This is a genomic window from Chryseomicrobium aureum (genome assembly GCF_016909155.1).
Lineage (GTDB): Bacteria > Bacillota > Bacilli > Bacillales_A > Planococcaceae > Chryseomicrobium > Chryseomicrobium aureum.
In genome coordinates this window covers 1-115,343 of record NZ_JAFBFG010000004.1, presented here as the reverse complement: position 1 = coordinate 115,343, position 115,343 = coordinate 1, and the positions used below count along the sequence as shown (strand labels likewise).

At 44.5% G+C, this 115,343-nt stretch carries 112 protein-coding genes, 1 pseudogene and 1 riboswitch (1 of these 114 running past the window's edge); of the genes and pseudogenes, 95 read left to right on the top strand and 18 right to left on the bottom strand.

What is annotated here, in order from left to right:
- Together abc-f and JOD03_RS05530 are read right to left on the bottom strand one after the other, a co-directional pair.
- Positions 1–287, bottom strand: the beginning of a protein-coding gene (gene abc-f, locus JOD03_RS05535; RefSeq protein ID WP_204589843.1) for a ribosomal protection-like ABC-F family protein. 1,291 nt of this gene lie to the left of the window's left edge; the window shows 287 of its 1,578 coding nt (coding positions 1–287); it begins with the start codon at positions 285–287; the stop codon falls past the left edge of the window.
- 66 nt (positions 288–353) lie between these two features.
- Entirely contained in the window at positions 354–536 is a 183-nt protein-coding gene (locus tag JOD03_RS05530; RefSeq protein ID WP_204589842.1) for an SE1832 family protein, read from the bottom strand.
- A gap of 629 nt (positions 537–1,165) precedes the next feature.
- Here JOD03_RS05530 and JOD03_RS05525 point away from each other — a divergent pair.
- Positions 1,166–2,998: a cation:proton antiporter gene (locus JOD03_RS05525; protein ID WP_239584847.1), complete on the top strand. Its 1,833-nt coding sequence runs from the start codon at positions 1,166–1,168 to the stop codon at positions 2,996–2,998.
- A 53-nt stretch (positions 2,999–3,051) separates the two neighbouring features.
- Here JOD03_RS05525 and JOD03_RS05520 read toward each other — a convergent pair whose 3' ends face one another.
- On the bottom strand, positions 3,052–5,232 hold the full coding sequence (locus JOD03_RS05520) for a DNA topoisomerase III (protein ID WP_204589841.1): 2,181 nt from the start codon (positions 5,230–5,232) through the stop codon (positions 3,052–3,054).
- Between the two features lie 97 nt (positions 5,233–5,329).
- On the opposite strand from JOD03_RS05520, the gene JOD03_RS05515 reads away from it, so the two are divergent.
- From JOD03_RS05515 to JOD03_RS05505, 3 genes are all read left to right on the top strand, one after another.
- Positions 5,330–5,980 (top strand): DUF6198 family protein, encoded by a 651-nt coding sequence (locus JOD03_RS05515; RefSeq protein WP_204589840.1) that lies wholly within the window; start codon positions 5,330–5,332, stop codon positions 5,978–5,980.
- 39 nt (positions 5,981–6,019) lie between these two features.
- Positions 6,020–7,210, top strand: a complete 1,191-nt coding sequence (locus tag JOD03_RS05510; protein ID WP_204589839.1) for a glycine C-acetyltransferase — start codon at positions 6,020–6,022, stop codon at positions 7,208–7,210.
- A 923-nt stretch (positions 7,211–8,133) separates the two neighbouring features.
- On the top strand, positions 8,134–9,087 hold the full coding sequence (locus tag JOD03_RS05505) for an L-threonine 3-dehydrogenase (RefSeq protein WP_204589838.1): 954 nt from the start codon (positions 8,134–8,136) through the stop codon (positions 9,085–9,087).
- Between the two features lie 44 nt (positions 9,088–9,131).
- On the opposite strand, the gene JOD03_RS05500 is transcribed toward JOD03_RS05505, so the two are convergent.
- The 5 genes from JOD03_RS05500 to JOD03_RS05480 form a co-directional block, all read right to left on the bottom strand.
- Positions 9,132–10,478: a YjiH family protein gene (locus JOD03_RS05500; protein WP_204589837.1), complete on the bottom strand. Its 1,347-nt coding sequence runs from the start codon at positions 10,476–10,478 to the stop codon at positions 9,132–9,134.
- 329 nt (positions 10,479–10,807) lie between these two features.
- Complete coding sequence (bshB2, locus tag JOD03_RS05495; protein ID WP_204589836.1) at positions 10,808–11,497, bottom strand: bacillithiol biosynthesis deacetylase BshB2; 690 nt, start codon at positions 11,495–11,497, stop codon at positions 10,808–10,810.
- A 12-nt stretch (positions 11,498–11,509) separates the two neighbouring features.
- Entirely contained in the window at positions 11,510–11,860 is a 351-nt protein-coding gene (locus JOD03_RS05490) for a YojF family protein (protein ID WP_204589835.1), read from the bottom strand.
- A gap of 50 nt (positions 11,861–11,910) precedes the next feature.
- The gene (gene thiD / locus JOD03_RS05485) at positions 11,911–12,744 is read right to left on the bottom strand and encodes a bifunctional hydroxymethylpyrimidine kinase/phosphomethylpyrimidine kinase (protein WP_204589834.1); all 834 of its coding nucleotides are present in this window, start codon (positions 12,742–12,744) and stop codon (positions 11,911–11,913) included.
- 88 nt (positions 12,745–12,832) lie between these two features.
- Positions 12,833–13,093, bottom strand: coding sequence for a hypothetical protein (locus JOD03_RS05480; RefSeq protein WP_204589833.1), 261 nt, complete (start codon positions 13,091–13,093; stop codon positions 12,833–12,835).
- A 96-nt stretch (positions 13,094–13,189) separates the two neighbouring features.
- On the opposite strand from JOD03_RS05480, the gene JOD03_RS05475 reads away from it, so the two are divergent.
- From JOD03_RS05475 to JOD03_RS05460, 4 genes are read left to right on the top strand one after another with little or no spacing between them, the layout of a single operon-like run.
- Positions 13,190–13,939: a DUF4230 domain-containing protein gene (locus JOD03_RS05475; protein ID WP_204589832.1), complete on the top strand. Its 750-nt coding sequence runs from the start codon at positions 13,190–13,192 to the stop codon at positions 13,937–13,939.
- Positions 13,940–13,946: 7 nt separating this feature from the next.
- Positions 13,947–14,594, top strand: a complete 648-nt coding sequence (locus JOD03_RS05470) for a uracil-DNA glycosylase (protein ID WP_204589831.1) — start codon at positions 13,947–13,949, stop codon at positions 14,592–14,594.
- 38 nt (positions 14,595–14,632) lie between these two features.
- Positions 14,633–14,917: a YwdI family protein gene (locus tag JOD03_RS05465; RefSeq protein WP_204589830.1), complete on the top strand. Its 285-nt coding sequence runs from the start codon at positions 14,633–14,635 to the stop codon at positions 14,915–14,917.
- 19 nt (positions 14,918–14,936) lie between these two features.
- Positions 14,937–15,317 carry a DUF423 domain-containing protein gene (locus JOD03_RS05460; protein WP_204589829.1) on the top strand — a complete coding sequence of 127 codons (381 nt, stop codon included), beginning with the start codon at positions 14,937–14,939 and terminating at the stop codon, positions 15,315–15,317.
- A gap of 214 nt (positions 15,318–15,531) precedes the next feature.
- Here JOD03_RS05460 and hemQ read toward each other — a convergent pair whose 3' ends face one another.
- On the bottom strand, positions 15,532–16,281 hold the full coding sequence (hemQ, locus tag JOD03_RS05455) for a hydrogen peroxide-dependent heme synthase (protein WP_204589828.1): 750 nt from the start codon (positions 16,279–16,281) through the stop codon (positions 15,532–15,534).
- A gap of 142 nt (positions 16,282–16,423) precedes the next feature.
- Between hemQ and pta the strand changes: the two genes are divergently transcribed.
- The 5 genes from pta (at position 16,424) to JOD03_RS05430 (ending at position 20,698) form a co-directional block, all read left to right on the top strand.
- Positions 16,424–17,371 (top strand): phosphate acetyltransferase, encoded by a 948-nt coding sequence (gene pta, locus JOD03_RS05450; RefSeq protein ID WP_204589827.1) that lies wholly within the window; start codon positions 16,424–16,426, stop codon positions 17,369–17,371.
- Between the two features lie 28 nt (positions 17,372–17,399).
- Positions 17,400–18,230: an octanoyl-[GcvH]:protein N-octanoyltransferase gene (gene lipL, locus JOD03_RS05445; protein WP_204589826.1), complete on the top strand. Its 831-nt coding sequence runs from the start codon at positions 17,400–17,402 to the stop codon at positions 18,228–18,230.
- Positions 18,231–18,476: 246 nt separating this feature from the next.
- Positions 18,477–18,725 (top strand): YuzB family protein, encoded by a 249-nt coding sequence (locus JOD03_RS05440; protein WP_204589825.1) that lies wholly within the window; start codon positions 18,477–18,479, stop codon positions 18,723–18,725.
- Positions 18,726–18,890: 165 nt separating this feature from the next.
- Positions 18,891–20,192, top strand: a complete 1,302-nt coding sequence (locus JOD03_RS05435; protein ID WP_204589824.1) for an HD domain-containing protein — start codon at positions 18,891–18,893, stop codon at positions 20,190–20,192.
- Between the two features lie 2 nt (positions 20,193–20,194).
- Positions 20,195–20,698 carry a YwgA family protein gene (locus JOD03_RS05430; RefSeq protein WP_204589823.1) on the top strand — a complete coding sequence of 168 codons (504 nt, stop codon included), beginning with the start codon at positions 20,195–20,197 and terminating at the stop codon, positions 20,696–20,698.
- 473 nt (positions 20,699–21,171) lie between these two features.
- On the opposite strand, the gene JOD03_RS05425 is transcribed toward JOD03_RS05430, so the two are convergent.
- Positions 21,172–21,357: a 2-hydroxymuconate tautomerase gene (locus JOD03_RS05425; RefSeq protein WP_204589822.1), complete on the bottom strand. Its 186-nt coding sequence runs from the start codon at positions 21,355–21,357 to the stop codon at positions 21,172–21,174.
- Between the two features lie 72 nt (positions 21,358–21,429).
- On the opposite strand from JOD03_RS05425, the gene JOD03_RS05420 reads away from it, so the two are divergent.
- Positions 21,430–21,951: a YwhD family protein gene (locus JOD03_RS05420; RefSeq protein ID WP_204589821.1), complete on the top strand. Its 522-nt coding sequence runs from the start codon at positions 21,430–21,432 to the stop codon at positions 21,949–21,951.
- A gap of 304 nt (positions 21,952–22,255) precedes the next feature.
- On the opposite strand, the gene JOD03_RS05415 is transcribed toward JOD03_RS05420, so the two are convergent.
- A complete protein-coding gene (locus JOD03_RS05415) occupies positions 22,256–22,663 on the bottom strand; it encodes a transglycosylase domain-containing protein (protein ID WP_204589820.1) in 408 nt (135 codons plus the stop codon).
- Positions 22,664–22,795: 132 nt separating this feature from the next.
- On the opposite strand from JOD03_RS05415, the gene speE reads away from it, so the two are divergent.
- The 17 genes from speE (at position 22,796) to JOD03_RS05330 (ending at position 45,040) form a co-directional block, all read left to right on the top strand.
- On the top strand, positions 22,796–23,629 hold the full coding sequence (gene speE / locus JOD03_RS05410; protein WP_204589819.1) for a spermidine synthase: 834 nt from the start codon (positions 22,796–22,798) through the stop codon (positions 23,627–23,629).
- A gap of 1 nt (position 23,630) precedes the next feature.
- Positions 23,631–24,506: an agmatinase gene (gene speB, locus JOD03_RS05405; protein ID WP_204589818.1), complete on the top strand. Its 876-nt coding sequence runs from the start codon at positions 23,631–23,633 to the stop codon at positions 24,504–24,506.
- A 369-nt stretch (positions 24,507–24,875) separates the two neighbouring features.
- Positions 24,876–25,295, top strand: a complete 420-nt coding sequence (locus JOD03_RS05400) for a YwiB family protein (RefSeq protein WP_204589817.1) — start codon at positions 24,876–24,878, stop codon at positions 25,293–25,295.
- On the top strand, positions 25,292–26,956 hold the full coding sequence (argS, locus tag JOD03_RS05395) for an arginine--tRNA ligase (RefSeq protein ID WP_204589816.1): 1,665 nt from the start codon (positions 25,292–25,294) through the stop codon (positions 26,954–26,956). Before JOD03_RS05400 ends, argS begins: the two co-directional genes overlap by 4 nt.
- 4 nt (positions 26,957–26,960) lie before the next feature.
- Positions 26,961–27,098, top strand: a riboswitch (cobalamin riboswitch).
- Between the two features lie 130 nt (positions 27,099–27,228).
- Complete coding sequence (locus JOD03_RS05390; RefSeq protein ID WP_204589815.1) at positions 27,229–28,179, top strand: ABC transporter substrate-binding protein; 951 nt, start codon at positions 27,229–27,231, stop codon at positions 28,177–28,179.
- A complete protein-coding gene (locus JOD03_RS05385) occupies positions 28,172–29,167 on the top strand; it encodes a FecCD family ABC transporter permease (protein ID WP_204589814.1) in 996 nt (331 codons plus the stop codon). The genes JOD03_RS05390 and JOD03_RS05385 overlap by 8 nt, the downstream gene beginning before the upstream one ends.
- On the top strand, positions 29,168–30,634 hold the full coding sequence (locus JOD03_RS05380; protein WP_204589813.1) for an adenosylcobinamide amidohydrolase: 1,467 nt from the start codon (positions 29,168–29,170) through the stop codon (positions 30,632–30,634). It abuts the gene before it with no gap.
- Positions 30,635–31,207, top strand: a complete 573-nt coding sequence (locus JOD03_RS05375; RefSeq protein ID WP_204589812.1) for a cob(I)yrinic acid a,c-diamide adenosyltransferase — start codon at positions 30,635–30,637, stop codon at positions 31,205–31,207.
- A 342-nt stretch (positions 31,208–31,549) separates the two neighbouring features.
- A complete protein-coding gene (locus JOD03_RS05370; protein WP_204589811.1) occupies positions 31,550–33,709 on the top strand; it encodes a (Fe-S)-binding protein in 2,160 nt (719 codons plus the stop codon).
- A gap of 172 nt (positions 33,710–33,881) precedes the next feature.
- Complete coding sequence (locus JOD03_RS05365) at positions 33,882–35,078, top strand: acetyl-CoA C-acetyltransferase (protein WP_204589810.1); 1,197 nt, start codon at positions 33,882–33,884, stop codon at positions 35,076–35,078.
- Between the two features lie 15 nt (positions 35,079–35,093).
- Positions 35,094–35,945, top strand: coding sequence for a 3-hydroxybutyryl-CoA dehydrogenase (locus JOD03_RS05360; protein ID WP_204589809.1), 852 nt, complete (start codon positions 35,094–35,096; stop codon positions 35,943–35,945).
- A 12-nt stretch (positions 35,946–35,957) separates the two neighbouring features.
- The gene (locus JOD03_RS05355) at positions 35,958–37,094 is read left to right on the top strand and encodes an acyl-CoA dehydrogenase (RefSeq protein ID WP_204589808.1); all 1,137 of its coding nucleotides are present in this window, start codon (positions 35,958–35,960) and stop codon (positions 37,092–37,094) included.
- A gap of 17 nt (positions 37,095–37,111) precedes the next feature.
- Positions 37,112–38,251, top strand: coding sequence for an acyl-CoA dehydrogenase (locus JOD03_RS05350; RefSeq protein ID WP_204589807.1), 1,140 nt, complete (start codon positions 37,112–37,114; stop codon positions 38,249–38,251).
- Complete coding sequence (locus tag JOD03_RS05345; protein ID WP_204589806.1) at positions 38,252–38,893, top strand: TetR/AcrR family transcriptional regulator; 642 nt, start codon at positions 38,252–38,254, stop codon at positions 38,891–38,893. It begins immediately after the preceding gene.
- Positions 38,894–42,160 carry a fused isobutyryl-CoA mutase/GTPase IcmF gene (icmF, locus tag JOD03_RS05340; protein ID WP_204589805.1) on the top strand — a complete coding sequence of 1,089 codons (3,267 nt, stop codon included), beginning with the start codon at positions 38,894–38,896 and terminating at the stop codon, positions 42,158–42,160.
- 557 nt (positions 42,161–42,717) lie between these two features.
- A complete protein-coding gene (gene rpoE, locus JOD03_RS05335) occupies positions 42,718–43,266 on the top strand; it encodes a DNA-directed RNA polymerase subunit delta (protein WP_204589804.1) in 549 nt (182 codons plus the stop codon).
- A gap of 172 nt (positions 43,267–43,438) precedes the next feature.
- Entirely contained in the window at positions 43,439–45,040 is a 1,602-nt protein-coding gene (locus JOD03_RS05330) for a CTP synthase (protein WP_204589803.1), read from the top strand.
- Between the two features lie 51 nt (positions 45,041–45,091).
- On the opposite strand, the gene JOD03_RS05325 is transcribed toward JOD03_RS05330, so the two are convergent.
- Positions 45,092–45,616, bottom strand: coding sequence for a DUF2529 family protein (locus JOD03_RS05325; protein WP_204589802.1), 525 nt, complete (start codon positions 45,614–45,616; stop codon positions 45,092–45,094).
- A gap of 173 nt (positions 45,617–45,789) precedes the next feature.
- Between JOD03_RS05325 and JOD03_RS05320 the strand changes: the two genes are divergently transcribed.
- The 18 genes from JOD03_RS05320 to upp all read left to right on the top strand — a co-directional run bounded on the left by JOD03_RS05320 (position 45,790) and on the right by upp (position 62,014).
- On the top strand, positions 45,790–46,152 hold the full coding sequence (locus JOD03_RS05320) for a response regulator (protein ID WP_204589801.1): 363 nt from the start codon (positions 45,790–45,792) through the stop codon (positions 46,150–46,152).
- A 106-nt stretch (positions 46,153–46,258) separates the two neighbouring features.
- Entirely contained in the window at positions 46,259–47,116 is an 858-nt protein-coding gene (locus tag JOD03_RS05315) for a class II fructose-bisphosphate aldolase (protein ID WP_204589800.1), read from the top strand.
- 64 nt (positions 47,117–47,180) lie between these two features.
- Complete coding sequence (gene fsa, locus JOD03_RS05310) at positions 47,181–47,828, top strand: fructose-6-phosphate aldolase (RefSeq protein ID WP_204589799.1); 648 nt, start codon at positions 47,181–47,183, stop codon at positions 47,826–47,828.
- 8 nt (positions 47,829–47,836) lie between these two features.
- A complete protein-coding gene (locus JOD03_RS05305; RefSeq protein WP_204589798.1) occupies positions 47,837–49,126 on the top strand; it encodes a UDP-N-acetylglucosamine 1-carboxyvinyltransferase in 1,290 nt (429 codons plus the stop codon).
- A gap of 47 nt (positions 49,127–49,173) precedes the next feature.
- Positions 49,174–50,136 carry a class II fructose-bisphosphatase gene (gene glpX / locus JOD03_RS05300; protein ID WP_204589797.1) on the top strand — a complete coding sequence of 321 codons (963 nt, stop codon included), beginning with the start codon at positions 49,174–49,176 and terminating at the stop codon, positions 50,134–50,136.
- A 143-nt stretch (positions 50,137–50,279) separates the two neighbouring features.
- Positions 50,280–51,563: a transcription termination factor Rho gene (gene rho, locus JOD03_RS05295; RefSeq protein WP_204589796.1), complete on the top strand. Its 1,284-nt coding sequence runs from the start codon at positions 50,280–50,282 to the stop codon at positions 51,561–51,563.
- Between the two features lie 173 nt (positions 51,564–51,736).
- Complete coding sequence (rpmE, locus tag JOD03_RS05290) at positions 51,737–51,952, top strand: 50S ribosomal protein L31 (RefSeq protein WP_094943609.1); 216 nt, start codon at positions 51,737–51,739, stop codon at positions 51,950–51,952.
- 236 nt (positions 51,953–52,188) lie between these two features.
- Complete coding sequence (locus tag JOD03_RS05285) at positions 52,189–52,761, top strand: thymidine kinase (RefSeq protein WP_204589795.1); 573 nt, start codon at positions 52,189–52,191, stop codon at positions 52,759–52,761.
- A 220-nt stretch (positions 52,762–52,981) separates the two neighbouring features.
- Complete coding sequence (gene prfA / locus JOD03_RS05280; protein ID WP_204589794.1) at positions 52,982–54,061, top strand: peptide chain release factor 1; 1,080 nt, start codon at positions 52,982–52,984, stop codon at positions 54,059–54,061.
- Positions 54,045–54,902 carry a peptide chain release factor N(5)-glutamine methyltransferase gene (prmC, locus tag JOD03_RS05275; RefSeq protein WP_239584846.1) on the top strand — a complete coding sequence of 286 codons (858 nt, stop codon included), beginning with the start codon at positions 54,045–54,047 and terminating at the stop codon, positions 54,900–54,902. The genes prfA and prmC overlap by 17 nt, the downstream gene beginning before the upstream one ends.
- Before the next feature lie 47 nt (positions 54,903–54,949).
- A complete protein-coding gene (locus JOD03_RS05270) occupies positions 54,950–55,189 on the top strand; it encodes a hypothetical protein (RefSeq protein WP_204589793.1) in 240 nt (79 codons plus the stop codon).
- A 6-nt stretch (positions 55,190–55,195) separates the two neighbouring features.
- Positions 55,196–56,215: an L-threonylcarbamoyladenylate synthase gene (locus tag JOD03_RS05265; protein ID WP_204589792.1), complete on the top strand. Its 1,020-nt coding sequence runs from the start codon at positions 55,196–55,198 to the stop codon at positions 56,213–56,215.
- Positions 56,216–56,250: 35 nt separating this feature from the next.
- Entirely contained in the window at positions 56,251–56,697 is a 447-nt protein-coding gene (locus JOD03_RS05260) for a low molecular weight protein arginine phosphatase (RefSeq protein ID WP_204589791.1), read from the top strand.
- 46 nt (positions 56,698–56,743) lie between these two features.
- Positions 56,744–57,187, top strand: a complete 444-nt coding sequence (gene rpiB, locus JOD03_RS05255) for a ribose 5-phosphate isomerase B (protein ID WP_204589790.1) — start codon at positions 56,744–56,746, stop codon at positions 57,185–57,187.
- Positions 57,188–57,215: 28 nt separating this feature from the next.
- Complete coding sequence (locus JOD03_RS05250) at positions 57,216–57,764, top strand: TIGR01440 family protein (protein WP_204589789.1); 549 nt, start codon at positions 57,216–57,218, stop codon at positions 57,762–57,764.
- A 13-nt stretch (positions 57,765–57,777) separates the two neighbouring features.
- Positions 57,778–59,013 (top strand): serine hydroxymethyltransferase, encoded by a 1,236-nt coding sequence (gene glyA, locus JOD03_RS05245; RefSeq protein ID WP_204589788.1) that lies wholly within the window; start codon positions 57,778–57,780, stop codon positions 59,011–59,013.
- A gap of 107 nt (positions 59,014–59,120) precedes the next feature.
- On the top strand, positions 59,121–61,325 hold the full coding sequence (locus JOD03_RS05240; protein WP_204589787.1) for an EAL domain-containing protein: 2,205 nt from the start codon (positions 59,121–59,123) through the stop codon (positions 61,323–61,325).
- Between the two features lie 59 nt (positions 61,326–61,384).
- On the top strand, positions 61,385–62,014 hold the full coding sequence (upp, locus tag JOD03_RS05235; protein WP_100353390.1) for a uracil phosphoribosyltransferase: 630 nt from the start codon (positions 61,385–61,387) through the stop codon (positions 62,012–62,014).
- 134 nt (positions 62,015–62,148) lie between these two features.
- Here the strand turns inward: upp and JOD03_RS05230 are convergent, their stop codons facing one another.
- A complete protein-coding gene (locus JOD03_RS05230; protein ID WP_204589786.1) occupies positions 62,149–62,322 on the bottom strand; it encodes a hypothetical protein in 174 nt (57 codons plus the stop codon).
- 469 nt (positions 62,323–62,791) lie between these two features.
- On the opposite strand from JOD03_RS05230, the gene JOD03_RS05225 reads away from it, so the two are divergent.
- From JOD03_RS05225 to fabZ, 15 genes are all read left to right on the top strand, one after another.
- Positions 62,792–63,184 (top strand): ATP synthase subunit I, encoded by a 393-nt coding sequence (locus JOD03_RS05225; protein WP_204589785.1) that lies wholly within the window; start codon positions 62,792–62,794, stop codon positions 63,182–63,184.
- A gap of 7 nt (positions 63,185–63,191) precedes the next feature.
- Positions 63,192–63,902 carry a F0F1 ATP synthase subunit A gene (gene atpB, locus JOD03_RS05220; protein ID WP_204589784.1) on the top strand — a complete coding sequence of 237 codons (711 nt, stop codon included), beginning with the start codon at positions 63,192–63,194 and terminating at the stop codon, positions 63,900–63,902.
- Between the two features lie 64 nt (positions 63,903–63,966).
- Positions 63,967–64,191 (top strand): F0F1 ATP synthase subunit C, encoded by a 225-nt coding sequence (atpE, locus tag JOD03_RS05215; protein ID WP_204589783.1) that lies wholly within the window; start codon positions 63,967–63,969, stop codon positions 64,189–64,191.
- 135 nt (positions 64,192–64,326) lie between these two features.
- Positions 64,327–64,848: a F0F1 ATP synthase subunit B gene (atpF, locus tag JOD03_RS05210; protein ID WP_204589782.1), complete on the top strand. Its 522-nt coding sequence runs from the start codon at positions 64,327–64,329 to the stop codon at positions 64,846–64,848.
- Entirely contained in the window at positions 64,845–65,381 is a 537-nt protein-coding gene (locus JOD03_RS05205; RefSeq protein WP_204589781.1) for a F0F1 ATP synthase subunit delta, read from the top strand. The genes atpF and JOD03_RS05205 overlap by 4 nt, the downstream gene beginning before the upstream one ends.
- A 28-nt stretch (positions 65,382–65,409) precedes the next feature.
- Complete coding sequence (gene atpA, locus JOD03_RS05200; protein WP_204589780.1) at positions 65,410–66,918, top strand: F0F1 ATP synthase subunit alpha; 1,509 nt, start codon at positions 65,410–65,412, stop codon at positions 66,916–66,918.
- A 35-nt stretch (positions 66,919–66,953) separates the two neighbouring features.
- On the top strand, positions 66,954–67,811 hold the full coding sequence (gene atpG, locus JOD03_RS05195) for an ATP synthase F1 subunit gamma (protein WP_204589779.1): 858 nt from the start codon (positions 66,954–66,956) through the stop codon (positions 67,809–67,811).
- A gap of 22 nt (positions 67,812–67,833) precedes the next feature.
- Positions 67,834–69,249, top strand: a complete 1,416-nt coding sequence (atpD, locus tag JOD03_RS05190) for a F0F1 ATP synthase subunit beta (protein ID WP_204589778.1) — start codon at positions 67,834–67,836, stop codon at positions 69,247–69,249.
- 24 nt (positions 69,250–69,273) lie between these two features.
- Complete coding sequence (locus JOD03_RS05185; RefSeq protein WP_204589777.1) at positions 69,274–69,678, top strand: F0F1 ATP synthase subunit epsilon; 405 nt, start codon at positions 69,274–69,276, stop codon at positions 69,676–69,678.
- 658 nt (positions 69,679–70,336) lie between these two features.
- On the top strand, positions 70,337–71,311 hold the full coding sequence (locus JOD03_RS05180; protein ID WP_204589776.1) for a nuclease-related domain-containing protein: 975 nt from the start codon (positions 70,337–70,339) through the stop codon (positions 71,309–71,311).
- Positions 71,312–71,552: 241 nt separating this feature from the next.
- On the top strand, positions 71,553–71,789 hold the full coding sequence (locus tag JOD03_RS05175) for a DUF1146 family protein (RefSeq protein ID WP_204589775.1): 237 nt from the start codon (positions 71,553–71,555) through the stop codon (positions 71,787–71,789).
- 290 nt (positions 71,790–72,079) lie between these two features.
- Complete coding sequence (murA, locus tag JOD03_RS05170; protein ID WP_204589774.1) at positions 72,080–73,375, top strand: UDP-N-acetylglucosamine 1-carboxyvinyltransferase; 1,296 nt, start codon at positions 72,080–72,082, stop codon at positions 73,373–73,375.
- A 175-nt stretch (positions 73,376–73,550) separates the two neighbouring features.
- Complete coding sequence (gene mreB / locus JOD03_RS05165) at positions 73,551–74,543, top strand: rod shape-determining protein (RefSeq protein WP_204589773.1); 993 nt, start codon at positions 73,551–73,553, stop codon at positions 74,541–74,543.
- A gap of 24 nt (positions 74,544–74,567) precedes the next feature.
- Positions 74,568–74,864: a DNA-directed RNA polymerase subunit beta gene (locus JOD03_RS05160; RefSeq protein ID WP_204589772.1), complete on the top strand. Its 297-nt coding sequence runs from the start codon at positions 74,568–74,570 to the stop codon at positions 74,862–74,864.
- A gap of 13 nt (positions 74,865–74,877) precedes the next feature.
- A complete protein-coding gene (gene fabZ / locus JOD03_RS05155) occupies positions 74,878–75,324 on the top strand; it encodes a 3-hydroxyacyl-ACP dehydratase FabZ (RefSeq protein WP_204589771.1) in 447 nt (148 codons plus the stop codon).
- Between the two features lie 366 nt (positions 75,325–75,690).
- Here the strand turns inward: fabZ and JOD03_RS05150 are convergent, their stop codons facing one another.
- Positions 75,691–76,125 (bottom strand): YwpF family protein, encoded by a 435-nt coding sequence (locus JOD03_RS05150; protein ID WP_204589770.1) that lies wholly within the window; start codon positions 76,123–76,125, stop codon positions 75,691–75,693.
- Positions 76,126–76,353: 228 nt separating this feature from the next.
- On the opposite strand from JOD03_RS05150, the gene JOD03_RS05145 reads away from it, so the two are divergent.
- A complete protein-coding gene (locus tag JOD03_RS05145; protein WP_204589769.1) occupies positions 76,354–76,746 on the top strand; it encodes a single-stranded DNA-binding protein in 393 nt (130 codons plus the stop codon).
- Between the two features lie 83 nt (positions 76,747–76,829).
- On the opposite strand, the gene JOD03_RS05140 is transcribed toward JOD03_RS05145, so the two are convergent.
- The 3 genes from JOD03_RS05140 to JOD03_RS05130 form a co-directional block, all read right to left on the bottom strand.
- Positions 76,830–79,496, bottom strand: a complete 2,667-nt coding sequence (locus tag JOD03_RS05140) for a DEAD/DEAH box helicase (RefSeq protein WP_338032437.1) — start codon at positions 79,494–79,496, stop codon at positions 76,830–76,832.
- Positions 79,493–81,061, bottom strand: coding sequence for a hypothetical protein (locus JOD03_RS05135; RefSeq protein ID WP_204589768.1), 1,569 nt, complete (start codon positions 81,059–81,061; stop codon positions 79,493–79,495). Before JOD03_RS05135 ends, JOD03_RS05140 begins: the two co-directional genes overlap by 4 nt.
- A gap of 97 nt (positions 81,062–81,158) precedes the next feature.
- Complete coding sequence (locus JOD03_RS05130) at positions 81,159–81,566, bottom strand: helix-turn-helix domain-containing protein (protein ID WP_204589767.1); 408 nt, start codon at positions 81,564–81,566, stop codon at positions 81,159–81,161.
- Positions 81,567–81,717: 151 nt separating this feature from the next.
- On the opposite strand from JOD03_RS05130, the gene JOD03_RS05125 reads away from it, so the two are divergent.
- From JOD03_RS05125 to JOD03_RS05045, 17 genes are all read left to right on the top strand, one after another.
- On the top strand, positions 81,718–82,011 hold the full coding sequence (locus JOD03_RS05125) for a hypothetical protein (protein ID WP_204589766.1): 294 nt from the start codon (positions 81,718–81,720) through the stop codon (positions 82,009–82,011).
- A 178-nt stretch (positions 82,012–82,189) separates the two neighbouring features.
- Complete coding sequence (locus JOD03_RS05120) at positions 82,190–82,633, top strand: transcriptional regulator (RefSeq protein ID WP_204589765.1); 444 nt, start codon at positions 82,190–82,192, stop codon at positions 82,631–82,633.
- Between the two features lie 305 nt (positions 82,634–82,938).
- Positions 82,939–83,616, top strand: a complete 678-nt coding sequence (locus JOD03_RS05115; protein ID WP_204589764.1) for a hypothetical protein — start codon at positions 82,939–82,941, stop codon at positions 83,614–83,616.
- On the top strand, positions 83,616–84,956 hold the full coding sequence (locus JOD03_RS05110; protein WP_204589763.1) for an efflux RND transporter periplasmic adaptor subunit: 1,341 nt from the start codon (positions 83,616–83,618) through the stop codon (positions 84,954–84,956). The genes JOD03_RS05115 and JOD03_RS05110 overlap by 1 nt, the downstream gene beginning before the upstream one ends.
- A gap of 191 nt (positions 84,957–85,147) precedes the next feature.
- Positions 85,148–85,408, top strand: coding sequence for a YhdT family protein (locus tag JOD03_RS05105; protein ID WP_204589762.1), 261 nt, complete (start codon positions 85,148–85,150; stop codon positions 85,406–85,408).
- Positions 85,405–86,847, top strand: a complete 1,443-nt coding sequence (panF, locus tag JOD03_RS05100; RefSeq protein ID WP_204589761.1) for a sodium/pantothenate symporter — start codon at positions 85,405–85,407, stop codon at positions 86,845–86,847. The genes JOD03_RS05105 and panF overlap by 4 nt, the downstream gene beginning before the upstream one ends.
- A gap of 16 nt (positions 86,848–86,863) precedes the next feature.
- Positions 86,864–87,784: a DMT family transporter gene (locus JOD03_RS05095; protein ID WP_204589760.1), complete on the top strand. Its 921-nt coding sequence runs from the start codon at positions 86,864–86,866 to the stop codon at positions 87,782–87,784.
- A gap of 223 nt (positions 87,785–88,007) precedes the next feature.
- Positions 88,008–88,997 (top strand): hypothetical protein, encoded by a 990-nt coding sequence (locus JOD03_RS05090; RefSeq protein ID WP_204589759.1) that lies wholly within the window; start codon positions 88,008–88,010, stop codon positions 88,995–88,997.
- Between the two features lie 443 nt (positions 88,998–89,440).
- Positions 89,441–90,154, top strand: coding sequence for an RNA polymerase sigma-I factor (gene sigI, locus JOD03_RS05085; RefSeq protein WP_338032435.1), 714 nt, complete (start codon positions 89,441–89,443; stop codon positions 90,152–90,154).
- Positions 90,151–91,104 (top strand): anti-sigma factor domain-containing protein, encoded by a 954-nt coding sequence (locus JOD03_RS05080; RefSeq protein ID WP_204589757.1) that lies wholly within the window; start codon positions 90,151–90,153, stop codon positions 91,102–91,104. The genes sigI and JOD03_RS05080 overlap by 4 nt, the downstream gene beginning before the upstream one ends.
- A 521-nt stretch (positions 91,105–91,625) precedes the next feature.
- The gene (gene argC, locus JOD03_RS05075) at positions 91,626–92,660 is read left to right on the top strand and encodes an N-acetyl-gamma-glutamyl-phosphate reductase (RefSeq protein ID WP_204589756.1); all 1,035 of its coding nucleotides are present in this window, start codon (positions 91,626–91,628) and stop codon (positions 92,658–92,660) included.
- 18 nt (positions 92,661–92,678) lie between these two features.
- Positions 92,679–93,908 carry a bifunctional glutamate N-acetyltransferase/amino-acid acetyltransferase ArgJ gene (gene argJ / locus JOD03_RS05070; protein ID WP_204589755.1) on the top strand — a complete coding sequence of 410 codons (1,230 nt, stop codon included), beginning with the start codon at positions 92,679–92,681 and terminating at the stop codon, positions 93,906–93,908.
- A complete protein-coding gene (gene argB, locus JOD03_RS05065) occupies positions 93,871–94,680 on the top strand; it encodes an acetylglutamate kinase (protein WP_239584845.1) in 810 nt (269 codons plus the stop codon). Before argJ ends, argB begins: the two co-directional genes overlap by 38 nt.
- Entirely contained in the window at positions 94,673–95,794 is a 1,122-nt protein-coding gene (locus JOD03_RS05060; RefSeq protein ID WP_204589754.1) for an acetylornithine transaminase, read from the top strand. Before argB ends, JOD03_RS05060 begins: the two co-directional genes overlap by 8 nt.
- Positions 95,795–96,367: 573 nt before the next feature.
- The gene (locus JOD03_RS05055; RefSeq protein WP_204589753.1) at positions 96,368–97,351 is read left to right on the top strand and encodes a nuclease-related domain-containing protein; all 984 of its coding nucleotides are present in this window, start codon (positions 96,368–96,370) and stop codon (positions 97,349–97,351) included.
- 105 nt (positions 97,352–97,456) lie between these two features.
- Positions 97,457–98,578 (top strand): NADH-dependent flavin oxidoreductase, encoded by a 1,122-nt coding sequence (locus JOD03_RS05050; RefSeq protein WP_204589752.1) that lies wholly within the window; start codon positions 97,457–97,459, stop codon positions 98,576–98,578.
- 300 nt (positions 98,579–98,878) lie between these two features.
- The gene (locus JOD03_RS05045) at positions 98,879–99,631 is read left to right on the top strand and encodes a LysM peptidoglycan-binding and 3D domain-containing protein (protein ID WP_204589751.1); all 753 of its coding nucleotides are present in this window, start codon (positions 98,879–98,881) and stop codon (positions 99,629–99,631) included.
- Between the two features lie 670 nt (positions 99,632–100,301).
- Here the strand turns inward: JOD03_RS05045 and JOD03_RS05040 are convergent.
- Positions 100,302–100,859 carry a helix-turn-helix domain-containing protein gene (locus tag JOD03_RS05040; protein ID WP_204589750.1) on the bottom strand — a complete coding sequence of 186 codons (558 nt, stop codon included), beginning with the start codon at positions 100,857–100,859 and terminating at the stop codon, positions 100,302–100,304.
- Positions 100,860–101,150: 291 nt separating this feature from the next.
- Here JOD03_RS05040 and JOD03_RS05035 point away from each other — a divergent pair, with 291 nt between their 5' ends.
- From JOD03_RS05035 to JOD03_RS04975, 13 genes and pseudogenes are all read left to right on the top strand, one after another.
- Complete coding sequence (locus JOD03_RS05035) at positions 101,151–102,335, top strand: C40 family peptidase (RefSeq protein WP_204589749.1); 1,185 nt, start codon at positions 101,151–101,153, stop codon at positions 102,333–102,335.
- Positions 102,336–102,457: 122 nt separating this feature from the next.
- Positions 102,458–103,849 (top strand): S1C family serine protease, encoded by a 1,392-nt coding sequence (locus JOD03_RS05030; protein ID WP_204589748.1) that lies wholly within the window; start codon positions 102,458–102,460, stop codon positions 103,847–103,849.
- A gap of 138 nt (positions 103,850–103,987) precedes the next feature.
- Positions 103,988–104,653: pseudogene (locus tag JOD03_RS13760) on the top strand (glycosyltransferase family 4 protein); the annotation flags it as partial.
- Between the two features lie 429 nt (positions 104,654–105,082).
- Complete coding sequence (locus JOD03_RS05020; protein ID WP_204589846.1) at positions 105,083–106,093, top strand: Gfo/Idh/MocA family oxidoreductase; 1,011 nt, start codon at positions 105,083–105,085, stop codon at positions 106,091–106,093.
- A 14-nt stretch (positions 106,094–106,107) separates the two neighbouring features.
- Positions 106,108–107,424: a nucleotide sugar dehydrogenase gene (locus JOD03_RS05015; protein ID WP_204589747.1), complete on the top strand. Its 1,317-nt coding sequence runs from the start codon at positions 106,108–106,110 to the stop codon at positions 107,422–107,424.
- Positions 107,425–107,438: 14 nt separating this feature from the next.
- The gene (locus JOD03_RS05010) at positions 107,439–108,179 is read left to right on the top strand and encodes an acyltransferase (protein ID WP_204589746.1); all 741 of its coding nucleotides are present in this window, start codon (positions 107,439–107,441) and stop codon (positions 108,177–108,179) included.
- 15 nt (positions 108,180–108,194) lie between these two features.
- Positions 108,195–109,265, top strand: coding sequence for a non-hydrolyzing UDP-N-acetylglucosamine 2-epimerase (gene wecB, locus JOD03_RS05005; RefSeq protein ID WP_204589745.1), 1,071 nt, complete (start codon positions 108,195–108,197; stop codon positions 109,263–109,265).
- 82 nt (positions 109,266–109,347) lie between these two features.
- Positions 109,348–110,460, top strand: coding sequence for a glycosyltransferase (locus tag JOD03_RS05000; RefSeq protein ID WP_204589744.1), 1,113 nt, complete (start codon positions 109,348–109,350; stop codon positions 110,458–110,460).
- Complete coding sequence (locus JOD03_RS04995; RefSeq protein WP_204589743.1) at positions 110,457–111,539, top strand: glycosyltransferase; 1,083 nt, start codon at positions 110,457–110,459, stop codon at positions 111,537–111,539. Before JOD03_RS05000 ends, JOD03_RS04995 begins: the two co-directional genes overlap by 4 nt.
- Positions 111,536–112,399: a UTP--glucose-1-phosphate uridylyltransferase GalU gene (galU, locus tag JOD03_RS04990; RefSeq protein WP_204589742.1), complete on the top strand. Its 864-nt coding sequence runs from the start codon at positions 111,536–111,538 to the stop codon at positions 112,397–112,399. Before JOD03_RS04995 ends, galU begins: the two co-directional genes overlap by 4 nt.
- Position 112,400: 1 nt before the next feature.
- Positions 112,401–113,609: a glycosyltransferase family 4 protein gene (locus JOD03_RS04985; protein ID WP_204589741.1), complete on the top strand. Its 1,209-nt coding sequence runs from the start codon at positions 112,401–112,403 to the stop codon at positions 113,607–113,609.
- A 16-nt stretch (positions 113,610–113,625) separates the two neighbouring features.
- Positions 113,626–114,633: an LCP family protein gene (locus JOD03_RS04980; protein ID WP_204589740.1), complete on the top strand. Its 1,008-nt coding sequence runs from the start codon at positions 113,626–113,628 to the stop codon at positions 114,631–114,633.
- A gap of 131 nt (positions 114,634–114,764) precedes the next feature.
- Positions 114,765–115,343 (top strand): SH3 domain-containing protein (locus JOD03_RS04975; RefSeq protein ID WP_204589739.1); only part of this gene is annotated, 579 nt, incomplete at its 3' end.

Here is a 115,343-nt window from a genome sequence, read left to right as displayed (position 1 = left end):
TCATAAAGTGGAAGGTAAGCATCTCGCAATGTATCCATCATCGAGCGACCGGGTTGCAGGCGTGTATGCTGATCCAAGTAGCCATAATGTGTGCCCGGAAGCCATTCCACGCGACCTGTATCGTGCACTAGTTCACCTGTGATGATGGACATCATCGTTGATTTACCGACGCCGTTTGCACCGACTAGTCCGACGTGTTCCCCTTCTACTAATCGGAAGGATACGTCTTTGAAAAGAGTGCGATCTCCGAAGGAATGTCCTAAATTATCTACTGTTAATAAACTCATGATTGTTCCTCAATCCTTAAAATATAGTTTCCATGAAAAGTGGCTATACGAAAAAACGCTCACTAATTAGAACTTAGCGAGCGCTTCGTTTAATTCCTGTAAGTGGACTTCTATCGCCGCTAAGCGTGCTTCTGCTTTTTCAAGCATAGCTGGATGACCTGTCGATTCAAGCTTCTCCATATCACCTTGCAAGCGTACATAATCCATTTTCAGTTCAGCGAGTTGTTGCTCTAGTTCGTGTTTTGTCATGATCATTACTTCCTTTGCGTGACAATCTACCCTTTAGTCTAACACAAACAGAGTTATGATGTGAATTCTCGAAGTTCTGCAAGTGCTTGGAGTTCTTGGAAAATAGATGAGACGTCGCATCCGTCCATGTTGCGTTTTCAAACGCTGCGACTTCGGGTAAAGCCAGAGGAATAAATGCGCGTAATCCTTTTGGGAAGTCATCTGGTTGATAATCTATTTCTTCGGTATACAGTGTTTGTAATTGATAGTCGACATAGCTTGCACCATCCCCCATATCGTCGATTACTGCTACGCGGCATCCTAGTTGATGCATAAAACGGATATCGTCTGGAATGGACTTACCCGTATCTCGAATTGTTAATGTGGGTTGGAAGTCAGCCAGGAGGTTATAGAGTTCAGGTTGCGTTGTGAAAAGAGTACAGGAAGAACCTGATCAGCCCGTTTGCTGAAGATTTTCACGGAGTCCGGCCACTTTGATTGGATTTGGGTAGCGCGCTTTTGCGCGTAAAGAGTCATTTCAGTTGTTGGGTCAAGAATATAGGCGATTTTTATAGCAATCATCCTCCTTTATCATCTATACTGCACTCTATGACAGAAATGAAAATGTATGCGAAAGGAGAGTGGGAGTCATGGATTCCTTATTAGTTGTTTTAATGGTCATTATCTTTTTGGGGATATTCTCGCAGTGGATCGCTTGGCGTTTTCGCATGCCGGCAATAGTAGTTATGTCGATAGCGGGATTACTGGTCGGGCCTGTATTAGGGTTAATCAATCCTCAAGCAAGTCTTGGTGAAATCTTCAATCCGTTGATTTCTCTCGCAGTCGCAATTATTTTATTTGAAGGTAGTTTGAATCTAGATTTTCGAGAAGTACGAACGTTTAGCAAACCATTGACTCGAGTTGTTACACTCGGCGCATTTATTGCATGGATCGCTGGTTCGCTTGCTGCTCATTTCCTGGCTGGTCTGTCATTAGAAGTTGCATTCATAATTGGTGGATTATTTATTGTGACAGGACCGACCGTGATTCTCCCTTTACTCAGACAAGCAAAATTGAAATCCAGACCGGCAGCAATTTTGAAGTGGGAAGGAATTGTTGTTGATCCGTTTGGCGCATTACTTGCAGTATTTGCGTATGAATTTATTAAATTTGCAGGCGGGACCATCACGTTAGAAGCCTTCTTGCTGTTCTTTGGGGCGTCTATTTTTGCAACCCTTCTTGGAATCGGTGCAGGATGGGGACAAGGGAAGATGATCGAACGAGGGATGATACCCGAATTTTTGAAAGCACCGATGCTGTTTGCCGTCGTATTGCTGGTGTTTGTCGCTTCAGATAGTGTGATGCATGAAACCGGCCTTCTCGCAGTTACTGCAATGGGAATTATGATGGCGAATATGCATATCGCTTCGATCAATGACATTCGGCATTTCAAAGAAAACATCTCCGTGTTATTGATTTCTACGATTTTTGTCATGTTAACAGCTTCTTTGCAACGTGAAACTTTGCTTGCAATTTTTGACTGGGGCATCATTTTGTTTGTTGTAGCGATGCTCTTTATTGTTCGACCTTTATCTATCTGGATCTCAACAATTGGCACGGAGCTAGATTGGAAAGAGAAGACGCTTATCGGATGGATTGCGCCTCGTGGAATTGTGGCGCTTACGGTGTCGGGTTATTTTGCAGGTGTATTGACGGAAAATGGTTATCAAGATGCGGACATTTTGACAGCCCTCACATTTGCACTTGTCTTTTCAACTGTTGTTTTTCACGGGTTTTCAATAGGATGGTTAGCGAAGAAACTAAATTTAGCAGCTTCTGATCGACCAGGCGTGTTGATTGTCGGCGGAAATGAGTTTACCGCTAAACTAGGAGAGTCTTTGAAAAATGATGGTGTGGAAACGTTGATTGCAGATAGTTCATGGGAGCATTTACGTTTTGCTAGAAAGCTTGGGGTTCCAACTTATAGAGGAGATATCTTGTCAGAGCAAACAGAGTATTCATTGGACTTTACCCCGTATCCTGTAATGATTGCAGCAACAGAAACGGATGCCTATAACGCGCTCATTACTTCAAACTTTGTGCCGGACATCGGGCGTGAGATGTTGTTCCAGACAGCCCCGTATCGTGCAGATAAAGAGGACTATCATCCTTCGATTGGTGGAATTGTATTGTTTGATGAAGGGGCGGACATCTATACGCTTGCTCGACGTATAGCAACAGGTCATGTAATCCGAAAAACGATGATTACGGAGAAGTTTACAGAAGAAGATTACGTTGCTACAAGACCGGAAGAGAGTTTGATTCTTTATGTGAAACGAGCAGATGGGACGATTCAGTTCTGGGCGCCGAAACGAAAGCTATCACTTAAGACAGGGGATACAGTCGTTTCATTGACACCACCTGTGAAAGAGATGGAAAAGGCAACTAGAAAAGTGGAGCAGGCTCGATCAGAAATGACATAAAATAAACGAAAAAAACGAGGCCGAGCGATGAAAGTCGCTCGGCCTCGTTTTACTTATTTATCAAACTTTAACCCTTTCAACGCTTCCGCTAACGTGTTGTTAACAGGCTCATCTTGTTGTTGCTGCTTCATAAACTTCTGCACACTGCGCTTGTCTGCTTTTCCAGTGCCTTGTTGCTTCCGGCGCGCTTCAAATGCGGATAACTTCTCACGGTGTCCGCACTTACAGACGAAGATCTGACCATCGCCTTCGCCACGTAGCTCAAGTTTTTTCTTACATTGTGGGCAACGTGCGTTCGTGACACGAGAGACATTTTTGCGGTGTCCGCATTCGCGGTCCTGGCACACGAGCATCTTGCCTTTTTTACCGTTCACTTCAAGCATCGGCTTGCCGCAATCTGGGCATGTCTTAGATGAGATGTTATCATGCTTGAATTTCGCATCGCTTGACTTGATTTCTTGTACAATTTTTTCTGTATACTGTTTCATCTCTGTGATGAATACATCTTTTTTCTTTTTTCCAGTGGCAATTGCTTCTAACTGTGTTTCCCACTCAGCTGTCATTTCAGGAGAGCGCAAGTCAGCAGGGACGAGGTCAAGTAGTTGCTTGCCTTTAGATGTGACATGAAGATCTTTACCACGCTTTTCAATCAAGAACGAGTTAAAGAGTTTCTCGATAATATCAGCGCGTGTTGCAACTGTGCCCAGTCCACCCGTTTTCTTTAACGTGTCTGCTAACTGTTTATTGGAATCTTCAAGATAGCCAGACGGGTTTTCCATCGCACTCAGTAGTGTAGCTTCAGTAAAACGAGCAGGTGGCTTCGTTTGACCGGAAGTCTGACGCACATAATCAATCGCAAGCTTCTGTCCTTTTTCAAGCTTTGGCAAACGCTGTTCTGCAATTTCCTCGTCGTCATCCTCTTGTAAGTTTTTCACTTCATGCCAGCCTTCTTGAAGAACAGTTTTCCCTTTTGCGAAAAATTCTTCTGAGCCAACTTTTGTGACAACTGTTAACTGCTCAAATTCATGCGCAGGAAGAAGGACAGCTAAGAAGCGTTTCACAACAAGGTCATAAATTTTTCGTTCTTTGTCATTCATCGCACTCAAGTTCACAGTTTCCTCTGTTGGAATAATGGCATGGTGATCCGACACTTTTGCATCGTTCACGAATGAACTAGAAGCTTTGATAGGTTTCGTCAAAATCTTATTGGCAACTGTTCGGTAATCGCTCACCGCACAAGCTTTCAAGCGTTCAGCAAGTGTCGGGACGATATCACTCGATAGGAAACGTGAATCGGTACGCGGATACGTCAGTACTTTGTGCTGTTCATACAATTTCTGCATCGTACTAAGTGTTTCTTTTGCAGAGAATCCGTAGCGTTTGTTCGCATCACGTTGCAATTCCGTTAGATCATAAAGAGCAGGAGAGTATGTTTTTTTCTTTTTCACATCGAGTGACATGATGACCGCTTCTTTCGATTCGACAGCTTCCACGAGTTGCTTGATTTTGGTAGCATCAAACGAGCGACTTGCCCCAGATTTGGCATCACGCCACGTGAGGGTCAAGCCTTCTTTCGTCATTGCCTGCACACCATAATACGTTTGTGGTGTGAACTTTTTAATTTCCTCTTCACGTGCTGCAATGATAGCAACGGTCGGGGTTTGGACGCGACCCGCAGAGAGCTGCGCGTTGAAGCGCGTCGTGAGTGCACGTGTTGCATTCAGTCCGACATACCAGTCTGCTTCTGAACGAGCAACCGCTGCATGGTACAGATTTTCATACTTTTGACCAGGCTGCAGTTTGGCAAACCCGTCTTTGATTGCTTTATCCGTAACAGACGAAATCCAAAGACGTTGAATCGGTTTTTTTGCTTTCACTTTTGCGAAGATCCAACGAGCGACTAGTTCGCCTTCGCGACCGGCATCTGTTCCGATAATCCAGCCGTTCACATCTTTTCGTTCGAGTTGTGCTTTTACCGCGTGGAATTGCTTACTTGATTGGCGAATGACTGTTAGTTTCAATTTTTCAGGCATCATCGGCAAATCTTCTAAATTCCAAGTCTTGTACTTGTTGTCATACGTTTCAGGGTCAGCAAGTGTCACTAAGTGGCCGAGTGCCCAAGTCACAATATAGTTGTCGCCTTCTAAAAAGCCGTTTCCTTTTTTCGTGCATTTCAGGACACGCGCGATGTCACGGGCAACAGATGGTTTTTCTGCTAGAACTACTTTTTTCATACACTAATCTCTCCTTCATGTGTCCCTATCTTACCATATCAAGGGCTTGACCTCATGTCGTATACTTAAAGGAGTGTATGAGAAAGAAGGGTTTAATGTGAAAAAGAATTACGTCGTGCGCTGGAGCGTGTATTTAATCGGGCTCTTGTTAATGGCGCTAGGAATAACACTGACGATTAAAGGGAACTACTTAGGGATCGGACCATGGGACGTGTTGCACGTCGCGTTGTTTCAATTGTTTGGATTGACGATTGGGACTTGGTCGATTCTTGTAGGCTTCTTGTTGATTTTGGTCGTATTTGTCATTGAAAGGCGCATCCCGCTCCTTGGAACCTGGTTGAATATTTTGTTGATTGGTGCATTCATCGATATTTACAACTGGTTGCTTCCCGATCCGGAATCGGTTGTGGTTCAATCAATCGTGTTCGTTTTAGGGGTCATCGTGATGGGAATTGGTGCAGGTACATACGTCGCTGCTCGAGTGGGTGCAGGCCCGCGTGATTCCATTATGATGATGCTTGTCGCGAAGACGGGTGCGAAGGTGAAGACGGTGCGAACGTCAATGGAGATGGGCGTTGTGTTGCTGGGATGGCTACTCGGTGGTCCTGTGGGAGTCGGGACCTTACTGATTGCATTTGGTCTTGGACAGTTGGTTCATTATACATTGCCCGCGGTTGAAAAATTGATTGAGAAGCTGTCTGGAGAACCTTTCGATGTGAAGGTAAAGGCAAAACCGGTCATTAAATGATACACTACTACTGACTACAGCTAGGAAAGGAAGAAAACTATGTCAAAATCACTCGATACATTTTTAGAGAAAAATCTAAATGAGTTAAAAGAGCAAGGCCTCTACAACGAAATCGATCCAGTAGAGGGTCCAAATGGTCCGATTATTAAAATCGGTGGCAAAGACCTCATCAACCTTTCTTCAAATAACTATTTAGGACTTGCAACAAATGATGAATTAAAACGCATCGCAAAAGAAGCAACAGATAAATACGGAGTAGGTGCAGGGGCTGTTCGTACAATCAATGGAACGCTAGACCTTCACGTGAAACTAGAGGAGAAGCTTGCGGAGTTCAAAGGAACAGAAGCAGCGATCTCGTACCAATCTGGTTTCAACTGCAACATGGCAGCTATCTCAGGTGTGATGGATAAAAATGATGCGATTTTATCGGATCAATTGAACCATGCATCGATCATTGACGGATGCCGCTTGTCGCGCGCAAAAATCATTGCTTACAAACATAACGATATGGACGATCTTCGAGCGAAAGCGAAAGAAGCGAAAGAATCCGGTCTTTACAACAAAATCATGGTCATCACAGATGGCGTGTTCTCTATGGACGGCGACCTAGCGAAGCTTCCAGAAATCGTAGAAATCGCACGCGAATTCGACTTGATCACGTATGTAGATGACGCGCACGGATCAGGCGTCATGGGTAAAGGAAAAGGAACTGTGAAGCACTTCGGTCTAGAAAAAGAGATCGACTTCCAAATCGGAACACTATCAAAAGCAATTGGTGTTGTGGGTGGCTACGTAGCCGGTTCAAAACAATTGATTGACTGGTTGAAAGTTCGTTCACGTCCATTCTTGTTTTCGACAGCTCTTCCACCAGGGGATGTAGCCGCGATCACAGCAGCTATCCAGATGCTGATCGACTCAACAGAACTACACGACAAACTTTGGGACAACGGAAACTACTTTAAAGCAGGTCTTGAGAAGCTTGGATTCGATATCGGTCATTCAGAAACACCAATCACACCGACAATCATCGGAGACGAGAAGCTGACTCAGCAGTTCTCAAAACGTTTAGCGGAAGAAGGCGTCTACGCAAAATCAATCGTCTTCCCAACAGTTCCAAAGGGGACAGGGCGTGTTCGCAACATGCCAACTGCGGCCCACACAAAAGAAATGCTCGATGATGCTTTAGCGATTTATGAAAAAGTCGGAAAAGAGCTCGGTGTCATTAACTAAATACGTATTTGAAGCCCTGCGCTTGGAGAGATGTATCTCTCAGGCGCGGGGGTTTTTATTTTGGAAACTACTCCCATTTGGTGCCAGTCACCATTTACCATCTCGTACCAGTAAATCCCTCCACCCAGAACGTCATTTCCTGGGTGGGTTTCCCACAAGGGGAATGTCACCTTTAAGAAAGCTGGTCGGTTTCAAACTGAACGAACGTTCATCGGATGAATACGTAATTTATTCTGCACTAATCAGGATTTCTTCTACTGAAACTGATTTTTCTTCTACACTAAACGTGATTTCTTCTACCGAAGTCATATTATGGAAACTAACACAAAACTCAGACCTGATTTCCTAAGGGCCTTACTAGTAAGATCTTATGACTCTTACAATCGACAAGAGAAGGTAGTGAGTTCCTGACCGTGTGCAATCTTTGTGATTTGCTGCTGGACATCTAGATTTTGAAGACGCATCATCGCACTTATCGAAACTAAAGTTTAGTGTAGTGGAGGGGCTGACTCCAGTGGGATTCCAGTCTGCCGTGAGATCCCGCAGGAGCATGCGACGAGGAAGCTCACGCAGCGCCCTCGGAAAGCAGCCCCACAACGGAACTCAACTTTTCTAGAGCAGCGTTCTCCACATCTACATGGAATCGAGTTGCGCCTCCTAGAAATCCCGCAAAATGCCATCGCGGTCTATGAAGCAAAGAGCGCTTCACAGTCCACGCTGTCATTTCGCACAATTTCTGACCAGTCGGCTCCACATCTAAAGATTTCCTCGGAGTTTCTAGAGTGGCTTTCTCCACATCTAAGTATTGTACCTCCCCAAAGAACATACTATAATACTAGTTGTAAAAACATTATAAAATCAATGTTCTATACTACTATAATGTACTTTCCAAAAATACAACTGTAAATAAGGAGCGAATCGCCATGAAAAAAATCATGATTACCGGGGCTCTTGGCCAAATCGGTTCAGAGCTGATCACCAAGCTTCGCAAAGAATACGGAACCGAAAACGTTCTAGCAACAGATATCCGTCGCATCGACAGCCCGATCGTTGAAGAAGGGCCATTTGAAATCTTGGATGTAACAAATGCAGAAGAGATGCACCGCATTGCAAAAGAGTTCGGTGCGGACACAATGATGCATATGGCAGCACTTCTTTCAGCAACAGCTGAAGCAAACCCATTACTTGCTTGGAACATCAATATGGGTGGTTTAGTCAATGCACTAGAAGTTGCACGCGAAGAAAACATGCAGTTCTTCACACCGAGTTCGATTGGCGCATTTGGTCCATCGACTCCAAAAGTGAATACTCCACAAGACACATTACAGCGCCCGACGACAATGTATGGTGTGAACAAAGTTTCAGGAGAACTACTTTGTGATTACTACTTCCAAAAGTTCGGTGTTGACACACGCGGCGTTCGCTTCCCAGGTTTGATTTCGTACGAAACACTACCAGGTGGAGGAACGACGGACTATGCGGTTGATATTTATTACAAAGCGTTGGAAGAAGGAACGTACACGTCGTATATCGACAAAGGCACCTTCATGGACATGATGTATATGCCAGATGCACTTCAAGCAATCGTTGACTTGATGGAGGCAGACCCGACGAAATTGATTCACCGCAACGCTTTCAACGTTACAGCGATGAGTTTTGATCCGGAAATGCTTGCTGCTTCAATTCGCAAAGAGCTTCCTGGCTTTACATTAAATTATGAAGTGGATCCGATTCGCCAAGCGATTGCAAACAGCTGGCCAGATTCAATCGATGCAACGGCTGCTCGTGATGAATGGGGCTTTAAGGCACAGTTCGACCTAGATGCGATGACGCGCGACATGCTCAAACAATTACGTGCGAAACAACAATTAGTGTAATAAAAAATGAGGTCCCCACGAGAGGGCCTCATTTTTATTATCTATTAAAACAGAAGATGCGCTACTACCGCGATGATTGGGAATGCAATCAATGTACGTAGTAGGAAAATGACAAGTAAGTCTTTGAAGTTGACTGGAATCTTCGAACCTAGAAGAAGTCCACCGACCTCAGACATATAAATCAATTGTGTAACCGACATCGTTGCAATGAAGAAACGTGTCATTTCTGATTCAATTCCTGACCCAAGAATTGCAGGTAAGAACATATCCGCAAACCCGACAACGATTGTCGCGGCTGCTTCTGAAGCTTCAGGCAGACCTGCAATCATCAATAACGGTTCAAACGGTTTTCCTAGGATTGTGAAGATCGATGTGAATTCTGCAAGCATAAGAGCTGTTGTACCAAAAGCAAGTACGACGGGTGCAACACCGATATACATATCGGCAACAGTCTTTAATCCATCTTTAAAGAATTTTGAAACTGAGCGATTCGCATCAGCTTTTTTCAAAGCGTTTTCTAAACCATACGATACAACGGAATGGTGTTCAGGCAATTCTTCACGTGACAAATCAAGTGGTGTATCATCCACATACGTTTCCAACTTGCTGCGAAGTGGATAAATACGTGGCATAACGAGTGCAAGAATAATTCCACTTAAAATAACTGTTCCGTAGAATGGTAAAAAGTATGCACCAAGACCAATTTCTTCGATAACAACAATACTAAACGTGATGGATACGACAGAGAAGGTAGTTCCGATAATGGCTGCTTCTTTTTTCGTATAGTAGCCTTCTTCATACTGACGTGAAGTCAGAAGAACGCCGATTGTTCCATCTCCGACCCAAGACGTGACCGCATCGACTGCTGAACGGCCTGGAAGTCCAAATAAAGGACGCATCACTTTTACAAGCATGGCACCGAAGAACTCGAGTAAACCAAAGTTTAAAAGCAATGGAAGAAGTAATCCGGCAAATAAGAAGATGGTGAATAGGAAAGAAACCAAACCTTCAGTTGGTTCTAAAAGTAAGCCACCTGTATACTCATTCCAAACAGCTTCCGGTCCGATTTGGAAAATGATCATCACAGCATACACTAGTGCAATAAGACGAACGACTAACCAAAACGGTGTGACTTTAAAAAGACCAGACGCAAACGAATCATCTTTCGGACGAGCGACAAACAGTAACGAACCAATCGCTGCGATTGCCACTGTGGCTAACGCAATCCACTGAATAACAGGAGCTAGCCAACCAGAAAGAACGTTGGCGAATGAAGCGATCGGTACGCGCATTGTATCGCCATCTGGAAGTGGAACCATGAATAAAACAATACCCACGATGGAAGGGATTAAAAACAGCAACCATGTGGAAAGAGAAAATTTCTTTTTCATACGTAGTCTCCTTTATGTAAAAGCTTCGGCGAAACCGTGCACTTATCATACGAAAAGCGCTTTCAAATGTCTATGTAAGATATTGTAAAAGTCTGTGAAAATCGCATGATTTCAAGGTGAAAAGACTGTAATTTTAGTTTTAGATAGTAAAATTGAACTATTTTGTTTATTCAATCTATTCAATTTATATGCGTACTTTAAGGAAGTAAAATGCATATTAGCGTATGAATATTCGATAATCATGAATAAATTATCGTAAAATAAATTATCGTGAAATTTATTCAGAAAAATTAAAAAGATGCCTAGTTTTCACCAGGCATCGAGTTGGTTTATTGATACTTGCTCGTTTCCACATCGTATACATAAAAACGTTCAAAGTGGAGCCAGTTTTCCGCTTCCGGTTCACCTTCAGCAAGGCGTTTTTCCATTTCTTCAAGCATCCAAGCTGTCTGAGAAATATGTGCACGCATCGCACCCATTTTGTTGTCGCGGGCTTCTGTGATGTCATGAATCACATGAGGCTCTCCCAAATCATCCTTTGTATCATTCGAGAACGCCACAGCATACAGTTTAGGTCGTGCTTCTTTCGGAAGACGATAAACCGCACGCGATACAGCGCGAGCCGTCGCTTCATGATCTGGATGGACAGAGTAATCTGGGTAAAACGTGATGATCAGAGAGGGTTTCACATCCTCGATCAAATCTTGCACGAGCGTAACCATCTTGTTGTCGTCTTCGAACTCAATCGTCTTGTCACGCAACCCCATCATGCGCAAATCTTTGAGTCCCATTGCATCTGCAGAGGCTTGCAATTCCTTTTTGCGAATCTGTGGAAGTGATTCACGTGTCGCAAACGGTGGATTTCCTAAGTTACGTCCCATCTCACCGAGCGTTAGGCAAGCGTATGTAACAGGAATACCTTGTTTTATATACGTTGAAATGGTGCCAGAGACACCAAATGCTTCGTCATCCGGATGAGGAAAGATGACGAGAACAGCTTCTTCATGCGGTAAAGTCATGTCAATTCCTCCTTAATAAGCAAACGGTGTGCGGCTGATCTGAAGAGCGACCGCTAATTTGCCGCTATAGTCATGACCGGCCATCAATAGGCGGTCGTGTTCATCCACTTCAAAGTGCGTGATGCCTTGTGCATATACCCAGCCATTCGGCAATTTTAGACCGACACGGTGGGGGGAGTCGCCCACGACTTTTGCAAGTTCATACCGTAACTGAACATTGCGGATGAATGCGCCTGCATTAAATACTTCTTGATTAAAGTGGTTGGCATATGCGCCATTCGTCGTTTCTAAATGAATGTAAACGTCCTCGCCGGCGAAGCGGTCGAGGTGGTGTTGTAAAGTTTCGAGTTGAACAGTTTCCATAGATAGACCTCCTTCGCGTGCGTTAGAAAAAGCCTGCATAGTGCAGGCTATTAAACTTCTGTAGTTGTGACTTCTGGTGCGCCGTGAATGCCTTTAGCTCCGTGTAGGACTGGCCCGACGTATTCATTTAATTTCCAACCGTTTTTGATTGCAGCAGAAACGAATTCTTTCGCTTCAAACACAGCGTCTTCTACAGACATGCCGTTTGCTAGGTTGGCTGTGATAGATGCTGCAAATGTACAGCCTGCTCCGTGATTGTAAGTAGTAGGTGTTTTTTCTGTCTCTAATAACGTGAACGTCTCTCCGTTGAAGAACAGGTCCACAGCTTTTTCGTGCTGCAACTGTTTGCCGCCTTTAATGATGACGTTTTTCGCGCCAAGCTCGTGAATTTTCTTTGCAGCAGCTTTCATATCTTCAATTGTTTTTAAAGCGTCAAGCCCTGAAAGTTGTCCTGCTTCGAAAAGATTCGGTGTGACAACTTTTGCGTGAGGCAGTAAGTATTCAATCATTGCCCCAACAGTTCCTGGATTCAGAACTTCGTCTTCGCCTTTACATACCATTACTGGGTCAATGACAACGTTGTCTACGCCAGCTTGTTGAATCGCATTTCCTGCAATTTCAATGATTTCTTCTGTGCTTAACATTCCTGTCTTGATCGCATCCACGCCTGTTGAAAGAGCTGTTTTGATTTGAGACTTTAAGACGTCTGTTGGAAGGGAATAAACCCCGTGACTCCAGCCATTGTCTGGATCCATTGTAACGACTACTGTCAACGCTGTCATACCGTACGTTCCATGCTCTTGGAAGGCTTTCAAATCGGCTTGGATACCTGCGCCTCCAGATGTATCTGAACCTGCAATTGTAAGAGTTTTCTTGATTGACATTGTAGTTCCCCCATTTTCCACGGCGGAAGATAGCATCATTCCGCTCTGAATTCTATGTTTATTGTAGCAGATACTCGCTAGATTTCCATCAAGGAAGCTTAGGGGCCCTTGCCACATTCCACGCAATTACAGCTAGACCACTACCCGCTATAAAAAGAAAAGCGGCGGTACCGTAACTTTTTCCGATCATTGAAAGAATGGCCAGCACAAAAATCGCGAGAATGACAAGGCTTGCAAAGATGGCTGTTAGACGAAGTCCCAGTTGTTTAGCTTTCTCGGGAACATGGTCCTCTGTCGTCGCGGCTTTTTCAATTTCACGTAGTTTTTCTCGAAATCGTAAATCTGACATAATTTCACCTCTGAAGTCATCCTATCACGGGCTTCCAATTGCTACTAGTGGAATTTTTCTGGTACAGTTTAAGAAACTGTCGAAAGAGGGAACGTTGTGTCGAAACAGAAGCGCATACAAGAACTTGAGAAACTATTACAAGATATGAAGAGAGAAGAAGCAGCCACTTATGCGGAACCATCTGCTCCAACTAGAACCTTCCGCTTGCCATGGAAAGCTGTAAAGTTTATTCCTAAAAAGTTTATATTACTACCTGCACTTATTCTGGCTGCGCTTATCACGCTTGCTATTGTAGTTCCTATGTATTTTTCAAGTTTATTTAGTGGAAGTACGTTCACGGAGCAAAAAGGAGCGATTGTTGAGCGCCTTTCGAATTTAGAGCAGTTGGTCACGGCAGAATCTGTTACTAAAGTTTTTATTGAACGAGAAGATAATCAGTTGTTCGGCCAAGATATCGGGATTAACCTTCCCGGAACACTGCGTCAGGTGCTCGTCGTTATTCCAGGAAAAGTAACGGCTGGGGTTGATCTTTCGAATGTATCTGCTGATGACATTGAAATTGATGAGGAAGCCAAAACAGCAACTTTGCGAATCGCTGCACCGGAAGTCATTGGAGAACCTACAATTCTTTTTGAGGAAGTAGATATCTATTCCTATGAAGGATTGTTCCGTGATCAGCCTGATATTTCTGAAGCGTATGATTTGGCAGCAGAAGCGAGGGTATTAATGATAGAGGAAGCGAGTCAACAAGGATTGCTGGAACTAGCACGTACAAATGCAGAGCAGACACTAAGCGAGATGTTCCAACTTGTTGGATACGACGTTACAATCGAATTCGAGGAGTGAGGGTTGCATGAAGTGGAAAGAAGCATTGGCCGATGAGTGGGAAGCCCCGTATTTCATTCTATTGAAAGAACGATTGGAAGAAGAGTATAAAACGAAAACGATTTATCCGGCATGGGACGACGTATTGAACGCACTCAAATACACAGCTTTTGAAGACGTTCGTGTGGTGATTTTAGGACAAGACCCGTATCACGGACCTGGGCAAGCACATGGACTCAGTTTTTCAGTACAGCCCGGAACACCACTTCCACCATCTCTTCGCAATATGTACAAAGAGTTGGAAGCAGACCTTGGATGCAAACGTTCAACGGGAGACCTGTCCAGTTGGGCCGCTCAAGGTGTTCTACTCTTAAATACGGTACTCACAGTTGAGCAAGGCAATGCGCATTCTCATAAAGGATGGGGCTGGGAAAACTTCACAGACGCCGTCATTCGCGCTGTTTCTGACAAAGAAGAACCTGTCATTTTCGTATTGTGGGGAAGACCGGCCCAAACGAAAAAGGCCCTGATCGATACCGAGAAACATGTAATTTTAGAGTCTGTTCACCCAAGCCCATTGAGTGCTTCTCGAGGATTTTTTGGAAGCAAACCTTACTCGCAGATCAATCAGCAACTGGAAGCTTGGGGCAAGTCACCAATTGATTTTTGCCGCTGACTACGCTAGCATGGAACGGGGAAAAGGAGTCAAACGACATGATCAGTTATCAACAAGTAGCAACACAAATTCAAACATATACACAACGTCTTCAAGTGGCTACAACAGATGCCGAACGAAGAGAATGTTTCGCGGCGATTCGTGCGCTTTGTGATATTGGGCTTGCAACAGGTTCTGTTCCTGTACAAACGCCAACTCAAAGTCAATCAATAGGTATGCCTCAATCAGCACCACCTGTTCAACAAGCTTCACCGTCAGTTCCACTGACAGGCAAACGCTTTGAAGAAGACGATGCTAATGGAGATTCGTTATTTGATTTTTAATAGAAAGAAGGAATAAATTGTGAAGTTGTTTTTAATCGCAGGAGCTATTAACGGTTTTTTAGCAGTGACATTAGGAGCATTTGGCGCACATGCGTTAGAGGAGCGTCTATCCGAACGCTATTTAGCAATCTGGGAGACAGCAGTACAGTATCAAATGTTTCATGCAATCGCACTCATTGCGATTGGGATTTTGATGCATCCAAATTTACTTGGAGCTAGTGGTGCTTTAACTGGTGCCGGCTATGCGATTTTACTTGGAATTGTTATTTTCTCTGGAAGTTTATTCGTACTTGCTTTGAGTGGAGTAGGGATTTTAGGGGCAATTACTCCGATTGGTGGAGTGGCTTTTCTAGTAGGGTGGGTGCTACTGATCGTAGCCGTTGTCAAATCAGCTTTATAAAACGCAGAGAAGTTGGGTAGTAATAAATTTAAAAGCGAAAAGTAGTTGGATCAACATTATTTAAAAAGTGTAGGGGTGACTCCAGCGGGATTAAAAGCGGAAGCTGAGACCTTGGCTCAGCCCGCGCCCGCGGAACGCTTCCCCTACACGTCATGGAATATAAAGATAGGGAGTTCCTCAATTAATATGAGAAGCTCCCTTTTAGTATATCTAATTAAATTTGAAAAAACTCTTTACGCTTGTCGCTGTCTAGGTAAGTTCCTACGAAGAACGAGCCGAACTCGCCATAACGTGCGCTCACTTCATCAAAACGCATTTCGTAAACAAGCTTCTTAAACTGAAGCACATCATCCGCGAACAATGTAACGCCCCACTCGAAATCGTCGAAACCGATAGAGCCTGAGATGATCTGTTTTACTTTCCCAGCATAGCCGCGGCCAATCATACCATGGCTGCGCATCATAGCTTTGCGGTCATCCATTGAAAGCATGTACCAGTTGTCTTCTCCTTCACGGCGCTTATCCATTGGATAGAAACAAACATATTGTGAGCGTGGAAGTTCAGGATAAAGACGCGCGCGAACGTGTGGATTCTGGTAAGGATCTTCATTCGATTCCCCAGCCAAGTAATTTGAAAGCTCGACTACTGATACGTACGAATACGCAGGAACTGTGAATTCTGCAATCGTCAGCTTGTTGAAGCGGTTTTCAATCGCATTCAATTCGTCCATTGTCGGGCGCAATGTCATCAACATGAAGTCTGCTTTTTGACCGACCACCGTGTAAAATGCGTGAGCCCCTTCTTTTGCATCATCGACTTGTTGCATCTCATCTAAAAATGCTAAAAACTCTTCTGTTGCGGCTTGGCGCTCTTCTGCCGATAACTGTTTCCAAGAAGACCAGTCCATCGTGCGGAAGTCATGCAGTACGTACCAACCATCTAATGTAATTGCTGCTTCGTTCATATTTAAACACTCCTTTAGTCCTTTTCAACATTCCCAGTTTACCATATGTCTTGCCCGCCTTTCTATTGTAGCGTTGACAAGGCATGACAAACTGTGACTAAATCATGTATTCTTGCAATAGAAGAACGAAGGAGGAGACCGGATGACACATTTCATCGATCAAATCAAAGAAACGCTAAAATCGAAACAACAAACCATCGTCTTACCTGAAGGGACAGACTCTCGTATACAAGAAGCAGCGATTCGTCTACATGAAGAAGGTATTATCAAGCCGGTCGTTATCGGCAATGTTCCGGAATTGTCTGAGCGAGGAATTGAGGTAATCAACCCAGAAACCTATGCCTATATAGAAGAGCTTGTAGAAGCATTCGTATTGCGCCGTAAGGGAAAGACTACGCCAGAACAAGCACGTGAATTATTGAAACAAGTGAACTACTTCGGAACACTGCTCGTGTATACGGGGAAAGCGAACGGATTAGTCAGTGGCGCTGCCCACACAACAGCGGATACTGTTCGTCCAGCACTCCAGATTATTAAAACAAAGCCAGGCATCCAAAAAACAAGTGGCGCGTTCATCATGGCAAAAGGCGACACGCGTTACGTATTTGCCGACTGCGCGATCACGATTGCACCAACGAGTGAGGATTTAGCAGAAATCGCTGTAGAAAGCGCCAAGACTGCTTCTGCATTCGGTATCGACCCGAAAGTGGCATTGCTGTCGTTTTCTACGAAAGGTTCCGCTGTATCAGAAGAAACAGAAAAAGTTTCGCGTGCGCTAGAACTTGCGAAGGAAAAAGATCCAGCGTTGTCGATCGACGGAGAGCTGCAGTTTGATGCAAGTCTCGTCCCGTCCATCGCTGCGAAGAAAGCACCAGGTTCAGAAGTTGCAGGACAAGCGAATGTTTTCGTGTTTCCGACACTCGAAGCTGGGAATATCGGCTACAAAATTGCAGAGCGCTTAGGCGGGTTTGAAGCAATCGGGCCAATTTTGCAAGGGTTAAATCAGCCGGTGAACGATTTGTCACGCGGGTGTTCTGCAGATGATGTTTACAAATTAAGTTATTTGACTGCTGCACAAAGTTTGCAGTAGCACGGATGGACTAGAAAGAAGTTGTCTCATGAAATTATTACAACGCCCGTTGTGGCGATTTTGGGATGAATCCCTAAGTGCACAATCACGTTCTGCATTAGAATCGTTCGCGGCCGACGATACGCTTTGCCATGCAGTCGGTCAAACTATTTCACCCCCAACACTTCGCACGTGGGTGCATCGTCAAACAGTCGTGCTCGGTATTCAAGATCACCGGTTGCCCTATTTAGAAGACGGAATGGACTATCTCCGGACACAAGGGTTTTCACCGATCGTTCGGAACTCAGGCGGCCTCGCAGTTGTCCTAGATGATGGTGTGTTGAATCTCTCTCTAGTATTTTCAGAGCAAGGAGAACCCATTGATATTCCAGCAGGCTACGAAGCGATGGTCGACTTTGTGAAATTGATGTTGCCAGAAGTAGAAGACCAGATTGAAGCGTATGAGATTGTCGGGTCCTATTGCCCGGGCGATTACGATTTAAGTATCGGTGGCAAGAAGTTTGCAGGCCTCTCGCAACGCCGCATTCGTCAAGGCATTGCCGTTCAGATTTATTTATGTGTGGAGGGAAGCGGAAGCGCGCGTGCAGAACTCGTTCGTGAATTTTACGACTTGGCACTGCAAGGTGAACCGACTAAATTCACGTACCCTGAAATCAAACCAGAAGTGATGGCGTCCCTCGTTGAATTAACGGGACAGCCATTCACCGTGCAAGACCTGGTCGTCCGCAGCTACCAGGTCATTCAAGCCTTGGCTGGCGACGTGCGTATCCAGTCACTTGCGCAAGAAGAGATGGAATTGTACACATCCTATTTGACTCGTGTCGTCGAACGAAACCAGAAAATGTTAACCAAGAACTAGAAAAAGGGCAGCCGCGGCTGTCCTTTTTAGGTCTCTGGAGCTTCCCAGAGAGTTTCCTATAATAAGAAGTTAACTTGTATTTGAAATCTTCCCTGGGAAGTAATTTTCTCTCTTTTCTCTTGTGTTCTAAAATCTAGCATAGGCAGATTCTAAGACTTTTATTCACATAAATTTCGCTTGCTAGAAAACAATTTCCTGCGCTACAATGACAACGAGTTCGACATTACACAAAAGGGTGTGGAGATTATGGCAAACCATTTTCGGGTTTGCAATGAGTGTGACGCCGTCCATCTCAAGACACTGCTTCCGAAACTGAAAGCTCTCGATCCTGAGGCTGAAATAGAAGTGAAAGAATGCCAGTCCTACTGTGGGCCTGGACGTAAAAAGACATTTACATTCGTCAACAACCGCCCAGTTGCGGCGCTATCTGAAGAGGAATTGATGGAAAAAGTAATTGCGAAGCTAGAATCCCAAGGGATGCTACCAAACGCGTAACAGTCTGACGGAAGTTGAGTCAGACTTTTTTTATTCTGAGCAATTTAGAGGATTTAAAGGAAATAAAGGACTTGTTCACGAAGAAGAAGGGTATAGAAGAGCAGTTCGGAAGACCCTTTTTTTCAACCGACAACTTCCTTATACTGATTGAAAGACGGTGAAAGCATGACACCTTATGCCACACAAAAACTAGCAGAAGAAAAAGTGTTCAAAGATCCGGTCCACCGTTATATACATATTCGTGATCAAGTGATTTGGGATGTCATTGGTGCAAAAGAATTCCAACGACTTCGCCGCATTCGTCAGCTCGGAACGACGTATCTGGTGTTTCACGGAGCGGAACATAGCCGTTTTAGCCACTCGCTTGGGGTCTATGAGATTGTTCGTCGAATTATCGACAACAGCTTTGAAGGGCGCCCCGAATGGGATCAGTCGGAACGCTTAGTTGTCCTCTGTGCAGCGCTTTTGCATGACCTCGGACACGGGCCGTTTTCCCACGCATTCGAAAACGTATTTTCGTTAGACCATGAAGACTTCACACAAGCTATCTTGCTCGGCGACACTGAAGTGAATGCTATCTTGTCACGCGTTAGTACAGACTTCCCGCAAAAAGTAGCAGACGTCATCGCAAAGACGTATCCAAACAAACAAGTCGTCAGCTTGATTTCAAGTCAAATCGACGCTGACCGAATGGATTACTTGCAACGCGACGCCTACTTTACAGGGGTCAGCTACGGACACTTTGATATGGAACGAATCTTACGTGTGATGCGCCCGCGCGAAGACCAAGTTGTCATCAAATCTAGTGGGATGCACGCGGTAGAGGATTACATCATGAGCCGCTACCAAATGTACTGGCAAGTCTATTTCCACCCGGTATCACGAAGTGCGGAAGTGATTTTGACAAAAGCCCTTCACCGTGCGAAAAAACTGAGTGAGGAAGGGTACACGTTTACACATGAACCTACACACTTCAAAAGTTTCTTTGACGGCACATTCACACTAGAAGACTATGTCGCACTCGATGAAAGTGTGTTACTGACCTATTTCCAATTGTGGACGAAGGAGCAAGATTCTATTCTCGCGGACTTGTGTTCTCGTTTCATGTACCGAAAGTTGTTCCAGTATATCGAATTTGATCCCGCCAAAGACTTTATGAAAATGCGGGAACTGGAATCCCTTTTCCGAGAAGCGGGTATCGATCCAGACTACTATTTAGTATTCGATTCGTCGTCTGACTTACCGTATGATTTTTACCGTCCAGGCGAAGAGGGCGAACGAATTCCAATCCATTTACTCATGCCATCTGGTGAAATAAAGGAACTGTCTCGCCAATCAGAAATTGTAGAAGCGGTCTCTGGCAAGAGGCGCTCCGATCATAAATTGTATTTTCCGGAAGAACGGCTGCGCGGTGATACGCCGGCAGAGCGACGTATCCGAGACGTATTAGGACTGAAGGAGGTGTAACCATGCTACGTGATCACGCAGCAATCGTGCGGTTTATCGAGCAGGCACATGGCATCACAGGCCGAAAAAAACTTCAAAAGATGATGTACATCGCAAAAAAGCTCGGCTATCCTGTGAACGAAAAATATGAATTCCATATGTATGGCCCGTATTCTGAGGAATTGACGGCGCGTATCGAAGAACTTTGCACAATGGGGTTCTTGGTGGAAGAAAAAGAAGACAAAGGGGCATATACACAATATGCGTACTCCACGACTTCTGAAAGCATGGACTTTATGGAACTGTCCCCTCCACTGGGCGACGCCTTTTCAACGTGTATTGGGGAAATGAAAGAAAAGTCCTCTCGTTTCTTGGAGCTTGTGGCGACTTTATTTTACTTCGATGATTTGGAGCAGCAGGCTCAGATCGATAAGGTACATATTGTCAAAGGGAAGTTGAATTTTTCAGATGAAGAGTTTGCAGAAGCGTTCAAGTTTATTGAGGATTTGAAGAAGAATAACTGTTAAATTTAGATGTGGAGCCGACTGTTCAGAAATGGTGCAACTCGATTCAGTTTAGATGTGGAGAACACCGCTCTAGAAATTACTTGTACTCAATCTCTGGCGATACGGCAGTGAGTTCCAAGGGGAGCATAGCGGAGCCTCCTCTCGGCATACGAGAAGCTTGCGCTTCTCGCCTCCGCTGTGGGGTCTCCGCTATACTCTGATTCCCAAGGAACTCACTGCCTTCTCTTGTCGGTTGAAATAGAGCGTGTATCTGGAGAGAGTGGCACTTTCCATTCAGTTCCCAAAAGGTACCTGGTACCCAAACAATTCCAACACAATTTATGAATATCGAGAATACAACGCAGGAATGCGGGTTTGCGGTGCATATTTGATGAATAATCTTGAATGTCTGAATTGTTTCTGGGACAGGTACCTAAAAAAAGACAGCAAATTCTCTTGTTCTAGAGAAAATGCTGTCTTTTGTTGATTCTAGATTACTGGTCAGAAAGGCGTTTTCCTGCAACAGCGTAATGGTTCTTCGGCATTTCTTCGATGAACACGACAACTTTCTCAGCAGGTGCATCGACAGTTTCTGTCACTGCAGCAGTCACGCGCTCGACTAAAGCTTTTTTCTGCTCTTCTGTGCGACCTTCTAACATTTTCACGGTAACGTATGGCATATTTCTTCCTCCTTTTGCGAAATGTTCTGTATACTAATAGCTATCGTACCATAGAGGAAGGAGCGAAGCGATATGCCAGATGAGCAAAAACCAAAACAAAAAATAGGCTTCACCATTATAAAAAATGACCCAACAGACGGCCATAAAGGCTACGGAATTGGTTCGTTATCACTTGAAAATGTTTCCCCCGTAATCGTCGATGTAGAAGAGGGGGTGGCCCGCGTTGAAATCGGAGCGATGCATGCACGCAGTGATACGGAGCGCGGGATCAAATTCACAACCAACCGAGAGGACTCAGCGGGCGGGAAACCTTACTGGCTCGTGTGGGTAACAATCGATCAACTTCCAGAAGGTCCATATTATGCAGGAATGGCGTCATGTGAAATGGTGATCAACCGTGAAAAGCGCCGTGGCTATAAGTTGCTAGCGGATCACGTGAACCGAATGGACAAATCGATGAAACGCAAATTTATGCTAGAAAATTTGGACGAACGGTCAAAAGATATTTTGCGTGATTTCTTAAAGTCTCACGATGAGCAGATGTGGGAAAGAAGTCCAGAAGAATTGAAACAGGCACTTGCAAGTTCTGACTAAACTGTGACAATTTCAAATGCGGTTGAATTTCGGCACTAAAGAAAGTAAAATGAGTTTAAAGCTTACGTAACTGTAATGCTAGGACACGACGCTCTTTTACCAGCTTGCATACCCGTACACGCTCGTAAAAGCAGGCGTCACGCCCCCGAATGGCCGGAAACCATTTGGGGGTTTTTTATGTTTAGATGTGGAGCCGACTGTTCAGAAATTGTGCGAGAAGACAGCGTGGGCCGTGAAGCGCTCTTGGCTTCATGGACCGCGATGGCTTCTTGCGGGATTTCTAGGAGGCGTAACTCGATTTCATTCACCATTCGGTGCCTGTCACCTTTTTCCAGTGGTTCCCAAAAGGTGACAGGCACCTCACGTCAGCGAGCACAGCCCCAGCAATCCGCGAGTAATCGAATCCGCTGGGGTCATAAAATTCCTGATCTTCAATCGCTAAAAATGCCATTGGAAGGTAAGGGGACATGTCGTCAAGTTCCATCCACTTCCGCCTTTCTTCACTGTAACGTGTCGTGACGGGCGTACCAAGGGAGTCCGTGTACGTGTTGGCAGAAGGGACCGCAAGTATCGGTGGGCCGAGCAGTTGCGCATAAAACCATAGGCAGCCGTATCCACCAAGCGCGATACCAAATAGGAACAACACGGCAAGAAGTCCTCGTCGAAACCAGGACTTTTGTTTCTTTCTTCGGCGTAGCTGCGCACGTTTCATAGACGTTTCCCTCCCTTTCCTCTAGTATGGAAAGGGAATGGACAGATTAAACGAAAAACAGTTGCACTTTTTGAAAAAACCTGTATAGTTTGTCTGTATTTTATTTTTTCAAGCTTGGAAGGAGATAGATAAATGAGCGGAAACTGGTATACAGAAAAGCAGACCGAAAACTTTGGAATTACGATGAAGATAAATAAAACGTTACACGTTGAACAGACGGAGTGGCAATTCTTAGAGATGGCGGAAACAGCAGAGTGGGGCAACATGTTGTTCCTAGATGGCATGGTCATGACGTCTCAAAAAGATGAGTTCGTTTATCACGAAATGGTGGCACACGTGCCATTGTTCACACACCCAAATCCTGAGAACGTATTGGTTGTCGGTGGTGGAGACGGTGGAGTAATCCGTGAAGTGATGAAGCACCCGAAAGTGAAAAAAGCAACGTTAGTTGATATAGATGGAAAAGTAATCGAATACTCAAAGAAATACCTTCCGGAAATTGCTGGGGAACTTGATAACCCACGCGTTGAGGTCATCGTTGGTGACGGCTTCATGCACATCGCAAAATCGGAAAATGAATATGATGTGATCATGGTCGATTCAACAGAGCCGATGGGACCTGCAGTTGACCTGTTCACAAAAGGTTTCTATGCTGGGATCCACAAAGCCTTGAAAGAAGACGGTTTGTTCGTGGCACAGTCCGACAACCCTTGGTTCAAAGCGGACTTAATCAAGCAAGTGCAAAGCGACGTGAAGGAAATCTTCCCAATCACAAAGCTCTACACGGCAAACATCCCGACGTACCCATCAGGTCTTTGGTGCTTCACGATCGGATCGAAGAAACATGATCCATTGAACGTGCCAGCGGAGCAATACCACGACATCGATACGAAGTACTACACGAAAGAGCTTCACAGTGCAGCGTTCGTACTGCCAAAATTCGTGAAGGATTTAGCAGGTGAGTAAGATGAGATTTGATGAAGCATATAGCGGCAACGTTTTTATTAAAAGCAAACAAGACTACGAGAACGCGCAAGCTGTAATTTACGGAATGCCTATGGACTGGACAGTGAGTTACCGTCCAGGTTCTCGTTTTGGTCCACAGCGTATTCGCGAAGTGTCCATCGGTCTTGAAGAATACAGCCCGTACCTCGACCGCGAGCTAGATGACGTAAACTACTTTGACGCAGGCGATATCCCACTTCCATTCGGAAACGCGGAGAAGAGCCTTGAGTTGATCGGTGGCTTCATTCGTCAACTACTGCAAGACGGCAAAGTCCCAGTCGGAATGGGCGGAGAACACTTAGTATCGTGGCCGGTCATGAAAGAAGTCGCAGCGGTTCACAAAGACCTTGCAATCATTCATATGGACGCGCACACAGATTTACGTGTGGACTATGAGGGAGAGCCTCTTTCCCACTCGACACCAATTCGTAAAATCGCTGAACATATCGGGCCGCACAACGTCTATTCATTCGGAATCCGCTCTGGAATGAAAGAAGAGTTCGAGTGGGCAAAAGCGAACGGTATGGAAATTGCAAAGTTTGAAGTATTGGAACCACTGAAAAAAGTGTTACCAAAACTTGAAGGTCGCCCGGTATACGTGACGATCGATATCGATGTCTTAGACCCAGCGCATGCACCGGGAACGGGCACAGTAGACTGTGGTGGTATCACAAGCCGTGAGCTACTTGCTTCGATCCACGCAATCGCAAAATCTGGCGTCAACGTGGTCGGATTTGACTTAGTTGAAGTGGCACCAATCTATGATTCATCGGAGCAAACAGCAAACACGGCTTCAAAATTGATTCGTGAGATGTTGCTTGGGTGGATAAAAGAGTAAGAGTTCAAAACACGGAAGTCGAGGTATTCTCGATTTCCGTGTTTTTTCGTGAGATCAACGCTTTAAAAAGTCAATCGTAATTGGAAATAGTTCCTAAAAGGTACCTGGTACACACACAACTTCAACACAATTTATTTTTATACATTTTTTAACTTGATAGTACGGGTTTGCGCTACATGAATGGTGAATAATCATGAATGTCAGAATTGTTTGTGGGACAGGTACCTAAAAAAGCGTGAAACTCTCCCAGGAAATAGCGTTCTGGCTGTAGGACTCCCCAAACAACACTCCCACCTTCACAATCTCCCCAATCTCCCGTATACTAAAAAGGTTATAGAAATAACCATATACCGAAAAGAGGGCTTGAGAATGACCGAACAGGCAGGGATTCCGATTCAGCTGAAGATTGTGTCGACCTTCAAGCATCCCGGAACAAAAATGACCCAGGAATACCACCGAGCAACTGGCTCGATGTATTACAAACAACAAAAACGCTTCTTACGTTTTGAAGAAGTGACAGAAGAAATCACCCAAACCCTCGTTAAATTTGAAGGGTCCGGTGGCTACATCCGACGGCGCGGCGTCGCGGATATGCGAATTGAGTTCGAACTTGGACAAAAAACAAAAGGGCACTATACAATGCACGGTCACACGATGCCGCTGGAAGTATTCACGAGTCGAATCATCCATACAGAAGGCCACGACCGCATTGAATATTCTCTTTATCAAGACAGTGAAAAAATGGGCGATTACACAATCGACTATCATTATACGGAGGTAACCGAATGAATGCAGTAGAACAACTTCAACAATCCATTAAAGACGCTCTTCAAAAAGCAGTCGACGCGACAGGTCTAGCAGGCGACCAGTCGGTTTCGATCCACTTAGAGGCCCCTCGTGACAAAGCAAACGGGGATTACGCGACAAACGTTGCTATGCAACTCACAAAAATCGCGAAGCAAAACCCGCGTGCCATTGCTGAACAGATTTTAGAGAAACTTGAAACAGAAGGAACATCGATTGAATCTGTTGAAATCGCGGGACCTGGTTTCCTAAATATCCGTACAAAAAAAGACTACCTGCAACAAGTCATCAACACAGCTTTTACAGCGGGTACGGCATTCGGTCGCTCAGACACTGGGGAAGGCGAAAAAGTACAAGTCGAGTTTGTCTCTGCGAACCCAACAGGCGACTTGCACCTCGGCCATGCGCGCGGAGCTTCTGTAGGAGACTCACTGTGTAACGTTCTTGATTTCGCAGGCTATGACGTGAGCCGTGAATATTACATCAACGATGCTGGAAACCAAATTCACAATTTGGCGCTTTCGTTAGAAGCACGCTACTTCCAAGCGCTCGGGCAAGACCGTGACATGCCGGAAGACGGTTACCATGGACAAGATATTAAAGACATTGCGGGGGAACTTGCAGCAAACGACGGGGACAAATACGCATCTCTATCGGACGAAGAACGCTATGAATTCTTCCGCAGCTATGGGTTACAAAAAGAACTTGAGAAATTGCAACAAGATCTAGCAGACTTCCGCGTGAACTTCGACGAGTGGTTCTCGGAGTCTTCACTTTATAAAAACGGCAAAATTGACGTGGCACTGGACAAGCTTCGTGCGAACGGCCATATCTACGAAGAAGAAGGCGCGACCTGGTTCCGCTCGACAACATTTGGCGATGACAAAGACCGCGTACTGATCAAACAAGACGGCAGCTACACATACTTGACTCCAGACCTTGCGTACCACGAAGACAAGATCAACCGTGGTTTTGAAAAGCTGATCAACATTTGGGGTGCGGACCACCACGGGTACATTCCACGTATGAAAGCAGCTATTCAAGCGCTCGGTTATGACCGCGACACGTTAGAAGTCAGCGTCATTCAAATGGTGCAATTGTATAAAGACGGCGAGAAGATGAAGATGAGCAAACGCACAGGGAAAGCTGTGACGATGCGTGAACTAGTAGAAGAAGTTGGGCTCGATGCAGTGCGTTACTTCTTCGGTATGCGTTCAGGCGATTCACACATGGACTTTGACCTTGACCTGGCTGTTTCTCAGTCGAATGAAAATCCTGTCTATTACGCACAGTATGCACATGCGCGTATCTGTTCGATCTTGCGTGCAGCAGAAGAGCACCAAATGGCCCCATCCGTTGAAAACTTGTCCTTGTTAACGGACGAAAAAGAGATTGACTTGATGAAAAAAGTGGGAGACTTCCCACAAGTGGTGGCAGATGCAGCGAAGCTTCGTGCACCGCACCGCGTGGCAACGTACATTCAGGAACTAGCTGCACAGTTCCATAGCTTCTACAATGCCAACAAAGTATTGGACCCAGAAGCAAAAGACTTGTCACAAGCACGCCTTGCACTGATTTCGGCTACGCGCCAAACGATTGAAAATGCACTGAAATTATTAGGGGTTTCCGCTCCAGAGAAAATGTAGTACGCTAGACACAACACAACAAGGTGCTCAAGTAACGGATTGCTTGAGGTAAAAGGGAAGCTGGTGAAAGTCCAGCGCGGTCCCGCCACTGTAAGCGACAGTAGTCGTAAGCCAGGAAACCTGCCTTGTTGAATGCGCCGTGAACCTACGAGGATGGGTTGGTGTAAGTCGACTATGCCTTTTTGCATGCTCTAGCCGATTTATACCTATTTTTACCCGTCTTTCCGTAGAGGAAGGCGGGTTTTTTACATACACAGAAAAGGGGAAAGACAATGAAAAAATGGGTAAGTTCACTTTTAGCAGCCACGTTACTACTAGGGGCATGTACGAACGAAGAAGCAACTGAAACTCCGGAGACGTCAACAACTCCGGAAACAGAAGATACAGCATTTCCACTCACAGTTACTGATGCAGTGGGCAATGAAATTACACTTGAGGAAGCACCAGACGCTATCATCTCGATGATTCCGAGTAATACGGAAATCTTGTTCGCCTTAGGATTAGATGAAGAAGTCGTAGGGGTCACAGATTACGATAACTACCCAGAAGCGGCAGCGACGAAAGAAAAGATCGGTTCATTTGAATTTAACATCGAAGTGATGACCGCTCTCCAACCCGACCTAATCCTTGCACATGAATCGAGCTGGTCGTCAGCAGAGGCAGGCTTGCAACCACTGATCGACTCAGGCGTGCAAGTATTTGTCGTTGACAATGCAATGAGTTTTGATGAAACGTACGAGACCATTCTCGACATCGGAGAAGTGACGGGGAAATCAGAAGAAGCTGATCAAGTCGTTGCAGATATGAAAGCGCAAGTAGAAGAAGTAGCGAGTAAATTAGAAGCGGTTGAAACACCGAAAAAAGTTTTCTTAGAAGCATCGGGGGACCCTGAAATCTACACAGCAGGCCAAGGTACATTGAATCAAGAACTTCTAGACCTTATCCATGCAGAAAATGTTGTAGCGGACCAAGAAGGCTGGCTGATGATGAACTCAGAAGAAATCATCTCACGCAACCCAGATGTCATCGTCTTGACGTATAACTACATGGAAAATGCCGTGGATGCTGTGAAAGCACGACCTGGATTTGATCAAGTGACAGCAGTGCAGCAAGATGCTGTCGTAGAAGTGAATGAAGATATCACAACGCGTCCGGGACCGCGTCTTCCACTGGCTCTTGAAGAGCTTGCAAAGGCTGTCTACCCGGAAATTATGAATGACTAGAAGACCTCTTGGCTGGATTGTATCGATCTTGCTGTTAGTCGCTTCAATTTGGCTCGGTGTCTCGATTGGTGCCGTCCAGATTCCAGTATCCACTTTATGGGGAGGGAGCGAGGATGCAACCGCCTCAACAATTGTCTGGAATATCCGGATGCCGCGTGTGTTTCTCGCAGCCCTTGTCGGAGCTAGCTTAGCAGTGGCTGGAGCTGCATTCCAGGCATTATTGAAAAATCCACTTGCTGACCCGTACACACTCGGTGTCTCTTCCGGCGCATCAGTCGGAGCCGTGGCAACCATCTTTTTTGGATTGTCTTTCCCTTTTTTTGGGATGTTCACATTACCGCTACTCAGTATGGTCGGAGCGGTTGTCACACTCATCGTCGTGGTTTCATTCGCCCGCATGATTGACCGCTCACTGCGGATGGAAACCATCATTTTGACAGGGATTATTACGAGTTCCTTTTTCGGTGCCATGATTTCGCTCATGATCGCTTTAACTGGCGAAGAATTGCGTCAAATTATTGGCTGGCTACTCGGAAGCGTTGCCATGCGAACCTGGACACACGTGCAAATGATTGTACCGTTCGTGGCAATTGCAGGAACGTGGCTTTTGTTCCGAGTGCGAGATTTGAATGCCCTACAACTTGGTGAAGACCGTGCGCATCATTTAGGGGTCAATGTCGCGCGCGTGAAAAAAGAAGTCCTCGTTGCAGGTTCCATGTTGACTGGGGCAGCGGTAGCAGTTTCGGGAACGATTGGATTTGTCGGTCTGGTCGTGCCGCACATGGTCCGGCAATTATTCGGTGCTGACAACCGGCACGTGTTGCCGCTCAGTATGATCAACGGCGCATCCTTACTCATTTTATGTGACTTGGTGGCACGCACGATCATCGAGCCGACCGAGCTACCAATTGGTGTCATGACCGCATTCATAGGGGCACCTGTATTTGCGTGGATTTTCTTCCGCCAGCGACGAAAGGGCGTGAGCTAGATGTTACGAGTCGAAAAGATTTCCGGTGGTTACGCCCATCCTATTGTCCATGACGTCTCGTTCACAGTGAAACCTGGAGAAATTTTAGGGATTCTCGGTCCAAACGGAAGTGGGAAGTCGACACTTTTGAAGCTTGTCAGTGGACTGCTCTCTGCATCCTCTGGAAAAGTCTCTATCGAAGACAAGCCGATGACGTCTTATAAACCAAAAGAACTCGCACGCAAGATGGCCGTGCTTCCGCAATTGCCGCCCCAAAGTTTTGGGATGACTGTAAAAGAAGCGGTGTCGCTTGGACGCTACCCGCATCAACAAGGGTTGTTCTCAAGCTGGAAGACAGCGGATGAGGAGGCTGTCATGGAGGCCATGCAGATTACCCAAGTTGTACCGTATGCGTATCAAGAAATTACGACATTATCGGGTGGGGAGCAGCAACGAGTATTTGTGGCACAAGCACTTGCCCAGCAAGCGAAACTTCTTCTTCTAGATGAGCCGACGAATCACCTAGATATCGCACACCAAAAACAATTGCTTGATACGTTAAAAACGCATGTACAAACGCAAAATACAGCCGTCGTCAGTGTATTCCACGATATCAACCTGGCTTCTCTTTATTGTGATCATTTGTTGCTACTGGAAAAAGGCCGCGTGTCCGCCTACGGAGAGCCACATGAAGTTGTAGAAAAAGCGACACTCGAAACGGTCTATGAGACACGTCTAGATGTCGCGGCGCACCCGGTTGAACCTAAGCCGCAGATGACTTTATTGCCAAGTGAAGTGGAAGGCTCAATTTCCTGGGTTCGTGCTACGGACGTGCTCGTGACCGAAAACGCCATTGTGCTTCACAAGGAGCGTCCACTTCGCGTTGTGTCCTCAGCAGTTTTGAATCCGGGTTTTGGCTGGTACCGCACAATCGTGAATCGGCAAGTACCGCAGACATACAACGTCAATGATGTCGAACAGGAAGTGAAGCAGTTTGCGCGCATGCGTCATTGGATTCCAACAGAGACCGTCATGCAACTCACAGCAGTAGATGTAAGCGGAGCAGCTATCAAAGAGTATGAAGCGTCATTTGGATCAGTCGTCATCATGGTCACCGCGGGCATCGGAAACGCTCTCGATGTGTCACGGGCACATGAAGTGCAGTCTCTACCCGCCATTGGTACAATCAATACATGGATCCTCGTGAACGGAAACTTGTCAGATGAAGCGTTTATTGAAGCGATGATGACAGCCACAGAAGCGAAGACGAAAGCTCTTGCGGAAGAACAAGTCTTGGATAAACGCACTGGGACGTTAGCGACGGGTACGCCAACAGATAGTCTTGTGGTCGCAGCCACCCAACAAGGAGAGAACTTACCTTACGGCGGCCCAATCACGGAACTCGGAAAGTTAATCGGAAAAGGCGTCGTCGACTGTACGCGCCAAGCCATTCGTTCTTACAAACAGGCACAAGGGGAGGAAAACTAAATGAAGATTTACACGAAAACAGGGGACAAAGGGCAAACCAGTTTAATTGGTGCGCGCGCAGATAAAGACGATTTACGAATTGAAACGTACGGCACGATCGATGAAGCCAATTCTTTTATCGGCAAAGCTGTTACGGAACTTGATGCGGAATTATTCAAGGACATTCTTGAAGATTTAGAAGCTATCCAACACGAACTTTTTGATTGTGGTGGTGATTTAGCCGTTGTAACAAAAGTCCGGAATTATAAATTGACAGAAGAACCAATCGAAGTTTTAGAAAAGCGTATCGACCAGTTGATGGAGGAAGGGCCGGCACTCGAACGGTTCATCTTACCAGGTGGAACTTCTGCTGCAGCGACTCTTCATATCGCGCGAACAGTTGCGCGCCGTGCAGAACGTCAAATGGTGAGTTTGATGAAACAACAGGAGGATGTTCCTGTCATCGTTCAGCGCTATTTGAACCGTTTGTCGGATTATTTGTTCTCGGCAGCACGCGTGGTCAATGCCCGCAGTGGAGTCCGCGACGTAGAGTACATCCGCGGCGCGAAAGTGTTTCACACAGAAAAAGAATAGTGTTCCAATCCCCTGATCAGCTTTTGTTGGTCAGGGGATTTTTCTAGTGGGCAGGATGTCAATGTCCGAGTAAAGCAATTCAATGTCCGCAAACCAGGTGTTCAATGTCCGAGAAACGTGATTCAGTGTCCGAGTAAATGCCCAATGTCCGAGTAAAGCAAATCAATGTCCGCAAACCAGGTGTTCAATGTCCGCGTAACCCCCCCGATGTGAGAACTGTCTGAAAAAACCCTTGACTGAATGCTCATTCATTTTTATACTGAAACAAACACTTTCTTTCTTCGAATAGCGTTGTTATGCTTACAAGTAAGATCGAATGTCATCCTAGAGGGGGAGAAGAAATTGAGTCCGTTATTAATCGCAAACTGGGTTCTATTCATCGCTGTAACTGGCTATGCCATTTACTTATTCGCGTACCTGCTCAAGACACGTTACCAATTCATCAAACTCGGGAAAAAAGTCGAGTTCGAAGATAATGTCAAAGAGCGTATGCGCAAGATTTGGGTGTATGTATTTGGACAAAAGAAACTATTGAAGGATAAGAAAAGTGGTGCAATCCACGTCATGTTCTTCTACGGGTTTTTACTCGTTCAATTAGGCGCAATTGATTTTATTTGGAAAGGTTTGAAACCGGATTCACACTTGCCACTTGGGCCTTTGTATCCTGCTTTCACTTTCTTCACAGAGATTGTCACACTCGTCATTTTAATTGCTGTCGTGTGGGCATTCTACCGTCGTTACGTTGAAAAGTTAGCTCGTCTAAAACGTGGCTGGAAGAGTGGACTAGTCCTCATCTTCATCGGGGGTCTAATGGTTTCTGTATTGATCGGAAACGGTATGAACATGATTTGGCACGACCATGCGGGGACATGGACAGAGCCAGTCGCTTCATCTATCGCAGCGGTATTTGGCTTCTTGCCACCAACAGCGGCAGCAGTCGTATTCTTCATTATGTGGTGGGCACACTTACTATTCCTACTCACATTCCTAGTGTACGTTCCGCAATCAAAGCACTTCCACTTGATCACAGGACCAGCAAACGTCTATTACCACCGTTTAGACAATGTTGGACGCCTAAAACCGATTGACTTTGATATTGAAGAAGATGAAGACAACCCGGACGCGGAAGAAGAAATGCCAACGTTTGGTGTGGGCCGCATCCAAGACTTCACGCAAGCACAGATGATCGACTTCTACGCCTGTGTAGAATGTGGACGCTGTACAAACATGTGTCCAGCTTCAGGGACAGGGAAAATGTTGTCACCGATGGATCTGATTACAAAACTTCGTGATCACTTAACATTCACGGGAGCTGTTGAGACACAACAAAAGCCATGGGTGCCAGCACTGGCGTTCAGCGGGACTAAAGGAAACCAGTTAGCTATGGCAGCTGGTGCACAAGGTGCTGTTATTGAAGACATCTACAGCCCATCATTGATCGGAGATGTCATCACAGAAGAAGAAATTTGGGCATGTACAACGTGCCGTAACTGTGAAGACCAATGTCCTGTAATGAATGAGCACGTTGATAAAATTATCGACCTTCGCCGTTATCTTGTCATGACGGAAGGAAAAATGGACAAAGACGCTCAGCGCGCGATGACAAACATCGAAAAGCAAGGGAATCCATGGGGACTAAACCGTAAAGAGAAAGAAAACTGGCGTGACGCACGTCCGGACATCGCCATCCCTACTGTGAAAGAAGCAGACAAATCAGGAGAAGGATTCGAGTACTTGTTCTGGGTTGGTGCAATGGGATCGTTCGATAGTCGTTCACAAAAAATCGCTCTAGCTTTCGCACACTTGATGAACGAGGCAGGCGTGAAATTCGCTATCTTAGGAAACAAAGAGAAAAACTCTGGAGACACACCACGTCGTCTCGGAAATGAATTCTTATTCCAAGAGCTTGCACAAGCAAACATCAAAGAATTCGAAAAAGCGGGCGTTACAAAAATTGTGACGATTGATCCGCATGCCTACAATATCTTTAAAAACGAATACAGTGATTTCGGTTGGTCGGGAGAAGTCCTTCACCACACAGAAATGTTGTATGACCTTGTGAATCAGGGACGCTTGAAGCCTACACACGCTGTAAACGAGACCATCACGTTCCACGATTCGTGTTACTTAGGCCGTTACAATGATGTCTACGATCCACCACGTGAAATTCTAAAAGCCATTCCAGGCGTCAAGCTTGTCGAGATGGAACGTAACCGCGAGACAGGCATGTGCTGTGGAGCGGGTGGCGGTATGATGTGGATGGAAGAACACGTTGGAAACCGTGTCAATGTAGCACGTACGGAACAAGCATTAGCAGTAAACCCATCTGTGATCTCATCTGGATGTCCATACTGCTTGACGATGTTGTCCGATGGAACGAAAGCAAAAGAAGTAGAAGAGTCAGTCGGTACGTACGATGTGGCGGAACTTCTTGAGCTAGCTGTATTTGGGGAAATGCAACCACCCACAACTGAAGAAGAAGTAGAACCAATCCTTCAGTAGTAAGTATTGCAATTCATCAGATAATTCGTTAAACTAAACGTAAGTGAAGGGAGTGTGGAATGCACTCCCTTTCTTTACGGGACTAAACTGAGCGAGCGCTCGATAGCCTATATTTTTTTCTACCTTATGAAAGCGATTACAACAAAACTTTTCAATAAAAGGAGTTACGCAAATGGCAAAGACAGTTATCCTTTCAGGAGCACGTACGGCATTTGGTAAATTTGGTGGAGCACTTAGCCCACTTTCCGCATCAGATCTCGGGGGACACGCAATTCAAGCAGCCTTAGAACGAGCAGGAGTTACACCTGAGCAAGTCGATGAAGTGATCATGGGAACAGTTCTGCAAGCAGGTCAAGGACAGATTCCTTCTCGTCAAGCAGCGAACAAAGCTGGGATTCCGTGGAGCGTCAAAACAGAAACAATCAACAAAGTATGTGCATCTGGTATGCGCAGCATTTCACTCGGTGACCAGTTGATCCGACTTGGAGAAGAGCATATCATCGTTGCAGGCGGGATGGAGTCGATGTCTAACGCACCGTACTACCTTCCAAAAGTACGCGAAGGATTCCGTATGGGCAATGCGCAAGTAGTAGACGGCATGGTGTACGACGGTTTGTCCTGTGCTTTCCATCCGAAAAATGTCCATATGGGAACGTACGGAAACTCAACAGCGGATTCATTTGAAATCAGCCGCGAAGAGCAAGACAAATGGGCAGCGCGCTCACATGACTTAGCACTCAAAGCAATTGAGTCTGGCCGTTTTGAAGAGGAAATTACACCGATTGAGATCCCACAACGCAAGGGAGACCCAATCACAGTGGCAACAGACGAGGCACCTCGTAAAGGCACGACAGTAGAAGGGCTCGCGAGTTTGAAACCGGTGTTTGGAAAAGAAGGAACTATTACAGCAGGAAACGCACCAGGTGTGAACGACGGAGCCTGTGCAGTCGTACTGACTTCTGAACAAAAAGCACAAGAACTAGGCGCAACACCGCTTGGCTATATCGTCGGACATGCGGAAGTGGGAGTGGCACCAGAAGACTTCCCGCAAACACCAGGACTAGTTATCAACACACTTCTTGAAAAATACAACAAATCGATTGAAGAGATCGACTTGATTGAAATCAACGAAGCATTCGCAGCGGTTGCACTTGTCAGCAATCAGATCGCTGGCCTGGATGCAGAGAAAGTAAACGTGAACGGCGGAGCGGTTGCTCTCGGTCACCCGATCGGCGCATCAGGAGCACGTATTGTTTACACAGTAGCACTTGAACTTCAAAAGCGTGGCGGAGGACTTGGTATCGCAGCCATCTGTTCAGGCGGCGGTCAAGGGGATGCAATTCTAATCGAAGTACCAAAACAAGCGTAAGAGAGGCGGATAGAGATGGCTATTCAAAAGGTATTAGTAATTGGCGCAGGCCAAATGGGGTCAGGAATCGCGCAAGTTTGTGCGCAAGCAGGTTTTGATGTGAAACTAAATGACCGTGCTGAAGAATTCTTCGAACGCGGCTTAGCAGGCATTACAAAAAACTTAGCACGTGATGTGGAAAAAGGACGCAAGACAGAAGACGAAAAAACGGCCATCCTTGGACGCATCACAAAGTCTTTAGATATCAACGACGCACGAGACGTAGATATCGTCATCGAAGCAGCAGTGGAAAACATGGAAATCAAGCAACAAATCTTCAAACAGCTTGATGAAATCACACCGAAACATGCGATTTTGGCGACAAACACATCATCCCTTCCAATCACGGAAATCGCAGCGGTCACAAATCGTCCGGAACAAGTAATCGGTATGCACTTCATGAACCCGGTACCTGTTATGAAGCTAGTCGAAATCATTCGCGGACTTGCGACTTCAGATGACGTGTACACAGAAATCGAAGATATGACGAAGAAATTGAGCAAAGTGCCTGTCGAAGTGAACGACTTCCCGGGATTCGTTTCAAACCGCATTCTAATGCCGATGATCAACGAAGCCATCTACACATTGTACGAGGGCGTTGCAACAAAAGAAGCCATTGACGACGTCATGAAACTTGGAATGAACCACCCGATGGGACCGCTGCAACTGGCAGACTTCATCGGTCTTGATACATGCCTCTACATCATGGAAATCCTACACGACGGCTTCGGCGACAGCAAATACCGCCCATGTCCACTACTTCGCAAGTATGTGAAGGCTGGCTGGCTCGGCAAGAAATCTGGTCGCGGATTCTACGTCTACGAATAAGGAGCGTTTAGTATGGAACTACGTTTTACTGAAGAACAAACAATGATGCGCAATATGGTCCGTGAATTCGCTAAAGAAAAAATCGCTCCGTTTATTGAGCACATGGAAGCTGGGGAATTCCCACGCGACATTATCAAAGAGATGGGCGAGCTTGGGTTAATGGGAATCACGATTCCGGAAGAATACGGCGGAGCAGGAATGGACTTCATGAGCTACATCATCGCCATCCATGAGTTGTCAAAAGTTTCGGCGACAGTCGGTGTTATCTTGTCCGTGCATACGTCGGTTGGCACGAATCCAATCTTATACTTCGGAACTGAAGAACAAAAACAAAACTATGTACCGAAGCTAGCAAGTGGAGAGTACCTCGGGGCATTCTGTTTAACAGAACCAGCTGCTGGTAGTGATGCAGGCTCATTAAAAACACGTGCAGTCAAAAAAGAGGATCATTACGTGCTGAACGGCTCGAAAGTGTTCATCACAAATGGCGGAGAAGCAGATGTATACATTGTGTTCGCAAACACAGATCCAGAAAAAGGCTCTCGCGGGATCTCGGCATTTATCGTGGAGAAAGACACGCCAGGCTTTATCGTCGGAAAAGACGAGCACAAGATGGGCTTACACGGTTCACGCACAGTCGAATTAACATTTGAAGATATGAAAGTGCCAGCTGCCAACTTGCTTGGGCAAGAAGGGGAAGGCTTTAAAATCGCGATGGCGAACTTAGATGTAGGACGTATCGGAATTGCAGCGCAGGCACTTGGCATTGCTGAAGCAGCACTTGACGAGGCAGTCGCATACTCCAAAGAACGCAAGCAGTTCGGGAAACCGATTGCTGTCAACCAAGGGATCGGCTTTAAACTTGCAGACATGGCAACTGCCGTTGAAGCGTCTCGTTTACTTGTCTACAGCGCAGCAAACTTGCGCCAGCTCGGCAAACCATGCGGACAAGAAGCGTCTATGGCAAAACTATTTGCTTCCAAAACAGCAGTGGACGTTTCGATTGAAGCAGTTCAAGTGTTTGGTGGCTACGGCTATACAGAAGAATACCCAGTGGAGCGCTTGTTCCGCGATGCAAAAATTACAGAAATCTACGAAGGTACGTCTGAAATTCAGCGCCTCGTAATCGGCAAACACCTTACAAACTAAAAAAGGCGGGAAATGAAATGAACTTTCAATTATCAGAAGAGCATGAAATGATTCGAAAAATGGTACGCGACTTTGCGGAAAAAGAAGTGGCACCAACAGCTGCAGAACGCGATGAAAATGAAAGCTTTGACCGTGCACTATTCGACAAAATGGCAGAGCTAGGCTTAACGGGTATTCCGTGGCCAGAAGAATACGGCGGAATCGGTTCTGACTACTTGGCATATGTCATCGCAGTCGAAGAACTATCACGCGTATGTGCCTCAACAGGTGTAACACTTTCAGCTCACACATCTCTAGCGGGCTGGCCTGTATTCAAGTTCGGTACAGAAGAGCAAAAACAAAAATTCCTTCGTCCTATGGCAGAAGGGTCTCAAATCGGTGCGTACTGCTTAACAGAGCCGAATTCGGGTTCAGATGCAGGTGGAATGAAAACAACTGCAAAACTTGATGGCGATGAGTACGTGATCAACGGCTCGAAAATCTTCATCACAAACGGTGGGATTGCCGACATCTATATCGTATTCGCGGTAACAGATCCAGAATCAAAACATAAAGGGACGTCTGCATTCATCGTAGAAGCAAGCACGCCTGGTTTCTCCGTAGGGAAGAAAGAAAAGAAGCTTGGAATTCGTTCATCTCCAACAACTGAAGTTATTTTCGATAACTGCCGCGTGCCAAAAGAAAACCTACTCGGTGAAGAAGGTCAAGGTTTCATCATTGCAATGAAGACGTTAGATGGGGGTCGTAACGGTATCGCTGCGCAAGCGGTCGGAATCGCGCAAGGTGCACTTGATGCATCTGTGAACTACGCAAAAGAGCGCGTTCAGTTTGGTAAGCCAATCACAGCAAACCAAGGGATTTCATTCAAACTGGCCGATATGGCGACGGCGACTGAAGCATCTCGTTTACTGACGTACCAAGCAGCATGGCTTGAGTCGAACAACCTTCCATACGGTCAAGCGTCGGCAATGGCGAAATTGATGGCGGGGGATACAGCAATGAAAGTATCTACAGAAGCAGTTCAAGTCTTTGGTGGCTACGGCTACACGAAAGACTATCCGGTTGAACGCTTCATGCGCGATGCGAAAATCACACAAATCTATGAAGGTACGCAAGAGATTCAACGCCTCGTTATCTCGCGCAACCTGACAAAATAAATGACAGAGGGCAAGCACCTTGTCAAAACGTCCGTCAAAGACGAACAGCTGATCACAAAGCGTCGTCAGCAAATGATCGGTGCGGGGGTCAAGCTCTTCAAAGAGAAGGGCTTTCATCGCACCACCACGCGTGAAATTGCCAAAGAAGCCGGATTTAGCATAGGCACGCTCTATGAATACATCCGTACGAAGGAAGACGTGCTCTACCTCGTCTGTGACAGCATCTATGATGAAGTATTTGAACGCATCGAGTCCGTCGGTGCAAAAAACGGTACACTCGACGAACTGGTGTCCGCGATTCGCTATTATTACAGTGTCATCAATGATATGCAAGATGAATTCGTTGTCATGTACCAAGAAACAAAATCGCTTCCGAAAGAAGCCTTGTCGTATGTTCTTCGCAAAGAAGAAGAAATGACAGCCATCTTCCGCACGATTTTACAAAGTTGCGTGACGTCAGGGGAACTGTCGCTCAATGAGCGAGAGATTGACTTATACGCACACTCGATTTTTACACAGGGTCAAATGTGGGCTTACCGTCGCTGGGCTCTTCACAAGAACTACTCGATTGATGAATTTACAGACCTACAAGTCGCATTTATTTTGCGTGGTCTAGGGGCAAGAACAAAGGGGGAAGTGTAAGTGGTACAAGTAGCACAGGTTGAAGTTTACCGTCCGACCAATCCGGTCCGTTTCGTGACGGCATCGAGTTTGTTTGACGGACATGATGCATCGATCAATATCATGCGTCGCATCCTACAAGCGAGCGGTGTCGAGGTCATTCACCTTGGCCATAACCGTTCCGTGGAAGAAGTCGTCAATGCTGCCATTCAAGAGGATGCACAAGGCATTGCGATTTCATCGTACCAGGGAGGACACGTTGAATATTTCAAATATATGAAAGACCTGCTCGCTGAAAAAGGCGCACCGCATATCCGTATTTACGGCGGTGGCGGCGGGGTTATCCTACCAAAAGAAATCAAAGAACTACATGCCTACGGAATCAGTGGCATTTTCTCACCGGAAGATGGGCGTAAGTTAGGTCTTCAGGGGATGATCAACCGAATGATTGAAGAGTGTGACGTTGCAACGCCTGCAGATGGGGCTTTAGCGCAGCTGGAGACAGCATCTGTTGAAACGCCAGAGACACTTGCACGTTTGATCACGATTGCAGAAGAAGCCACTTTAACAGGTTCTGACGAAGCGAAGCAATTGATTGAAGCAGCAAAAGCAAAATCAAAAGGTACACCGGTTCTTGGGATCACAGGTACTGGAGGCGCAGGGAAAAGTTCACTTACAGACGAATTGATCCGCCGCTTCTTATCTGAGCTTCCGGATAAGCGTGTCGCGATTTTGTCGATTGACCCAACGAAACAAAAAACAGGTGGCGCATTGCTTGGAGACCGCATCCGTATGAATGCAATCTTCAACAAACGCGTATTCATGCGTTCCCTTGCAACACGTGGTTCACGCACCGAGCTATCTGGCGCTATCAAAGACGTGTTAGACGTTGTCAAAACGGCTGGCTATGACTTGATCATCGTGGAAACGAGTGGTATCGGCCAAGGGGATGCGGAAATCACGACAATTTCAGACTTGTCGATGTACGTCATGACGAGCGAATTCGGTGCACCATCTCAACTTGAGAAGATCGATATGATCGATTTTGCAGACTTGATCGTCATCAATAAATTTGAGCGAAAAGGGTCTGAAGATGCACTTCGCCAAGTACAGAAGCAGTACCAGCGCAGCCGTGAACTATGGCACGACGACTTAGATACGATGCCAGTGTACGGAACGATTGCGAGCCAGTTCAACGATAAAGGGACGAATTCATTGTTTGCTGCGCTCATTGCAAAAATCAATGAAAAGACAGGTTCTGACTGGTTGACATCTTACGAAGAGTTTGCAAAAACGCAAAAGCAAAACGTCATTATTCCAAACGACCGTCGTTACTACTTGCGCGAATTAACAGATACAGTGCGCGGATACCACGCCAAGTCGGAGCAACAAGTCGAATTTGCACGCCGCATGTTCCAACTAGAAGGTGCACTACAAGCAGTCAAAGAATCGGGCGGAGAAGAAGCACTTGTCCAGTCGCTCGAATCGCTACTTGATGGCGTGAAAAACGAATTGTCTGCTGAATCAAAACGAATCTTAGAAAACTGGGAAGCGCTGAAAGAAGCGTATTCAGGAGACGAGTTCGTTACAAAAGTACGGGACAAAGAGATTCGTACGATCCTTCGCACGGAAAGCTTGTCAGGCCTAAAGATTCCAAAAGTAGCATTACCAAAATTCAAAGATTACGGCGAAATTTTACGCTGGGCGTATAAAGAAAACGTACCAGGTTCATTCCCGTATACAGCAGGTGTATTCCCGTTCAAACGTGAAGGTGAAGACCCGAAACGTCAATTCGCTGGAGAGGGTACACCGGAGCGTACAAACCGTCGCTTCCACTATCTTTCAAAAGACGATACAGCGAAACGTTTATCTACTGCATTTGACTCCGTAACGCTTTACGGCGAAGACCCAGACCATCGTCCGGATATTTACGGAAAAGTCGGCGAATCAGGCGTGAGCATCTGTACGCTTGAGGACATGAAAAAGCTCTATGACGGCTTTGACCTATGTGCACCATCGACGTCTGTGTCGATGACAATCAATGGTCCAGCACCGATCATTTTGGCAATGTTCATGAACACGGCAATCGATCAGCAAGTGAAGCTGAAGGAAGAAGAGCTAGGTCGCACTTTGACTGTGGAAGAATTCACACAAGTCCGTGAAGCGACTCTTCAAGTCGTCCGTGGAACAGTTCAAGCGGACATTTTAAAAGAAGACCAAGGACAAAACACGTGCATCTTCTCAACTGAATTTGCACTGCGTATGATGGGCGACATCCAGCAATACTTTATCGACCACAAAGTGCGCAATTACTACTCGGTTTCAATTTCTGGCTACCACATTGCAGAAGCTGGCGCAAACCCGATTTCACAGCTCGCGTTCACGTTGTCAAATGGTTTCACATACGTGGAATACTATTTGAGCCGCGGCATGCACATCGATGATTTTGCACCGAATTTATCGTTCTTCTTCTCAAACGGTCTAGATCCGGAGTACACAGTAATCGGTCGTGTGGCGCGTCGCATCTGGGCAGTCGTCATGCGTGAGAAGTACGGCGCAAACGAACGTTCACAAAAACTGAAGTACCACGTTCAAACGTCTGGCCGCAGCTTGCATGCTCAGGAAATCGATTTCAACGATATTCGTACGACGCTACAAGCTTTGATGGCACTACAAGACAACTGTAACTCGCTTCACACGAATGCCTATGACGAAGCAATCACTACACCGACAGAGGAATCTGTACGCCGCGCAATGGCGATTCAAATGATCATCACAAAAGAGCACGGCTTGTCGAAAAACGAGAACCCGCTCCAAGGTGCATTTGTCGTGGAAGAGTTAACAGATTTAGTGGAAGAAATGGTGCTACAAGAATTCGACCGCATGAACGACCGCGGGGGTGTCCTGGGCGCGATGGAAACACAATACCAACGCGGCAAGATCCAAGAAGAGTCGATGCACTATGAAATGAAAAAACATACAGGTGAACTTCCAATCATCGGTGTCAACACATACCTCAATCCGAACCCGGCAACTGAGGACGATATCGACAACATGGAAATCGCACGTGCATCCAAAGACGAAAAAGAAACACAAATCAACAATTTGCGTAACTTCCAGTCAGCACATGCAGACGCTTCGGAAGCAGCACTTGCTCGTCTAAAAGAAGTCGCGAAAACAGGTGGCAACATTTTTGAAGAGTTGATGGATACAGTCAAGGTCGCAAGCCTTGGCCAAATCACCAACGCTCTATATGAAGTGGGCGGGCAGTATCGACGGAATATGTAACGTTTAGATGATAAGAGCGTCACTGGTAGAGAAGGTAATTCTTTGCCGGTGGCGTTTCTTTTTGGTTGGGAACAATGTTCAAGAAAGATAAAAAAGGTGACAGGCACCAAATGGAAAACGCTCCCAAAAGGTACCTGGTACCCAAACAATTCCAAAACAATTTATAGTTATCCGATTTCTTACACAAGAATGCACACTCCTGTTGCATAATCTATGAATAATCACGATTGTCGGAATTGTTTTTGGGACAGGTACCTATTAGAATGCCCCTTGCGCCTGCCCTGTCAAAATAGTACGATAATTCTATCAGACAAAGGAGGGTCCTTCTTGAAACAACTTATCATCTGGCTTATAGTCCTCGCACTCCTTTTTGTCACCGCATTCGTCTACAATGAACAAATCGGCTCCATTCCGCTCCTGATTTTAGCTTTCTTTTTATTCGCCGTAGGGTTCTTTATGATAAAGTCGAAAAAAAGAACAAAGAGATAGTGGAAATATTTCTGTATAATGGGTACAATGAAAGGTATGCAAACGGACAAAGAAAGGACGTTGACCGAATGAATTTTCGTGAGATGACGAAAGAACAATTACAAGAAGAGTCGCTAATCAACCTAGCGTTCACCCTACTTACAGACCGTCGCGAAGCGCTTGAACTGCAAGATTTGTTCAAAGCAATTCAAGACGTTTCAGGATATACAGATGCTGAAATGGAAGAGAAAAAACTTCAATTCTATACAGACATGAACATCGATGGCCGCTTCCTGGCGACATCAGAATACCAATGGGGCCTACGTGAGTGGTACCCGGTAGACACGATCGAAGAAGAGTCTGCACCGACTGTTAAAGTGCGTAAGAAAAAAGCAAAAGCTGTTGATGAAGACGAAGAAATCCTTGAAGACGAAGATGAGCTTCTTTACGATGAAGAAGAACTTGAAGAACTAATCGAAGATGAAGATGACGACGAAGACGAAGCAGATCCAGTACTTCTCCCTGTTGACGAAGAAATCGACGAAGACCTTATTGAAGACGAGGAAGACGAAGAATTTGAAATCGACGAAGAAGTAGAGGCTGATGAAGACCTAGAGGACGAGGAAGAAGAACTCTAATTTTCATTCTTGACTTCAGTGTCATATCGCATTAAGATTTAATTGGGCTCTCAAAAAAGAGACGACATCCAATGTGCATAATGCGCTCCCCTGCCAAAGCAGCAGGAGGGCGCTTTTTTGTTTTTACAAATAGCCACGGTTAGGGCAATTTCAAATGCAGGAGGAACTACACATGACAAAGTATATTTTCGTAACAGGTGGCGTTGTATCATCACTTGGTAAAGGGATCACGGCCGCTTCACTCGGACGTCTTCTGAAAAATCGTGGACTCAACATCACGATTCAAAAATTCGATCCATATATCAACATCGATCCAGGGACAATGAGTCCTTATCAACACGGGGAAGTTTTCGTAACAGATGACGGCGCAGAGACAGATCTAGACTTAGGTCACTACGAGCGCTTCATCGACATCAACTTAAACAAATACTCGAACATCACAACAGGAAAAGTGTACTCGTCTGTTCTTCGCAAAGAGCGTCGCGGCGATTACAACGGCGGAACAGTTCAAGTCATCCCGCATATTACGAACGAGATTAAAGAGCGTTTGTACCTTGCAGCACGCGAAACACATGCAGATATCGTCATCACAGAAATCGGCGGGACAGTAGGGGATATCGAATCTCTTCCATTCCTAGAGTCGATTCGTCAGATGAAACGTGACGTCGGCAGCGACAACGTCATGTACATCCACGTGACGCTTCTTCCGTTCATCAGTGCAGCGGGCGAAATGAAAACAAAGCCGACACAACACTCAGTAAAAGAATTACGTTCACTTGGGATTCAACCAAATGTAATCGTGGTTCGTTCTGAAGCACCCGTACCACAAGAAATGAAAGACAAAATTGCATTGTTCTGTGATATCAAGCCGGAAGAAGTTATCGAAGCACTCGATGCGGAATCTCTATACGAAATTCCACTTCATCTGCAAGAGCAACACCTTGATCAAATCGTTCTTGACCACTTCAAGCTAGAAAACAAAGAAGCGGACATGACAGACTGGAAAAACCTTGTTTCTCTAGTGAAAGGTCTTTCTGGAAAAGTCAAAATCGGTCTAGTCGGGAAGTATGTAGAGCTTCCGGATGCGTACATTTCTGTCGTAGAAGCATTGAAGCACGCTGGATACACATTCGATGCAGATATCGATGTGAAATGGATCAACGCGGAGCATGTCAACGAATCAAATGTAGACGAAATCTTGTCTGATGTGGACGGAATCCTAGTTCCTGGTGGATTTGGAGACCGTGGTGTGGAAGGGAAAATCTTAGCGACGAAGTTTGCACGTGAAAACAACGTGCCATTCCTCGGGATTTGCCTAGGTATGCAACTTGCAACTGTAGAATTTGCACGCTCAATCTTACACTTAGAAGGCGCACACTCTACTGAGTTGAACCCAGAAACAAACCATGCAATCATCGATCTTCTTCCAGAGCAAAAAGATGTGGAAGACTTAGGTGGAACGCTTCGTCTTGGTCTATACCCATGTAAATTAAAGCCAGGCTCAAAAGCGCGTGAAGCTTACGGCGAAGACTTAGTGTATGAGCGTCACCGTCACCGCTACGAGTTCAACAATGAATTCCGTGAAGCATTTGAAAACGAAGGCTTCGTATTCTCAGGAACGAGCCCAGATGGTCGTTTAGTAGAAATCATCGAGCTTCCAAATCACCCGTTCTTCTTAGCTTCTCAGTTCCACCCGGAATTTGTGTCACGCCCAACGCGTCCACAACCATTGTTCCGTGAGTTCATCAAAGCTTCTGTAGAAGCAAAAAACTAATCTAGCCAAATAAAAACCGGATCCGCAAACGCGAATCCGGTTTTTTTATGTCTACTCCAACTCATCCGACCCAAGCGTCATGTCGCGAACCTCAAGCAGCACGGCTTCATACACAAATAGGCCCGCTAACGCATACGGTACTACTACGCGTTCACCGGTATCGGTCGGGAGCAATCCTTTTGCAAATCCTAGTGACACGTAAGTATAGGCCAACTCACTTAAGACGTTTTCTTCCGACGCTTTATCTGCAGCTAGCGCACTAAATGGGATGAAGCGGTCGCTTAATTCACGTGCAAGAGCTAAAGCTTCCGGATGATCAGCGCGCGGAGTTAAAATCCATACGCGATCCGCAGACGTTAATTCACTCGCACTTGTCCACTTTGCTAAACTCGGGAATAGCTGTGAAGCAGTAGCATTTGCATAGAGAGCTTCCATCTCACCAAATGGAGCCAAATAGACCTGGCCTTCGCCGACTGTCGCTTGTGCCAGAAGACGTGCTGTTTCTTCGATCGCTTCTTCTTGGCTATTGGCGATCCGCTGGAGCAGACCTGTCACTTGTGTTGTTAACATTTTCATACGTTCTTTCACCTCACGACACAGTATACAAAACCTGAAGGTCTCCTTGCTAGTGGGACGTCGGGATTTGTTGAAAAAATGTTTCGAAAAACGTATTGAATTTTTTTCCTGCTAAGAGGATAATTGTTACTAATTATGCGAGAAACTTTTGTACGATAAGGAGATGGGAAAGTGTGACGCATTTATTGATCGTCGATGATCAACCGGGAATTCGAATGCTGTTGCAAGAAGTGTTTGAACAGTCCGGATATACGGTTACAGTAGCGGCAAATGGCCAAGAAGCACTCGAGAAATTTGATGCACAGACGATTGACGGCGTCTTGCTCGATATGAAAATTCCGGGTATGAACGGGATAGAGATTTTAAAGCGCATCAAAGCACTGGATGCAACTACACCGGTGATGATGATGACTGCTTATGGGGAATTGAACTTGATTGACGAAGCAAAGCGACTTGGGGCGTCTCTTTACTTCACCAAACCATTTGATATCTTTGAAGTACGTGCAGCAGTGATCGAACAGCTCAAAGCTTCTTAATAGCGAGAGGACAGGTGTGGAAACCCACGCCTTTTTTTGGTACACTGAAGGATAGATAGCAGGTCAACCTAAATTTAAGCTATCACCATTTAGAGGAGGTCCATTCATGGCATTAGAATCAATGAAAGACATGCTTGAAAAAGGCAAACGTGAGGGCTATGCAGTTGGGCAATTTAACATTAACAACCTTGAATATACACAAGCGATCCTTCAAGCTGCAGAAGAAGAAAAATCTCCTGTCATTTTAGGTGTATCTGAAGGAGCAGCGCGTTATATGGGCGGCTTCAACACTGTGGTACATATGGTGAAGGGATTAATGAAAGACTTCGGGACAACTGTTCCTGTTGCAATTCACTTAGATCACGGTTCTAGTTTTGAAAAATGTAAAGAAGCAATCGATGCAGGCTTTACATCTGTCATGATCGATGCATCTCACCACCCATTTGAAGAAAACGTTGAAACGACTTCTAAAGTTGTAGAATATGCACATGCAAATGGCGTTTCTGTAGAAGCAGAGCTTGGTACAGTAGGTGGCCAAGAAGATGATATCGTTGCAGACGGTGTTATCTATGCAGACCCAAAAGAGTGTGAAGAGCTTGTGAAGCGCACAAACATCGACTTCCTAGCACCAGCACTAGGTTCCGTACACGGACCATATAAAGGTGAACCAAACCTTGGTTTTGATGAAATGGAAGAAATCTCAAAACTTGCAGACCTTCCACTAGTTCTTCACGGAGGGACAGGCATCCCAACGAAAGATATCAAACGTGCGATTTCTTTAGGGACAGCAAAAATCAACGTAAATACTGAAAATCAAATTGCGGGTACAAAAGCTGTGCGTGACTTCTTAAACGCAGACGCAGAGCAATATGACCCACGTAAATACTTGACGCCGATGCGCGATGCTATTAAAGAAACAGTAAAAGGCAAAATGCGCGAGTTCGGTAGCTCAGGCCAAGCGTAAATATTGAACTAACGGGAGAAGCGTTCATTGCTTCTCCCATTTCACTAATTGGAGGAAATTATTCATGAAATTTTTTATCGATACAGCAAACTTTGACGAAATTAAAGAAGCCCACTCATGGGGCATCATCGACGGTGTTACAACAAACCCGTCACTAGTAGCAAAAGAAAATATCTCATTCCACGATCGTCTTCGTGAAATCACAGCACTTGTCGATGGCTCTGTTTCTGCAGAAGTAATTGCTTTGGACGCAGAAGGCATGATCAAAGAAGGACGCGAGCTAGCAGCAATCGCTCCAAATATTACAGTAAAACTTCCTATGACTCCGGAAGGCTTAAAAGCATGTTCAGTTTTCCGCGCAGAAGGCATTAAAACAAACGTGACGCTGATCTTCAGTGCAAACCAAGCCTTACTTGCAGCGCGTGCAGGAGCAACGTATGTGTCTCCTTTCTTAGGGCGTCTTGATGATATCGGTCATGATGGAATGGAACTGATTGCGAAAATTGCAGATATCTTCACGATCCACGATATCGATACAGAAATCATCGCAGCATCGATCCGTCACCCTCAACACATCACGGACGCTGCATTAAATGGTGCGCACATCTCTACAACACCATTTAAAGTATTGCAACAACTCTTCCATCACCCTCTGACTGACAAGGGTATCGAAGCATTCTTGAACGACTGGAACAATCGTCAAGCGAAGTAGGTGCTTCTATGGAGGTTTATAAAATCAATGGAGGCAATCGTTTAAAAGGGACCATCAAAGTCAGTGGTGCAAAGAACAGCGCGGTAGCACTAATTCCCGCAACCCTTTTAGCCGATTCACCTGTCACTATCGAAGGCTTACCAGAAATCGCGGATGTCTATATTTTAAAAGAAATTTTAGAAGAGCTCGGAGCTGTTGTGACGTTTGAAGACGGAACAATGGTCGTTGATCCGACGAACATCCAGGACATGGCGTTGCCAAATGGCAATATTAAAAAACTACGTGCATCGTATTATTTGATGGGTGCAATGCTAGGCAAATTCGGTCACGCAGCAATTGGTCTGCCTGGTGGATGTCACTTAGGACCACGTCCGATTGACCAACACATCAAAGGGTTTGAAGCTCTTGGTGCGAAAGTGTCCAATGAGCACGGTGCTATCTATTTACGTGCAGAACAACTCGAAGGCACAAAAGTGTATCTAGACGTTGTCAGCGTTGGCGCAACTATCAACATTATGCTCGCTGCTGTGCGTGCGAATGGACGTACCATCATCGAAAATGCAGCGAAAGAACCTGAAATCATTGATGTGGCAACACTCCTTTCGAATATGGGAGCGAACATCAAAGGAGCCGGGACGAACATCATCCGAATCGAAGGTGTGGACAGCCTACACGGCACGAACCATACGATTATTCCGGACCGAATCGAAGCCGGAACATTCATGATCATGGCAGCGCTCATCGGTGACGGTGTGCAGATCGACAATGTCATTCCGCTTCACTTAGAAGCACTTACTGCCAAACTGCAAGAAATGGGCGTTGTCATTGAAGAACGTGAAGAGTCCCTCTATATTCCACGCGTAGAGTACTTGAAAAATGTCGATGTGAAGACCCTTGTCTACCCAGGCTTTGCAACAGACTTGCAGCAGCCATTCACTGTGCTGATGACGCAAGCGGATGGTACGTCTGTTATTACAGACACGATCTATTCTGCTCGTTTCAAGCAAATCGATGAATTGCGTCGCATGAACGGAGAAGGTCGAGTGGAAGGCAGCACAGCCATTATTAAAGGACCGACAAAGTTAGAAGCAGCAAGTGTCCGCGCAAGTGATTTACGTGCAGGAGCTGCTCTAGTGCTAGCTGGTTTGATTGCTGAAGGGGAAACAGAAGTCCACGACATTTATCACATTGAACGTGGCTATGGTAGATTAATTGAGAAATTATCTGCTTTAGGCGCAGACATTCGACGTGTGAAGCTCGAGCCTGTCGAAATTACGAATGCAGACAGAACCGTGTAGTGGTACAATAAGACAGGTTTAGAAAACGCTTGGCAGGAGGAGAAACGATGGAACGAAGTTTATCAATGGAATTAGTACGTGTAACTGAGGCGGCAGCGATTGCGTCTGCACGCTGGATGGGGCGCGGGTTAAAGATAGAAGCAGATGACGCGGCGACGACCGCAATGCGTTCTGTATTTGACACAATTCCTATGGAAGGTGTCGTCGTAATCGGTGAAGGTGAAATGGACGAGGCGCCGATGCTGTATATCGGTGAAAAATTAGGTCTTGGTAACGGTGGGCCACAAGTAGATGTGGCCGTTGATCCACTTGAAGGCACTAACATTGTCGCGTCAGGTGGTTGGAACGCATTAGCAGTTCTAGCAATCGCAGACCGTGGCAACTTGCTCCACGCCCCAGACATGTATATGGACAAACTTGCAGTGGGTCCAGAAGCAGTCGGATTGGTCGATATTGATGCACCGGTCATCGATAACTTAAAGGCCGTTGCTCGTGCCAAAAACAAAGATATTCAAGACGTAGTGGCAACAATTTTAAATCGCCCGCGTCACCAACAGATCATTGACGAAATTCGTGCTTCTGGAGCTCGCATCAAATTGATTAACGACGGAGACGTGGCAGGTGCCATCAACACGGCGTTTGACGAGACAGGTGTCGATATCTTGTTCGGCATGGGTGGAGCACCAGAAGGCGTGATCGCGGCTGTTGGCTTGAAGTGTCTAGGAGGAGAAATTCAAGGCCGTCTAGTACCTCATGAAGAAGGTGAACTAGAGCGTTGTATCAAGATGGGTCTTGATGTGAACAAAGTCTTGCGTATGGAAGACCTTGTACGCGGTGACGATGCGATCTTCACAGCTACAGGTGTTACAGACGGAGAACTTCTTCGCGGCGTTCAGTTCAAAGCAGGGTATGCAGAAACGCATACACTGGTTATGCGCGCAAAATCTGGTACGGTCCGTTTCGTAGAAGGCCGTCATAGCTTGAAAAAGAAACCGAATCTAGTCCTGTAAAAAAGATAGAATGCCGCACAGAGCTTTTTCTGTGCGGACATTTCTTCTATCATTTAGTACTCCTACTGAATCATCCCTTCCTGTATCCGATAACTCCCAACACATGCAATCCCAACAAAATAATCTAAGAGTGTGGTGCCAATATGACCCAGCATACAATCAATGAACTGGAAAATATGACGTTAAAAGAGCTATATGAGCTCGCTAAGAGATACAAAATCTCGTCTTACAGTAAACTAACAAAAAAAGAACTCATTATATCCATCTTGAAATCGCGTGCCGAGCAAGAAGGCTTTTTCTTCATGGAAGGTGTTTTAGAAATCATTTCATCAGAAGGATTTGGCTTCCTTCGCCCAATCAACTATTCGCCGAGTTCTGAAGATATCTACATCTCTGCCTCGCAGATTCGTCGCTTTGATTTACGTAACGGAGATAAAGTTACCGGAAAAGTACGTCCTCCAAAAGAGAGCGAGCGTTATTACGGATTGTTACACGTTGAACTGGTAAACGGGGAAGACCCAGAAACGGCAAAAGAACGTGTTCATTTTCCTGCCCTTACACCGCTCTACCCGGACCGTCAGTTAAAGTTAGAGACGACGCCAGAACGATTGTCTACACGCATCATGGATCTAGTTGCGCCAGTGGGCTTCGGTCAACGTGGATTAATTGTAGCTCCACCAAAAGCCGGAAAGACGATGTTATTGAAAGAAGTAGCTAACGCCATCACAACGAACCATCCGGAAGCGGAATTGATTGTCCTATTAATCGATGAGCGACCAGAAGAAGTAACGGACATTGAGCGTTCAGTGAAAGCAGATGTTGTTAGCTCAACATTCGACGAAGTTCCTGAAAACCACGTAAAAGTGACAGAACTTGTTCTTGAGCGTGCGATGCGCCTTGTTGAGCACAAGCGGGACGTCATTATTTTGATGGACTCCATCACGCGTCTTGCTCGCGCTTACAACTTAGTGATTCCACCAAGCGGTCGGACGCTTTCTGGAGGGATTGACCCAGCAGCATTCCACCGTCCAAAACGTTTCTTCGGAGCAGCTCGTAATATCGAAGAAGGCGGAAGCTTGACGATTTTAGCAACGGCTTTAGTCGACACAGGCTCGCGTATGGATGAAGTGATCTACGAGGAGTTCAAAGGAACAGGAAACCTTGAGCTTCACCTAGATCGCCAGCTTGCTGAACGTCGCATCTTCCCAGCGTTAGATATTCGCCGCTCAGGTACACGGAAAGAAGAGTTGTTACTGCCAAAAGAACAGCTGGATAAACTATGGGCCATCCGCAAGACATTCTCGGATTCTCCAGACTTTACCGAGCGATTCATGCGCAAGTTGAAACAGACAAAAGACAACGACGCATTCTTCCAACAATTAGCGGATGAAATGAAAGCACATAAGGCAAACAAAGCGTCGTTGTAAGCTATTTTTTTCAAATCAACTACTTGAATTCACTGCCAAAACATGCTATTCTAGTCGTTGTAAGTTTTATTATTTCTGTTACATATGTGGCTGACACAACCGGGCCATGTAAGGTATCAGTTTTCATAACCAACTCTGTTCCAGATGGTTCAGGGCGAGAGGAGAGAAAGCAGATGAAATCAGGAATTCATCCAGACTACAAAGAAGCAACAGTTACTTGTTCATGTGGAAACTCATTCAAAACAGGTTCTGTAAAAGAAAACATCAACGTCGAGTTCTGCAGCGAGTGTCACCCATTCTACACAGGACGTCAGAAATTCGCAGCAGCGGATGGTCGTGTTGATCGCTTCAACAAAAAATACGGTCTTAAAGAAGAGCAACAAAACTAAGAACCTAAATACCTGTGGGGCATTTGCCTTACAGGTATTTTTTAAATTTAGATGTGGAGTCGACTTCTATTTGGAAGTCGTTCCCAAAAGGTACCTGTCACCCACACAATTCAAACACAATTCATAAATATGTAAAACTAACCGTGATAACGTAGGCTCTTGATGTATATTCGGTGAATATTCATGAATGTCTGAATAGTTTCTGGGACAGGTACTTATAAGAAAGGGGTACCTACATGGCACAACTATTTTTCAAGCATGGCGCAATGAACAGCGGGAAATCCATCGAGATCCTCAAAGTTGCCCACAACTATGAAGAACAAAACAAACCGGTCATTATTTTCACACCAGCAATCGATACACGGGACGAAGTGGGAACGGTCGCAAGTCGAATCGGACTCAAGCGCAAAGCGATTCCGGTATTTGAGGATACCAACTTGTTTGACTACGTAAAAGATCAAAATGAGCGTATCTATTGTGTTCTTATTGATGAAGTCCAATTCATTAGCAAAGAACACGTCCTGCAACTTACCCAAATCGTAGATGAGCTAAATATTCCTGTGATGGGCTTTGGTCTGAAAAATGACTTCATGAATGAATTGTTTGAAGGTAGCCGGTACATGTTGACGTACGCCGATAAAATCGAAGAAATGAAAACAATTTGTTGGTTCTGTCACCGTAAAGCAACGATGAATTTGCGTGTGGATGAGAACAAAAAGCCAGTTCGCACGGGCGCTCAAATCGTCATAGGTGGTAACGATAGCTACTACCCGGTTTGCCGGAAGTGTCATGCGAATCCGCCGTTATGAGAAATGCTTTAGTTTTGTGACCTGAAGGGCCTTCATTGTGCCCTCAGATGGTTGTTTTGTGACTTGAGCAAGGGTTTTTGTGCCCTCAAAGCCTTGTTTTGTGCCCTGAGTCATATTATGGAAACTAATTCGCCACAACCGCCGCGCACACGTTCAAACTCAAATTTCCAAAGCCTTTGCTAGAAAACCTAAAAACAAACCCGCCCCAGGAGGTGTCCCTATGTTTGATCGCTTACAAGCCGTTGAAGACCGCTATGACAAGCTGAACGAAATGCTATCGGACCCGGAAATCGTCAATGATACAAACAAGCTTCGCCAGTACTCAAAAGAGCAATCGGACCTACAAGAAACAGTCGATGCTTACCGTGAATACAAGGCAGCAAAAGAACAATTGGCAGAAGCTAAAGAAATGTTAGATGACAAACTCGACGCAGACATGCGCGAAATGGTCAAAGAAGAAGTCAATGAACTGGAGGAGCAAATCGAAAAACTCGAAGAACGCTTGCACATTTTATTGATTCCGAAAGACCCGAACGATGACAAAAACGTCATCATGGAAATCCGCGGAGCAGCAGGTGGAGACGAGGCAGCTTTATTTGCTGGAAGCTTATTCCGCATGTACAGCCGCTTTGCTGAAACAAATGGCTGGAAAATCGATATTATGGATTCTTCACCTACAGGTCTTGGTGGTTACAAAGAAGTCGTCTTCATGATTACTGGAAACGGAGCTTTCTCAAAATTGAAGTATGAAAACGGTGCACACCGCGTGCAACGTGTTCCTGAAACGGAGTCGGGTGGGCGTATCCATACGTCAACTGCGACAGTTGCCTGTCTTCCGGAAGTGGAAGAAGTCGATGTGGAAATTCACGACAAAGACATTCGCTTTGACGCGTATGCATCGTCTGGTGCCGGTGGACAATCGGTTAATACGACGATGTCAGCGGTTCGTCTAACACACATTCCAACGAATACAGTCGTGACGTGTCAGGATGAGAAATCTCAAATCAAAAACAAAGAAAAAGCGATGAAAGTACTGCGTGCGCGTGTTGCGGACAAGTACCGTCAAGAAGCACAAGCGGAATACGATGCTGTACGTAAATCAGCAGTTGGAACGGGTGACCGTTCTGAGCGTATCCGTACGTACAACTTCCCTCAAAATCGTGTAACAGACCATCGTATCGGCCTGACAATCCAGAAACTTGACCAAATTATGGAAGGCAAACTCGATGAAATCATTGAAGCATTGATTATCGAAGATCAAGCCGAAAAGCTGGAGAAGATGAATGAAAGTACGATTTAATACAATTCAAGAGGCCCTCTCGTGGGCTTCTTCTTATTTAGAGGCAAACGGACAAGAAGGACTTGCTGCAAAGTTTTTCTTGCAAGATGTTTTACAGTTCACGTCCAGTGATGTGATGATGAAGCAGTTCGATCCATTTCCGGAAGATAAAATTACAAAGTACGAAAAAGGAATTGAACAAATCGCAACCGGAACGCCGTATCAGTATGTAAGCGGAGTAGCTGAATTTTACGGCCGTCACTTCAAAGTGACTCCGGATGTCCTCATTCCTCGTCCGGAAACGGAAGAATTGATCGAGCAACTCATACAACGTAAGAAAACTTTATTTGGCAAGCGACCCGTTCGAATTGTGGATATCGGAACAGGTACGGGATGCATCGCAACGACTTTGAAACTGGAGATTCCAGAAGCTGAGGTCCATGCTGTGGATATCTCGTCTCAAGCTCTAGAAGTCGCGCGACACAATGCTGTTTTTCTACAAGCAGACGTTCAATTCTTGCAAGGGGATATGACCGAGCCGATTGAAGGGGAGAAGTGGGATATTTTCGTCTCCAATCCCCCTTATATCGCAGAAGTGGAAAAGCAGCAAATGCATGGTAACGTCCTTGACCACGAACCACATCTTGCTCTATTTGCAGAAGACGAGGGGCTTTATTTCTACAAAAAGATGTGTGCAAGGTTACCAGAACTACTAAGTGCGCAGGCCATCGTCGGTTTTGAAATCGGGTATTTGCAAGGTCCAGCAGTTAAACTACTGCTAGAGCAAGCGCTTCCGACAGCGAAAGTGGAAGTCGTTGAAGATTTAAACGGACGCGACCGAATGGTTTTTGCAACTTTATGAATAGAGTAGTAGAAAGTGGGTCATGCTGATTTCAAGGGAGAATCGGGATGACTCATTTTCAAAATTTACTAAATCGGCTAGACGCCGCTGAACATTTTCTATGGATCTTATTAGATGGACGTGGAGATAACTTTTGGTGTATCCTCGTGAAAAATAGTTGCTACGACAAGAAGGATGTCGGAGAGCCAAAATCGTTTTTTGTCACACTATGGAAGCGATGGTTTTCCACAGATGATGACGATAGTTCTCCACAGGATGGGGATAAAATCAGTTTACAAGAAGGATGACGCGAAATGACAAAGTTTGTACATGTGGATAGAGATGGGGATAACCTTGAAAGTTATCAACAAATTGTGGATAAGTGGGTCGCTGGAGAAGTAGTGGCTTTCCCGACAGAGACTGTATACGGCCTTGGTGCAGATGCGAGAAATCCTCAAGCTGTTGCTAAAATCTATGAGGCAAAGGGCCGTCCTTCTGATAATCCACTTATTGTTCATGTAGGAAAAACCGAGCAACTGCAAGGGTTCATCGCGTATATTCCAGAACTTGCACAAAAAGCGATGGATGCATTCTGGCCGGGTCCATTAACGGTAATTTTACCTTTAAAAGAAGGGGCACTTGCGCCAGCCGTGTCAGCTGGGTTATCCACAGTCGGTGTGCGAATGCCGGCGCATCCCGTTGCCCATGAACTTCTTGAATTCGCGAACATTCCTATAGCGGCACCAAGCGCAAACCGCAGTGGCAAACCTAGCCCCACTGCGGCAAGTCACGTTATTGAAGATTTAGAGGGACGCATTCCAATGATTGTGGATGGAGGACCTGCAACGGCCGGATTGGAATCGACGATTGTTGACTTTACCGTTCAACCACCCGCACTATTGCGCCCAGGTTCCATCACAGAAGAAATGCTCCAAGACGTGATTGGAGACATGCAAGGTGCAGGTCGTCTTCGCGAAGAACAGGCTCCGAAAGCACCTGGGATGAAATATACCCACTATGCCCCAGATGCGCCGGTTTACTTAGCATATTTAGATCAGGCAATAACAGGTGACAAAATGGAAGAGCTGCGCAGAATGGGTAAAAAGATTGCGCTGGTGGCTCCAGAAAAGTATCGCCACCTTCCTCACGATGAGTTTTTGTCACTCGGGACTGACGCGTCACTCGAGTCAATTAGCCGTCACTTGTTTAATGCACTTCGGGCATGTAATCAAGTAGAAGTCGATTTGATTGTGGCGGCCGCTTTCCCAGCTGAAGGAGTCGGCAAGGCATTGATGAACCGTCTCGAGAAAGCTGCGGGCGGTAGTTGGTTATGAGATAACCACGAGGGGTAAAAAGGAGATGACTTTCTATGAACATTTTATTTGTTTGTACAGGAAATACATGTCGTAGTCCAATGGCAGCAGCAATTTGGCGCGAGGTCGATGGCTTCGAAGTTCAATCGGCTGGTGTCTATGCAAGCCACGGAGCGGACATGTCCTATCATGCCAAACAAGCCTTGGCTGAAAAGGGGGTAGATGCTTCGCATGCTTCTCAACCCGTGACAGCAGACCTACTGGATTGGGCGGATGTCGTTTTGACGATGACAACGAGTCACAAGCATGCGCTTCTCCATGCGTTTCCGGAAAATCGCGATAAGGTCTTCACCTATTCGGAATTTGCAGATCCAGAAAACGCATTTGAAATTGCAGATCCGTTTGGAGGGAACTTGCAAGATTATCAGTTTACACTGTATCAACTTGAACAATTGCAACAAAAAGCACTTCACCGACTGCATCTCCACAACGACAAAAATTAATGATATGATGGACTTGAACGAATGATACAGAAATGAGGGAATGCACGTGAACATTGCCATTTCATCCGACCATGGCGGAAACAACTTACGAAAAGAAATTGTCTCGCTTCTAGAAGAACTAGGCCATCAAGTCACAGACTTCGGTCCCCAAACAAAAGACTCTGTGGACTACCCAGACTATGCAAAGCCAGTATGTGAGGGCGTTGCAGGAGGCGAGTTTGATTCAGGAATTTTGATTTGTGGAACTGGAATCGGAATGTCGATTGCCGCTAACAAATACAAAGGTATTCGTTGTGCGCTCGTCCACGACGTATTTTCTGCAAAAATGACAAAATGCCACAACAACTCAAACATCCTTGCAATGGGTGAGCGTGTCATTGGGGCAGGTCTTGCTCGCGAAATCGTATCGACTTGGCTCGAGAACGAATTCGAAGGCGGCCGTCACGAAACACGTATCAACAAAATTGCACAAATCGAAGACAACAACTAAATCAATTCCTATGAGGGAGGCGTTTGGAATGGAAGCAACAAGCCAGTGGAAAGCACAACTTGAACAGCTGCTGAACGAATTCGAACAACTCATGGACATCAAACCGGCTACACTCTTTGTCGTCGGCTGCTCCACCTCAGAAGTTATCGGGAAGAAAATTGGAACAGCGGGGGCCACGGAAGTTGCAGAGGCACTTTTTGAGCCCCTCGAGGAATTCGCAAGACGAAAAGGTGTTTATCTTGCGTTTCAAGGCTGTGAACATATAAACCGCGCACTCACCATGTGTCGCGAAACGGCTGACAAGTTTCAGCTCGAAGAAGTATCGGTTATACCGGTCCCATCTGCAGGCGGTTCCATGTCTGCCTATGCCTATGAACAGTTCCATGACCCAGTCGTCGTAGAGAACATTCGCGCGCATGCAGGCATCGATATTGGTCAAACATTGATTGGGATGCATTTGAAAGAAGTCGCTGTACCTGTTCGAACATCCGTGAAGATGATAGGTGATGCCATCGTCACCACGGCTGCCACACGTCCAAAGCTCATTGGTGGACGACGTGCATTTTATGGAAACTAGGAGGAACATCATAGTGAAAAACATTCAAGCGCAAGACCAAGCCGTATTCGAAGCAATGGAAAACGAAAAAAAGCGTCAGCAGGCCAATATCGAACTGATCGCCTCTGAAAACTTTGTCACACAAGCTGTTATGGAAGCGCAAGGCTCTGTACTGACAAATAAATATGCAGAAGGCTATCCTGCGAAACGCTATTACGGTGGATGTGAGCACGTCGATGTCGTTGAAAACATCGCACGTGACCGTTTAAAAGAACTATTCGGTGCAGAACACGCCAACGTCCAGCCACACTCTGGTTCACAAGCGAACATGGCGGTCTACATGACAGCACTTGAGCAAGGGGATACAATCCTTGGAATGAACCTTTCACACGGTGGGCATTTAACACACGGTTCACCTGTTAACTTCAGTGGAATTCAGTACAACTTCGTCGAGTACGGTGTCAACAAAGAAAACGAACTGATCGATTATGAAGATGTTCGTCAAAAAGCGCTTGAGCATAAGCCGAAAATGATCGTAGCAGGAGCAAGTGCATACTCACGCACAATTGACTTCGCGAAGTTTCGTGAAATCGCAGATGAAGTCGGTGCATATTTAATGGTCGATATGGCGCACATCGCAGGACTTGTCGCTGCTGGTTTGCATCCAAACCCAGTGCCACATTCCCATTTTGTCACATCGACTACACATAAAACACTTCGTGGACCACGTGGTGGATTGATTTTGACTACTGAAGAGTGGGCAAAGAAAATCGACAAGACAATCTTCCCAGGTATTCAAGGTGGACCACTTATGCATGTGATTGCAGCGAAAGCTGTCGCATTTGGTGAAGCACTTCAAGACGATTTCAAAACGTATCAACAACAAGTAATCGTAAACGCACAAGCGTTAGCCGCTACTCTGTCAGAAGAGGGAGTGCGTATCGTATCTGGCGGAACAGACAACCATGTATTTTTGATCGATGTAAAAGGTTTAGGATTGACTGGGAAAGTAGCCGAGCATGTCCTTGATGAAGTCGGCATCACAGTTAACAAGAATACAATTCCATTCGACCAAGAAAGCCCGTTCGTCACTTCTGGTATTCGAATTGGAACGCCAGCTGTCACATCGCGTGGATTCAAAGAAGATGAGATGAAAGAAATCGGTAAAATTATCGCTGATCTTCTGAAAAATCATGAAGACGAAGCGGCCCTCGCGACTGCGAAAGATCGAGTGAAAGCGTTGACGGACAAGTTTCCACTTTATGCTTAATATATGAGAACTACGAGCCACCTCCAAAAAAATGAGGTGGCTTTTTTTCGCAATTTTCCGTAAACTAAAGAAAATCATTCGTGACTATTCAGTAGAGGGGGGCGGGTATGAGCCAACAGATTGATAACGCGGTGCGAACAGAACTCTTGCACTGGATTAAAAAGATAGGTAGTCAATTTGATACAAGTTATATCGTTCGGGACCCTAACCTTCCAGGAAAACCTATCATTTATGTCAATGAAGCCTTTTCTGAAAAGACAGGATTTCAACCATCGGATGTCTATGGAAAGAGTGTCTCTTTTCTTTATGGAAGTCAACAATATAGCAGTTCTCATTTTCACGAGACGGAGCGTTTGATCAGCTGGGATTTTAATGAAATGGGATCTTCTAGACGTGAAGTTTTACACTATTGTAAGGACGGCACACCTATTTGGTTTGATGTCATCGGCCAAACGTTTTATGACAGTGCTGGTAATTCCGTGTTCGAAGTGGCTCTTCAATCCGATATTACTGTCCAAAAACAACAAGAGTCTATCATTGAAATGCAAGCAGAGATCTATGAAGGAATTGAAAAAGGCTATGCCATCAGTTCACTTCTTCAAGAAATTTGTTATAAAGTAGAGCAGTTTTTCACAGAAGGTTCGATGTGTAGCATCATGCACGTGCGCGATGGCCATCTCTATGGACTTGCCACCAAGTCTTTACCGAAAGAGTATTCAAAAGTAATAGAGGGTCTAGAGATTGGGCCGAATTCTGGAACGTGTGGAGCAGCAGCTTACCATCAGCAAGTTGTCATCACTGAGGATGTTGAGAACTCCCCAAATTGGATTCCGTATATCGGGGAAGGTCCGAATCTTTATGGGTTTAAGGCGTGTTGGAGTTTCCCGATTGTCAATCACCAGCGGCAAACGATAGGGACGTTCGGTGTTTATTTCCGCGAAAGTATTAGCCCTACGAAACTCGAAATGGCGTTTATTCAAAAAATCGTGCCGCTCGTTCTACTCGCATTCCGCAATGCAGCGGATCAAGAAAAAATTCTGCATTTGGCGTATCAAGACCAGGAAACAGGCCTTGCCAATATGAACTATTTTTATACAGAGGTCAAAGATTTGAATGAGGACTCAGAAAATGGATTTGTCGCAATCGTTACACCGACAAACCATCCGGAAATTGTCGATATGTTTGGACGAGAAATCGCATCCCTAGTGTTGAAAGAATTGGGCCGTCGATTAGACGGAATCTTGGAAGACTACAACTATGTGATGGCACGCTTTACGAGCACAACGCTTATTTTGGCAGGGAATACAAGGCGGGAAGATTTCCGAGATATTCTAGAACTGCTCCTACGAGCTGGTCATTTCCCAATCAAAATCGATCAAATGGAAATTTTTCTCCCTCTTCATATTGGTGTCGTACCGTATCAAAAAGGTGATGAAGTGACGCAGCTCATTCGTCAGGCAGATCTTGCTCTCTCTGAAGCGAAAAAACGAAACGGTGAGCAGGTCTGTTATTATTCAGAAGAGATGGATGAAGCCATCAAGCGCAATATGGAATTGCAAAGTGCCATTGAAATTGGCTTGCGGGAGCAGGAATTTGATGTCCATTTGCAACCGAAAGTCGATATGGAGAGCGGTCGGATCATCAGTTTTGAAGCACTTGCGCGTTGGACCTCGAGTCGTCTTGGCATCGTTTCTCCAGTCGACTTCATCGAAGCGACCGAGAGCGCGGGTAAAATTGACCAACTCGAGATGATTATTTTAAATAAAGTTTTATCATGGCAAAGTGACCGCCAATCTAAACACAAATACCTTTACCCAGTAGCAGTGAACATCTCGCCGAACCACTTTTATCAATCTGGCTTTTTAGAAAGTTTACTTCGATTGTTAAAAGACTACGACCTCCCATCAGAATGCATTGTGCTGGAGCTGACAGAAAGTATTCGTCTTGAAGACTTGGAGCAAGCAAAAACGATTTTGAAAAATCTCGCAAAAGAGGGGATTCATTGTTCCATCGATGACTTTGGAATTGGCTATTCATCACTCAGTTATTTGCATGAACTTCCGATCTCTGAAATTAAATTAGACCGGAGCTTCATCTCACAAATTCATACGAGTGGAACACGAGCGGTGGTCCAAACAATTATCGATCTCGCTGACAAACTCGATATTCGAGCCGTTGCAGAGGGCATTGAGACCTATGAACAAATGATTTTACTGCGTGGAATGAGTTGTTCTATCGGACAAGGGTACTATTTCTATAAGCCATTACCTCTCGCGCAAATAGACGAAATAATCAAAACTGAGGAGACCTAGAAAGTCTTCTCTTTTTTTTGCTATAATAGGTCAGAATGAAATGAAGAGGAGTGAACAGGATGTCAAAAGTTTTCGTATTTGATCACCCACTGATTCAACATAAATTAACGTATATCCGCAGCGTCGAGACAGGGACAAAAGAATTTCGCGAGCTAGTCGATGAGGTCGCAACACTGATGGCCTTTGAAATTACTCGCGACATGCCACTAGTCGAAACGGAAGTAGAGACACCTGTAACCGTCACAAAATCAAAGGTCCTTGCAGGGAAGAAGATGGGTATCGTGCCAATCCTTCGTGCAGGAATCGGCATGGTAGACGGCATCTTAAAATTGATTCCGGCAGCAAAAGTTGGGCATATCGGTCTTTACCGTGATCCACAAACGTTGCAACCGGTCGAATACTATGTGAAATTGCCAGCAGACGTGGAAGAGCGCGACTTTATCGTCGTTGACCCAATGCTTGCTACGGGCGGTTCCGCAATCGAAGCCATCAACTCACTGAAAAAGCGCGGAGCAACTAGCATCAAATTCATGTGCTTGATTGCAGCACCAGAAGGCGTCGAATTATTGCAACAAGCACACCCAGACGTCGACGTTTATATCGCAGCGCTTGACGAAAAGTTAAACGATCACGGCTACATCGTGCCAGGTCTTGGCGATGCGGGTGACCGTTTATTTGGTACAAAGTAAGTTTTTAAACGTTGAGTTCCATTCCGGGACTGCTTTCCGAGGGCGCGGCGTGAGCCTCCTCACTTCGACTTCGTCTCGTTGTGGGGTCTCACGTTCCGACTTGAATCCCACTGGAGTCAGCCCCTGCATTCCACTCAACTTGGTTTTAGATGTGGAGCCGACTGTTCAGAAATTGTGCGAGAAGACAGCGTGGACTGTGAAGCGCTCTTTGCTTCATAGGCCGCGATGGCTTCTTGCGGGATTTCTAGGAGGCGCAACTCGATTCCATTTAGATGTGAAGCCGACTGTTCTAAAACGTTGAGTTCCATTCCGGGGCTGCTTTCCGAGGGCGCGGCGTGAGCCTCCTCACTTCGACTTCGTCTCGTTGTGGGGTCTCACGTTCCGACTTGGATCCCACTGGAGTCAGCCCCTGCATTCCACTCAACTTGGTTTGCGTCTCGTAAAACTTTCGTATATAACAATTGAAAGCTCTATTTTCTCCAACAGCGCCTAGGCACTGTTGGATTTTTTGTTCGAAAAACACCCCCTTCCAAACATAACAAAAGAATTATGTCCGTAATTTGTCGAACAGAGGTGTCTTGTGATGTTTTTCACAGGATGCAATTGACATGAAATAGGTGCTATTGTATGCTTACAAAGGATATTAATGATAGGGGTTTCATACTGAAATCCGACTGTCTATTCCACTTTCTGCAAGCTAGCGTCTTCATTTGAGAAGCACCCCAGAACCAGCGAAAAATCTCGCTTCCATTCGAATCTAAATTCAGGAGAATTCCAATGCTCAATTTATTTCACATTTACCAGCGGCAGAAAAAGTACATACTCTTTTTGCTCGCAGCCTGTGTGCTCGGTGCAGCGTTCACGCCGTATTCGACCATATTTGCGGGCATCGGTCTCGGGGCAGCCTTTGGACTCTATAACTTCTGGATCCTACAGCGTCGAATGCTGAAGTTTGACCGTGCTTTTGATCAAGGAAAAAAGCGCGTCAGTCTCGGTACTGGATTACGCTTTGCTTCAGGAATTGCGGCAGTGGCGATTGCCCTATCGCTACCTGAATATTTCCATTTGATCAGTACGGTAATTGGTCTAATGATACCGTATGTTCTACTGGTCATAGAACAGCTAGTATTTGCGATACGCAAACAAAATGAAGATGCGAAAGAGAGGTGAACTACTAGTGGATCATTTAGCTCCAGAATATGAGTTTCTCGGTATGACAGGAAACTGGTCGACATTGATGATGCTTGCCATCACGACGCTTATCGTGTTCTTGATAGCTGTCATTTCGACACGTAACTTGAAACTCAAACCAACAGGGATGCAAAACTTTATGGAGTGGATTATGGACTTCGTAAAAGGCATCATCAAAAGCAACATGGACTGGAAAACAGGCGGAAGCTTCCATGTACTTGGAATCACGCTTCTTATGTTTATCTTTGTGTCGAATATCCTCGGACTTCCATTTGCCATCGTTTATGACAAATACTTGTGGTGGAAATCACCAACAGCTGACCCAGTTGTAACGATGACGCTTGCTGTAATGATTATCGCATTAACTAACTATTACGGCGTGAAAGCAAAAGGGTTCAAAGGGTACATCAGTGACTTTGCAAAACCGTTGCCATTCATGGCACCACTAAAAGTTATTGAGGAATTCGCAAACACGTTGACACTTGGTCTACGTCTTTACGGAAACATCTACGCAGGTGAGGTACTACTCGGACTTATCGCCGGACTCGCAACTGCAAGCGCATTTGGCTTCATCGGAGCCATCATTCCAGGTATGGCCTGGATCGGATTCTCGATCTTCATCGGGGGTATCCAATCATTTATCTTTGTTATGTTAACGATGGTGTATATGGCACATAAAGTGGCAGACGACCATTAATATAAACTGAAGGGGACTTCAGTATAAACTTAAAACCAACCAAACTTTAGGAGGAAACTACACAATGACAGGTTCAGTAGGTTTATTAGCAGCAGCTATCGCAATCGGATTAGGAGCACTTGGTGCAGGTATCGGTAACGGTCTTATCGTTTCAAAAACAGTTGAAGGTATCGCTCGCCAACCAGAAGCACGTGGCGCACTTCAAACAGTTATGTTCATCGGGGTTGCATTAGTTGAGGCACTTCCAATCATCGCAGCAGTTATCGCGTTCATCGCATTGAACCAATAATTGATTAAAACTTAAGTGGCGGAGCATATCCGCCACTTCCTTTAAGCAAAACAACCACAGAAAACAACAAAGTTTTTGTTTACTCAATAGAAGCAAGAAAACGACGGAATAGCGTTTGAAAGGAGTGAAACAATCGTGTCTTTTGATTACCTGGTACTCGGGGCTGGCGCCACGGGCTTAAATACATGGGATATCTTAGCGACTTTATTCTTCTTTACATTACTAATGGTACTGTTGAAGAAATTCGCATGGGGTCCATTAATGGGAATCATGAACGAGCGTGAGCAGTTAGTAGCGAGCGAGATCGAAGCAGCTGAAAACAGCCGTATCGAATCACAAAAACTACTTGACGAGCAACGTGAATTACTAAAACAAGCACGCACGGAAGCATTGGCAATCGTTGAAAACGCGAAGAAACAAGGCGACGTTTCTCGTGAAGAGATTATGACAACTGCACGTGAAGAAGCAGCACGCTTGAAAGAGTCTGCTGTACGTGAGATTGAAACTGAAAAAGCACGCGCGATTGCTGCTGTACGTGAGGAAGTTGTTTCCTTGTCAGTACTTGCTGCATCGAAAGTGCTTGAGAAAGAAGTTACGGAAGAAGATAATCGTGCATTGATCGAGGCTACGATTGCGAAGGCAGGCGAAGCGAAGTGAGCAAATCTGCAGTAGCAAAGCGTTACGCCATCGCTTTATTCGAACTGGCACGAGAAAACGACACATTGGTTACAACACGTGAGGACTTAACAGAAATCAAAGCAGCTTGGAAGCAAGACGCAGACGTGCAAGCCTTGTTCGATTCTCCAAAACTTTCTTTAGATAAAAAGAAAGAATTAATTCGTACAGTATTCGGCTCAGCAAGCCCAGCAGTTGTGAACACACTTCAGCTTCTTGTTGAAAAGAAACGCCTGCACGAACTTCCAGCCATTGTGGAAGAATTCAGTGCTCTCTCAAACGAAGCACAAGGAATTGCGGAAGCAACGGTTTACTCAACACGCGCTCTAACAGACGAAGAACGTGCACACATTTCTTCTGCATTCGCACAAGAAGTAGGCAAAGGTTCTTTAAATATTCATAACGTAGTAGACCCATCCTTAATTGGTGGCCTACGCATTCAAATCGGAAACCGCATTTACGACAACACATTAAGTTCTAAACTTACTCGCTTGAAGCGTAACTTGATCGGTTAATACTATAGAAATATGAGAGGTGACATACATGAGCATCAAAGCTGAAGAAATCAGTGTCTTGATTAAGCAGCAGATTCAAAACTACGAATCTGAAATGAAAGTAAGCGATGTGGGTACAGTTATCCAAGTCGGTGACGGTATCGCTCGTGCTCATGGTCTCGACAACGTCATGGCTGGAGAGCTTCTTGAGTTCTCAACAGGTGTACTTGGTATGGCGCAAAACCTTGAGGAAAACAACGTAGGTATCGTTATCCTTGGACCATACACAGACATCAAAGAAGGCGATGAAGTACGTCGTACAGGCCGTATTATGGAAGTACCAGTAGGAGAAGCGCTTATCGGGCGTGTAGTAAACCCACTTGGTATGCCACTTGATGGGCAAGGTCCTATCGAAACAACAACAACTCGTCCAATCGAAAGCCCAGCACAAGGTGTTATGGCGCGTAAATCGGTTCACGAGCCACTTCAAACAGGTATTAAAGCGATCGATGCACTAGTGCCAATTGGTCGTGGACAGCGTGAGTTAATCATCGGTGACCGTCAAACAGGTAAAACATCTGTTGCGATCGATACGATCCTTAACCAAGCGGACCAAAACATGATCTGTATCTATGTTGCTATTGGACAAAAAGAATCTACTGTACGTAACGTAGTAGAAACTTTACGTAAAAAAGGCGCATTAGATTACACAATCGTTGTAACAGCTTCGGCTTCTCAACCATCTCCATTACTATACCTAGCTCCTTATGCAGGTGTAACGATGGCAGAAGAATTCATGTTCCAAGGCAAGCACGTTCTTGTCGTGTACGATGATCTTTCTAAACAAGCTGCGGCTTACCGTGAGCTTTCACTACTATTAAAACGTCCTCCAGGTCGTGAAGCATATCCAGGGGATGTATTCTACTTACACAGCCGTCTACTTGAGCGCGCTGCAAAGTTGAATGAAACACTTGGTGCAGGTTCAATCACTGCATTACCGTTCGTTGAAACACAAGCAGGGGATATCTCAGCTTACATTCCAACAAACGTAATCTCAATCACAGATGGTCAGATCTTCTTACAGTCTGATTTATTCTTCTCTGGTGTACGTCCAGCAATCAACGCAGGTCTTTCTGTATCACGTGTTGGTGGTTCTGCCCAGATCAAAGCAATGAAAAAAGTAGCAGGTACACTACGTCTTGACTTAGCGGCTTTCCGTGAACTAGAAGCATTCGCTCAGTTCGGTTCAGATCTAGATGCATCTACTCAAGCAAAACTTAACCGTGGTCAACGTACTGTTGAAGTATTGAAGCAAGACTTGAACTCACCTATCAAAGTTGAGAAGCAAGTTATCATTCTTTACGCTCTAACACGTGGACTTCTTGACGATGTAGCATTAAATGATGTTCGTCGTTTCGAAAACGAACTTCTTAGCTGGTTAGATTCAAACCACACAAACGTTTTAGATCACATTCGTACAACTAAAGACCTTCCTGCAGACGAAGATCTAGTGAACGCTATCAACGAGTTCAAAAAGACATTTGCAGCAAGCGAATAAGTTCGAATAAAAAACGATAAGGTGGTGAAATACCAGTGGCATCATTACGCGATGTAAAAAATCGAATTACGTCTACAAAGAAAACTAGTCAGATCACAAGAGCCATGCAAATGGTTTCGGCTTCGAAATTGAACCGTGCAGAGACGAATGCAAAAGCATACGTTCCTTACATGGGGAAAATTCAAGAAGTCGTTGCAGCGATTGCATCCGGTTCAGCTGACGCAAGTCACCCAATGCTCACGTCTCGTCCTGTCAAAAAGACTGCTTACCTCGTCATCACATCTGACCGTGGTCTAGCAGGTGCTTACAATGCGAACGTTCTACGTGCGGTAACAACGGCAATCAACACTCGTCATGCATCAGCTGATGAGTACGTCATCTTTGCAATCGGACGTATGGGTCGTGACTTCTTTGCAAAACGCGGAGCGAACGTGATTGAGTCGGAAGTTGGACTTCCGGATCAGCCGTCTTTCGCAGACATTAAAGAGATTGCACGCAAAGCTGTTGGTATGTTCACAGAAGGTACGTATGATGAACTTTATATGTACTACAACCACTTTGTCAGTGCCATTTCTCAGGAAGTCACTGAGAAAAAGGTACTGCCATTAACGGATATCGCACCAGAAGCAGGAACAGCATCGTATGAATTCGAGCCGTCTCCTGAAGCGATCTTAGAAGTATTGCTTCCGCAGTACGCTGAGAGCTTAATCTTCGGTGCGTTACTCGACGGAAAAGCAAGTGAACATGCTGCACGTATGACAGCAATGAAGAGTGCAACAGACAATGCATCCGATTTAATCAATAGTTTGACATTAGTATATAACCGTGCGCGTCAAGCTGCGATCACGCAAGAAATTACGGAGATCGTTGGCGGAGCGGCAGCATTAGAATAGAGTAAGACAGGAGGGAACAGTAGTGAACAAAGGACATGTTCTACAGGTAATGGGACCGGTTGTTGACGTAAAGTTCAGCAACGGCCAACTACCAGAAATCTACAATGCATTAACTGTAGCGATCGAGCGTCCAAATGAAGCGCCTTCTACACTAACACTAGAAGTAGCGTTACACTTAGGGGACGATTCAGTTCGTACAATCGCAATGTCTTCAACAGATGGTTTGAAGCGTGGCGAGGAAGTAACAGACTTGGGTGCAGCTATCTCTGTTCCAGTTGGAAACGCAACACTTGGTCGCGTATTCAACGTATTAGGAGAAGTTATTGACTTAGGAGAAGAAATCCCGACTTCAGAACGTCGTGATCCAATCCACCGTCTAGCACCAACTTTCGAAAACCTTTCAACAGAAGTTGAAATTCTTGAAACTGGAATCAAAGTAGTAGATCTTTTAGCGCCATACATCAAAGGTGGTAAAATCGGTCTCTTCGGTGGTGCCGGAGTAGGGAAAACAGTTCTTATTCAAGAACTAATCAACAACATCGCTCAAGAGCACGCGGGTATCTCTGTATTCGCAGGTGTTGGTGAGCGTACACGTGAAGGAAACGACTTATTCCACGAGATGAGCGATTCTGGCGTAATCAAACAAACAGCAATGGTATTCGGTCAAATGAACGAGCCACCTGGAGCACGTATGCGCGTAGCTCTATCTGGTTTGACAATGGCTGAGTATTTCCGTGATGAGCAGGGTGCAGACGTACTTCTCTTCATCGACAACATCTTCCGCTTCACGCAAGCAGGTTCTGAGGTATCGGCACTTCTAGGTCGTATGCCATCTGCCGTTGGTTACCAGCCAACACTTGCAACGGAAATGGGTCAACTGCAAGAGCGTATCACGTCTACGTCAACAGGTTCTGTAACATCGATCCAAGCGATCTATGTACCAGCCGATGACTACACGGATCCAGCTCCAGCAACAACATTCGCTCACTTAGATGCAACTACTAACCTTGAGCGTAAACTTTCTGAAATGGGTATTTACCCTGCGGTAGATCCACTTGCTTCTACTTCACGTGCACTTTCTCCGGAAATCGTTGGAGAAGAGCACTACACAGTAGCTCGTCAAGTTCAGTCTACTTTACAGCGTTACCGTGAGCTTCAAGATATCATCGCCATCCTAGGTATGGACGAGTTATCAGATGACGACAAGCAAACAGTTAACCGTGCACGTCGTATCCAGTTCTACCTGTCTCAGAACTTCCACGTAGCGGAGCAGTTCACAGGTCAACAAGGTTCTTACGTACCAGTTAAAGAAACAGTTCAAGGGTTCAAACAAATCCTTGAAGGCAAATACGACCACCTTCCAGAAGATGCATTCCGTCTAGTTGGACGCATCGAAGAAGTAATCGAAAAAGCTAAAGCTATGGGTGTAGAAGCCTAATACACGGGACCAGGAGGAAAGCAAATGCCGACATTAACAGTCAATATTGTCACTCCAGACGGCCCAGTATACGATGGTCAAGTAGATATGGTGATCGCCAAAACGGTCACAGGTGAAGTTGGGATTTTGCCAGGGCATATTCCAATGGTCGCACCTCTTGAAATTGGTGCAGTGAAGCTCAAGCGTGATGGCAAAGTCGAGTATGTTGCTATCAGCGGCGGCTTCGTTGAAGTTCGCCCTCAGCAGGTATCAGTTTTGACACCTTCTGCAGAGCTTGCTGAATCTATTGACGCTGCTCGTGCTAAAGAAGCACTTCGTCGTGCGGAAGAACGCGTGCAGTCTAAACAAGATAACGTCGATTTCAAGCGTGCGGAACTTGCGTTACAGCGTGCCATGAATCGTATCAACGTTAAAGAGGGTAATATGTAAGATCCACTCGCCGCACTCCCAGTTTTGGGGGTGCGGTTTTTTAGTGCGGATTTCTTAAGAGCTTGAGGAGATAAGGGCTTTGGAGTGTTGAAGGGCTATTTGCTAGGAAGGTCTTTGGGACATATGGGCTTTGGAGTGTTGAAGGGCTATTTGCTAGGAAGGTCTTTGGGACATAAGGGCTTGGAGTGTTAAGGGCTTTTGCTAGGGAGGGCTTTGGGGCATAAGGGATTGGAGTGTTGAAGGGCTTTTGTTTGGAAGGGCTTTGGGACATAAGGGCTTGGAGTGTTGAAGGGCTTTTGCTAGGAAGGTCTTTGGGTAAGTGGTCTATGTGCCAGCAGCAAATCGCGAAAGTACATCACCTACAGCGAAAAGTGCATCACAAAACGGCGAAAGTTGCACACAAAGACTTCGCACCAGCAGCAAATCGTAAAAGTACATCACCTACAGCGAAAAGTGCATCACAAAACGGCGAAAGTTGCACACAAAGACTCCGCACTAGCAGCAAATCGCGAAAGTACATCACCTACAGCGAAAAGTGCATCACAAAACGGCGAAAGTTGCACACAAAACCCCTGAAGCACTCTGCTAAAGTAAATAAATTCGCTAAAAATTTGATTTCCTCATATTGTTAGATAAAATGAATTTAAGGAGGAATGTTATGACAAGTTTTCAAAAGTGTAAACCCATAATCCGCGACAATTCGCAATACTTATTATCACTTAAAGAATTGACTATCAGAATTCCTAAAGAAAACACTAAAGACAAGGCCTATTTTTCAAAACTCTATGCTTCTAGCAAGGCTGGATTTGATGGCGAAAAGAAAATCGATCGACTTCTAGAAACCATTCCTTTCCCTAGCCTCCACACGATTATCCCCAATTTTCATACCCAATCAACGTTTGGAACCTACTATCAGATGGATACGCTAATAGTAACGAATCGCTACATTTTACTACTAGAAATTAAGAACATTCGTGGTCATATTGAGTTCCAAGAGAATCCTGCACAAATTATTCGAACCTATGATGGTGTTGAAGAGAAATTGGACTGTCCGATCCATCAAATAATTAGAAACACAAATGCACTTTCCAATATAGTTTGTAAAATTACTACAAATCTGCCGGTGCATGCAGCAGTTGTTTTTTGTAACAGTTCAGCACACGTTTCATCCTATCCTAAAAACGCAAAAATTCTATATAAAAATCAAATAGATTTCTATATAGAAAATTTGAATAAATCACCTGAAAAAGTAGATAAGATTACTTTTCAAAAAATAGTAAAAAGACTTAATTCACTAAATAATAATTACAAACAAATCTCTTTGGCCACTCGATATTCTATTGACAGTATGAGTTTGCGACAAGGGATTTTTTGCGAAATTTGTGAAAGCAATATGTATTCACTACGGAATTCTTCTATATTCAGTTGTAATTCATGCAATAAAACTGATAAAGACATATTCACTAATTCGATAATAGGGTTATTTGGAATACTTGGTCCTGAATTAAAACGTAGTCAAATACAAACTCATCTTTCTGTAAGAACAAGATTCGGTATTATCAGAGCCCTCACCAAACTAAACTGCACCAAATCCGGCAGTGGAAAATCGACATATTACTCTTTGCCCAAATAAATAACTAAGCGCATTTTAACCTAACCTACGGGAACGGCTCCCCACGTTCCTCTAAACCAAACCTCAATTATTTCAACCCTTTCTAAAAACGCCAAACCCAACCCCCATAAAACGACAAAAGACTGCGAATCACCTACTAGTTAACTCGTTTTTGAAAAGTTTCACAACTTCTTCAAAGGCTCTCACCAAATTCTCATAAACTATAGGTATAATGAGAAGTATGTGAAAGGAGAGAGAGCTTGTGTTAGCAACAGATCTAGCGATTGAATCAATAATTGCCATCAGTGTCCATCTCTTTTTCATAGCCATTGCTTTCTATGGACTGCAAAGTGTTCGACTAGATGTTGTGTTTAAAAAAGGCCATGTATTTCAAGTCCAAGTGATGATGATTTTGCTTAGCTTAGTTATCGGTACAACGGCTGGAAACTTCTTCTTACAACTCATGAACTGGTCATCCCAGCTCCAATACTTATTCTAGGATGCGTCCATAGTTCGACGGCGCTCGAGAATTTTCTATTTCCCGGGAAATAATCTGTCGTATCATGTTTAAGTAGAATGTACCAGGGTATCTAAAAGTTAGCTGAACATTAGAGAGAGAAAACACATACTATAGTTGCAACTAGACTTGTGAAATTAGGGGATTAAGTTACTTGTCAGACTTCTCATTTCATTGTATGATGTAAATTGTGTTTTAATACCCTAATTTCAACAAATTCCGTATGTGAATGTATATATGAAGGCCATGTCAATTCTTTGGAGGTAACCAAATTGGATAAAATTATCGTAAAAGGCGGGCGCGCTTTAACAGGAAACGTAAGAGTAGAAGGAGCTAAAAATGCAGTGTTACCAGTACTTGCTGCAGCACTCCTCGCTTCAAAAGGAAAGAACATCATCAATGAAGTACCATCTCTTGCAGATGTAAATACAATTAACGAGGTTCTTCGCAGCCTCAATACAACAATCGACTACAAACCTGAAATGAATCAAGTAATCATTGATTCGACAGCACCACTCGAAAGCGAAGCGCAATTCGAGTATGTTCGCAAAATGCGTGCATCTATCCTTGTCATGGGGCCAATCTTAGCGCGTAATGGGTTTGCTCGTGTAGCACTTCCAGGTGGCTGTGCAATTGGAAGTCGTCCAATCGATCAACACTTAAAAGGTTTCGAAGCAATGGGAGCGACTATCTCATTCGGTCAAGGTTTTGTAGAAGCCCGCACGGAAGGACGCCTTCAAGGGGCGAAGATCTATCTCGATTTCCCAAGCGTTGGTGCAACAGAAAACATCATGACAGCTGCAGCACTTGCTGAAGGTACAACTGTTATCGAGAACGCTGCAAAAGAGCCAGAAATCGTCGACTTAGCAAACTTTATCAACAACATGGGTGGTAAAGTAAAAGGTGCTGGTACAGACGTAATCAAAATTGAAGGTGTGGCTGAACTAACAGGTGCAGAACACACAATCATTCCTGATCGCATCGAAGCGGGAACGTTCATGGTAGCAGCTGCTATCACACGTGGCGATGTAACAATCGAAAATGCGGTTCCAGAACATATGACAGCACTTATCTCGAAGATGCAGGAAATGGGCGTTGAAATCACTGAGACTGAAGCGGGTCTTCGTATTAAAGCAGAAGGCGAACTGAAATCAGTAGATATCAAGACAATGCCACACCCAGGATTCCCAACAGACGTGCAATCACAAATGATGGCATTAATGATGACGGCTCATGGTACAGGCATTATCACGGAAACGGTATTTGAGAATCGCTTCATGCACGTCGAAGAATTCCGACGCATGAATGGAAACTTGAAGATCGAAGGACGTTCAGTAATCATGGAGAACCCATCAGACTTACAAGGTGCAGAAGTAGCCGCTACAGATTTACGTGCAGCTGCAGCACTTATCCTAGCGGGACTTGTAGCAAATGGTGTAACTCGTGTTACAGAATTGAAACACTTAGATCGTGGATATGTGAATTTTGACAAGAAACTAGCAGCATTAGGGGCAGACGTTGAACGAGTTGGTACAGAGACAGTAGAACGCGAAGTACAACCGGTCTAATTCCATATACTATCCTATATAATTTCAAACAGCTTCTCTGCATAGAGGGGCTGTTTTTTTATGCTTTTAAAAGACGCAATCCTCAAAAAAATTATACGTTTCGACAAATAGTGTGATAAAATTAAAAGTTGAGATACCTAAGAGAGATAGGCTGGGAAGGGAGACCCCGACGAGAATGTTTTCAAAAGATATAGGCATAGATTTGGGTACAGCCAACGTGCTGATCCATGTAAAAGGAAAAGGGATAGTTTTAAACGAACCATCCGTAGTTGCGCTGAACCGACAAACGCGCCAAGTAATCGCTGTAGGCGAAGAAGCGCGTAAAATGCTAGGACGTACTCCTGAAAATATTGTGGCAATTCGTCCTTTAAAAGACGGTGTCATTGCTGACTTTGATGTAACGGAAAAAATGCTGAAGCATTTCATCAATAAACTGAACGTAAAAGGTATGTTCACGAAGCCTCGTATCCTGATTTGCTGTCCAACCAATATTACAAGTGTTGAGCAAAAAGCAATCCGCGAAGCAGCGGAAAAATCTGGCGGGAAAAAAGTCTACCTCGAAGAAGAACCAAAAGTAGCTGCAATTGGTGCGGGAATGGACATCTACCAACCAAGTGGTAACATGGTTGTCGACATTGGTGGAGGCACGACAGACGTTGCTGTACTCTCAATGGGGGACATCGTGACTTCTGAGTCCATCAAAGTGGCAGGCGATGTATTTGACCATGACATTTCGCAGTACATCAAGCGTGAATACAAACTGTTGATCGGAGAACGAACAGCAGAGACTATAAAGATGGAAATCGGCACAGTCTATCCAGGAGGTCGAAACGAAACAATGGAGATTCGTGGACGCGACATGGTGACAGGCTTACCACGTACGATTACCATCGCTTCAGAAGAAATTGAAAAAGCGCTGCATGAGTCGGTCGCTGTCATCGTCCAAGCATGTAAAAATGTATTGGAAAAGACACCACCTGAACTTTCAGCAGACATCATCGATCGCGGTGTGATCATCACAGGTGGAGGCGCACTTCTTCACGGGATGGATCACTTGCTGACAGATGAACTTAAAGTACCGGTCTTCTTAGCGGAGCATCCAATGGATTGTGTAGCCATTGGAACGGGTATGATTCTAGACGGAATCAGCAAATCATCACGACGCTAAAGGCCATGTAAAGGAGCACATGGAATGGAAGAAGAAAAAAAAGTGGTGACACGTAAGCAAGCGAAAGCTGCTCGTGAAACTACTAATGAGGAACAACAGAAGACCACAGAGCAGAAGCCGCAAAAGCCAACACGTTGGGTCCAAATTCGTATGTTCCCGATTTGGTTACGCGTCATCCTTGTCCTTCTCTTTATTGCAGGTGCAATCGTTGCTGGACTTACAGTGGGCTATGCGGTTATTGGTGGCGGCGACCCAACAGACGCTTTAAAGTGGGAAACCTATCAACACATTCTTGATATTATGAATGGTACGACTGAATAAGGGGGAATTTTGTATGTTGACGACAGAACAAATTCAAGCGATTTTGCCACACCGTTATCCATTTTTACTAGTCGATCGGATTTTAGAGATGGAAGAAGGAAAACGTGCAGTCGGCTTAAAAAATGTATCCATTAATGAAGACTACTTCAATGGTCACTTCCCAGGGTATCCTGTCATGCCAGGTGTCCTCATCGTGGAAGCTCTAGCACAAGTGGGCGCAACAGCCGTCCTACAAATGCCAGAGTACAAAGGTCGTCTCGCTTTCTTCACAGGCATCGACAACTGTCGCTTTAAGCGCCAAGTCAAACCAGGTGACCAACTTCGCTTAGAAGTAGAACTAACGCGTCTGCGCGGTTCTCTTGGAAAAGGTCATGCCATCGCGACAGTAGATGGAGAAATTGCATGCGAAGCAGATATCTTGTTTGCAATCGGACCAAAAGTTGAAGACTCTACAAACTAATATGTGCGGTGTAGTCGATTTCATACTGCCCATTAGGATTTGGTAATGTGTGCGACTCCCGAATAATGCCTTCTTTCTGTAACAGACTAACAGCAGTCACTTTGCTGTGATGAGTCTTTTGCGAAAGGAGGTTTTTTCATCCTTTTTTATAGGTACCTGTCCCAAACACTATTCTGACATTCATGACTATTCACTAAGTATGCAATGCTACCACGCATTCCTGTGTTAGAAAATGGATAATTATAAATTGTGTTGAAATTGTATGGGGTCCAGGTACCTTTTGGGAACTATTGGTAAATTGTGCTGGGCACTTAGTGGAACTCAACGTCTTAGAGCGCACAATTTCTGACCAGTCGGCTCCACATCTTAAGCGTCCTCATCCTCTTTCAAAACTGGCCGCTCTTTCATCGCCTTCTCAAACCGCTCAAGAAGCGCATCGCCTTCAAAACCATCTTCAATCAACTCAGCAAGCAATCCTTCTGCGTACTTTCGGCGCGCTTGCTTCAACGTGCCGCGGAACAATACAGAAATCGAATCGCCGACCTGTTTGACGGAGTAGGCCATCACCTCAAACGGAGCGGGTTCATTCTCAGGGTATGAGATCACAACGCGAGCTTCTACGATTTCTTGTGTAGCCACTAAATCATCAAAATACGGTTTCAAATCTTTCGTCGTAAACAACTCGATCGCCCAGGAACGAGAAGAGTTTTCCTGATTGATGATAATACCATCTTCGATTGGAACAAGTTTTGATTCGTGTTGACTCAAAATAGATGTCTCGATCACTTTAAATGTTTTCATAACTAAGTTTGGCCTCCAAATCACTGCATTTTCACAAGTATAGCATAGCGCAAAAAAAATTTAAGAAACGATCAAATTAAAGTTTTCACATCGAAACTCCTCTGAAAATGAAATTTTCACAGCGAAAAATGACGAAAATGGCTAAAAACGGCTATGAAAACTCCATTTTGTCCATTTGCCAGCACTCAACACCCTGAAGTATGCTGTGCGAGAAGGGAGGTGAGAACTGTGAACAAGGTTGCACTAATCGGTCGGCTGACCAGAGACCCAGCCCTTCGAACACTTCAAGATGGAAGGGGGCTGACAAGCTTTGCGATTGCTGTACCAAACGGCTACAAAAAAGATGAAGCGGACTTCATCAACTGTACGATCTTCGGCAAACTGGCGGATCTGACCGTCAAGTATTGTGGAAAAGGATCACTCGTTGGCGTGACAGGGCGGATACATAGCCGTTCCTACGACAAGGAAGGGACGCGCATCTATGTCACCGAAGTCATTGTAGAAGAAATACGATTCTTGGCAACAAAACGCAAGGAAGAACAACCTGCGGACCGTGTAGAAATGAACGAAGAACGTTTTGAAATTCCTGCTGATTTTAAACCAAATACGACTCCAGTCTAAAAACACTAACACATCGCCATGTGTAGGTTTCTCTCAAAAAAGCCAGCCTCTTTGGTATGGGGATAACAAAGAGGCTGGATTCATCAGGAAAGTGTCAAAAGATCTGTCAGTTCATCATCACTAAGTTCCGTGATCCATCGGCTCGAATGAATCAGTTCGTCTGACAACGACTGCTTCTGTTCGAGTAAGGTATCGATCTTCTCTTCAATTGTTCCGATTGTCAAAAACTTATGCACATGCACGAACTGTTGCTGACCGATACGGTACGCACGGTCCGTTGCTTGATTCTCGACCGCCGGATTCCACCAGCGATCGGCATGAATGACGTGAGTCGCAGCTGTTAGATTTAGACCTGTTCCACCAGCCTTGAGCGATAATAAGAATATCGGAAACTCACCCGCCTGGAAAGAGGCAACTAAATCGTCGCGCTGTCCTTTTGCCATGCTGCCTGTTAAAAATGGGCTGTCGATGTCATACAGTTCACTGAAGCAGTGCTGCAATAGATGGCCCATGCCGATATACTGTGTGAAAATCAGACACTGTTCTCCACGCGCAGCGATTTCACCTGCGAGCGATACGATTCCTGCAAGTTTCGCAGATCGCTGAAGCATCGTCTCCGCTTCATCAAACGGTTCTTTCAAATAGAGCGCAGGGTGGTTACACAACTGCTTCAGCTTGCTCAGCATTTTAAGAACTAGACCCTTCCTCTGGAAACCGCTGAGATTGCCGAGTTGGCTCACTGATTCTTGAATCAGAGATTCGTATAGTGCAGCTTGCTCGGTCGTCAATGCGCAGTATTCTTTCTGCTCAAGCTTCTCAGGCAAATTCAGTTGTAAGTCAGGATCCCGCTTTGTGCGGCGCAACAAGAACGGCTGGATTTTCGTCCGCAGACGATGTTTGGCTTGTTCATCTTCATCTCGTTCAATCGGTGCCATATACGTTTCCTGGAATGACTTAAATGAACCGAGATAGCCTTTATGAATAAAGTCAAAAATCGCCCATAGCTCAGATAATCGGTTCTCAATAGGAGTACCTGTCAATGCGATATGGTGCACACCACGCAGCTTACGGATTGCCCGTGACTGCTTTGTTTGCATATTTTTTATGTTTTGCGCTTCATCTAAAGTTACCGAACTCCAGGCAACACGCTGAAGCGGTTCGGCATCTTGTGTGGCAATCCCATACGTCGTTAACACTACATCTGCATCCGTCGTGATTTCACCACGATTGGAGCCGTAATGTGTCGCGACACGAAGAGAAGGTGCGAATTTTTGAAGCTCTTTTTGCCAGTTCCCAAGAACGGACGTCGGACAGATAATGAGAGACGGTGTGTCCGGCTGCTGTTCATGCACATGCAATAAGTAGGCAATCAACTGAACCGTCTTCCCAAGCCCCATGTCATCGGCTAAAATCGCCCCGAACGACTCTTTGCGCATAAACCCGAGCCAGTTCAATCCAAGCTGCTGATACGGACGCAGCTCGGTTAACAAACGAGGAGATGGCTGAATTTCTGGGAAGGCCTTCTTCTCTTGAAGCTGTGTCAAGTAGCTCTCGAGCGACTGATGGAGCTGGAACTGGATGAGCGGGTCATCTGAATCGTCATCCTCTGCAGGCACTGTCAATTCATCCGGAAGCTCTTGGAACAACAAGTCACGCACGGTCCATTCCTCTTCTTCTGAACGGTCGAGCAGCTTGCGAATCTCTTGGATCCACTGCGCATCGATTTGGAACCACTGATCACCTGAACGAATAAACGAACGATTTTCTTCTACCATCTGGCGGAACTGTTCTTCGCTAATATCTTGACCACCTAATGAGAAGTTCCAGTTAAATTGAATGATTTGTTCAAGGCCAGCAGCAGACTTGTAGCGACCTGCACTGGCAGAAGCACGGACCTGCATCTTCGACTCTTTGATTTCCTTTAACCAAGCTGGCAACACGACGTCATAGCCAAACGCTTGAAGTTTCGCTAAATCGTGGCGCAAAAAGTCTCTTACCTGTAAATCATCGAGGGCAACGTGGAAAAAGCTCTCGGACTCCTCATCAAGCACTGACACGAACGGGATGACACCACGTTGGAATGTTGTAATGACGTCTGATAAATGAACCCACTTCGGTGGTAGTGCTTCTTCAATCGGAAGGAAGCGCTTTTTCACAGCAGGCGTCCAGTAACTTGAACTGCGCACACCCCGAACGACTGTCTCCAAAATCCACTCATCCGTCATATCATCTGGCTCCATCAAACGCAGGGCTACGTGAATTTCCGGATGTTGCTGCACTTTATCCATCGGCCAACCGCCAGACTTGAAATACTCTTGTAAGCTGACTAAGTCATCGTAAGAAAATGCAGCTTGGCGTGCTTTTTGCAAAATCGCGGTCTCCACGATAGTTGTGACGGCCGTGTCTTCACTAGCTGTGACGAATAGGCTATTGACGTCAAAACGTACGTGATCCCAAAGGTTTTTATTTTGGTAAATCGAAGCCGCTTCTTGAATCGCGTCAAAGTGTTTCGTCGATTCCGGGTCATGGCCATAAAATTCATAGATATCCGATGGGTTTGGCAATAAGTCGATTGCATCTAAGCTCGACAATAAGAATTTGCCCTTTTTGTCTTCTATAGGAAGTCCAAAAAAACTATCACGGTGCTTTCCGAAAAGAATCGTCTTCAAGCGATCCGTACTACCTGGACTTGAAACCGCAAACCCACCATCTAGTTTCTCTACAGTAATTGGAACTGAAAATAGTTTCACAGTGACAGATTTCCTTTCTCCATTTCTTGCTGGAATGCCCGCAAGCGACGGAATTTTTCGCGGATCTCTTGAACGTAGTGATTCCAGTAGACGGTCTCGTTCGCAGCCTTTGCTAGCTGTTTCATCTTCTTCATATAGCGCACAGCTTGTTTATAGCTGTCGCGCTTCTTCTCATTAATTTCCCGCATCACATTCATGTGATAGAGAGGAAGAAGGACAAACGGAGCCTCGTCTTTTACAATTTCTAATCCACATGTTTCTGCATACGTGATTCCGCTTTGGCAGTAAAGATGCAGATCGGCCCAATCATTATAGCGCTCTTGATCAATCAACCAATTCGAAAACGGTTCGAGCGTAAATGGAATGAGCATGCGATAAAACTTAGCCTGACTTTCTTCGGACAAGTCGAGCTGTCGTTCGATATAACGAAGTGTATACACAAGTCGGGAAGCGCGCGTATCGGTATCTAGATACTCCTCAATAGCCGGAAGCAGCCGTTCAAACATTTGTGTGGCCATCTCGATTTGGTGTTCCTCAAGAGAAAACTGAATAAGCGACAAATAGTTTGCGACTTCATCTGTAGGAATCTTTGTCATCGATTTCAGTAAACGATCCGTCTGACCAAGTTGGAAATAAAACAATTGACGGACTTGAAGCAGCGAGTTGCCATCTTTTGTTTCGGAATGCGCTTCTAAGAAAGCCAGTTCCTTCTCTCGTGCGTGCTTGGATGTCCCAAGTTCTGACCAATAATGTGAGTAGAGAGCACTGCGCTGTGAGAAATAGCCTTCCGCATCTGTTAATAAGTGGCGCACGTAGCGTTCGATGCGCTCATAAAACGGATCAGCTGCAAAGAAACGCGGTTGTTGCTGCAATTGCTTGAATTGGTGTTTCAATTCTTGAATCGTTTCGTCTAGATAATACCGTACGCGACCGCGTTCATTCTCACGACTAAAACTGTTAAATGTCGGCCACAACTTTACAAGGGTCATCAAGGTGACACTCGTATCAAATAGTACATGCCATTCCCGTTCAAGCGGACGAATGCGCTGCATTTGCCGTTTGTAATCGCCGAGCGCAAACTCCATTAGGAAAAAGCTCGATGCATGTTCTTGCATGACGAGTTGATTGAGTAATGTACTAGCATACTGTTCCCAAGCGAGTGGCGTGCGGTCTTTTTGAATGGCTGCAATCGACTGGTGGTCGGCATGGGAGCGCCATGTTTTCACCCATTCGCTTAACGAATTCATATGTTGATAAAAATAAAACAACACAGCAGCCTGATGGCGACACATTTTTCGTCCACTGCACGAACATGATGATTCTTCATAGAACGAGATATGGACGTACGCATCCTGAACATCGCGAACCACAAAATCGGCTTCGTGCTGGACCGGCTTATAATCAACAAGTTGAACGGCACCATTCCGAACAAAAGATTGTGCACTCCGGACGAGCGACTCATCTTGTGCGACACCCGCCATCAAGTACTTACCGAGCTGCTTCATAAACTGTTCTATAGGTTCTTCATAAAACGTCAAAAGACGCTGAACTGTCATCCCTTTCACAGGGGTTCACCACTCATTTCTAAAAGACTATCCTTCCATTATAACGTCTTTTGGACAAAGAAAAAACATGGATTGCGAATTTCGCATCCATGTTTGGTCATCCTTTCAGTTGATCAGTGAACTCTTTTAATTGTTGCTCGCGCTCTTCTTTCGATAGTTCACGTAAATGAAGTAGTAGATTCCTAAAGTCTGCATTCGCCATCAATTCCGAAACGAAGGGTTGGAACTGTGCATAATAGCGGTCTTGTGATTCTTTAGCCTGTTCTACAAAAGCTTCTGTAGTTTTACGATTGTTTTGATCATCCGTCAACAGATTCAAAAATTGTTCATCGGACAAGCGATATACTGAGCGAATTAAATTTATCATCTCTAAGCTAGGTTGACGCGCGGATGATTCATAGCGCGAGAGTGTAGCATTTGAAATCTTTAAAAGCTTTGCGGCCTCTTCTTGAGAGATATCCAATTGCTCATCCCGATAAGCCTTTAGTTTTTCATGAAATTTCATGCGTCTCACTCCTCTTACCAATATGGCAAGAATACCGATGATGTATACGATAAAGTGATTTTTTACCGAAATGGTAAAAAGCATAAAATCCCAATTGAGATAGTTTATAACCAAAATATAGTATAAAATAACTAATGAAAGAGTGAGAACAATGCCACGGTATAAAACAACGTTTCACCTATGCAAACTCAACCTTCAACGAAAAAATGTCTATCTGGAAATTACGAAATGCGAACCTGAGGAAGCAATCGAATATCTAAAAAATGTAGAAGTAAAAGCAACTTCCTGTGGAAATGAAATTGAAGTTTTAACTGAAAAGGAGTTAACAAAAACAGAGCTAAGAGAACTTCCATTGAAATGTGTTATGATGATCCATGATTCCGGAATCGGGTACTTCTCGGAGCGTCCAATGATGAGACCCTCTAAAGTGAGAAGTAAACAATAAAGCAGAGGTCCAAAATAAAACCGTACTGTGAAATAGAAGTACTTGGAAAGAGTCTAGACAACGCTACTAGGCTCTTTATTACTTTTTTGTGAACAAAGATGTTTTCATGCACAATTTTTCGGGAATATGATACACTAATACAATCAGAATATTCTAACAATAAAAGGAGGGGGAGAACATGCTACATGTCGAGATGATGAAACCGTTCCACACAGAAATAAAAGACAATAAGATTCGCCTGGTATTTGCGTATCAATACTTTTCACTACGTAAAGATGATGAAGTGTTTAGCTTCATTCCGGTCGAAGGCAAAGAGATTGTCCTGAATAAAGACACACTGCAAGTCGAAAACTTGTCCGAAGTGTTTGTATTCCAAAAAGGAAATCGCTTTATCCGGTTACCACTGTATCAACTGTTGCTTGTTTCAGACGTTCACGACCATCTCAAAGTTTTAGTTCAACCGGTCGCTGAGCAAGAAAGTAACGAAGAAGTGAACGGGCTTATTCAAGAGCTGGAGCTTCAAAACTTTGAACGCTTGATGGACAACGCTCTGACGCAACGCGATGTTGACTTGTTCTATCAATTATTAGCCACTCAGCATGATGGAGGTACGTATGTATAATTCAACTCAATAAAAAGCATCTATCACACGAACCGCCGTCTGATAGATGCTTTTACTGTTTTAGAAGAAAAATTGTAAAAATAGCACAGAAATAGTTGACCCAATCAAACCAAATAGAATATCCCCCCAGCTAAACGACAAATCAAACAACTGCCGCATTGTAATCCGCCCCTTTCTGTTACTAAAGTAGTCGTCTTTCCTATATAAAAGTTACATACAAAATAATTTCTTTATTTGTTCGGGTTTCCGTTCATCCCTCTATCCAATATATGCTAGAATTATCTGTATGGATGAGGAGGTCTATCATGTTTTTAGAATTTCATTTTTGGCGCTATTTTTTCACCAGGGGCACATTACTCACGAACCTTGCTGAAACTGAAACGATTCGTGGATTTAAAAAATGCGTAAGTGTAGTGCTTGCGTGCACCATACTCTTATATATCGTTATGAACAGTTGGGGAATGACCACTACTGCTCTCACTTCACTTTATGTGATAGGTTTTACCGATACATACGCTGCTGCAAGGTGGATTTCCTTACTCGGAATCATTTTATTTGCTGTACTCTACTTTGGTTTCCATTTCTTTGGAGTCAGCTGGCTCCTTCACCTCATCACCAAAATTCCATTACGGATTGCAGCTGTCATGCAGTTATACGTAGTGGCAACCTTGTTGATTGAAAAACTGGTTTTACTTTTAGTCTTTGTCATGCTTGGCTATACAACGCATCTTTCATTCTTATCGTTTGGTCCCGTTGCGGCCCAATTTTTAGATCATAGTTACTTTCATTATTTCTTCAATCAATTCTCCTTATTCACAGGAGTCGTGCTTGCGATTCAGCTGCAATTTTTACGCCGCTTTACAACTCTTTCCACTCCTGTACTTCTTGCGATTTTATTTGCTTTGACGACAGTATTTGCAGCTGTTGTCGCTTTGATTAGCGTATTGCCTCTACAGTCATGGGTGTTAGGAGGTGGCTTCTAATGCGCCGGTTTTACACAGTGGGTCTTGCAGTTGCGATTACAGCTTTTCTAGCTGCGAACGCCATTTTGGTTTTCAAAGAAGATAGTATCATCGCACGCAACTATTACATCGATGAGCATATCCGAGTAGCTGAAGGAGAGTTCAAACGCGAGATTGAAAAAGAAGCGGTCACAGTGCCGGTTACCACTTTAAAAGTGACACTTGAACGTGACGTTCTTGAAACCGTCATCGTTGAACCAGGAGCAGCAGTTGCGCTTGGTGACACGTTAGCCATCCTTGATACATCAGAACGAGACACGCTTCGTGCTGAATGGGATGCGATGGTCGGTGCGTATCAAACGGAGATTCGGGACCTCGGAGCAGTTTTGTCCAGCCTGAGAACGGCGAAGAGTCGTTCCAACTCTACTACATCGAGCAACGGACGGGCCACTTCTTCCGGAAACAGTCAAGATGACGTGGTGGATGTCACTGTCAATTTAGAAGTCGATGTAGAAATCACAGAGGACGCTACATACGATAGTGCGATTGCCGAAATTGAACAAAAAATTGCTGAAGTTGAACGGGAGCTATCAATTGTACAAGCACAGCTTTCCTCAACCGCAGAGAACTTAGAGTTTGTGAGTCCGATTGATGGATTTGTTGAACAAATAGAAGAGTTTGAAACACAACTTGTGTTCCACATCGTGCCATCCGAGCAGACGTTGGTCACATTCGTTGAAGAAAAACACTGGCATGAAATCGAGGCCGCCCAACCGGTACAAGCCTATTCTACCCATCTCGCGAAATCTTATGCAGCACAAGTCGCTGGAAAAGGAACGATGCCAGTGACCGACAATCGCTGGAAAGAAATTCACGGGCAGTTTGAGCAACATCCTGATCTGCCGCTTTATGAAATCCAGGTGACGCCTGCAGAACCTTTAGAAGGCCTTCCGTTTGGAGCGAACGTCAACACGATCATCACAATTGATCAAGCGACGGGGGCGATGCGTCTCAGAGATGATTGGACAATTACACGAAACAAAGAATATGCAGAAGTCTACTCGATATCAACGGAAGGAACAATTGGTCGTATTCCTATTACTATTGGATTTGATATGCCGGAAACGCAATCCATAATTGTGGACGATGGACTAGTGAACGGTCAAATCGTACTAGATGATACGTTCCGACGTAACAATGCACGTACGTTCTTCCCGCAACCACTCGAACTTCCGAGCTGGGCAACTGTAAAAGCTCTAGGGTGGAAAGATTACATGGCTTTCCTTATTCAAAAGCCTTATGTACCTAACACTGAAGAAGATGTAGAGGAAGAAGTAGACGCTGAGAACGCTGAAAACTAATGTCTGGAACACCCCTTGAATCTTGAGGGGTGTTTTTTGTTTCTTTATGGGGTGACAGGCACCGAATGGAAGTAGCTCCCATTTGGTGCCTGTCACCTTAAATTCTTCTCGAACACCTTCCACATCTTAAGTAAAAAGAGTATACTTTCACACATACATACAAAATTTAGAAAAGCGAAAGAAGGGTTGGCATGGACGCTCGTTTTAAAATCGCTCACCGGGAAGCGAAAATCGGTGTAGGCCTTGCAATTGCTCACTTTCTTTGGTGGTTTGGCTTCGCTTACGGACTTGGGAGTCGGCCGGTTGAAGAATACACGTATATTCTAGGATTTCCGGATTGGTTCTTTTACAGCAGCATCGTCGGATTTGTTCTGATTGCCCTGACAATTGTTGTGATTGCGAGATTCTTCCTCACCGAAGTGTCGTTTGAAGAAGAGGAGGAGCGCGAATGAACTGGCAAGTAATTGCCCCGCTAGTCTTCTTCTTGATTGCGATCTTTGCGACAGGTTGGTTTGCGAGTAAACAAAAGGGAAGTTCCGGAAATTTCTTAAATGATTACTTTTTAGGCGGTCGCGAGCTCGGAGGATTTGTTCTTGCGATGACCATGGTGGCCACGTATGGGAGTGCTTCAAGTTTTTTAGGAGGACCCGGTACGGCTTACACTATGGGGTTTGGCTGGGTGTTGCTTGCGATGACCCAGGTCGTGACGGGGTATTTCGTACTTCTGATTCTCGGGAAAAAGTTTGCGATCATCGCTCGTCGCTATAAAGCCGTGACACTGATTGATTTCTTGAAAGCGCGCTATAACAGTCCGTTCGTTGCCATCTTGTCAGCATTTGCTATCGTCATCTTTTTATTTTCGGCAATGACGGCACAATGGGTCGGTGGTGCGCGTCTCATTGAAACGTTGACGGGACTGAGTTACACGTCTGCACTCTTTATTTTTGTGGTTGCTGTCCTGGTTTATGTGACGACTGGAGGATTTCGGGCGGTCGCTCTGACAGATGCTGTGCAAGGAACAATCATGGTGATCGGAACAACAATTTTATTGATTGCCGTCATTATTGCAGGGGGCGGAATTCCAACTATCATGCAAGACTTGTTGTCGGAAAACCCGAATCTCGTAACGCCATACGGGAATGATGGGAATTTATCTGCCGCCTATGTATCATCCTTTTGGATTTTAGTGGGTGTCGGTGTCGTAGGACTTCCACAAATAGCAGTCCGAGCGATGTCGTACAAAACATCTCGCGGGATGCACCGGGCACTTGTCATAGGGACGATTGTTACAGGGTTCATCATGTTGAACATGCACTTGATTGGTGTGTTCGCACGTGCGGTCATGCCAGGTATCGAGGTTCCGGATGCAGTCATACCATTGATTGCACTGGATGTGTTGCCACCATGGCTTGCAGGGATTGTGTTGGCCGCGCCATTAGCGGCCATCATGTCGACGGTCGATTCCCTATTACTTCTCGTCAGTTCGTCCGTCGTAAAAGACGTCTATCTCGGGTACATTCAACCGAATGCATCGATGAAAACGGTGAAGCGTCTTAGTTTTGGAGTGACAGCTGTTTTAGGCTCGATCGTCTTCGTTCTAGCAGTGAATCCACCAGAGCTTTTGATTTTCTTGAACTTGTTCGCGTTCGGAGGTCTAGAAGCCGCATTCATCTGGCCGATTGTGCTCGGACTCTACTGGAAATACGGCAATAAATATGGCGCGATTGCATCTATGCTAACGGGAATCTTCGGCTACATCGCCTTGCATTTTTACAATGTGGAAAACGGAAATCTTTTCGGCATCCATACAGTGGTCGTTCCAGTCGTAGTGTCATTTGTTGCGTACATCGTGTTCAGTTTACTCATAAAACGACAAGTGTATCGTTTCTAAAGAGAGGAGGCGCGTCATGAGCCGCGTGAAAATCTACTGGATGCTTGTCGGCGTTATGTTTACTTGGGGCGCCAATGTTCCGATGCTGAAATTCATTGGAACCTACGTGCCTCCTGTTACCGTGACAGGAATCCGTATCTTGATGGCGAGTCTTGCTGTCTTTCTAATTTTAAAGGTGTTAAATATCTTGCGGAAACCGACAAAGCGGGAATGGAAATATATCTTGGTCGGTGCTTTTTCCAATGTATTGCTCCACCATTTATTTCTCAACCTTGGACTTGCAGAAACGTCTGCCACTTCCGGTGGTTTGATACTTGGAACGGGACCGATCCTGACGGCGATTGCTGCAGCGATTTTCTTGAAATACTTCCCGTCACGTCTCCAGTGGTTAGGCCTGATACTTGGAATTTCCGGAGTCACCATTGCGGTGTTGGTCGGCTCCACAGGATTTGATACAAATATCGGAGACTTCTACATATTCATTTCAATTTTGTCGCAAGTTTTAAGCTACATGGTCGTTGTGAAAGCTGCTCGGACACTAGACCCACGTGTGATGACGGCCTATATGATGGGCGTGGGCTCGATTGGCTTGATTGTGACGAGCTTGATACTAGAGCCAGGGGGAATGGTTGAATTTCTCGACGCTCCACCAATTTTCTGGGCTGTTTTCTTGGCATCCGGCTTGATTTCGACAGCTCTCGGCCACATGATTTACAACTATGCAATCGGGCAAGCAGGAGCTACCCAATCGGCTATCTTCATGAATTTGAACCCATTATTTGCGATGATTCTTTCCAGTCTCTTCCTTGGAGAAATCCTCACGCTCCGGCATTTCGTCGGCTTCTTCCTCATCGTGGCGGGTGTCATGCTCGGTTCTGGTGCAGCGGAAGACCTGTATAAAAAACATAAAGCGAGATCAACCACTCCCAGTAGTTAGCGGGAGTGGTTTTTTGAGGTGATCTTTTGGGGTGACAGGCACCAAATGGGAGCAGTTCCCAAATGGTGCCTGTCACCACTTGGGGATTACATCCATTTCCAGGCAAGGTAGGTCTAATTACCTGAAAATTCAGCTATACCCCCAAAAATCGAATACTTCCTCACGAATAGGATGGCGTACACCACTTTGGTGGTGAAAAAATTTCCTATGAGGTGATGGACACATGAAGACACGCAAATGGAAACGTATGACAGCGGCAGCGATGATTGCCACAATGACAGTAACAGGCGCAACATATGTCTGGGCAGATGAGTACAAATCTGTTTCTCTAAACGACATAGAGGAAACGACAGCTCCTGTTGTGGACTTGACAAACGTTCAGAATGATAACTTATACGAAGAGACAGCGCCTTCAAACGAAGAACTAAAAGTAGTGTTTGAAGAACGCATTGCTAAACTAAATGAACTGATTGTACAAATTGACGACGAAGAAATCACAGCACTCTTAACACAAGCTGTGGAACGCTTCGAATCTAAGATTGCTGAACTTGAAGCGGGTGAAGGTGTGGAAGAGCCAGTCGACGGTGAAACGCCAATTGAAGGCGAAGAGCCAGTTGAGGGCGAAGAACCAACTGACGAAAACACAGAACTTGAAATGAAAAAAGAACAACTTGCGTTCAAGATTGCCATCATGACAAAAGTCTATGAGCAAGTTGGAAGCGATCAAGCACGTACTGCAATTCAAGCGAACATCGACAAATTCCAAGCTCAACTAGACGCACTTAACGAAGAAGTTCCAGTCGAAGAGCCAGTCATCGAGGAACCCGTAGAGGAAGAACCAGTCGTCGAGGAACCAGTAGTTGAAGAGCCTACAATTGAAGAAGAAGTCGCAGAAGAGCCTTCAGAGAAACAAATTCCTGCAGCTGCAGTAGCAGGAAAAGTAAAAGCTGAAGAAAACAAAGCTAAAGCAGAAGAAAAGAAAGCTGCTGCTCAAGGCAAAGCCGAAAAGAAAGTAGAAAAAGCGCAGGCTAAAGCAGACGAAGCAAAATCAAAAGCAGACGAGAAAGTAGAAAAAGCGCAAGCTAAAGCAGACGAAGCGAAAGCAAAAGCAGAAGAAAAAGTAGAAAAAGCCCAAGCTAAAGCAGACGAAGCGCAAGCTAATGCAGAAGAAAAGAAAGCTGCTGCTAAAGAAAAAGGTAATGGCAAAAACTAACAATTTTGAAAGGGACGCATTTTGCGTTCCTTTTTTTAATCGGTACCTGTCACCAATTACCAGCGGTTTCCATTTGGTGCCTGTCACCACTCCCAACTGGCAATGTCCGCGGAACTCGATTCAGTGTCCGCGAAAGGACCATTCAATGTCCGCAAACCCGATATCAATGTCCGACTAAAGAGACTTTTCCCCCGAACTAGCCAGAACCTAAGTCTCAAAGACCTTTCTTGAACAGATCACTTTCGCTTAATTCTACTTTCGACTAAAAAAAGACCCCCATAAATCAACTTTCCCATGCGAATAATACTACGTAGAACACCAACCAAATCAACGGTATCGTGCATTCTACTCAACTTTAAACCTGAAACAGAACAGTTCTTTTCCTCGCTTTTTTCTATGGTACTATTAAAGAAATGAGTATAGGAAAGAACGGAGGGGTAGTAGTGCGATTCTCTTTGTTTTCGAAAAACGACAATCACGAGCTGCACCTCGTGATGCGTGCAAAGGCGGGGGATGAGGAGGCGCTGCACGACCTTCTCATTGCCCACACCCCTTACATTAAAAAAACAGCTTCCTTTATATGCAAGCGAGCAATAGACGAACACGATGAAGAATACAGCATCGCGTATCAAGCCTTCCATGAAGCCGTCGAAAATTACAATCCGGAGTCATCTGCCAAGCTTACAACATTTGCGCATTTGATTATTAAACGCCGGATTATTGACCATATCCGAAAAGAACAACGCCATACGCAGCACCTGACGGGAGAAGCGGCGGATGTTGAAATGGCCGATATAGCGGTTAGTACATTTGCAGACTATCAGTTGCGCATGCAACGAAAAGAAGAAATTAGTGCGTATCAACTCGCGCTGTTCCCATTTCATCTTACATTTGATGAACTGACAAAACTGGCGCCAAAACATGAAAATTCCCGCAAGACCATTATAGAAGTTGCTCACATTATTGCCGACACTCCGCAATTCGTCGAACATCTAGAAGCGAAACACACATTGCCACTGAAACAAATCGAAGACCTTGTAGACATCTCACGAAAAACACTTGAACGTCACCGAAAATACTTGATTGCCCTCGTCATTTTACTGACAGGAGATTATCCCGCTCTAAAAACAATGGTGAAAGGAGGAAGACGAGAATGAAACACTACGGAATCGTGATGGAAATCAATAAAGACTACTGCATCTTTTTATCCGATGAAGGCGACTTCATGAAAGGCATTCCAGATCAAGAAGTCGATGTTGGTGAGTACACGTATTTCACAGAATACAAACTTTCCTACTTCCGAGCAAACTCGACCTTCCTTGCACCAGTGTTAGCGGTAGCAGCCACAGTTTTCCTGATCTTTGGCGCGACCTTAACGGATATGCCCGAAGCATATGCCTTCGTAGACCTTGAAAATGGAGAGCGTATCGAAATCGGCATAGATGATGAAGGGACGGTTGTTTATGTGGAAGGCTATGATCAACCGGACGCCTTGAAAAATCGGAAATTGGAAGAAGTGCTTGTAGAACTTGCTGAGACATTAGAAGGTACAGAGTTTTCAGCGGATGCGACACACGATCAACTGATTCGTGCAAAACTAGCCGATGCGATTGAACAAGCTGAGTTTGCAGTACAACAAGCCAATCAATCAGAACCCGTAGAGCAAGAGGTAGAAGCACCAATTGAAGAAGCAGTTGAAGTCGAAGAATCTGCATCTGAAGAAACCTCAGAAGCGCCGGGGCAAGCTGGAACGGCACCAGGCAAATCTGGACAGACTCCAGCAAACGGCCAGGAGCCACCAGGTAAGTCAGGAGAAGCCCCTGGTAAATCAGGTGACAATCCTGGGAAGTCTAACGAAGCCCCCGGGAAATCGAGTGATAATCCAGGCAAGTCTGAAGACGCACCCGGGAAGTCCGAAAGTGCACCCGGTAAATCAGAAGATGCCCCTGGAAAGTCCGAGAAAGCTCCGGGACAGTCTAAAGGGAATTCGGGTGAAAACGGAAAATCCAACTCCAACGGAAATTCTGAGAATAATGGAAACTCGAACTCTAACGGAAACTCGAATTCCAATGGAAACGGTAAAGACAATGGGAATGGGAACAACTAAACTCTCGAGATCTGCACTTTAAAAGTGTGGGTCTTTTTTTATTTGGTGCCTGTCACCATTTACCAGCAGTTCCCATTTGGTGCCTGTCACCAATCGTTCGTCACCATTCAATGTTTTTGAGTGATACTGCTCTTAAATTCAATCGACAAGAGGAGGTAGTGAGTTCCTGGGGAATCAGAGTATGGTGGAGACCCCGCAGTGGAGGCGAGAAGTGCAAGCTTCTCGTATGCCAAGAGGAGGCTCCGCTATGCTCCCCCTGGAACTCACTGCCGTAGCGCCAGAGATTGACTACTAAAAGTAGTGGCGTTCTCCACATCTAAATGGAATCGAGTTCCGAACGCCAGAAACACGCTCCGGAATCAGCCGCACCCGCAAAGACTGAAGAGCGCCTTCACGGGTACGTCTGATTTCCTCGGAGTTTCTAGAGTGGCGTTCTCCACATCTAAAAATACATTTGACTTTATAATTATGCAGTCGTATACTAAAAAATAACTTGTTTTGGAATCGGAGTTGAAACCACTATGAAAATCGGCATAATTGGTGCTACAGGGTATGGGGGACTAGAACTCATCCGTATTCTGACAAACCACCCGAACGTCCACGAAATCCACGTGTTTTCCTCATCAGAAGAAAATATACACATTTCGCATAAATATACGCATTTAATGAATATAATCGAACAACCTTTGCAGGCAATCTCGATAGATACCCTCGCAAAGCTAGATGTTGTCTTTACAGGCACCCCAGCAGGCGTCGCATCGACCATTCTCCCAGATCTGCTCGGGAAGGGGCCAAAACTGATTGACCTCTCCGGTGATTTCCGGATTCAAGACCCCACAACTTACGAAACGTGGTATCAAAAACCGGCAGCTCCCCAACAGGCGGTTCAAAAAGCGGTCTATGGTTTACCAGAATGGAACCGGCAACAGATCCAAACAGCCGAGCTCATCGCAAACCCGGGGTGTTATCCGACGGCAACACTACTCAGCTTGCTTCCGCTTATTAAAGAAGGCCTGATCGACCCGGCACATCTTTATACAGATGCAAAAAGTGGCGTTTCTGGTGCAGGAAACAAACCATCGCAACTCACGCATTATAGTGAGCTGAACGAGAATTTCTCGATCTACAAAATCAATAGCCATCAACACATCCCAGAAATCGAACAGACTCTCACCGTGCTGACGGGTAAAACACCGACGCTCTCATTCAATACACACCTTATCCCGATGACGCGTGGCATCATGGCAACGAGTTATGCACCGCTAACGTCAGGTACAACAAACGAACAAATTCAAGAAGCCTTAAAAACGGCCTACGACAAGGAACCATTCGTCCGTGTATTGACGGATAAATCGGTTTTCAGTACGAAGCAAGTGTATGGTTCGAACTTCTGTGACATCCAAGTCACCATCGACCCTCGGACCAACCGGGCAACTATCGTCGGAGTGATTGATAACTTGATGAAAGGCGCGGCCGGACAAGCCGTTCAAAATATGAATCTCATGTGCGGACTCGATGAAAAGGCGGGGCTGACCCTCGTCCCTCTCATGATCTAGCGAAAAGGAGCGACTCTTATGGAATTGACTATCACACAAACACTCAAAAAAATCGAACGAAAATCACTCGTCTCACCGAAAGGTTTCACCGCGACCGGCATACACTGTGGCATCAAGCATAAGAAAAAGGACCTCGCCGTCGTCATCAGCGAAGTACCGGCTTCAGTAGCAGGCGTCTTCACAACAAACGCGATTCAAGCAGCTCCACTGAAAGTCACAAAAGATGTTGTTTACAACACAAAAAAGATGCAAGCCATCTTCGTCAATTCCGGAAACGCCAATGCATGTACAGGAAAACAAGGGGATCTCGACGCGCTCGCCATGCAGCAACTCGCATCTGACCAGTTCAACATAGCACCAGAACTGATTGGTGTCGCGTCAACTGGCGTAATCGGCGAGCCACTTCCGATGGCACCGATCATCCATGGTACGGCAAAACTTCAACCAAACGATGAGTTGACGGGCGCACTCGATTTCGCACAAGCCATCATGACAACCGATACGGTAATGAAAAACACATCGTACGCAACGACGATTGATGGGAAAGAAATCGTCATCGCAGGCGTCGCAAAAGGATCTGGCATGATTGAGCCGAACATGGCGACCATGCTTGGCTTCATAACGACAGACGCGAACATCGACTCCGAGCACTTGCAAGCTGCTCTTTCGCAAGTGACAGAAAAAACGTTCAACTCGATTACGGTAGACGGGGACACATCAACAAACGACATGGTGCTCGTCCTTGCCAACGGACTTGCGGAAAACAATGCACTCACACCGGATCATCCGGAATGGGGCACATTCGTATCGGCGCTCGAAATGGTCTCTCAAGACCTTGCGAAACTGATTGCAAAAGACGGGGAAGGCGCGACGAAGTTAATTGAAGTGAATGTTACAGGTGCCGTTTCCGATGAACAAGCACGTAAAATCGCAAAAACAGTTGTCGGTTCGCCACTCGTGAAAACTGCAGTTTTCGGATGCGACGCGAACTGGGGGCGCATCATTGCAGCGGTCGGCTATAGCGGAATGGAAATAAATCCAGAAACGATTACCATCAAACTGGGGGATGTTTTAGTCGTAGAAGACAGCGAACCAGTGAAATTTTCCGAAGACCAAGCAATGAACTATTTGAAGCAACACGAGATTTCAATTTCAGTGGACCTTCACCACGGACCAGGCGAAGGCCGCGCATGGGGGTGTGACTTGACGTATGACTATGTCCAAATCAACGCAAGCTATCGTTCCTAATTGCCACGTCATCAAAATCGGAGGCAGCACGCTCGCGAACCTTTCCGAAGCCTTTATTAAAAGTTTGAAACGTCGAGTAGCTACAGGGCAGAATATCATCGTCGTTCACGGCGGGGGTCCCAACATCAATGAAGCACTTGCGCATCATGGCATTGTATCGGAAACGATCGACGGCATCCGCGTCACGACACCTGAGATGATTGCGACGATCCGCAATATTCTGATCGGGGAAGTAAACTCGGGGCTCGTCGGAAAAATCAATGCTTCGGGTATTTCAGCAGCTGGTCTTAGTGGGTTTGACGGTGTGTTTACAAGTGATTATTTAGAGCAGGAAATATATGGGGAAGTAGGCGTTGTCACAGACGTCAACGCGTTAAAATTCAAACTCTTTCTAAAAGGCGGCATTATTCCAGTCGTCGCATGCATTGGAACTTCCGCAACAGGAGATCCGCTCAATATCAACGCGGATACACTAGCGGCGGGTATCGCATCCGGTGTCCAGGCAGAATCCCTGCTATTGGTGACCGATACACCAGGCATAAAAAAAGACGGAGTCACCGTGACTGCTGCGAGTGAGCAGGATATCCGGAAGTGGGTCGCGAATGGTATTATTTACGGAGGGATGATCCCGAAAGTACAGGCCGCTCTCGACTGCCTCGAATCAGGTGTCAAGGCGGTCCAAATCACCGATGATACACTTGTCGGCACGACTGTCCAGGCGACCAACCCACTGATTACTCGACTCACCAAGGAGGTTCACACGAATGCCTGAATCACTGACAAAAAGCCGTTTGTTTCAAAACTATGCACGACGCCCGATTGAACTCGTCAAAGGGCAGGGGACGAAAGTTTGGGATGCAGATGGCAAGGAATATCTCGATTTTATCGCTGGAATCGCAGTGCTCGCTCTGGGCCATGCCAATCCGCAGGTCAATGCGACACTGAAGGAGCAATCCGAAAAACTATGGCACGTCTCGAATTTATTCGAAAGCAGTGGACAGGAACGACTCGCTGCCTTGTTGACGTCTGGCACGCATTTTGACCACGCCTTTTTCTGTAACAGTGGAGCGGAAGCGAACGAAGCCGCAATCAAACTCGCACGCCGTCACACCGGAAAGCATCATATCGTGACATTCACAAATTCTTTCCACGGCCGTACATTCGGCGCCATGTCTGCAACAGGGCAAGACAAAGTGCAAAACGGCTTTGGTCCACTTGTCTCGAAGTTCACGCATGTTCCTTTCAATGATTCGGAAGCCTTGCGTGGTGCTGTTAATGAAGAAACTGCGGCAATCATGTTAGAAATCGTCCAAGGGGAAGGAGGCGTCAACCCGACAACTCCGGAATTCGCAGCGACGATCCAAGAACTGTGCGACACGCATGGCATCTTACTGATCGTTGACGAGGTCCAAACAGGGATCGGCCGCACAGGCACACGCTATGCATACGAGCAAACGGTATTGAAACCTGATATTATCTCGCTTGCAAAAGGTCTAGGTGGAGGCTTCCCAATCGGTGGAATTCTAGGAACTGCAGAAGTCGGCGCCTCATTGACGCCAGGTTCACACGGGACGACCTACGGCGGAAACGCACTCGGTGTTGCGGTCTCCCACACCGTCGTGTCCACTGTATTTGAACCAGCTTTCTTGAAAGAAGTGGCTGAAAAAGCGGCCTACTTAAAAGACAAGCTTTCTGCGAAATACGAAGTCCGTGGTATGGGTCTCCTCATGGGACTCGTCGTCGAAGACAGCGCAGCATTCGCAGCCGACTTGCAAGCAAAAGGCCTACTTGTCGTCCCAGCTGGCGCAACCGTTGTCCGCTTGCTGCCACCACTCAACGTCTCGTACGAAGAACTCGACCAAGCAGCAGCCATCTTGCTCGGCTAATCAGCTCTCCTATGGATTAAGGCGCTCTGTGAATCGCTATCCACTATACTCTCTTGACTCTTCCCCCTCGGAAGAGTTTTTTGATGCTTTTTTCTTGGTGCCTGTCACCTTTTGGGAACGACTTCCAAAAGGTGACAGGCACCAAATTGATGAGAGCTTAGAGTCTTAAAGGTCTTACTAGGAAGGGCTTAGAGTCATAAAGGGCTTTCTAGCAAGGGCTTCAGAAAATAAAAAAATTTGATTTTATCATTGAATTGGCAATGTCCGCCAATCTGGATTCAATGTCCGCCAATAGGCAATTGAGTGTCCGCCAATCTGGATTCAATGTCCGACCAACCAATCATTGTCCGCAAAGCGGGTTTCAATGTCCGCCAATAGGCAATTGAGTGTCCGCCAATCTGGATTCAATGTCCGACCAACCGATCATTGTCCGCAAAGCGGGTTTCAATGTCCGCCAATAGGCAATTGAGTGTCCGCCAACCCGGTTTCAATGTCCGACCAAAATATCTCTCCGCTTAAAACTTTCCATGAGTCAAGCCGTTGCAGTATACTAATTGCAAAAGGAGGCTTCCAATGAAAAAAACCACCACACAAAGCTTGTCTTACCCAACTATAAACCGCCCACTTCCACAAGAAATTGACCTGCTCAAAGACTTTCAAAAGAGGTTACCCGAATTTATGACCGACAAGTATCAAGAACTCGAAAATCAGATTAAGCGAATTGATTCCGGCTACCACGGCGAGTTGAAAATCGATGGTCATCTATCAACAACCCTTCTACCAGACCCACATTTTATCTTCCCAGGTTATCACGCAAAACTTTCATCCAAACGATATGTTCAAATCGACACCTTAATCCTCACCCCGAGCTACATACTTCATTTAGAAATCAAAAACATTCGAGGTAAAATAGAGCTTTTACAAAATCCTAGCCGACTCAAAAGAACGTCAAATCTCATAGAAGAGTATTTTTCATGTCCAATCACCCAACTGAAAAGAAATCATTACGCGCTGCACCTAATCTTCCGAAAACTAAGCATTGAACTTCCACCCATTTATCCCGCACTTATATTCGCTAATCGTAATTGCGAAATTCTCACATCGGATACCCGCGTACCAATCTTTTTCCCTCTCCAAATAGAGGATCATATTTCCAAACTCAATCAACTGCCTAGAATTTTAACAAAACAACAACTAACAAAAATTAGACAGCATCTACAAAAAATAGAGTCCCCTTATTATCAATTTGATTTAGCCGAAAAGAATGGGGTTGGAATTCTTCAGTTAAAAAGAGGGGTGATTTGTGGTACGTGTAATGGACTAGTTCGATTAAACAATAGAAAATGGAGTTGTGTAGAATGTCAAAGAGTAGAGATAAACCCTATTCCTCGAACACTTCAAAATCTCCTACAGTTGAGTGATGATTTTCAAAAACCCGCATTTATAAGAGAGTGGCTGCAACTAAGAAGCCAGAAAGTACTATATCGTGCGAGAAAGGAATTGAAGTTGGAAGTACATTCGCATGGTAAGGGAATGAAATATAGATTTCGAACATAAATGCCATAACCCCTTCGCCACCCGAATCTTTCGAGTCACATCACTTGAACTCTCCTTGCCACTTCAGTACGCTAAACAAAATAACATCACGAAGGAGAGACAAACATGACAGCACTTTGGCAACAACCTCTGACTTTACCGAATGGAGCAACACTAAAAAATCGTATTATGATGGCTCCGATGACCACATATTCATCGGAAACGAATGGTGATGTTTCGGACCAAGAAATTGCCTACTACGCACGTCGCGCAGCTAGTGGAATCGGTGCTGTGATCACAGCTTGTGCTTACGTACAGCCACAAGGCGCTGGCTTTATCTACTCGATTGGTGCAGAATCAGACGATCGCCTGCCGAGCCTAAAACGTCTAGCAGCTGCTATAAATGACAACGGCAGTACGGCTATTCTTCAAATTTTCCACGCAGGCCGTCAATCAAACGGTCGCGTATTAAATGGAGGAACTCCAGTATCAGCGAGTGCCGTGGCCTATCCAAGAGAAGGTGCAGAAACGCCACGCGCACTGACTTCAGATGAAGTCGAAGAGACGATTCGTGCATTTGGGGAAGCGACACGTCGTGCAATCGAAGCTGGATTCGACGGAGTCGAGATCCACGGCGCCAACACATACTTGATTCACCAGTTTTTCTCGCCACACTCAAACCGCCGAGACGACAAATGGGGGCAAGACCGTAGTGCATTCCCACTGGCTGTCACGCAGGAAGTAAAACGAGTTGTAAACGAACGGGCTCCAGAAAACTTCATTGTTGGGTACCGCTTCTCTCCGGAAGAGAATACAGACCCGGGCTTTACAATAGAAGAAAAGCTGAATTTGATTGATCAGCTTGCTGACCAAAACCTTGATTATCTACACATTTCTCTCGGTCAATTCTTTGACACTTCCTACACAAACGAAGAAGGCACCTCACGAATTTCGCGTTTTGCGGAATTGATTAACGGGCGCACGCCACTTGTCGGCGTTGGTTCACTAAATACGAAACAACAAATTGACCAGGCCGCTGCTTCTGGCTATGCAGAACTTTTCGCAATTGGACGTCCGATTGTCACAGATCCCGAGTGGTACCCGAAACTTGTCGAAGGAAAAGAAGAGTTGCTACTAACAGAAATCGACCCGACCAACCAAGATGCGCTCGACATTCCCGATCAACTTTGGGAAAAAATCTTGAACGTCACTGGTTGGTTCCCAGTGAAGCAAACATCCTCTAAATAACAGCTATTCAGGAGCGAGCCCAGTGCTTGCTCCCTTTTTCAAATGGTGCCTGTCACCTCCGGAATCTTTATCCTACCAATGCCAAAAAGAACAATTTACCCTATAAAACTATTACAAAACATTAAATACTACCAAATACTCTCTTATTCTGTAATACTAGTGTAATATTTGTTAAAGCCATGACCAATTACTCATCAAACCATCGGTAAATTGAAAGTTTATTGCAACATGGCTGTTATTCTCCTGACACATCTAGGTGGTACGATTGTACTCGTTAGTGAAAAGGAGGAAATTCATACTATGAAAAAACAAATCGTTGCACTAACCGCTTTCGCCGGCTTACTATTTGGAGCTGCGACATCTGCATCAGCATCAGAAGACACATACACAATCAAAAGCGGAGACACACTGTGGTCTATTTCTCAAAAATATAATTTAACAGTACAAGATTTAAAGAGCTGGAACGGACTTTCGTCTGACCTCATCTTCCCGAATCAAAAACTTTCAGTGGAAGGCGCAGCGGCAGCACCATCTGCACCCGCTCAGCCAACAAAAACAGAATCTTCATCGTATACAGTGAAGTCAGGTGACACACTTTATCGCATCGCTGTAAACCATGGCGTTTCTGTAGCAGATTTGAAAGGGTGGAATGGTCTATCATCTGACCTGATCTTCCCGAATCAAAAACTTGCTGTTCAAGGTGGAAGCTACACAACACCTGCTAGTAACCCGACACCACCTGCACAGACTTCACCAGAAGCTGTGAAAACTTTCCAAGTGGAAGCAACGGCATACACAGCATATTGCACAGGATGCTCTGGAATTACTGCGACAGGAATCAACTTGCGTGCAAATCCGCATCTTAAAGTAATTGCAGTGGATCCACGTGTCATCCCACTAGGCTCACGTGTTTGGGTAGAAGGATATGGAGAAGCGATTGCTGGGGATACTGGCGGCGCTATCAAAGGAAACAAGATTGATGTATTCATCCCGAACCAACAACAAGCTTTAAACTGGGGCCGTAAAACAGTTACTATCAAAATCTTAAAGTAATCAAATAAATCCCGTAGGCTCACCAGGAGCTTACGGGATTTTTAAGTGCGTTTAAGTGTTGAAGATCTTGCTAGAAAGTTCTTTTCTTTTTAAGTACCTGTCCCAAACACTATTCTGACATTCATGACTATTCACTAACTATGCATCTGGAAGCCGCATTACTGCATTATATTTTTGATAAATATAAATTGTGTTGGAATTGTTTGGGTACCAGGTACCTTTTGGGAACCACTTCCAGTCTCGGCCATCTCACTATTTTATTAGACAAATCTTTAGCGAATGTCCGCTAACCTAGATTCAATGTCCGCCAATAGGTAGTTCAGTGTCCGCCAATCGGGGATTCAATGTCCGACCAAATCGGCGATGTCCGCTAACCTAGATTCAATGTCCGCCAATAGGTAGTTCAGTGTCCGCCAATCGGGGATTCAATGTCCGACCAAATCGGCGATGTCCGCTAACCTAGATTCAATGTCCGCCAATAGGTAGTTCAGTGTCCGCCAACCGGGGATTCAATGTCCGACCAAATCGGCGATGTCCGCTAACCTAGATTCAATGTCCGCCAATAGGTAGTTCAGTGTCCGCCAATCGGGATTCAGTGTCCGACCAAATCGGCAATGTCCGCTAACCCAGATTCAATGTCCGACCAAATCGGCGTTCTCCACATCTAAAATCAACGCCAGTTCGCCGTCATCGCCCACACCGCGACAGCTGGCTTCTCACCAGGGTTGAAAAACCGGTGCGGCAGCTCACTATCAAAGAAAATCGCATCGCCTTCCGTTAACGTGTAACGGTCCGGACCCACTTCCACAATCAATGTACCTTCTAGTATGTAGCCACACTCCTCACCCTTATGTTGAATCACTTGATCTTCGACTTCTTCGCCGGGATCGACAACCAATTTAAAGAAACCGATATCTTTTCCGATGCTTGGAGACAACAAGTGATATTCGCTGTTCGGACGGATTCGCTTTACGACCAATTCGTCGTCGCGGCGATACACATTGACACGTTCGCCATCTGTTTGATCGAAAAAGGCGAAAATCTGCACGTTCAAACTGTTCGCGAGATTCCACAAAGTTTCAAGTGAAGGGGATACGAGCCCTCGCTCAATTTGCGACACCATGCTCTGGCTAACACCAGCGCGTTTCGCAAGTTCTTCTGATGTAATTCCTACTTCTCTGCGCAACATACGAATGCGACGACCAATTTCGACCTTCGGAAATTCCAATTACTTCACCTCTCGAATTAAACGTTGTACACCTATTGTCTTATAAAGTCGAAAAATATACAATATTCAAATTTAATAAATAGTTACAAATATAAGAGTATCTCTAATATTTTTTCAATCTCTTATAACTAACCAATTTTCATAGAACTAAACATAAATTCGTTCTTTGTAACGAAACTGTAATATAACTGTAACTATAAAAACGTACTGTATCTGCTAATATTGAGCTTGTAGTTTAAACGTATATAAAATTCAAACAAATCGTAATTAACACATGGGGGACTTAAAATTTTGAAAAAAACAATTGTAACAATTGCCGCCGCGTCATTTTTGATGTTCTCACCTCTTGTCACGGAAAACATTGCAGAAGCAAGTACAACTATTGTCTACACAAATCAAGTTTCACCATTACAAGGTACATATAAAGTTAGTGCTCAAGCGCCACTACGACGCAGTGCAACAACTGGTGCTGCAGTTATCGTAAATGCTCCAGTAGGCGCTACACTAACAGCAACAGATCAAATCACACTTAATAATGTTCATTGGACAAAAGTTCGTTTCAACGGGCATCATTCCTGGACACAAACTTCTAATTTATCAAAAGTAGAAGTTGCTCAAACATCTAATTCGACAGCGCTTCAAAATCATGTGGCAAAATATAAATTCAATACAACTTCACCGATTCGTAGAGGAGCAACAACATCATATGCCTCAGTCGCAACGGTAGCTTCAGGAACTGTAGTTAATTCTGAATACAAAATCACTATCAACGGAGTTGAATGGAAGCGCGTTATTGCCAATGGTCGTAGCGGATGGGTAGAAGCAAGTAAGTTGTCCACATATACAGCACCCGCAGCTCAAACTAGCGTTTCAAATAAAATGACTGCCATGTCTGGTACATTCAAGACACTGCATAATACAAACCTTCGTCGTGGAGCTACAACTGCTTATGCGGTTATTACCACAGTACCTGCAGGAGCGACAGTAACTGCGACAGATCAAATTACTATTAACGGTGAAACATGGTACCGTGTAAAATATGGTTCTCATCACGCGTGGCTTCTAAGTTCATTGGTAAGCCAGGTTACAACACAACAAGCTTCAGCGCCTGCTGCAAACGGTTCAAAAATTGTTGATGTTGGATTGTCTCTATTAGGTACTCCATATCGTTTTGGTGGAACAACTACTGCGGGGTTTGATTGCAGTGGATTCACTCAATACGTATATAAGCAAGCTGGTAAATCAATCACACGTTCTACAGGCACACAATATGCAGAGTCTACACCAACTACAAATCCACAACCAGGTGATTTAGTTTTCTTTGCAAATACCTATAAAGCTGGAATCTCTCACGTTGGAATTTATATTGGAAACAATAAAATGGTACATTCTGGCGGAAGTAAAGCGGAAATAATTGATTTGAAATCAAATCCTTATTGGAGTAAACATATCCACAGTTACCGCTCAATTAAATAATTTTAAAGGCTTCAGTTAGATAGTAATTCTAACTGGGCTTTTTTTATGTTGTGAATAAAGCCCATATAAGAGTATTATTAATAGTAATATCGTTTATCAGATATAAGTCAGGAGGTACCAGTATGAGAAAAATTTTAATATTTTCATTAATTGTTATCATCTCTGGAGTTGCTCTATATATATTTTCTCCTGACTCGGAAGAAGTCCAACCGGTACAATTTGAGTTGAAAAGAAATTCGGAGATTAGTTATAGCAAACTACTTGTGTCTATAGAAGCAAGCACTTGGTTAAACGAGGTTGCGACTGGCGATACTGAGGAAAGTCCTTCCGCAAATGAATCTCCTATAAATAATGAGGTTGGCCAAGTTGTAATTCTAGACAGTCAAGGTATGAATAACGACTCTTTTAGTGGATCTACTCAAAAGCAAAAGCCAAACTCCTCGGGCGAAAAAACTGAATCAGAACCTAAGCCAACTGCGCCAAATACTGTAATAGAAACAAAACCGAAACCAAATGTTGGCAAAGCGCCTCCAGTAAAAAATGCTGCTACATCAATTGATGCTTCATTAATTGAAAAGGCAAAGTGGAGTACATTTACACTATATACTGATAAACAGCAAGGTAGTGGAACATTAATAAATAATATAGGGTTTGTTATTACGAATGCTCACGTTGTGGCTGAAAGTCTCTATATCACTGTAAAAGACTCTCAAGGAGTGCAATATGATGGAGTATTAGTTGGAAAGTCCGTGTCTGAAGATTTAGCGCTTATTTTTGTTAAAGAACTAATTGGGAGAGAGCCGTTAGGACTTTTGAATACAGAGGTTGAAAAAGGAGAAGAGGTATTCACAGTTGGTTCACCTAGTGGCAAGGAGAATACTATTACAATAGGAAGAGTTACGCAAACTGGTATTAATATTGTAACTAACTACACTTATAATCGTCTTTATGAAATAGATGCTGAGCTAGGCTTGGGCTCTAGCGGAGGTCCTTTGATTTCAGTTAAGAACAAAAAAATAATTGGTATAAATTCAATGGTTGCGATTGAGTCGAAGAAAATAGGTTTTAGTATTCCTTCTAGTACCTTACTGCCAATCGTGAACAACTGGATTTCTGAGTACGAGGCAACTCAAAATGAGAAGAGTAAAGAGGAATTAAGAGTAAATTTACTAACTACATTTGTTGAAGAACTATTGTGGGAATTAGAAAACTATTTAACTACACAAGATTATAGTGGGATAGAGAGTTTAATTGGTAAGGATAACGAATTCTATAACCAGTTGATTTCAGAAATTAATACGCAAACAAGAATTGTGAGAAATGAAGATCATGACCAAACGCTCACAAAAGTTAATGCATTTTCATACAAAACTCAACGTGAAATTGTGGGAACATTCGTTAATGAAAACAATGAAACTATAACAACTTCGTATAAGATAGAGCTAAAATTTCAATTTAAAGAAGATAGTTTAGTAATTCCGGTAGAGGGTAATTTCTCAAAAATTATCAGATAGAATTTGTAATTTATGTTGTATCACTATAAAATAGTAAAGTTGAGCCTAATGTAGTTTGAATTCGTAACTAAAGTGTAACAGTCGATATTCTTCAACTGTAGTATACTTGCATAGACAAAAGATTGTAGTGGTGAAATTATGATAACAAATCTATGGCTGCTTTCTGCAGTGACCATAGCATCTGCATTACTACTTACACCAATAGTAATAAAGATAGCTTTTAAATTCGGGTTCATCGATCAGCCGGAAGCTAGAAAAGTCCATTCAAAACCGATGCCACGAATAGGTGGTCTAGCTGTATTTGTTGCAGTCGGAATTGGCTTCTTGTTGTCAGATATCGTAGATGCTAAAGTGACAGGGATTCTAGTTGGGGCAGTTATTATACTTATAACGGGTTTGATAGATGATCGCTATCAAATTAAGGCGTTATATAAACTTGGCGGTCAGATGCTGGCTGTTGTATCCGTAATTGGTAGTGGTCTCAGTATTGAGATACTTAGTGTGCCGGGTGTAGGGAAATTTGAGCTTGGTATCTTTGGTGTTGCCTTCACATTTATATGGATGATTGGTATTATCAATGCCATTAATCTAATCGATGGCTTAGACGGTTTGGCAACAGGTGTCTCAATTATCATTTTTGCTACGTTTGCCTATATGGCATTCGCGGCAGGGACAGAGCTTATTTTAACGTTTTCTATTCTGTTGATGAGTGCAGGCTTAGGGTTTTTAGTTTACAACTTTAATCCAGCTAAGATATTTTTAGGAGACACAGGATCCATGTTTTTTGGTTATGGGATCGCTGTGTTGTCAGTCCTAGGACTATACAAAAGTGTTGCCCTCTTCAGTTTGATTGTTCCTATACTTATTTTGGGCGTTCCAGTCTTTGATACATTGTTTGCAATCATTCGACGGAGAGTTAAAGGCACCCCTGTATATTTGCCAGACAAAGCACACTTGCATCACCGTCTTTTGCAGACGGGGCTTTCACATAAGCGGAGTGTTTTGAGTATTTATGGCATTAGTATTTTATTTGGATTACTGGCTATTAGTTTTGAAACAATTCAAATTCGATGGTCGATTATCGCCTTGATTGCCATGCTTTTATTCTTACAGATTCTTGCAGAGCGTTTAAAGCTTATCGAAACTGAATTTAGACCTTTTATATTAATTGGCCGATATGTTATCGGTTTTAATAGGAAAACTGGTGGGAAAGATAGTAGGAGGAATAGTGACGTGATTAATTATGCAATCGTTGGCATGGGATTTATTGCTGACAAACACATTCAAGCAATTGAAGAAACACCAAATGCAAAACTTATCGCAATCTGCGATACAAATGAAGACCGTTTACAAGAGGCGCCACTAGGGGTTGCAACATTTACAGATTTGCAGACAATGTTAGATGAAATGCCAGAAATTCATGCTGTAAATATCTGTGTTCCTTCAGGATTGCACGCAAAACTGGCTTTGCAAGTTATCAACAATAAACGCCATGTTGTGCTTGAAAAACCAATGGCTCTTACTTCAGAGGATGCAAAAGCGATCATGGACGCTACTTCACAAGCAGGCGTAAAATTGACTGTTGTCCATCCAAACCGCTACCGTCCAGCGATCAAAGAATTAAAAAAGGTACTAGAACATCCAGAGGCCGGACGTGTGAGCCATGCAAACGTAACAGTCCGTTGGAATCGTAATCAAGAGTACTATGATCAAGCCCCTTGGAGAGGCACAAAAGCATTTGATGGCGGCGTTTTAATGAATCAAGCTATTCATAGCCTTGATTTGTTGCTTTGGATGATGGGGCCAGTGAAAGCAGTACAAGGTATGGTGACAACTCGTTTCCGTAAAATTGAATCGGAAGACGTAGCGACTGCACTAGTTGAGTTTAAGTCTGGTGCTGTTGCGGTAATTGAAGCAGCCACAACAATTTATCCCAAAAATTTAGAAGAGTCCTTAGCAGTTTTCACTGAAAACGGTAGCTTCAAAGTTTCAGGGGCGAACGCACTTTATATTGATACGTGGGATGCATCATTTGTTACGGAAGCTGAACGAGAGGCTCTCAAGCAAAAAATTGAACAAGACCCATGGGGAGAGCGTGGACATGTGGCGATTATTAAATCCATGACTCACGCTATTCAAACAAACACAGAGCCTGAGGTCGTGGGAGTAGATGGGTATAATCCTGTCAAATTAATTGAAGCAATCATTGATTCATCTGAAAAAGGAACGAAAATCTATTTTTAAGTGGAGTGTAGAAAATGACGAACTATTATCAACAATTGCATGATAAATTAACAAACCATACAGCAGTAATTGGAGTGGTGGGACTCGGATATGTAGGATTACCCCTCTCTGTTGAAAAAGCAAAAGCTGGATACACGGTAATTGGATTTGACGTACAACAAAGTAAAGTCGAATTAGTAAATAAAGGCGTAAATTATATCGGAGATGTAGTAGATGAAGATTTAAAAGTAATCGTGGCTTCTGGAAAATTCAAAGCATCAGCTGATTTCTCAGAACTTGCGAATGTAGATGCAGTAGCAATCTGTGTTCCTACCCCTTTAGATATTTATCAACAACCTGATACTTCTTATGTAGAAAGTTCAGCACGAGAAATTGCAAACTATGCGAAAAAAGGGACGTTAGTTGTTCTTGAATCAACTACATATCCTGGTACGACTGAAGAAATCATTTGCAAAGAGTTAGAAAGCAAAGGGTTCGTAGTTGGAGAAGACATTTTTGTAGCTTATTCACCAGAACGTATCGATCCAGGCAACAAAAGCTTCAACACGAAGAACACACCGAAAGTAGTAGGTGGAATCACTGAAAAATGTACGGAAGTAGCAGCACTACTATATAGCTCTGTATTAGAGGGAGAAGTTCATAAAGTTTCAAGCCCTGCAGTAGCAGAGATGGAGAAGATTTTTGAAAACACATTCCGCCACATCAACATTGCATTAGCAAATGAAATGGCTATTTTGTGTGAAAAAATGGGAATCGATGTATGGGAAGTAATTGATGCAGCGAAAACTAAGCCTTATGGATTCATGGCATTCTACCCTGGCCCAGGTTTAGGTGGACACTGTATTCCGATTGACCCATTCTATTTAACATGGAAAGCACGCGAATACAACTACCATACACGTCTAATTGAGCTTGCTGGTGAAATCAATAATGCGATGCCAGACTACGTAATTACTCGTGCGATGCAAATTTTGAACGAAGATGGAGTCGCTCTTCGTGGCGCAAATGTTGTTCTATTAGGGATTGCATATAAGAAAGACATTGATGATATGCGAGAATCTCCATCCTTAAAATTAGTGGAACTTTTAAAACATCACGGCGCTTCTATTACATCAGTAGATCCACATGTTTCTGCATTCAAAGTGAACAAAGAACAGTTTGAGACGGAACCATTAACAGAAGAAATTCTTGATAATGCGGATTTAGTGATTTTAGCTACAGACCATAGCGATTTTGATTACGAATTGATTGCACAACGTGCGAAAGTTATCTTCGATACGCGCAATGCATTTAAAGGAATCGATAAGCCAAATCGTTACATCAAGTTGTAGGAGGTCAAAGTGCAATGAACTTCATTCATGATAGTGCAAAAATCGGTGAAAATACTACAGTAGGTCACTTCTCTGTAGTAGAAAAAAATGTAGTTATCGGCAACAACGTCACAATCGGTAATCGTGTTTCAATTTTAGCAGGTACGATTATACATGATGGCGTTACGATTGACGACGGAGCGGTTGTAGGGAAGCATCCAAAAGTAGCTAAAACAAGTACGATGAAACTGTCAGGATCCCTACCTGCACTAGAAATCGGTAATGAGACTGCTATTGGAGCAAACGTAGTGCTCTATCAAGGTGCCACGCTAGGTAAGCAGTGTTTAGTAGCAGATTTAGCGACGATTCGTGAGAATGTAGAGATTGGTGACTTAGTCATTATTGGACGCAATGTTACTGTAGAGAACCACGTTAAAATTGGGGAGCGCTCAAAAATTCAATCCAACTCTTACTTGACTGCTTATACAACACTTGAAGATCGAGTATTCATTGCACCATGTGTCACTACAACAAACGACAACTATATGGGACGCACAGAAGAGCGATTCGATAAAATAAAGGGAGCAACCATAAAACGTGGAGCACGCGTTGGTGGAGCCTCAATTATTCTTCCAGGTATCACAATAGCAGAAGAAACGTTTGTTGCTGCGGGAGCTTTGGTAACAAAAGATACTGAAGCATCAAAGCTGATCAAAGGAATTCCTGCCAAAGTTGTGAAAGATGTACCAGAGAACGAGTTGCTTTCTAATCAATAAAAGAGGAGATATCTGATGAAGATTATTACAGTGATTGGAGCAAGACCACAATTTATTAAAGCTGCACCCGTGTCACGTAAAATTCGTGAGACAGTGGAGGAAAAAATCATTCACACCGGTCAACACTACGACACGAACATGTCTGATATTTTCTTTGAAGAATTGAACATTCCAAAACCCGATTATCGATTAACAGTCTCTAGCCCGAACCACGGAGCGATGACTGGTGACATGTTAAAAGAAATCGAACAAATTCTATTGGATGAAAAACCGGACTATGTATTAGTTTATGGCGATACGAACTCCACACTGGCTGGTGCGTTAGCCGCGTCTAAATTGCATATTCCGCTTATTCACATTGAAGCTGGTTTGCGTAGTTTCAATAAGAAAATGCCAGAAGAAATCAACCGTGTTCTAACTGACCACGTTTCTGAACTTTTGATTTGTCCAACAGATACGGCGGTCAACAACCTAGAAAAAGAATCTGTAACCCGAAATGTATATAATCTTGGTGATGTCATGTATGATGCAGTGCTTTACAATCAAGAGATAGCAAATGAAAAATCTACAATTCTTGCAGATTTACAGTTAACAAAAAAAGACTACTATTTGATCACGATTCACCGTGCTGAAAATACGGATGATCTTTCTCGTATGGAGTCTATCTTAGAAGCTTTCAAACAAATTGAAGGAACAAAAGTGTGGCCGATTCACCCGCGTACGAAACAACGATTGATGAATTATGGAGTCGACTTCTCTTCAATTCCAGGACTTCGAGTTGTTGATCCAGTAGGCTATTTAGATATGCTTGCCTTAGAGACATCCGCGAAAAAAATCATTACAGATTCTGGTGGAGTACAAAAAGAAGCTTATTTTGCACACGTTCCATGTATCACAGTTCGTGATGAGACAGAATGGGTGGAAACTCTTGTGGAAGATGCAAATCAACTAACAGGTGTTGACACAGACAAAATTGTAGCTGCAGTGAAGAAAGATGTTGCGCCTTCGTATAAACCACTGTTTGGTGACGGAGACATGGCTGGCAAGCTGAAAGATTTGATTGAATCTCACAGTCTAAAGAACTAATTTCATCTTACTTGACCTCACTCGACCTAGATTGTAGGTCGAGTGAAGTTGTTTTACGAATATTTATAAATCGGAGGTCCCAATGAGCAGTTTTTTAGTTTATTATCCTTTCCAATTAGCGACAAACCCTCAAAGTGGTTCTCAATTACGACCACTTGAAATGTTACAAGCTTTTGAACGATACGCCCAGTCTGCAAATAAAATAATGCTCATAATTTCTGGGACTTCTAGCGAGAGAATGGCCCAGTGGGAAAAATTAGTGAAAGAGGATGGCTTAGAGGGCATTGAGTTTTGTTATTCAGAAAATCAGACTATTCCGCTTTGGTTGACAGACCCCTCTCATATTCCGACGAAACCTTTTATCGACAAAAGCGTCTTTAAAGAGTTGAAGCGTAGAAATATTCCAATTGGTGTTTTTTACAGAGATGTCTATTGGAAGTTTGATGATCTCTACCCGGTAAAGGGTCTTAAGAAAGTAGCTTTACAGACAATCTATCGTTTAGAAGAAAAGTTTTATCAGAAGTATGTTTCCACAGTTTTTCTTCCAAGCCAAGCAATGTCTCGCTATGTCAGTATTGCTACGAATCATGTTCCATTGCCTCCTGGTGGGAGACGAGTCGAATTGCCGGAAAGAAAAACGCAGATTTCCCACCCACAAGGCATCTATGTGGGAGGAATAAACAGTGAGGACTATGGTGTTGAGACTCTATTAGAAGCAGTCAAAGAACTAAAGCAAGAAGGTACGCAGTTCGAGTTGCACATCGCTTGTCGTGAAGACGAGTTTGAAAGAGCAAAAGCAAAAAGGCCAGATGTCTTTCACGAGAATAACGCGACATTTTATCATAAAAATGCATCTGAGCTAGAGCAAGTCTATGCTGAGATGGACATGGCATTTATCCCTAGAAAGAAAACAGTCTACAATGATTTTTCAGTACCTGTAAAACTTGTTGAGTATTTATCTAGTGGAATTCCAGTTGTAGCTAGTGACTGTGATGCACAAAGAGAAATTATTGAACAAGGTGGCTATGGTGTCATAGTACAAGATGACAAAGAAGGAATGAAGCAAGGAATTCGAGAGATGATCCAAGCTTCTGCGGCCATTAAACTGAAAATCCAGAGTGACTTTTTACAAAACCACTCGTGGGATGCGCGCGTACACAAGGTAGTCACTACCTTAGTAGGAGGCAATTCATGAAAGTAGCATTATTTGGACCAAGTAAATCAATACACACACATAAATGGGCAGTCTATTTTAAGAACCAAGGACATGAAGTGAAGGTCATTACGTTTGCCAATCACTTTTCGAAAGAAAATGCACAGGAGGTTGACACGATAACCTTGCCAGAAACAAAAGGTGGAAAGCTAGGTTATTTATTGACTGTACCAGCCCTTAGAGGCATACTGCAGTCTTGGAAACCCGATATTTTCCATGCACACTTCATCTCTAGTTATGGGTTCGTAGGTGCCCTGACAGGGTACAAACCATTTTTTGTATCTGTTTGGGGGAAAGATATTTTCGATTTCCCCAAATCATCAGGTATCAACCGGAAAATTATTGAATTTACGTTAGCACGTGCGAATGTTGTGATGTCGACAAGTCACATCATGGCAAAAGAAACAAATCTTTATACGAACAAGAAAATATGGGTCACACCATTTGGAGTCGACACGACAAAATTTAGGCCCGCATTGATGCAACAAGAAAAATCTGAACTGTTACGAGTGGGCACTGTTAAAGCTCTTAGCGATAAGTACGGCATAGCAGACCTTGTAAAAGGATTTGCCAGTTTACACACTCGTTTTCCGGAGAGTGAATTGGTGATTGCTGGAGACGGACCACAGAGAAAAGAATATGAAGAATTAGCAAGCTCTTTAGGAATTGCAGATGCAGTTACATTCATGGGGAAAATACCACATGATCAAGTGCCACTGACAATTCAAAGTATGGACATCTTTGCAGTCCCGTCCACTGAAAATAGTGAAAGTTTTGGCGTGGCTGCTGTTGAAGCGATGGCTTGCGGTGTCCCGGTTGTAGTCTCTAATGTAGGTGGATTGCCAGAAGTAGTTGTAGCAGGTGAGACGGGAATTGTAATTGACAAAGAAAGTCCAGACCAACTTGCAGAGGCTTTAATACGTCTCGCCACTTCATCCGAATTACGAGGAACCATGAGTCGTCAAGGTGTGGAGCATGTTGCAAAGCACTACGATTGGATCAAAAATGCAAACTACATGGAAAGTCTCTATATAGAGTATATGAGAGGAGAGTTAAAATGATTAAGAAAGCAGTCATCCCTGCGGCAGGGTTTGGAACACGCTTTTTACCGGCTACTAAAGCTGTGCCGAAAGAGATGTTACCGATTGTAGATAAACCAAACCTCCAATACATTATAGAAGAAGCAATTAATTCAGGTATCGAAGACATTATTATTGTTACTGGCCGTAACAAAAAAGCTATGGAAGATCACTTTGACCGTTCAGTTGAATTAGAGCTTTTATTAGAAAAAACTAATAAACATGAACTATTAAATACTGTAGAACAAATCTCAAACCTTGTAGATATTCATTATGTGCGCCAAAAAGAACCACTTGGTTTGGGTCATGCAATATTATGTACGAAAAAATTCATTGGGAACGAACCATTTGCGGTATTATTGCCGGACGACATCATTGATAATGAAGAACCTGCACTAAAACAAATGGTAAATCATTATAATGATGTTCAATCATCAGTTTTAGGTGTCAAAGAAGTTCCTCACGATGACGTAGACAAATACGGAATCGTAGAAATTGAAAAAAGTTCCACTTCTTTATATCCAATTAAGGGTGTTGTAGAAAAACCGGCAGTTGATGTAGCTCCTTCAAACTTAGCAATTGTTGGACGTTATATTTTAACACCTGAGATTTTTGACAAACTAGAGAATGTTAAACCGGATGCTAAAGGTGAGATTCAATTGACAGATGCGATTGAATCACTACGATTCGATCAATCAATCTATGCTTGTGCTTTGGAAGGCACACGGTATGACGTTGGAGATAAATTTGGGTTCTTACAAGCTACGTTTGACTTTGCAATGAAACGTGAAGAATTGCGCGAGCCACTGAAAAAATATTTGAAAGAAAAGTTGGAAGAATAGAATGTCAAAACCTCTAAAAATCATCTATCTGTGTCAGCACTTTCCTCCTGAAACAGGAGCTCCACAGATTCGGGTGTATGAAGTTAGTAAAGAGTTGTTGAATCAAGGGCATGAAATTCAAGTAGTGACGGCATTCCCGCATCACCCCCATGGGATTATTCCGAATGAATATAAAGGAATGAAGTATCACTTTGAAAAATTAGATGGAATTCCGGTTCATCGCACGTGGATTTATCCATCACAAAAGGGTGTATTTTGGAAACGACTAATCTCGTATTTTTCATTTACATTTAGCTCGTTTTACGGACTACTAAAAGCGGGTAAAGTAAATTACATTATTGTGAATTCCCCGCCTATTTTCTTGGGGATCACGGGCTGGTTAGCAGCAAAGTTAACCGGTGCCAAGTTTATCTTCAATGTTGCAGATGTTTGGCCGGAGTCAGCCGTGAAATTGGGCTTAATCAAAAATAAGTTCGCAATCAAATTAACTGAAAAACTTGAGTCGTTTTTATATAAAAGTTCATGGAAAGTTGCGGCAGCAACCGATGGAATTCAAGAGTATGTCATTCAGCATTCACAACCAGCCGAGAAAGTATTTGTATTACCAAATGGTGTGAACACAGATTTCTTTACTTATCAATCAAAGAATAAGACAAAGCCATTTACTTTCGTTTATGCAGGTAACTTAGGATATGCACAAGGTATTGATGTGGTAATCCGAGCTTTTGCTCTAGTCAAGAAAATGCATCCTGAAGCACGATTTGTGATTGCGGGTGCTGGACCTGAAGAACAGAAGTTGAAAGAAGAAGTGAATCGACTTGACGTACAAGATGTCACATTTTTAGGCCACTTGCCTCTCAGTGAAATGCCTGCTTTGTTCCACGAATCGCATGTAAGTATCGTCCCATTGCGAAATTTGGCACTTTTTGAAGGAGCGCGCCCCTCTAAGATTTTTCCTGCCTTAGCTACAGGAACTCCTGTATTATATTGTGGGAAAGGTGAAAGCGCAGAAATTTTGACGCGTAATCATTGTGGTCTAGTTGCAGAACCGGAAAATGAGCAGTCAATAGCAGAACAAATGACTCGTGCCATTGAAATGAACGAAGAAGAATTTGAGCAGCTTTCGCGAAATGGAAGAAATTTAGTCGAAAGAGAATTTAGCTGGAAGACGATTGTTGACAGTTTACTTACTAATTTGAAAAACAAGTAAGGGAGGGGAGGATATCATGCAGCCTACTCGATTAAATAGAAAAAAGAAACGGCCTTGGAAACGAGTTTTATTATTAGTCGTAGTCATGTTATTTGCTGGTGCTACCAGCTATGCTTCTTACCTTGTTTATCAAACTAAAAATGTCACGTCGGAAATCTACGAACCGTTAGAGCGGGATACTGAAGAGACTCTAGATGATAAGTTAAATAAAATTCAAACCGATAATGAACCATTTTCAATTTTAATTGCTGGGATTGACGATGAAGATGGCGGAAAGTATGGTCGATCTGACGTGGTCTTAGTTGCAACTGTCAATCCTGAAAAAGAAACTATCACTATGGTTAGTATTCCACGAGATTCGTATGTATACATTCCAGAACTAGATTACTATGATAAAATTAACCACGCGTATGCCAATGGGGGAATACGTTATACTATTGAAACTGTGGAAGAACTATTTGAAATTCCTATAGATTATTATGTAACTACTAATTTTCAAGGCTTCCAAGATATAGTAGACAGTCTTGGGGGAATTGAGATAGACGTTCCTTTTACTTTTAAAACTCAATTAAGTGGAAGTTTAAAAGGCTTTACTTTTGAGGAAGGGGAAATGTCTGTCAATGGTAACGAAGCGCTCGCCTATGTGCGGATGCGTAAATCTGATCCTCGCGGAGATTTAGGAAGAAACGAAAGACAACAAGAAGTTATTAAAGAAATTCTGAATGAGGCTACTAAAATTTCAAGTATTCCTAAGTTTGATAATATCCTGCAAGATATAAAAGGTGCTGTTCGGACAAACATTCCTTCTAACCAATATTTACAGTTTATGAAATTGTATAGAGAATTAGGTACAGTCGAAATCAACCAAATTGCATTAGAGGGGTATGATAATACCCAAGCAGGAATCTATTATTATGGATTAACGGATGAATCCGTAAATCAAGTGCAGCAAACTTTGAAGAGAGAACTTAACATTTCTCCATATGCTTCGAACTCAAATAAGATTAACACATCAAGTGAATAACTTGGAGACACTTAAACAATTTAGGTGTCTTTTTTTATTTTTTTTCAAAATATTTTAATCTATATTACATTTGTCGGATTGTTTCGAAAGGAATTTGTCTATTAGAATAGAGGTATATAGAAGGAGGGCTTATGAGAAAAGTATTTATTTTATGTTTCACATTGTTATTTTTGGCCACGGTGATGGGGATTCCCCAGAATAGTTTACCAGTCCAGGCAAACACGATAGACTATTCACAGTACATAAATTCAAACCAAAAGACTATCAATTCTACAGTGAATTTGCGCCGTGGTGCTACTGTAGATTATGCAGTAGTAACTAAAATTCCTGCTAGTTCAACTGTAACTATAGTAAATGTGTTTGAAAATGCTTCAAAAGAAGTCTGGCTTTCAATAAAGTTCGGCTCATCCAGTGGATGGGTTCGATCTGATATGTTAGTTCTGTCACAGCTATTAGACTCGAAACGAGCGGAAGCAAGCGGAAATGTGCACTCAGGTGCAACGACAAATTATTCAGTAGTAGGTACGATTCAGAGTGGTAAATCTTACACTATACATAGCACCTTCATTAATTCCTCTAAAGAAACATGGTTTAGAGTGGAATATTCTACAGGAAAATTCGGTTGGGTAGAGAACAAAGTATTCGAAAAACCATCCTTACTAAAAAAAGCCGAGCAAACGGGAACTATTCACTCAGGCGCGACAAGCAGT

Excerpts from the sequence above, each read along its gene's own strand:
- JOD03_RS05130 (WP_204589767.1), bottom strand. The coding sequence starts at position 81,566 with ATGAAATTTCATGAAAAACTAAAGGCTTATCGGGATGAGCAATTGGAT.
- JOD03_RS05325 (WP_204589802.1), bottom strand. The coding sequence starts at position 45,616 with ATGAAAATGTTAACAACACAAGTGACAGGTCTGCTCCAGCGGATCGCC.
- fsa (WP_204589799.1), top strand. The coding sequence starts at position 47,181 with ATGAAATTTTTTATCGATACAGCAAACTTTGACGAAATTAAAGAAGCC.
- pta (WP_204589827.1), top strand. The coding sequence starts at position 16,424 with ATGACACATTTCATCGATCAAATCAAAGAAACGCTAAAATCGAAACAA.
- JOD03_RS05350 (WP_204589807.1), top strand. The coding sequence starts at position 37,112 with ATGAACTTTCAATTATCAGAAGAGCATGAAATGATTCGAAAAATGGTA.
- JOD03_RS05420 (WP_204589821.1), top strand. The coding sequence starts at position 21,430 with ATGCCAGATGAGCAAAAACCAAAACAAAAAATAGGCTTCACCATTATA.
- JOD03_RS05160 (WP_204589772.1), top strand. The coding sequence starts at position 74,568 with ATGGAAGAAGAAAAAAAAGTGGTGACACGTAAGCAAGCGAAAGCTGCT.
- JOD03_RS05015 (WP_204589747.1), top strand. The coding sequence starts at position 106,108 with ATGACGAACTATTATCAACAATTGCATGATAAATTAACAAACCATACA.
- JOD03_RS05105 (WP_204589762.1), top strand. The coding sequence starts at position 85,148 with ATGGACGCTCGTTTTAAAATCGCTCACCGGGAAGCGAAAATCGGTGTA.
- JOD03_RS05525 (WP_239584847.1), top strand. The coding sequence starts at position 1,166 with ATGGATTCCTTATTAGTTGTTTTAATGGTCATTATCTTTTTGGGGATA.
- prfA (WP_204589794.1), top strand. The coding sequence starts at position 52,982 with ATGTTTGATCGCTTACAAGCCGTTGAAGACCGCTATGACAAGCTGAAC.
- JOD03_RS05375 (WP_204589812.1), top strand. The coding sequence starts at position 30,635 with ATGAAGATTTACACGAAAACAGGGGACAAAGGGCAAACCAGTTTAATT.
- JOD03_RS05060 (WP_204589754.1), top strand. The coding sequence starts at position 94,673 with ATGCCTGAATCACTGACAAAAAGCCGTTTGTTTCAAAACTATGCACGA.
- JOD03_RS04980 (WP_204589740.1), top strand. The coding sequence starts at position 113,626 with ATGCAGCCTACTCGATTAAATAGAAAAAAGAAACGGCCTTGGAAACGA.
- JOD03_RS05315 (WP_204589800.1), top strand. The coding sequence starts at position 46,259 with ATGGCATTAGAATCAATGAAAGACATGCTTGAAAAAGGCAAACGTGAG.
- mreB (WP_204589773.1), top strand. The coding sequence starts at position 73,551 with ATGTTTTCAAAAGATATAGGCATAGATTTGGGTACAGCCAACGTGCTG.
- JOD03_RS05010 (WP_204589746.1), top strand. The coding sequence starts at position 107,439 with ATGAACTTCATTCATGATAGTGCAAAAATCGGTGAAAATACTACAGTA.
- argB (WP_239584845.1), top strand. The coding sequence starts at position 93,871 with ATGACTATGTCCAAATCAACGCAAGCTATCGTTCCTAATTGCCACGTC.
- JOD03_RS05500 (WP_204589837.1), bottom strand. The coding sequence starts at position 10,478 with ATGAAAAAGAAATTTTCTCTTTCCACATGGTTGCTGTTTTTAATCCCT.
- JOD03_RS05430 (WP_204589823.1), top strand. The coding sequence starts at position 20,195 with ATGCTACGTGATCACGCAGCAATCGTGCGGTTTATCGAGCAGGCACAT.
- JOD03_RS05110 (WP_204589763.1), top strand. The coding sequence starts at position 83,616 with ATGCGCCGGTTTTACACAGTGGGTCTTGCAGTTGCGATTACAGCTTTT.
- JOD03_RS05385 (WP_204589814.1), top strand. The coding sequence starts at position 28,172 with ATGACTAGAAGACCTCTTGGCTGGATTGTATCGATCTTGCTGTTAGTC.
- JOD03_RS05090 (WP_204589759.1), top strand. The coding sequence starts at position 88,008 with ATGAAGACACGCAAATGGAAACGTATGACAGCGGCAGCGATGATTGCC.
- JOD03_RS05470 (WP_204589831.1), top strand. The coding sequence starts at position 13,947 with ATGAAGTGGAAAGAAGCATTGGCCGATGAGTGGGAAGCCCCGTATTTC.
- JOD03_RS05440 (WP_204589825.1), top strand. The coding sequence starts at position 18,477 with ATGGCAAACCATTTTCGGGTTTGCAATGAGTGTGACGCCGTCCATCTC.
- JOD03_RS05285 (WP_204589795.1), top strand. The coding sequence starts at position 52,189 with ATGGCACAACTATTTTTCAAGCATGGCGCAATGAACAGCGGGAAATCC.
- JOD03_RS05120 (WP_204589765.1), top strand. The coding sequence starts at position 82,190 with ATGCTACATGTCGAGATGATGAAACCGTTCCACACAGAAATAAAAGAC.
- JOD03_RS05080 (WP_204589757.1), top strand. The coding sequence starts at position 90,151 with ATGAAACACTACGGAATCGTGATGGAAATCAATAAAGACTACTGCATC.
- wecB (WP_204589745.1), top strand. The coding sequence starts at position 108,195 with ATGAAGATTATTACAGTGATTGGAGCAAGACCACAATTTATTAAAGCT.
- JOD03_RS05425 (WP_204589822.1), bottom strand. The coding sequence starts at position 21,357 with ATGCCATACGTTACCGTGAAAATGTTAGAAGGTCGCACAGAAGAGCAG.
- JOD03_RS05000 (WP_204589744.1), top strand. The coding sequence starts at position 109,348 with ATGAGCAGTTTTTTAGTTTATTATCCTTTCCAATTAGCGACAAACCCT.
- JOD03_RS05030 (WP_204589748.1), top strand. The coding sequence starts at position 102,458 with ATGAGAAAAATTTTAATATTTTCATTAATTGTTATCATCTCTGGAGTT.
- hemQ (WP_204589828.1), bottom strand. The coding sequence starts at position 16,281 with ATGAACGAAGCAGCAATTACATTAGATGGTTGGTACGTACTGCATGAC.
- JOD03_RS05380 (WP_204589813.1), top strand. The coding sequence starts at position 29,168 with ATGTTACGAGTCGAAAAGATTTCCGGTGGTTACGCCCATCCTATTGTC.
- JOD03_RS04995 (WP_204589743.1), top strand. The coding sequence starts at position 110,457 with ATGAAAGTAGCATTATTTGGACCAAGTAAATCAATACACACACATAAA.
- JOD03_RS05225 (WP_204589785.1), top strand. The coding sequence starts at position 62,792 with ATGCTCAATTTATTTCACATTTACCAGCGGCAGAAAAAGTACATACTC.
- argJ (WP_204589755.1), top strand. The coding sequence starts at position 92,679 with ATGGAATTGACTATCACACAAACACTCAAAAAAATCGAACGAAAATCA.
- JOD03_RS05530 (WP_204589842.1), bottom strand. The coding sequence starts at position 536 with ATGACAAAACACGAACTAGAGCAACAACTCGCTGAACTGAAAATGGAT.
- thiD (WP_204589834.1), bottom strand. The coding sequence starts at position 12,744 with ATGTCAATCAAGAAAACTCTTACAATTGCAGGTTCAGATACATCTGGA.
- JOD03_RS05240 (WP_204589787.1), top strand. The coding sequence starts at position 59,121 with ATGAGCCAACAGATTGATAACGCGGTGCGAACAGAACTCTTGCACTGG.
- rpoE (WP_204589804.1), top strand. The coding sequence starts at position 42,718 with ATGAATTTTCGTGAGATGACGAAAGAACAATTACAAGAAGAGTCGCTA.
- JOD03_RS05490 (WP_204589835.1), bottom strand. The coding sequence starts at position 11,860 with ATGGAAACTGTTCAACTCGAAACTTTACAACACCACCTCGACCGCTTC.
- JOD03_RS05330 (WP_204589803.1), top strand. The coding sequence starts at position 43,439 with ATGACAAAGTATATTTTCGTAACAGGTGGCGTTGTATCATCACTTGGT.
- galU (WP_204589742.1), top strand. The coding sequence starts at position 111,536 with ATGATTAAGAAAGCAGTCATCCCTGCGGCAGGGTTTGGAACACGCTTT.
- speB (WP_204589818.1), top strand. The coding sequence starts at position 23,631 with ATGAGATTTGATGAAGCATATAGCGGCAACGTTTTTATTAAAAGCAAA.
- JOD03_RS05095 (WP_204589760.1), top strand. The coding sequence starts at position 86,864 with ATGAGCCGCGTGAAAATCTACTGGATGCTTGTCGGCGTTATGTTTACT.
- JOD03_RS05250 (WP_204589789.1), top strand. The coding sequence starts at position 57,216 with ATGGAAGCAACAAGCCAGTGGAAAGCACAACTTGAACAGCTGCTGAAC.
- JOD03_RS05055 (WP_204589753.1), top strand. The coding sequence starts at position 96,368 with ATGAAAAAAACCACCACACAAAGCTTGTCTTACCCAACTATAAACCGC.
- JOD03_RS05415 (WP_204589820.1), bottom strand. The coding sequence starts at position 22,663 with ATGAAACGTGCGCAGCTACGCCGAAGAAAGAAACAAAAGTCCTGGTTT.
- JOD03_RS05365 (WP_204589810.1), top strand. The coding sequence starts at position 33,882 with ATGGCAAAGACAGTTATCCTTTCAGGAGCACGTACGGCATTTGGTAAA.
- JOD03_RS05050 (WP_204589752.1), top strand. The coding sequence starts at position 97,457 with ATGACAGCACTTTGGCAACAACCTCTGACTTTACCGAATGGAGCAACA.
- prmC (WP_239584846.1), top strand. The coding sequence starts at position 54,045 with ATGAAAGTACGATTTAATACAATTCAAGAGGCCCTCTCGTGGGCTTCT.
- bshB2 (WP_204589836.1), bottom strand. The coding sequence starts at position 11,497 with ATGACTTTACCGCATGAAGAAGCTGTTCTCGTCATCTTTCCTCATCCG.
- atpA (WP_204589780.1), top strand. The coding sequence starts at position 65,410 with ATGAGCATCAAAGCTGAAGAAATCAGTGTCTTGATTAAGCAGCAGATT.
- JOD03_RS05355 (WP_204589808.1), top strand. The coding sequence starts at position 35,958 with ATGGAACTACGTTTTACTGAAGAACAAACAATGATGCGCAATATGGTC.
- JOD03_RS05150 (WP_204589770.1), bottom strand. The coding sequence starts at position 76,125 with ATGAAAACATTTAAAGTGATCGAGACATCTATTTTGAGTCAACACGAA.
- JOD03_RS05185 (WP_204589777.1), top strand. The coding sequence starts at position 69,274 with ATGCCGACATTAACAGTCAATATTGTCACTCCAGACGGCCCAGTATAC.
- glpX (WP_204589797.1), top strand. The coding sequence starts at position 49,174 with ATGGAACGAAGTTTATCAATGGAATTAGTACGTGTAACTGAGGCGGCA.
- JOD03_RS05390 (WP_204589815.1), top strand. The coding sequence starts at position 27,229 with ATGAAAAAATGGGTAAGTTCACTTTTAGCAGCCACGTTACTACTAGGG.
- JOD03_RS05400 (WP_204589817.1), top strand. The coding sequence starts at position 24,876 with ATGACCGAACAGGCAGGGATTCCGATTCAGCTGAAGATTGTGTCGACC.
- atpE (WP_204589783.1), top strand. The coding sequence starts at position 63,967 with ATGACAGGTTCAGTAGGTTTATTAGCAGCAGCTATCGCAATCGGATTA.
- fabZ (WP_204589771.1), top strand. The coding sequence starts at position 74,878 with ATGTTGACGACAGAACAAATTCAAGCGATTTTGCCACACCGTTATCCA.
- JOD03_RS05230 (WP_204589786.1), bottom strand. The coding sequence starts at position 62,322 with ATGGAACTCAACGTTTTAGAACAGTCGGCTTCACATCTAAATGGAATC.
- JOD03_RS05260 (WP_204589791.1), top strand. The coding sequence starts at position 56,251 with ATGAACATTTTATTTGTTTGTACAGGAAATACATGTCGTAGTCCAATG.
- JOD03_RS05305 (WP_204589798.1), top strand. The coding sequence starts at position 47,837 with ATGGAGGTTTATAAAATCAATGGAGGCAATCGTTTAAAAGGGACCATC.
- JOD03_RS05520 (WP_204589841.1), bottom strand. The coding sequence starts at position 5,232 with ATGAAAAAAGTAGTTCTAGCAGAAAAACCATCTGTTGCCCGTGACATC.
- JOD03_RS05270 (WP_204589793.1), top strand. The coding sequence starts at position 54,950 with ATGACTCATTTTCAAAATTTACTAAATCGGCTAGACGCCGCTGAACAT.
- JOD03_RS05115 (WP_204589764.1), top strand. The coding sequence starts at position 82,939 with ATGTTTTTAGAATTTCATTTTTGGCGCTATTTTTTCACCAGGGGCACA.
- JOD03_RS05510 (WP_204589839.1), top strand. The coding sequence starts at position 6,020 with ATGTCAAAATCACTCGATACATTTTTAGAGAAAAATCTAAATGAGTTA.
- JOD03_RS05435 (WP_204589824.1), top strand. The coding sequence starts at position 18,891 with ATGACACCTTATGCCACACAAAAACTAGCAGAAGAAAAAGTGTTCAAA.
- JOD03_RS05045 (WP_204589751.1), top strand. The coding sequence starts at position 98,879 with ATGAAAAAACAAATCGTTGCACTAACCGCTTTCGCCGGCTTACTATTT.
- argS (WP_204589816.1), top strand. The coding sequence starts at position 25,292 with ATGAATGCAGTAGAACAACTTCAACAATCCATTAAAGACGCTCTTCAA.
- JOD03_RS04985 (WP_204589741.1), top strand. The coding sequence starts at position 112,401 with ATGTCAAAACCTCTAAAAATCATCTATCTGTGTCAGCACTTTCCTCCT.
- JOD03_RS05125 (WP_204589766.1), top strand. The coding sequence starts at position 81,718 with ATGCCACGGTATAAAACAACGTTTCACCTATGCAAACTCAACCTTCAA.
- rho (WP_204589796.1), top strand. The coding sequence starts at position 50,280 with ATGACCCAGCATACAATCAATGAACTGGAAAATATGACGTTAAAAGAG.
- upp (WP_100353390.1), top strand. The coding sequence starts at position 61,385 with ATGTCAAAAGTTTTCGTATTTGATCACCCACTGATTCAACATAAATTA.
- speE (WP_204589819.1), top strand. The coding sequence starts at position 22,796 with ATGAGCGGAAACTGGTATACAGAAAAGCAGACCGAAAACTTTGGAATT.
- JOD03_RS05360 (WP_204589809.1), top strand. The coding sequence starts at position 35,094 with ATGGCTATTCAAAAGGTATTAGTAATTGGCGCAGGCCAAATGGGGTCA.
- JOD03_RS05265 (WP_204589792.1), top strand. The coding sequence starts at position 55,196 with ATGACAAAGTTTGTACATGTGGATAGAGATGGGGATAACCTTGAAAGT.
- argC (WP_204589756.1), top strand. The coding sequence starts at position 91,626 with ATGAAAATCGGCATAATTGGTGCTACAGGGTATGGGGGACTAGAACTC.
- rpmE (WP_094943609.1), top strand. The coding sequence starts at position 51,737 with ATGAAATCAGGAATTCATCCAGACTACAAAGAAGCAACAGTTACTTGT.
- JOD03_RS05465 (WP_204589830.1), top strand. The coding sequence starts at position 14,633 with ATGATCAGTTATCAACAAGTAGCAACACAAATTCAAACATATACACAA.
- lipL (WP_204589826.1), top strand. The coding sequence starts at position 17,400 with ATGAAATTATTACAACGCCCGTTGTGGCGATTTTGGGATGAATCCCTA.
- JOD03_RS05505 (WP_204589838.1), top strand. The coding sequence starts at position 8,134 with ATGAAAAAAATCATGATTACCGGGGCTCTTGGCCAAATCGGTTCAGAG.
- JOD03_RS05180 (WP_204589776.1), top strand. The coding sequence starts at position 70,337 with ATGACAAGTTTTCAAAAGTGTAAACCCATAATCCGCGACAATTCGCAA.
- JOD03_RS05480 (WP_204589833.1), bottom strand. The coding sequence starts at position 13,093 with ATGTCAGATTTACGATTTCGAGAAAAACTACGTGAAATTGAAAAAGCC.
- JOD03_RS05345 (WP_204589806.1), top strand. The coding sequence starts at position 38,252 with ATGACAGAGGGCAAGCACCTTGTCAAAACGTCCGTCAAAGACGAACAG.
- panF (WP_204589761.1), top strand. The coding sequence starts at position 85,405 with ATGAACTGGCAAGTAATTGCCCCGCTAGTCTTCTTCTTGATTGCGATC.